Below are 115,343 nucleotides of genomic sequence, written 5' to 3'. Positions count from 1 at the left end.
CTAACCACGTCAACACCGAAGAAGCGCGACTGAAGTATCGCTATTTAGATCTGCGTCGCCCTGAAATGGCGCAGCGCCTGAAAACGCGTGCCAAAATCACCAGCCTGGTGCGTCGTTTTATGGACGACCACGGCTTCCTCGACATCGAAACACCGATGCTGACCAAAGCGACGCCGGAAGGCGCGCGCGATTACCTGGTACCTTCTCGCGTACATAAAGGTAAATTCTACGCGCTGCCGCAATCACCTCAGTTGTTTAAACAGCTGCTGATGATGTCTGGCTTTGACCGCTACTATCAGATCGTAAAATGCTTCCGTGATGAAGACTTACGTGCTGACCGTCAGCCTGAATTTACCCAGATCGACGTTGAGACTTCCTTCATGACCGCACCGCAGGTGCGTGAAGTGATGGAAGCGCTGGTGCGTAACCTGTGGCTGGAAGTGAAAGGTGTCGATCTGGGTGATTTCCCGATCATGACCTTTGCCGAAGCTGAGCGTCGTTACGGTTCCGATAAACCAGACCTGCGTAACCCGATGGAGCTGGTTGACGTTGCCGATCTGGTGAAAGACGTTGAGTTCACAGTGTTCTCTGGTCCGGCAAACGATGCGAAAGGCCGCGTAGCTGCTCTGCGTGTACCGGGTGGTGCTGCACTGAGCCGTAAGCAGATCGATGATTACGGTAACTTTATCAAGATTTACGGCGCGAAAGGCCTGGCTTACATCAAAGTCACCGAACGTGCGAAAGGTCTGGAAGGTATTACCAGCCCAGTTGCTAAGTTCCTGAACGCAGAAATTGTGGAAGCGATTCTGGCACGTACCGGTGCGCAAGACGGCGACATGATTTTCTTCGGTGCCGACAACAAGAAAGTGGTTGCCGACGCGATGGGCGCGCTGCGTCTGAAACTGGGTAAAGACCTGAACATCACCGACGAAGCCAAATGGGCACCGCTGTGGGTTATCGACTTCCCAATGTTCGAAGACGATGGTGAAGGCGGCCTGACCGCAATGCACCACCCGTTCACCGCGCCGAAAGATATGACGGCCGCTGAGCTGAAAGCAGCGCCGGAAGACGCGGTTGCCAACGCGTACGATATGGTCATCAACGGCTACGAAGTAGGCGGAGGTTCCGTGCGTATTCACAACGGCGACATGCAGCAAACCGTATTCGGTATTCTGGGCATTAATGAGCAAGAACAGCGTGAGAAATTCGGCTTCCTGCTGGATGCGCTAAAATATGGTACACCGCCGCATGCGGGCCTGGCGTTTGGTCTGGACCGTCTGACTATGCTGTTGACCGGTACTGACAACATTCGTGACGTTATTGCTTTCCCGAAAACCACGGCTGCAGCGTGTCTGATGACTGAAGCGCCAAGCTTTGCCAACGCAGCTGCGCTGGCGGAACTGAGCATTCAGGTTGTTAAGAAGGCCGAGAATAACTGATATGACATATAAACAGCCTGTCTCGGTGTTAGTCGTGATTTATGCAAAGGACACCGGGAGAGTGCTGATGTTACAGCGACGCGACGATCCTGATTTCTGGCAGTCGGTCACCGGCAGCCTTGAAGAAGGTGAAACCGCGTCGCAAGCCGCTATGCGCGAAGTAAAGGAAGAGGTCGCCATTGATGTTGCATCTGAGCAACTGACCTTAATTGACTGTCAGCGCACGGTGGAGTTTGAGATTTTTAGCCATTTACGTCATCGCTATGCACCGGGAATTGAACGTAATACTGAATCCTGGTTTTGCCTGGCACTTCCCTCAGAACGAGAGATCGTGTTCACCGAACATCTGACCTATCGTTGGGTTAATGCGGTTGAAGCCGCCCAATTAACCAAGTCGTGGAGTAACCGGCAGGCGATTGAAGAGTTTGTAATTAACGTCGCCTGAAAAGGCGCGCTTTTTGGAGATATTATTTATGGCAGGTCATAGTAAATGGGCCAACACCAGACACCGTAAAGCAGCGCAGGATGCTAAACGCGGTAAAATTTTCACCAAAATAATTCGTGAGCTGGTGACGGCGGCTAAACTGGGCGGCGGCGATCCGGATGCTAACCCGCGTCTGCGTGCAGCGGTTGATAAGGCGCTGGCTAACAACATGACCCGTGACACCCTGAACCGTGCAATTGCGCGCGGTGTGGGTGGTGATGAAGATTCCAACATGGAAACCATCATCTATGAAGGTTACGGTCCTGGCGGTACAGCCGTTATGATTGAATGTCTGTCTGACAACCGTAACCGTACCGTTGCGGAAGTGCGTCATGCGTTCACGAAAACGGGTGGTAACCTCGGTACCGACGGTTCCGTGGCTTATCTGTTCAGCAAAAAAGGCGTGATCTCCTTTGAACAGGGCGACGAAGACGCCATCATGGAAGCGGCGCTGGAAGCAGGTGCTGAAGACGTTGTGACCTTTGACGACGGCGCAATTGACGTTTACACCGCGTGGGAAGAGATGGGCAAAGTGCGTGACGCGCTGGAAGCGGCTGGTCTGAAAGCGGACGCAGCTGAAGTGTCTATGATCCCATCCACCAAAGCGGATATGGATGCAGAAACGGCGCCGAAGCTGATGCGTCTGATCGATATGCTGGAAGACTGCGACGACGTGCAGGAAGTTTACCACAACGGTGAAATCTCCGATGAGGTTGCTGCCACCTTAGAATGATGTGGTTAAGCCATAAAATAACAGGAGATGCGTGATGTCTATTATTCTCGGCATTGACCCGGGGTCTCGCATCACCGGTTATGGCGTTATTCGTCAGGTCGGCAGGCAGCTGACCTACCTCGGCAGCGGCTGCATTCGCACCAAAGTCGACGATCTCCCGTCACGTCTGAAGTTGATTTACGCGGGCGTGACGGAAATCATCACCCAGTTTCAGCCGGACTATTTTGCCATTGAGCAGGTTTTTATGGCGAAGAACGCCGACTCGGCGCTAAAGCTGGGACAGGCTCGCGGCGTGGCAATCGTTGCGGCGACCAATCAGGATCTACCGGTCTTTGAATACGCGGCCCGCCAGGTAAAACAGACCGTGGTGGGGATCGGTAGCGCGGAAAAAAGCCAGGTCCAGCATATGGTACGCACGCTGCTAAAACTCCCGGCGAATCCGCAAGCAGATGCCGCGGATGCACTAGCGATTGCCATTACCCACTGCCATGTCAGTCAGAACGCCATGCAAATGAGCGAGTCGAGGCTGAATTTGGCGCGAGGTCGGTTACGTTAGTGACAAATGAGGCTGGATATCTATCCAGCCTTTTTTTATGATAGCGCATTACCTTTTAGCCCTTAACGCAGGAGCGTCACGTGATAGGCAGACTCAGAGGCATCATTATTGAAAAACAACCCCCGTTGGTCCTTCTGGAAACGGGCGGGGTAGGCTATGAAGTGCATATGCCGATGACCTGTTTCTACGAGTTGCCGGAAGCCGGGCAAGAAGCGATTATTTTCACCCATTTTGTGGTGCGAGAAGATGCTCAGCTATTGTATGGCTTTAACAACAAGCAAGAGCGCACGCTGTTTAAAGAGTTAATCAAAACCAATGGCGTGGGGCCGAAGCTGGCGCTGGCGATCCTCTCCGGTATGTCTGCTCAGCAGTTCGTTAATGCCGTAGAGCGCGAAGAGCTGGGCGCGCTGGTGAAATTACCGGGTATTGGTAAGAAAACCGCAGAACGCCTGATTGTAGAAATGAAAGACCGCTTTAAAGGTTTGCATGGTGATCTCTTTACACCTGCAACGGATCTGGTCCTGACGTCTCCGGCAAGCCCGACAACGGACGACGCCGAGCAGGAAGCGGTTGCTGCGCTGGTGGCGTTGGGCTATAAACCACAGGAAGCCAGCCGCATGGTGAGCAAAATTGCCCGCCCTGATGCCAGCAGTGAAACCCTGATTCGTGAAGCGCTTCGCGCGGCATTGTGAGGTAACGGATGATTGAAGCAGATCGCCTGATTTCGGCTGTCAGCACTACCCCTGAAGATCTGGTGGATCGTGCGATTCGCCCAAAATTGCTGGAAGAGTATATTGGCCAGCCTCAGGTTCGTTCGCAAATGGAGATTTTTATCCAGGCGGCGAAGCTGCGCGGTGATGCTCTCGATCACCTGCTGATTTTCGGTCCTCCTGGTCTTGGTAAAACTACGCTTGCCAATATTGTCGCCAATGAAATGGGCGTTAATCTGCGCACCACGTCTGGTCCGGTACTGGAAAAAGCGGGTGATCTGGCGGCAATGCTTACCAACCTTGAACCCCACGATGTGCTGTTTATCGATGAAATTCATCGTCTGTCACCGGTGGTGGAAGAGGTGCTGTATCCGGCGATGGAAGATTATCAACTGGATATCATGATTGGTGAAGGGCCGGCTGCCCGTTCGATTAAGATCGATCTGCCGCCGTTCACGCTAATCGGGGCGACGACGCGCGCCGGGTCGTTAACGTCTCCGCTGCGTGACCGTTTTGGTATTGTGCAGCGCCTGGAGTTCTATCAGGTGGCAGACCTGCAGCACATTGTTGGGCGTAGCGCACGCTTTATGGGCCTGGAAATGAGCGATGAAGGCGCGCTGGAAGTGGCACGCCGCGCCCGCGGTACGCCGCGTATCGCCAACCGTTTATTACGCCGGGTACGCGATTTCGCTGAAGTGAAGCATGACGGCACGATTTCGGCTGATATTGCCGCCCAGGCGCTGGATATGCTCAATGTGGATGCGGAAGGATTCGATTATATGGACCGTAAGCTGCTGCTGGCGGTTATCGATAAATTCTTTGGCGGACCGGTAGGACTGGATAACCTGGCAGCGGCGATTGGGGAAGAGCGTGAAACCATTGAGGACGTGCTGGAGCCGTATCTGATTCAGCAAGGTTTTCTACAACGTACGCCGCGTGGACGTATGGCAACCGTGCGCGCCTGGAACCATTTTGGCATTACACCGCCACAGATGCCTTAATGCCTGATGTCGCGACGCTCATCAGGCCTGGGCGATTTTGTAGGCCCGGTAAGCGCAGCGCCACCGGGCAACGCATGCTTAGCTCGCTTGCTTTTTCATCATGCTGAAAATAAACAGCAGCGCGGCGCACAGCACCACGGAAGGACCTGCCGGGGTGTCATAGAAGGCCGAGAAGGTCAGCCCGCCTGTAACCGCTATCATTCCCACTCCAACGGCAACCCCTGCCATCTGCTCCGGCGTACGGGCAAAGCGACGGGCGGTCGCCGCAGGGATGATAAGCAGTGAGGTGATAATCAGCGCCCCGACAAACTTCATCGCCACGCCAATCGTTAACGCCGTAACCAGCATCAGCAGCAGCTTCACGCGTTGCAGCTTCACGCCATCGACAAATGCCAGATCCGGACTGATGGTCATCGACAGCAGGTTACGCCACTGCCAGAACAGAATCGCCAGAACAATAACCACGCCGATGGCGATGGAGATAAGATCTTCTGGCGTCACGGCGAGCAAATCACCAAACAGGTAAGCCATCAGATCCACACGGATGTTGGACATCAGGCTAACGACAACCAACCCCAATGACAGCGCACTGTGGGCCATAATGCCCAGTAAGGTATCGATCGCGAGGTGAGGGCGCTTCTCCAGCCATACCAGACCGCCAGCCAGCAACAAAGTGACGGCGATGACCGCATAGAAGGGGTTTACATCCAACAGCAGGCCGAAGGCGACGCCCAGCAGCGAAGCGTGAGCCAGCGTATCACCGAAGTAAGACATTCGACGCCAGACCACAAACGAGCCGAGTGGGCCAGCGGCACAGGCCAGCATGATCCCGGCTAACCAACCGGGTAATAACAATTCAATCATGAGTGACCATTTCCCCGGCGTAAGACGATACGACCCTGTAAATCGTGGCGGTGATTATGATTATGACGGTAAATTCCGAGTTGTTCGGCACCGCGTTGCCCGAACATTGAGATGAATTCCGGGTGCATGGAAACCACTTCCGGCGCGCCAGAACAACAAATATGATGGTTCAGACACAGTACTTCATCGGTTTTTGCCATCACCAGATGCAGGTCATGGGAAACCATCAGTACGGCGCAATCCAGTTCACGTCGCAACTGGTCGATAAGATCGTACAGTGCAACCTGCCCATTGACATCCACACCCTGGGTTGGCTCATCAAGTACCAGTAGCTGAGGTTTATTCAATAAAGCACGGGCCAACAGGACGCGTTGCGTTTCTCCGCCGGAGAGTTTTTGCATCGGCGCATTCATCAGATGTCCGGCCTGAACGCGTTTCAGTGCCGGGAGGATATCCTCTTTTTTGGTGCCGGGACGTAAACGCATAAACCGGCTTACCGTCAGCGGAAGCGTAGTATCGAGGTACAGTTTTTGCGGCACATAGCCGATCCGCAATTGACCATTACGCTTGATAACTCCCTCATCAGCCGCTACCAGGCCTAATACAACGCGCACCAGCGTAGATTTCCCGGCACCGTTTGGGCCGAGTAGCGTTAATATTTTACCGGGTCGAAGTTCAAGCGAAACGTCAGAGAGGACGCGGCGTTGACCATAAGAGACCGAGACATTTTCCAGTGAAACCAAAGTCGTCATATCAATTTTAGTCTTGCAGAAGTTATAGAATGTTATAATATCACATTTCTTACATTCATTACGATGATTGGTCGCATTATGTTACATAAAAATACGCTTCTTTTCGCAGCATTATCCGCTGCTCTTTGGGGTAGTGCAACACAGGCAGCAAATGCCGCTGTGGTGGCCTCGCTCAAGCCGCTGGGGTTTATTGCTTCAGCCATTGCAGACGGGGTAACAGACACTGAGGTTCTCCTGCCTGACGGGGCTTCCGAACACGATTACTCATTGCGTCCATCAGACGTAAAACGCTTACAGGGCGCGGACTTAGTCGTTTGGATCGGACCTGAGATGGAAGCGTTTATGGAAAAATCAGTCAAGAATATTCCTAACGCGAAACAGGTAACGATTGCGCAGCTCAATGACGTGAAACCGTTACTCATGAAAGGTGCGGATGACGACGACGACGATCATGGACACAATGATGCTGGCAGTGAAAAAAGTGACGAGCATCACCATCACGGCGATTACAACATGCATCTTTGGCTTTCCCCAGAGATAGCGCGGGCCTCAGCGGTTGCAATCCATGAAAAATTAGTGGAACTTATGCCGCAAAGTCGAGCCAAACTTGACGCCAACCTGAAGGATTTTGAGGCACAATTAGCCGCAACCGATAAGCAGGTAGGTAACGAGCTCGCACCGCTCAAGGGAAAAGGTTATTTCGTTTTTCATGACGCCTATGGCTACTACGAAAAACACTACGGACTAACACCGCTTGGTCACTTTACCGTGAACCCTGAGATTCAACCTGGTGCGCAGCGTTTACATGAAATAAGAACACAGTTGGTTGAGCAAAAAGCAACCTGCGTTTTTGCTGAGCCACAGTTCAGGCCAGCGGTCGTTGAAGCCGTCGCGAGAGGGACATCCGTTCGAATGGGAACGTTGGATCCGCTCGGAACGAATATCAAACTGGGTAAAACAAGCTATTCAGCGTTTTTGAACCAATTAGCCAACCAGTATGCGAGCTGCCTGAAAGGAGATTAATGAGGAAGTGAATACGTGCAACAGATAGCCCGCTCTGTCGCTCTGGCATTTAATAATCTGCCGCGACCCCATCGCGTTATGCTGGGGTCGCTTACCGTACTGACATTGGCCGTCGCCGTCTGGCGGCCTTATGTTTACCATCCCGATTCTGCACCCATCGTTAAAACTATCGAGCTGGAAAAAAGCGAGATTCGTTCACTGTTGCCTGAGGCCAGTGAACCTATCGATCAGGCCGCGCAGGAAGACGAAGCCATTCCGCAGGATGAACTGGATGACAAAACGTCTGGTGAAGCCGGCGTGCATGAGTATGTCGTCTCCACAGGCGATACGCTGAGCAGTATTCTGAATCAGTACGGCATCGATATGGGCGACATCAGTCAGCTCGCTGCTTCCGATAAAGAACTGCGCAATCTGAAAATTGGTCAGCAGTTATCCTGGACCTTAAGCGCGGAAGGTGACCTGCAGCGTCTGACCTGGGAAGTGTCCCGCCGTGAAACCCGCACTTACGATCGCACTGCGACAGGTTTCAAAATGAGCAGTGAAATGCAGCAGGGCGATTGGGTTAACAGCCGTATCAAAGGCACGGTGGGCGGAAGCTTCGTCGCCAGCGCCAAAGAGGCCGGACTGACCAGCTCTGAAATCAGCGCGGTGATTAAGGCCATGCAGTGGCAGATGGATTTCCGCAAACTGAAAAAAGGCGATGAGTTCTCAGTGCTGATGTCTCGCGAAATGCTGGACGGTAAGCGCGAGCAAAGCCAGTTGCTGGGCGTGCGTTTACGTTCTGAAGGCAAAGACTATTACGCCATCCGTGCTGAAGACGGTAAGTTCTATGACCGTAACGGTACCGGGCTGGCGAAAGGCTTCATGCGTTTCCCGACGGCGAAACAGTTCCGCATCTCCTCGAACTTTAACCCGCGTCGCCTGAATCCGGTGACTGGACGCGTAGCGCCGCACAAAGGTGTCGACTTTGCGATGCCGCAGGGGACGCCAGTACTGTCGGTAGGCGATGGTGAAGTGGTCGTAGCGAAGCGTAGCGGCGCTGCCGGATACTATGTTGCGGTTCGTCATGGTCGTACCTACACCACCCGTTATATGCACCTGCGTAAGCTGTTGGTGAAACCAGGTCAAAAAGTGAAACGTGGCGATCGTATCGCGCTGTCAGGTAACACCGGGCGTTCAACAGGTCCGCATCTGCACTACGAAGTGTGGATCAACCAGCAGGCCGTGAACCCTCTGACGGCGAAACTGCCGCGTACAGAAGGTCTGACCGGCTCGGATCGCACCGATTATCTGGCGCAGGTGAAAGAAGTTATGCCTCAGCTACGTTTTGATTAATTAGCACACTGATAAAGCCGGTACGCGATGCGTGCCGGCTTTTTTATTTTGTACGGCGCATCGTGCGCCGCTACACTATCAGCAGATCTACTTTTTGCCGCACCAGACACTGGAAGAGCATGGAAACGAAAAAAAAGAATATTGAGTATATCCCTGAGTTTGATAAATCATTTCGCTATCCGCGCTACTGGGGCGCCTGGCTGGGTGTAGCGGCGATAGCTGGGATTGCGTTAACGCCGGCGTCATTTCGCGATCCTATTCTGGCAAAGCTCGGACGGATGGTTGGACGCTTGGGAAAAAGCTCACGTCGCAGAGCGCTGATCAATTTATCCCTTTGTTTTCCTGAACGCAGCGAAGCTGAGCGCGAAGCCATTGTTGATGAGATGTTCGCGACCGCCCCTCAGGCGATGGTCATGATGGCGGAACTCGCCCTGCGAGGGCCGGAGAAAATTCAGAATCGGGTTGACTGGCAGGGCCTTGAAATCATCGAAGAGATGCGCCGCAACGATGAAAAAGTGATTTTTCTCGTTCCTCATGGCTGGGGCGTAGATATCCCGGCGATGCTGATGGCTTCCCAGGGACAGAAAATGGCAGCAATGTTCCACAATCAGGGAAACCCGGTATTTGATTACGTCTGGAACACGGTACGCCGTCGTTTCGGAGGTCGATTACATGCGCGTAATGATGGCATCAAACCGTTTATTCAGTCTGTACGTCAGGGATATTGGGGATATTACTTGCCGGATCAGGACCATGGGCCTGAGCACAGTGAGTTTGTCGATTTTTTTGCTACCTATAAAGCAACGTTACCGGCAATTGGTCGCTTGATGAAGGTTTGCCACGCGCGTGTAGTGCCGCTGTTTCCGGTGTATGACGGTAAAACTCACCGCCTGACGATTAAGGTCCGTCCTCCGATGGATGACATCCTGACAGCAGATGACCACACCATTGCCAGACGAATGAACGAAGAGGTGGAAATTTTTGTCACGCCTCATGTCGAACAATATACCTGGATACTGAAACTGCTTAAGACGCGTAAACCCGGCGAGATTGAGCCCTATAAGCGCAAAGATCTTTATCCGAAGAAATAAAAAAAAGCCTCTCAAACGAGAGGCTTTTTTACATCAAACGCTGGCGTTACTCGACGGTCAGGATACGCGTGGTGTTAGTTGAGCCAATAGTGCTCATCACATCGCCCTGTGTCACGATCACCAGATCGCCGGAAACCAGATAGCCTTTATCACGCAGCAGGTTCACTGCTTCATTGGCGGCAACGACGCCATCTGTTTCGCTGTCAAAGTGAACCGGGGTGACACCGCGATACAGAGAGGTCAGATTCAGCGTACGTTCATGACGAGACATCGCGAAAATTGGCAGACCGGAACTGATACGAGAAGTCATCAGCGCAGTACGACCGGACTCCGTCATAGCAATGATAGCAGTGACCCCTTTAAGGTGGTTAGCAGCGTACATCGCTGACATCGCAATCGCTTCTTCAACGTTATCAAACTGCACGTCCAGGCGGTGTTTAGAGACGTTGATGCTTGGGATCTTCTCTGCACCCAGGCAAACGCGCGCCATTGCCGCGACGGTTTCCGCCGGGTACTGACCTGCTGCTGTTTCGGCAGAGAGCATCACGGCATCGGTGCCGTCGAGGACGGCGTTAGCCACGTCCATCACTTCCGCACGAGTCGGCATTGGGTTGGTGATCATCGACTCCATCATCTGTGTGGCGGTGATGACCGCACGGTTCAGCTGACGCGCACGACGAATCAACGCTTTCTGAATACCTACCAGCTCAGGGTCACCGATTTCAACACCCAGGTCGCCACGGGCTACCATCACTACGTCAGAAGCGAGGATGATGTCATCCATCGCATTCTGGTCGCAGACGGCTTCTGCACGTTCTACCTTGGCGACAATTTTCGCATCGCAACCGGCGTCGCGCGCCAGACGGCGGGCATAGTTTAGATCTTCGCCGCAACGCGGGAAGGAGACAGCCAAATAGTCAACGCTGATTTGCGCTGCGGTAATGATGTCGGCTTTGTCTTTTTCGGTCAGGGCTTCAGCAGAGAGACCGCCGCCCAGTTTGTTGATGCCCTTGTTATTGGACAGCGGGCCACCGACAGTGACTTCGGTGAAGACTTTCATGCCCTGAACTTCCAGCACTTTAAGCTGTACGCGCCCGTCGTCGAGCAGCAGGATATCGCCAGGCACGACGTCTGCAGGAAGTCCCTTATAATCAATGCCGACTTTTTCTTTGTCGCCTTCGCCTTTACCGAGGTTGGCGTCTAACAGGAACTTGTCGCCAACATTAAGAAAAACTTTACCTTCTTTAAAGGTAGATACGCGGATTTTAGGTCCCTGCAGGTCACCCAAAATAGCTACATGACGTCCCAGTTTTGCGGCAATTTCACGGACCTTATCCGCCCGCAGTTTGTGATCTTCTGGAGAGCCGTGGGAAAAGTTCATACGTACGACGTTCGCACCCGCGGCGATAATCTTCTCAAGGTTGTTATCGCGGTCAGTTGCCGGGCCTAACGTGGTAACGATTTTGGTTCTGCGAAGCCTTCTGGACATGTAATACTCCGTTGACTGAAACAACTAGGTGTTGCGTGAACATTAATCCGGCCGTTCTCAAACATTAACGGTAAAATGAACGACCCGGATGATAAAAGGGTAGAACATTGTTATTGCTTTTAGCTGTCATCACTCTTGATGAGTAATTCTTTATCAAAACGCGATTCCTTGAGCGCTTCCTTGACACGCTTCAAGTTATCTCTAAATTTTGCCCCTCGGCGCAAAGTAAATCCTGTAGCCAGCACATCTATCACGGTCAGTTGAGCAAGTCGAGAGACCATGGGCATATAAATGTCAGTATCTTCCGGTACATCGAGGGTAATAGCCAGCGTGGCTTCACGCGCCAGTGGCGTGCCGGGAGAGGTGAGGGCGATAACCATAGCGTCGTTTTCCCTTGCTAACTGCGCCAGTTCAACCAGACTTTTGGTTCTTCCGGTATGAGAAATAAGCACAATGACGTCGTCGTCGCTACAATTCATACAACTCATCCGTTGCAGGACAATGTCGTCGGAATAGATTACCGGTACGTTAAAGCGGAAAAATTTGTTCATCGCGTCGTGTGCGACCGCGGCGGAAGAACCTAAACCAAAGAAGGCGATTTTCTTCGCCTGGGTTAACAAATCTACCGCCCGGTTTACCGCCGCGTTATCCAGCGACTGACGAACGTGGTCAAGGCTTGCCATCGCCGATTCGAAGATTTTCCCCGTATAAGATTCTACGCTGTCATCCTCATCCACATTGCGATTAACATAAGGGGTACCATTTGCCAGACTTTGTGCCAGATGCAGTTTAAAATCAGGGAAGCCGCGCGTATCCATGCTACGACAGAAACGGTTCACCGTCGGTTCGCTGACGTTGGCTTCTACAGCAAGCGTAGCGATGCTTGAGTGAATTGCCCGCTCGGGAGAGGCAAGAATAATGTCGGCGACTTTACGCTCTGACTTGCTCAAATGTTCCAGTTTTAACTGGATTTTTTCCAGCATATTCATGATGTAGGTAGACTCATGGGTCATGGGCAAAAACGATTTCAACGATAAGGAGAAATCGAGCGGTAACTCTGGTAGATAGTACCCCTGCTAGTGCAGCAACGGGGCAAAATGGACAAAATAGTTGTTGTTTTTTTTCATTACATGATCGGAGTCGGATTTTCATACTTCTTCATGGGTACGAAAAAGACGACTTTTTTATCCATTTTGATGGGTTATACGCCAATAAAGCGGCTGTTCGCGGTAACAGCACGGCTGGATAAGCGTTTACGGTTTCCGGATTCACGTAAAAGCAGTACAGTGCACTGTAATAAAATTACAACCAGTGTCTGGCAAAAGCACCAGGCACTTAATTGAGGAGAATGACATGGCGGTAACGCAAACAGCCCAGGCATGTGATCTGGTCATTTTCGGCGCGAAGGGCGACCTGGCGCGACGGAAATTGCTGCCTTCCCTGTATCAACTGGAAAAGGCCGGCCAGATTAACCCGGATACCCGCATCATTGGGGTTGGGCGTGCCGACTGGGACAAAGCAGCCTATACCAAGGTTGTGCGCGAAGCGCTCGAAACCTTCATGAAAGAAAAAATTGATGAAAGGTTGTGGGAAACCCTCAGCGGTCGTCTTGAGTTTTGTAACCTGGACGTCAACGACACCGCCGCGTTTAAGCGTCTGGGCAAAATGCTGGATCAAAAATCGCGTACCACCATCAACTATTTCGCAATGCCGCCAAGCACCTTTGGCGCGATCTGCAAAGGTCTGGGTGAAGCAAAGCTGAATGCTAAGCCTGCCCGCGTGGTGATGGAAAAACCGCTGGGCACGTCACTGGCAACATCCCGTGAAATCAACGATCAGGTTGGCGAGTATTTCGAAGAGTGCCAGGTTTACCGCATCGACCACTATCTCGGCAAAGAGACGGTACTGAACCTGTTGGCACTGCGTTTTGCCAACTCCCTGTTTGTGAATAACTGGGATAACCGCACTATCGACCACGTAGAAATTACCGTGGCGGAAGAAGTGGGCATTGAAGGGCGCTGGGGCTACTTTGACCAGGCCGGTCAAATGCGCGACATGATCCAGAACCACCTGCTGCAGATCCTGTGCATGATCGCGATGTCTCCGCCGTCCGATCTGAGCGCAGACAGCATCCGTGATGAAAAAGTGAAAGTACTGAAATCACTGCGTCGTATCGATCGTTCGAACGTACGTGAAAAGACAGTTCGTGGTCAGTACACCGCCGGTTTTGCCCAGGGCAAAAAAGTTCCGGGATACCTGGAAGAAGAAGGCGCGAACAAGAGCAGCAACACGGAAACGTTTGTGGCGATCCGTGTGGATATCGATAACTGGCGCTGGGCGGGCGTACCGTTCTACCTGCGTACCGGTAAGCGTTTACCGACCAAGTGCTCTGAAGTGGTGGTTTACTTCAAAACGCCTGAGCTGAATCTGTTCAGAGAGTCCTGGCAGGATCTACCGCAGAACAAGCTGACCATCCGTTTGCAGCCTGATGAAGGTGTCGATATCCAGGTACTGAACAAAGTGCCGGGTCTGGATCACAAGCATAATCTGCAAATTACCAAGCTTGATCTGAGCTATTCAGAAACCTTCAACCAGACGCACCTTGCCGACGCCTACGAGCGCCTGCTGCTTGAAACGATGCGCGGCATTCAGGCGCTGTTTGTGCGCCGTGATGAAGTTGAAGAAGCATGGAAGTGGGTCGACTCCATTACCGAAGCCTGGGCGATGGACAACGACGCGCCGAAGCCGTATCAGGCAGGCACCTGGGGACCGGTTGCTTCTGTGGCCATGATCACCCGTGATGGTCGTTCCTGGAACGAATTCGAGTAAAATATCATCTAGCCCATAGGTGTTATTTTACCGGTAACATGATCTAACACAGATTGTAGAATAATTTTTGCACTTTTAAGCTCCGCGTGGATTCACCCGCGGGGCTTTTTTTATTACACTGCCTGAAACGATTTTGCCCCTGAGCTACGGCTAACAAGCGATTCAGCTGCTTTTAACCCAACTGAAACACATTGTTGATCCAACGCTCTGACAGATAAATTTTAGGAGCCTCTATGAATCCGAATTTGTTACGCGTAACAAAACGTATTGTCGAACGTTCTCGCGACACGCGTTCCGCCTACCTTGCCCGTATTGAACAAGCGAAATCGACTACCGTTCATCGTTCACAGCTGGCGTGCGGTAACCTGGCGCATGGTTTTGCTGCCTGCCAGCCGGATGACAAGGCCTCGCTGAAAAGCATGCTGCGTAACAATATCGCGATCATTACCTCCTATAACGACATGCTTTCCGCGCATCAGCCGTACGAACATTATCCGGACATCATTCGTAAAGCGCTGCATGAAGCCAATGCGGTAGGCCAGGTCGCTGGCGGTGTTCCTGCGATGTGCGACGGTGTGACCCAGGGACAGGATGGGATGGAGCTTTCGTTGCTGAGTCGCGAAGTGATTGCGATGTCGGCTGCTGTCGGCCTCTCACACAATATGTTCGACGGCGCGTTATTCCTTGGCGTGTGCGACAAAATTGTCCCGGGTCTGGTGATGGCGGCACTGTCATTTGGTCATCTGCCTTCGATCTTTATTCCCTCCGGCCCGATGGCGAGCGGTCTGGCGAACAAAGAAAAAGTGCGTATCCGTCAGCTGTATGCTGAAGGCAAAGTCGATCGCATGGCGCTGCTTGAATCCGAAGCGGCGTCTTATCACGCACCGGGGACCTGTACGTTCTATGGCACGGCAAACACCAACCAGATGGTGGTGGAGTTTATGGGGATGCAACTGCCAGGGTCCTCATTCGTACACCCGGATGCCCCGCTGCGCGAAGCGTTGACCGCCGCGGCTGCTCGTCAGGTAACGCGTCTGACCGGCAACGGCAATGAATGGATGCCGATCGGTAAAATGATCGATGAAAAAGTAGTGGTGAACGGTATTGTCGCGCTGCTGGCGACCGGGGGGTCAACCAACCATACAATGCACCTGGTTGCGATGGCGCGCGCAGCCGGGATTCTGATTAACTGGGACGACTTCTCCGATCTGTCCGATATCGTGCCGTTGATGGCGCGTCTGTATCCGAATGGTCCGGCAGATATTAACCACTTCCAGGCAGCGGGTGGCGTGCCGGTGTTAATGCGCGAACTGCTGAACGCGGGTCTGCTGCATGAAGATGTGAACACCGTTGCCGGGTTTGGTTTATCGCGTTACACCATGGAACCCTGGCTCAACGATGGTGAGCTGGACTGGCGTGAAGGGGCGGCGAAGTCGCTGGACAGCAATGTGATTGCTACCATCGATCAGCCATTCTCCCACCACGGCGGTACCAAAGTACTGAGCGGTAACCTCGGACGTGCTGTGATGAAAACGTCGGCGGTTCCGGTAGAAAATCAGGTAATTGAAGCGCCCGCGGTTGTTTTTGAAAGTCAGCATGATGTGTTACCGGCCTTCGATGCGGGTCTGCTTGATCGGGATTGCGTGGTGGTTGTGCGCCATCAGGGACCAAAAGCGAACGGAATGCCAGAATTACATAAACTCATGCCGCCACTTGGTGTATTATTGGACCGTTGTTTCAAAATTGCGTTAGTTACAGATGGACGACTTTCAGGTGCTTCAGGTAAAGTGCCTTCAGCAATCCATGTAACCCCGGAAGCCTATGATGGCGGGTTGCTGGCAAAAGTACGCGATGGCGACATCATTCGTGTGAATGGACAGACAGGTGAATTGACGCTGCTGGTTGATGAAGAGGAACTTGCCTCTCGTCAGCCTCACATTCCTGACCTCAGCGCATCGCGCGTGGGTACAGGCCGTGAAATGTTCAGCGCGTTGCGTGAAAAGCTGTCCGGTGCGGAGCAGGGCGCAACCTGTATCACTTTTTAAGACTTATTTTGTAATCAGGCGAGAGAAAACTCTGATGAAAAACTGGAAGACAAGTGCAGAAGCAATCCTGACCACTGGCCCGGTTGTACCGGTTATTGTGGTTAATAAACTGGAACACGCGGTGCCGATGGCAAAAGCGCTGGTTGCAGGGGGCGTGCGCGTTCTGGAAGTGACCTTACGTACCGCATGTGCGATGGATGCCATTCGCGCGATCGCCAAAGAAGTTCCAGACGCTATCGTTGGCGCGGGTACCGTACTGAACCCACAACAGCTGGCTGAAGTGACCGAAGCCGGTGCGCAGTTTGCTATCAGCCCGGGCCTGACCGAGCCGCTGCTGAAGGCTGCAACCGAAGGCACTATTCCGCTGATCCCTGGTATCAGCACCGTTTCTGAACTGATGCTGGGTATGGACTACGGTTTGAAAGAATTCAAATTCTTCCCGGCGGAAGCGAACGGTGGTACTAAAGCACTGCAGGCGATTGCGGGTCCGTTCTCTCAGGTGCGTTTCTGCCCAACCGGCGGTATCTCTCCGGCGAACTACCGTGACTACCTGGCACTGAAAAGCGTGCTGTGCATCGGTGGTTCCTGGCTGGTTCCGGCGGATGCGCTGGAAGCGGGTGATTACGATCGTATTACCAAGCTGGCTCGTGAAGCAGTAGAAGGCGCGAAGCAGTAAGCCGTTAATGCGTAAACCGTAGGTCGGATACGGCATCAATGCTTTATCCGGCCTACGGGTCTGGTTTTTATCCTGCAACTTTCACCTGTGCGGCTGCGTCTTTCGCGCGTATCACCGCATCTTCAATGTTCTGTGCTGTGGCCAGCACAACGCCCAGACGACGGCTTCCGTCGATTTCCGGCTTGCCAAAGAAACGCACTTGCATACCCGCACCTACAGCGGCTTGCACGTTATCAAATGTGATATTCTTGCTGGTAAGTTGCGGCAGAATAACGGCGGAAGCAGAAGGCCCATACTGGCGGATTTCGCCAACGGGCAGACCGAGAAATGCACGTACGTGCAGGGCAAACTCAGACAGATCCTGCGAAATTAAGGTCACCATACCCGTGTCGTGAGGGCGAGGGGAGACTTCGCTGAAAATCACCTCATCACCGCAGACAAACAGCTCCACGCCAAACAGTCCGTGACCGCCCAGCGCCAGTACCACCTTGCGGGCAATCTCCTGCGCGCGCGCAAGCGCCAGGTCACTCATCTGCTGCGGCTGCCAGGACTCGCGATAATCGCCATCTTCCTGGCGATGACCTACCGGCGCGCAGAAATGCACACCATCAACGGCGCTGACGGTTAGCAGGGTGATTTCAAAATCAAAATTCACTACGCCTTCGACGATAACGCGTCCGGCGCCTGCCCGGCCTCCCTGTTGAGCATAGTTCCACGCCTCGGTGAGCTGATCGGCTGAACGGATAAAGCTCTGCCCCTTGCCGGAAGAACTCATTACCGGCTTCACAATGCAGGGATAGCCGATTTCGGCAACGGCTTCACGAAATCGTGTTTCGGTGTCTGCAAAACGGAAAGATGATGTGGGTAAAGACAATTCTTCGGCGGCGAGGCGACGGATTCCTTCCCGGTTCATGGTCAGTTGGGTCGCTCGTGCGCAAGGCACAACGTGTTGACCTTCCTGTTCCAGTTTGATCAGCATATCCGTGGCAATCGCCTCTATTTCCGGCACGATGTAATGTGGTTTTTCACGTTCGACAAGCTGGCGTAATGCCTCGCCATCCAGCATGTTAATTACGTAGGAGCGATGGGCAACGTGCATGGCTGGCGCGTCGGGGTAACGATCCACGGCAATGACTTCCACACCCAGGCGTTGGCATTCAATCGCCACTTCTTTACCCAGTTCACCTGAACCTAATAACATCACTCGCGTTGCTGCGGGACGCAGCGCTGTGCCTAATAACGTCATAAATTAATCCCCTGTTTTATCTGGGCGCAGTATATACGAAAACGTTTGCGTCTGTCTTTATTACCAGGTTGATTTCAGGGCTTAAAAAGAATATACTGTACATAAATACAGGTAATTTAAGAGGCTGCAAAAATGGCGGTTGAAGTTAAATACGTAGTCATTCGGGAAGGTGAGGAAAAAATGTCGTTTACCAGCAAAAAGGAAGCCGATGCGTATGACAAAATGCTGGATACAGCAGATCTGCTCGACACATGGCTGGAGCAATCGCCGGTAGCGCTCGAAGACGAGCAGCGTGAAGCGCTTTCCCTGTGGCTGGCTGAGCAAAAAGATGTGCTGAGCGCCATTCTGAAAAACGGCAAGCTGCCTTCGCCACAGGCTGTCGAAAACGATGCACATACTGAGGATGATACTCAGGCTGCCTGAAACGACTTGCGCTCCTGACGTTTTGTACCATGCTTTTCCCTGAATCATTGTGCAATCCCTGACGTAATTTCACGTTGCCGCAGGCAACCTGAAGGATGAAGGGGAGATTAAGGAGAAAAGAATGTATAAAAAAAGAGCGTTATTGAGCCTGCTGTTATTGTCTGCCAGCGTATCGGTATTTGCGGCAAATATGGAAAGCAAGAATGTTCAGTTCCCCAAGTGCGAAGGACTGGATGCTGACGGTATTGCGGCAAGCGTGAAACGTGACTATCAGCAAAATCGCATCGCGCGCTGGGCTGACGATCAAAAACTCGTCGGGCAAGCCGACCCTGTCGCCTGGGTCAACACGCCCGATATTACGGGCAAAGACGGGAAATGGTCAGTTCCCCTGACGGTTCGCGGTAAAAGCGCGGATATTCACTATCAGGTAAAAGTCGACTGCAAAGCCGGAACGGCGGAATATCAGCCGCAGTAACTCAGGTATTTGCACATCTTTTGATGACCTGAACACTTCCTGACATCCCCTCGGGTACGCTTTGATGATTATTCGTCTGTACTTGAGGGGCAAAATGGCTAATTGGCTGAATCAACTACAATCTCTTCTTGGGCAAAAAGGATCCTCCACGTCATCTTCTGGCGAGCAAGGGCTGAGTAAACTTCTGGTTCCAGGCGCGTTAGGCGGTCTGGCAGGATTACTGGTTGCCAACAAATCTTCACGTAAATTACTGAGTAAATACGGCACCAGCGCGCTTCTGGTGGGCGGCGGCGCGGTTGCCGGTACCGTATTATGGAACAAATACAAAGATAAAGTTCGCGCTGCGCATCAGGATGAGCCGCAGTTCGGCGTACAAAGCTCACCGCTGGATGAGCGAACCGAGCGTCTGATCCTGGCGCTGGTTTTTGCGGCGAAAAGCGACGGTCATATTGATGCTAAAGAACGAGCGGCCATTGAGCAGCAGCTTCGTGAAGCGGGCGTGGAAGAGCAGGGCCGCGTTCTGATTGAAAGAGCCATTGAACAACCGTTAGATCCCCAGCGCCTGGCGCAAGGGATCCGCAACGAAGAAGAAGCGCTAGAAATTTACTTCCTGAGCTGTGCGGCGATTGATATCGACCACTTTATGGAGCGTAGCTATCTCAATGCGCTGGGCGATGCGTTGAAGATCCCGCAGGATGTTCGTGAAGGTATTGAACAGGATCTCAAAGAACAAAAACAGGCTTTACCGGGTTAATTACTTACCGCTAAGGTGCATGTTTCGCTTGCATCATTGCTGTCTTTTGCCACCCTTATAGGATGTTTAAGCAAAAGAACAATGACATGCTACCAAAAGCTTCTCGTATTCCCCACGCCATGACGCAGCATGGCGATACTCGTGTTGATAATTATTACTGGCTGCGAGATGACACCCGCTCGCAGCCAGAAGTGCTGGATTATCTGCAACAAGAAAATGCGTATGGCCGCCAGGTTATGGCCTCGCAGCAGGCTTTGCAGGATCGCGTCCTGAAAGAGATTATCGACCGTATCCCGCCTCAGGATGCTTCCGCCCCCTATGTGAAGAATGGTTATCGCTACCGGCATATTTATGAACCGGGGTGCGAATATGCTATTTATCAGCGTCAGTCTGCTTTCAATGAAGAGTGGGATGATTGGGATACTCTGTTGGATGGGAACCAGCGCGCGGCACACAGCGAGTTTTATACGCTGGGAGGACTGGCGATATCTCCGGATAACACCATCATGGCGCTGGCGGAAGATTATCTCTCTCGCCGGCAATATGGCGTGCGTTTTCGCAACCTGCAAAGCGGCAACTGGTATCCGGAAGTGCTGGAAAACGTCGAAGCGGATCTGGTCTGGGCGAATGATTCTCAGACTTTCTATTACGTGCGCAAGCACGAAACAACGTTATTGCCGTATCAGGTGTGGCGACATACGGTCGGCTCGCCATCGTCACTGGATGAGCTGGTGTATGAAGAAGCCGATGATATGTTTTATGTCAGCCTGCATAAAACCACCTCGCTACATTATGTGGTTATTCATATCGCCAGCGCGACCACCAGTGAGGTTTTACTGCTTGACGCAGAACTGGCGGATGCCGAACCGTTGGTCTTTTTAGCGCGACGCAAAGACCATGAATACAGTCTCGATCACTATCAACACAATTTTTATCTGCGCTCCAACCGTCAGGGGAAAAATTTTGGCCTGTACCGTACCCGCGTTCGTGATGAGCAAGCCTGGGAGACGCTGATCCCTGCGCGCGACAACGTGATGCTCGAGGGCTTTACGCTATTCACTGACTGGCTGGTGGTAGAAGAGCGTCAGCGCGGCTTAACCAGCCTACGACAGATTAATCGTAAAACGCGCGAAGTGGTCGGGATCGCCTTTGACGATCCGGCTTATGTGACCTGGCTTGCCTATAATCCAGAGCCGGAGACATCGCGCCTGCGCTATGGCTATTCCTCCATGACCACCCCGGACACGTTGTTTGAACTGGATATGGACACCGGGGAACGTCGTGTGCTTAAGCAGACGGAGGTCCCCGGATTTGATGCGGCGAATTACCGTAGCGAACACCTATGGATAACTGCGCGTGATGGCACCGAGGTTCCGGTTTCGCTGGTTTATCATCAAAAGTATTTTCTGAAAGGAAAAAATCCGTTACTGGTTTATGGCTATGGATCATATGGCGCCAGCATGGATGCCGATTTCAGCAGCAGCCGTTTGAGCTTACTGGATCGTGGCTTTGTTTATGCTATTGCCCATGTGCGTGGTGGTGGTGAATTAGGACAACAGTGGTACGAGGACGGTAAGTTTCTGCACAAGAAAAATACTTTTAATGATTACCTCGACGTCTGTGATGCGTTGCTAAAAATGGGCTATGGCGCGCCTGAGTTATGTTATGGCATGGGCGGAAGCGCCGGAGGCATGTTAATGGGCGTCGCCATTAATGAGCGCCCGGAACGCTTCCATGGTGTTATTGCTCAGGTGCCGTTTGTCGATGTGGTAACCACAATGCTCGATGAATCAATTCCCCTGACGACCGGTGAGTTTGAAGAGTGGGGTAATCCGCAGGACGAAGAGTATTACACCTATATGAAAAGCTACAGCCCGTATGACAATGTAACCGCGCAGGCATACCCACATCTGCTGGTCACGACGGGATTACACGATTCCCAGGTGCAATACTGGGAGCCAGCAAAATGGGTGGCAAAACTGCGTGAGCTGAAAACGGACGATCGTTTGCTGCTACTTTGCACGGATATGGATTCCGGACACGGCGGTAAATCCGGGCGTTTTAAATCTTACGAAGGCGTGGCCCTTGAGTACGCTTTTTTGATTGGACTGGCGCAGGGAACGCTGCCTACTCAGGCGTGATCCAAATAGTGTTTTAGCGTTAATCGCAGTTCCGGGCTCATATTGTCAAGGTTATTAAATAACCAGCGCAGATAGCCCGGATCGCGTTCAGCTACTTCTGATACCGGTTTTCCGCGGTACTTACCAAAAGTGAAAGTAGTGAGTAACGCGGGACGGCCGGTAATATCGACCATTTGATCGGCTGTCCAGCCTGACGTCTGCATGATGTCGATCAGCAGTGCCGCAGTAATGTAGCAATCGTACAGGGCGCGGTGATGGTGGAGACCTGCTGGCGTCTGGACGCTCAGCTTGCGCGATTTATACAGCGCCATGTTGCTGTATTTGATCCCCGGCCACAACCGACGGGAGAGCTTCATGGTGCAAATCCATTCCCCGGGCATATCGGGCAATACGCGGCGGTCAAAGCTGGCATTGTGCGCCACGTACCACTCGCTGCCGTAATACTGCGGGATGACGTCTTCAATCCATGGCTTATCGGCCACCATTGCTTCAGTAATGCGATGGATAGCCATCGCCTGTGGGCTGATGGGGCGGTCAGGGCGTACCAGGTGGCTCATGGGGTTGACTATTTTTCCGTCAACCACGTCGACAGAAGCAATTTCAACAATGCCTCCCTGTAGACCACAGGTTTCTGTATCTATTATGCGCAACATGCCATGCTCCTGACCCAAAACGACTAGCGTAATGGAATGATATCACCTTGCCAACCCCGTGGCGTGCGTTGGCCGGTTAACAGCAACGAACCGCTGTCTGCGCGAACAATCAATCGACCTCGTTCATCCCATAACGCACTGCTACCCCGCGCATTAGCCATTAATACCGCGATGGCGAATTTATGTGAGAAACTTTGTAGGCGAGATGTAGAGGAGAGCAGTTCCGGTTCACTGACTGACTGGCAGCTGGTGAACAGCGAATAAGCCGGGTCGATATCAATGCCTTCCGGTTGGCTATCTACAACGCTGATGGCATTTCGCTGTCTGGCAATACAGGCACCGTGGCTCTGATGGAAGGTTAATGGCGAAGTCATCCAGGGAGAGAAAAGCGCAATACCTTTCACGAACCGGTTGTTATGTTCTACCGGTAGTCCCGCAATTATCGTCATGCGATAAGTCGCGGCGGCATGTGCGAGAGGTTCTAACAGCGCTTCATCGGGTGGGGCAGGAAGCGCGTCATTCTCATCAACACAACCCAGCAATGAGAGGGAAGGGAAGACCAGCAATTCACATTGGCATTGAGCTGCCGCATGAATGAATTGCAGGTGATGCGCGACATGTTCGGTAACTGAGGTGTGAAGAGGTTCGTATTGTGCTGCTGCGATTTTCCAGTATGACATAATGATTTCCTTTTCATAGTGTCTACAACCATCCTTAATGTGTGGATTAAGAATATGCTTATACTGTAGCAGGCGTCATGTAAGGAATCGTAACGTAATATAAGTTTTATTTAACTTTAGGCTCGTAAGGTAAACGTGAAAGCGAAACGGATGCCAGGCGGTGCGCGATGAGTCTTTCGCGGAACCAGTCGCGTAAATGCTCTGGCTGTTCGCGTTCAACAACTTCTGCAACAACGGGCATATTGTATCGCTCCTTAAATGCCACTCCAGCCGCAGCCAGATCGACATTGACCTTGTCCATTTCCGCTTGCTCAAGTTTGGCCAGATTGATGTTCATGGGCTTCTCCTTTTCTCTTTCTTTCGGCGCGCAAAGTTACTAAGAGTGTGCGTTAATGGCAAGACAGAAATGATGATTCTCGACTCGACCATTGTAGAAGGTTATTCTCTACAGGTTAGACATAACAAAAAGGAATAGTTGAAATGGCTTCATCTGCATCTATGCTTCGCAACGCGCTCATCGTACTCGCCAGCGTTCTGGCAACACCTGCGGCATTGGCGCATGCCCACCTCACAAAACAAAGTCCGGCGGCTAACGCTGAAGTGGCGGCATCTCCTCAGGCGTTGACGCTGAATTTTTCTGAAGGCGTAGAGCCGGGATTCAGCGGTGCAACGCTGACCGGTCCTAACAAAGAACAGATCAAAACGGGCAAGGCATCGCGCAGTGAGCAGGACAAAACGCAGCTGATTGTTCCGCTTGATCAAACGCTTGAAGCAGGAAAATATACGGTCGACTGGCACGTTGTCTCCGTGGATGGTCACAAGACGAAGGGGCAATATACCTTTAGCGTGAAATAACCAATGCTGGCATTTACCTGGGTTGCACTACGGTTTATCCATTTTACCGCTTTGATGCTGGTGTTTGGCTGTGCGCTTTACGGCGCATGGCTGGCCCCCGTTTCGGTTCGTCGTTTAATGATGCGTCGTTTTTTACGTCTGCAACGGCATGCTGCAACGTGGAGCTTTATCAGCGCGACGCTGATGCTGGCGATTCAGGGTGGGTTAATGGGCTCAGGCTGGAGGGATGTTGTCTCTCCAGATGTTTGGCTCGCCGTGTTGCAAACGCAATTTGGCGGCGTCTGGTTATGGCAGATTATCCTCGCGTTGGTCACGCTGGTGGTGACCATCATGGTGCCGCGCAGTATGCCGCGACTGCTGTTAATGCTGACAATTGCGCAGTTTATTTTGCTGGCTGGCGTCGGACATGCGACGCTGCACAGCGGTATCCCTGGCGCAATCCAGCAGGTTAACCACGCCTTACATTTGGTATGCGCTGCCGCCTGGTTCGGCGGTTTGCTGCCCGTACTTTACTGTATGCGAATGGCGCAAGGTCGCTGGCGGGAACAGGCCATCAGTACCATGATGCGCTTCTCACGCTATGGGCATCTTTTCGTTATCGGTGTTTTACTAACCGGTATTATGAATGCGTTGTTTATTGTCGGTTTTTCTGTTCCCTGGCACATGGCTTACGGGCGACTGCTTTTGTTAAAAGGTGCCCTGGTCATGTTAATGGTGGCGATTGCGCTGGTGAATCGGTATGTTCTGGTACCACGCATGCGGCAGGATAACCGCGGCATGACTCTCTATTTTATTTGGATGACCAAGCTGGAATGGGGTATAGGAGCCGTTGTGCTGGCGATTGTCAGCCTGTTTGCAACCCTTGAACCTTTCTGATTGATGGACTGGCGAAACGCATGAAAAAAATCATTATCTCTTTATTACTCCTGGCAAGTACCGGAACCGCGCTGGCTGCGCCGCAGGTCATTACCGTCAGCCGTTTTGAGGTTGGCAAAGATAAGTGGGCGTTTAATCGGGAAGAGGTGATGCTGACCTGCCGTCCAGGTAACGCGCTGTATGTCATCAATCCCAGTACGCTGGTGCAATACCCGTTGAATGATGTCGCCAGACAGCAGGTGGAGAGCGGAAAAGTCACGGCAAAGCCGATCGAGATTATCCAGATCGATGATCCTGCGAAACCGGGCGAAAAAATGAGCCTGGCACCGTTTGTAGAGCGTGCAGAAAAGCTCTGCTAATTGCCAGATGTAGCGCTCTGATTTCCAATAAAAAACCGCAAGGATCTCGCAGGAGAACTTGCGGTTTTCGCGTTTGGATGCGTAACAGACGTCCTTTTTTTCCGGCCACTTTAGTCGCGGACTGGAAAACCTGGCGCTGTCATCTATTCTTAAATGGCAGGGTAACTTAGCCTGCATTAATGCCAACTTTTAGCGCACGGCTCTCTCCCAAGAGCCATTTCCCTGGACCGAATACAGGAATCGTATTCGGTCTCTTTTTATGTGGCGAATGCGATGCCATCCAGGGCAAAACACGGCGTATCGCATGCTGCATTCTCCATAAACCATACCATACTCCTGCCCACGATCGTCCAGGCTTTTTTGCCATCATTGCTAAAATTATAACCAGGTACCCTTGTACTCTGGAGGCGACATGGGACGACCTGGCAATATCTATCAACGAATCGACGGTACGCAGTGGCGCCACGTTTGGGTGGTTGGGGATATCCACGGATGCTTCTCGATGCTGATGGCTAAACTTCGCCAGTACCGTTTTGATCCCTGGCAGGATTTGCTGGTTTCAGTGGGGGATGTTATCGACCGTGGACCAGAGAGTTTGCGTTGTCTGAAACTACTGCGTAAACGCTGGATTGTCGCGGTCAGGGGGAATCATGAACAGATGGCGCTGGACGCGCTGGCGACGGGGGATCAATTCATGTGGTTTATGAATGGTGGCTCGTGGTTCGAGCAGGCGGAGCAACCGGCAGCGAAATTTGCTCTTGAAGCGTGTTGGCAGTTACCCTGGATACTGGAGCTGCATTGTCAGAACGGTATACACGTTATTGCTCATGCCGATTACCCGGATGATGATTATCAGTGGCTAAAAGAGATCGATTTACAGCGCGTGCTGTGGGACCGTTCGAGGCTGATGCGCAACGGTTGTGGGATACACGGCGCGGATCACTTCTGGTTTGGCCACACGCCGTTGCGCCATCGGCTGGATCGCGAGAATCTACACTATATTGATACCGGTGCTGTATTCGGCGGCGAGTTAACGCTGGTACAACTGCAATAATCAAAAATCGCTGTATTCCTGGGCCGGATGCCAGAAACTGTCGATGTAGTCGTCCGCAGGTAAACATCCGCCGTTACGAATACGTTGATCGTCCATCGATATCAGGCACTGCTGCTCAGTTTTGTAGACATCAACCACGATATCTTCACAACCGCCATCCAGATAGCACACAAAAAGAACCAGCGTGAACATTCCATCCTCAAATGGTAAAGCCATACCTGTAGTGTAGAAGATGTTGATAGATGAGGGAAATTAACCAAGAAATAACCCGTCTGGCGACGGGTTCTTTTTGAATCAGGCAAGGCGCATGATCCAGGCATCTGACTTACGATCGTAGTGTTCGCGAAATAGTACTGAATGTTCTCCGTTCAACAGGGCCGGGACGCTGGTGTCGGCATCCCAGGCATCCAGTTGCATACATAAATCCGGATCGGATTTACACGGAATGGTTAACGTTCGGTCCCCCGGCGATTCGCCATGTAACTCGGCGTCGTCGATTTCAAAAGCGCCAATGCGCACACTGGTTTTCATCATCGTGCTCTCCGTTAATTTGCTGGTTGTGGTACGACCAGTTAGGCCGTCCATTTTTCAGCGTAGTCAACGTTAGCAAAAGCGCCAGTAAAAACGTGCGTTATCCCGTAAAGAGTTTGCCATCCCGGACAAGATCGCGCGGGTAACTATTCTTCAGTCGCGATCCAATGCGTTTTGCCAGACCGATCGGCTGATGCTGGAACGTAACCAGTACGTCGTCACTCGTCGGTGCGGTTTGCGGGTAAACATCTCTACCGCGATACCACTCTTCCGCTTCGGCAAGGGTCAGTTCGAATGCATGGCTGTGGTTCGGGTCGGCGAGGGCGATAACGGCCTCATGCTGCCAGCGATACCCTTTATTGTGGGTTTCGGCCAGTTTGATCCCAAGTCGAGAAAAGCGAACCTTGCCAATCAGAGGTTCAATTTCAGTTGGGAACAGCCAGATCTCTTTATCGCGCTGCCACAGGCGCAAATTATCTTCCCACTGCAGTCCACAAGCGCTCGCGGCTTGCGTGACAAGCGCAGACTCGCGCCCTTTAAGCGGGCTAAACGGGAAGTTACCGACTTTGTACTTCGGCGCAGGTAGTGCAGGGATTGCAGCTATTTTGCGCAAACGCGCAACGAAGAAACCTTCGCAATCGTAAATCTGCGGGAATACATGCAGGAATCCTTCCGGCGTCAGGGCGCGTTCGGCCTGCGGAAATAAATCGTCCAGAGGTAAAAACTCGACGGCATCAGGGTAGGTCTCAATCAACCACTGCATGATATTTTCATTTTCGTCACGATTAAGCGTACAGGTCGAGTAAACCAATGTGCCACCGGGACGCAGGGCGTGGAAGGCGCTGTCGAGCAGTTCGCGCTGGGTTGCGGCAATTTCCAGATTACTTTCTACAGACCAGTTTTTTAGCGCATCGGGGTCTTTACGCACCACGCCTTCACCGGAACACGGTGCGTCGAGCAATATGGCATCAAATGATTCCGGCAACGCAGCGCCAAATACGCGTCCGTCAAAATGGGTCAGGGCGACGTTGGCTATCCCGCAACGGCTGATATTGGCATGCAGGACTTTGACGCGACTGGCAGAAAACTCATTCGCCAGAATGGCGCCTCGATTATTCATTTTTGCGGCAATTTGCGTGGTTTTGGAGCCGGGGGCTGCCGCAACATCCATTACGCGTTCCGGGGTATTGCCTTCGGCGAACAGTGCTGCGACTGGCAGCATTGAACTGGCTTCCTGAATATAAAACAGGCCGCTTAAATGTTCTGCGGTGCTGCCGAGCGGCACTGACTCTTCATCATCACGCTCGATCCAAAAGCCTTCAGCACACCAGGGAACCGGAGTGAGAGACCAGTTGTAAGGTGCTGTCAGCGCGAGGAAATCGGCAACGGAGATTTTCAGCGTATTGACGCGAATGCTGCGGCGCAACGGGCGCTGACAGGCAGCGAGAAATTCATCGAATGAGAGCGTGGAAGGCATTGCTTCACGCATTTGAGTCAGAAAGGCGTCGGGAAAATAAGCCACTTGGTACCACCGGCAAAAAAACAGGTGCGCAGTGTAGCATAAGTGCTCCGGCGCGAGTACGCCGGAGCAAGTGGAGAGGTTAACGTGGTAGGGCAGTTCCCCATTCACGCCACTCTTTCGGTTCACTTTCCAGCAACAGGAAGTGTTTACCTGCCTGTGCTTTCGGAGCCAGCGGTGTACCTGGTGGAGTCGCGAAGGCGATGCCGCCGCGGATGAACTGATTGAAGGTACCGGTCTTCACGACACCGCCGGTCAGGCCGAAGTCGAGATTGTAGCCGGATGCCAGCCAGAACACGGAGTTGTTGCGTACCAGATGCTGATAGCGTTGGCTAATGCGCATGGCAACCATCACACGATCGGAAAGCGAGCCCAGCGTCAGCCCGGTGACGGTCCCCACTTCAATACCTCTGAACAACACCGGGGTTCCGATATTCAGCGAACCTGCTTCTGGTGCTTCAACCACAATACTCAGACCATCGAGGTAACGAGAGTCGGTAATGGTGGCTTCCTGCAGCTCAAAATCACGGCGCGGATTACCGCGTCCTGGTTCAACGTTGATATACGGCTGCAGGATTGTATCCAGATGCTCCACGCCCGCTGCCGAAATTTGCGGGGTGATCACGGAGAAACGGGTACCGCTTCGCGCGAAGGTCTGCACGTATTCCGGGTACAGAACCGCTTTTGCCTGAACTTCGTTACGGGCGGTGATCAGCTCAAGCGTCTGGATCTGTCCGATATCGATTCCCAGGTAGCGAATCGGCATGCCTGCAGCGAGTTTACCGGCATCGAACGCATGCAGCGTTATCTGGCCGCCGACCGCACGCGCGGCGGTTTCCGAAGCATACAGAATACGCTTGTCGCCTTTACGTTGGCTGGCGCTGGCACCGCTTAAATTATCGAAGCTAATCGCCCCTTTCAGCGCGCGTGAAAGGGGAGATGCCTGTACGGTTAATCCGCTGCCGTTAAGCTGAACTTTTGCTCCGCCTTCGGCCCAGAACACGCTGTTGCTGGTCAACAGGTTGCGATATTCCGGTTTGATATGCAGATCGATATCAAACGCATCGGCGCGAGGACGAACGCTAATCACTTCACCGACCTCGAATTTGCGGTAAAGCACCACCGAGCCAGCCTGTACATCAGGTAGCGTTTCGGCGCTCAGGCTGACCGTAGTGGTTGGCAGATCGCTCAGACTGTTTTCAATCGCTTTCTCCAGGTTAGCGTAAAGCGGGTAGCTTTTTTTCATTTCACCCTTAGTACCGGGCAAAATACGAATGCCGCCGCTGAGCCACTCACTGGCGCTGGCGCCAAGGAACTCCACGCCATCAAGTCCGACTTTGACATCCACGCGGCTGTTCACCACGAACTTACTGTCACCCTGCACCAGGTCACGATGCTGTGGTTCAACAGCAACGGTAAATGAGACGCCTTTGCTGGAAAGCGTACGCTCAATCACCTGACCGACCTGTACGCCGTGAAGAATTAGCGGCTGGCCAGCATCAATACCGTAACTCTCCGGCGCGGTCAGCGTAAACGTCATGACGCCTGGGTCGTGTAACAACGACTTCTCAGCGGGAATAACGACAAACTGGTTACGCGGCTCGCCTTCGCCAGGTACTAGCTCGAAAGTTTTACCTGTTAGCAGCGAACTAAGATTCACATCGCTTAACGATAATTTAGGGCTGTGTAACTCAATGCGTGTGTTGTCACGCAGCAGCGTTACGACGCTGGGATCGACCGTCATTTCGCCGGTGACTTTACCGCCTGGGTTTAAATCCAGTTTTGTGAGCTGACCGACTTCTAATCCTTGATACATCAGCGATGTTGAGCCTGCTTTGAGTCCATCTCCGCTGGGTAAATCAAGCTTGACGATTACTCCACGCTGGCTGTGCGCGAGATCCTGATATAGACCAAACGTGTCGTCTGCCGCAGCAGGTTTTGAGTCTTCGGGTGAATCAAAAGCAATGGCACCGTTGACCAGCGCCGCCAGACTCTCCAGTTTTACCTTCGCACCGCTAAGGCTGACATCCGCATTGACACCGGAGACGTTCCAGAAGCGGCTGCCTTTTTTCACCAGATTGGTGAAGCGACGTTCAATCAATACATCGATGGTTACGCCCTGATGGTTCGGGTTGATGGTGTAGTCATAGACCCTGCCCACCGGAATCTTACGGAAATAAACCAGTGAACCGCTATTAAGCGATCCGAGATCAGGGGCGCGCAGATGCAGCATTAAATCGCCATTATCCAGACGATACTTGGGCTGGGTGTCGAGGGCGACGAAATGATCCTCGGCCTCGCCAGTACCGGGCATCATGCCGATATAGTTGCCGCCAACCAACGCATCCAGACCAGAAACCCCAGCCAGCGACGCCTTCGGCGTGACCAGCCAGAACTGGGTATCTTTGCGCAGAGCATCTTTCATGCTCGATTTGATGCTGACGCGGACTTCAATTTTGCGCAGATCTTTGCTGAGGTTGATATCCTGTACCGTGCCCACTTCAACGCCCTGATAACGAACGGGAGTACGGCCTGGCACAATGCCGTCCGCAGACATAAAGTCGATGGTCACGGTATTGCCGCGATCTTCATAGCTTCCCCAGATAAGCCAACCTGCGATCATCAGCGCAATGAACGGCAGCAGCCAGAACGGGGAGATACGGCGTTTTGTTTTAATCTGCGCTTCAGTCTGCGAAGCGGGCGTTTCCTGACTCATGTGCATCCCAAAGTAAGCGGCTGTCCAGCCATTCCACAGCAAGAATAGTCAATATTACCGCTGCGCCGAAATAAAACGCAGCCGGTCCCATAGTAAAAGCAAGTATCTGATCGCGATTTATCAGCGACATGGTTAACGCGATAACAAAGAGATCGAGCATTGACCAGCGGCCAATCCAGGTCACCATACGCAGTAGTTTTATACGGGTGCGCAACCCTTGTTCACAATTAAAGTGGATGCTGAATAGCAACGTAAACATCACAATCACTTTGGTGAATGGCACTAATATACTGGCGATAAACACGATCGCCGCTACGCCGACATTACTGTTTGCCAAAGAGATTATGCCTGACAGAATTGTGTCTTCCTGTCGGCCGCCGTTGACATAAATTATCGAGATGGGCAGCAGGTTAGCGGGCAAAAGCAGGACAATCGAGGCCAGCAGTGCCGCCCAACACTTTTGGATACTTTGATTTCTGCGCCAGCGCAACGGGATATGGCAGCGAGGGCAGCGACCGCGGGCATCCGGATAACCTGTAAAATGGCAGCCGAGGCAGACGCGGAGCTTTTCATCGGGCCGACGAGCCGGTCTCTGCGGGTAGAAACGGTCCCAAAGCTGCTCAACGTTAAGATGTGACAGCGTCAAAATACTGAGGATCACCAGCGCAATAAAAGCAAACAGCCCCACGCCAGGCTGCAAAAAAGCATAGTCCTGAACCTTGATTGATGCGACGCCGATACCCACCAGGTAAATATCGAGCATCACCCACTCTTTGAGCCTTTCCAGCATCAGCAGCACCGGGCGCAGGTTCATCCCGAGAATATTACCAAACCACAGATAAGCGATTGAGGTCACGAGAATTAGTGGCGCACCAGCGACGCAAAAAAGTACGAAGGAGGCGGTGAGGGGATCACCTTGTCGGGTCATTTGCCAGATGCCTTGCATCACATTGGCATCAATGCGCACACCTAATAAATAGATGTGCAGGAGTGGCTCTCCCCAGGCAAAGGGCATCAGCAGCAACATGGTGAAAGCCATTGCCGCCAGTCGCGTTAACGACCAGTCGCGTCCGTCACGAATTTTTGCCTGGCAGCGTGGGCAAAAGGCACTTTGGTGCGAACGCATTTTAGGCAAGCTAAATATCAGGTCACATTCAGGGCAGCGATGATAATGTGCACGAGGTAGTGCCTCACCGATGGACCTGATGGCTATTTTTTTAGTTGGCGTGATGCGTGGTGTCGTTAAGGCCATGTATCGCGAATCAAATTGTTGAAGTAATGTTATCTTAACTCATGACGGGAATGATCTTGAGCATTAACGCATTTAATGTTTATTTTAGTAGGCTGCAGTTTTAAGTAAGACAACTAAGTGATTATATAATGAACAAAATAGAGCTATACACGGATCTGAACCGTGATTTTCAGGCATTGATGGCAGGTGAAACCAGTTTTCTGGCAACGCTGGCGAATACCAGCGCATTGTTGTACGAGCGTCTTGCAGAAGTGAATTGGGCCGGTTTTTACCTGCTTGAGGACGATACGCTGGTGCTTGGTCCCTTCCAGGGCAAAATTGCCTGCGTGCGGATCCCGGTAGGGCGCGGTGTGTGCGGTACCGCAGTGGCGCAGAACCAGGTTCAGCGTATTGAGGACGTACATGCTTTTGATGGGCACATCGCCTGTGATGCCGCCAGCAACGCTGAAATCGTCCTGCCGATCGCTGTCGACAATCAGATAATCGGCGTGCTGGATATAGATAGCACGGCATTTGGCCGCTTTACTGAAGAAGATGAACAAGGTCTGCGTACGCTTGTGGCACAGCTTGAAACCGTGCTTGCAACGACGGATTACAAAAAATTCTTTGCGCGCGTCGCAGGATAATCAACGGATAACGTAGCAATTACTGATGACGTCATTATAATGTCGCCTGTTCATGCCTGCGCTTGTTGGCTACGTCCGTTGTAATCAGGAAATTTCATGGAAAATCAACCTAAGTTGAATAGCAGTAAAGAAGTCATCGCGTTTCTGGCCGAACGCTTCCCGCAGTGTTTTAGTGCGGAAGGCGAAGCGCGCCCACTGAAAATTGGCATTTTTCAGGATCTGGTAGAGCGTGTTGAGGGTGAAATGAACCTCAGCAAGACTCAGCTCCGTTCTGCCTTACGTCTCTATACTTCAAGCTGGCGCTATCTGTATGGCGTTAAATTGGGCGCAACGCGTGTTGATCTCGACGGCAACCCTTGTGGTGAGCTGGATGAACAACATGTTGAACATGCTCGTAAACAGCTGGAAGAAGCTAAAGCCCGTGTTCAGGCGCAACGCGCAGAGCAACAGGCGAAAAAACGCGAAGCGGCCGCTGCCGCTGGTGAAAAAGAAGACGCACCGCGTCGCGAGCGTAAGCCGCGTCCTGCACCGCGTCGTAAAGAAGGTGCTGAGCGTAAACCTCGCGCTGAAAAACCAGCAGCAAAAGCACCGCGTGCTCCTCGCGAAGAACAGCATACCCCGGTATCTGATATTTCAGTACTGACGGTAGGGCAGTCTCTGAAGGTGAAAGCAGGAAATAATGCGATGGATGCCACCGTATTAGAAATCACCAAAGATGGCGTCCGTGTACAGCTGAATTCGGGTATGTCTTTGATTGTACGCGCAGAACACCTGGTGTTCTGAAACGGAGGCCAGGCCTGGCATGAACACTTTTTTTAGGCTTACTGCGTTAGCTGGTCTGCTTGCATTAGCAGGCCAGGCACTTGCTGTGGAAGACATCACGCGTGCCGATCAAATCCCCGTGTTAAAGGAAGAAACCCAGCATGCGACGGTAAGCGAACGTGTGACGTCGCGTTTTACGCGATCACACTATCGTCAGTTCGATCTGGATCAGGCGTTTTCGGCAAAAATTTTTGACCGCTATTTGAATTTGCTCGACTACAGCCACAACGTGCTGCTGGCGAGCGATATCGAACAGTATGCAAAAAAGAAAACGGTCCTCGGCGATGAACTGCGCACCGGCAAGCTGGATGTCTTTTACGATCTCTATAATCTGGCGCAAAAACGCCGATTTGAACGTTATCAGTACGCATTAAGCGTACTGGCACGTCCAATGGATTTCACCGGTAACGACACCTTTAACCTCGACCGAAGCAAAGCGCCGTGGCCGAAGAGCGAAGCAGAGCTTAATGCGCTGTGGGACGGTAAGGTTAAATTTGACGAACTCAGCCTGAAGCTGACCGGTAAAACCGATGCGGAAATCCGCGAAACGCTGACGCGCCGCTACAAATTTGCGATTCGCCGTCTGGCGCAGACCAACAGCGAAGATGTGTTCTCACTGGCGATGACAGCGTTCGCCCGTGAAATCGACCCGCATACTAACTATCTCTCTCCGCGCAATACCGAGCAGTTCAATACTGAAATGAGCTTGTCTTTGGAAGGTATTGGCGCGGTTCTGCAGATGGATGATGACTACACCGTCATTAACTCCATGGTGGCAGGTGGTCCGGCAGCCAAGAGCAAAGCGATCAGCGTTGGCGATCGTATTGTCGGCGTCGGGCAGACGGGCAAGGGCATGGTCGATGTGATTGGCTGGCGTCTGGATGACGTTGTAGCGCTGATCAAAGGACCTAAAGGCAGCAAAGTTCGCCTCGAAATCCTGCCTGCCGGTAAAGGTACCAAGACGCGCACCGTGACGCTAACGCGTGAACGTATCCGTCTCGAAGACCGTGCCGTTAAAATGTCCGTGAAAACCGTTGGCAAAGAAAAAGTCGGCGTACTGGATATTCCTGGCTTCTATGTTGGCCTGACGGATGACGTCAAAGTCCAGTTGCAGAAACTGGAAAAACAGAACGTCAGCAGCATCATCATCGATCTGCGTACCAACGGCGGTGGCGCACTGACCGAAGCGGTTTCGCTTTCCGGTCTGTTCATTCCATCCGGCCCGGTGGTTCAGGTTCGTGACAATAACGGTAAAGTGCGTGAAGACAGCGATACCGACGGCGTTGTGTACTACAAAGGCCCGCTGGTGGTATTGGTCGATCGCTTCAGCGCCTCAGCATCAGAGATTTTCGCTGCGGCAATGCAGGATTATGGCCGAGCGCTGATCGTTGGTGAACCAACCTTCGGTAAAGGCACCGTTCAGCAGTATCGCTCCCTAAACCGTATTTACGATCAGATGCTGCGTCCGGAATGGCCAGCGCTGGGTTCTGTTCAGTACACGATCCAGAAATTCTACCGCGTAAACGGTGGCAGCACGCAGCGTAAGGGTGTTACGCCAGATATCATCATGCCGACAGGTAATGAAGAAACTGAAACCGGCGAGAAGTTTGAAGATAACGCGCTGCCGTGGGACAGCATTGATGCGGCGACCTACACCAGGTCAGATAATCTGACGCCGTTCGGACCTGAATTGCTGAAAGAGCACAATGCACGTATTGCGAACGATCCTGAGTTCCAGTACATCATGAAGGACATTGCGCGTTTCAATGCGATGAAGGATAAGCGCAACATCGCTTCTCTGAATTACGCTCAGCGTGAAAAAGAGAATAACGAAGATGACGCAATGCGTCTGGCGCGTATTAACGATCGGTTCAAGCGTGAAGGCAAACCGCTGCTGAAGAAACTGGACGATCTACCGAAGGATTACCAGGAACCGGATCCATACCTGGATGAAACGGTAAAAATCGCGCTCGACCTGGCGCATCTTGAAAAAGAAAAGCCAGCGGAACAGCCCGCAACCAGTCAATAACCTCGAACAGGCACAAGAAATTGTGCCTGTTTTTTTAACAAGCGCATGAAGACGTCAGTCTGATACGATAAAATGTAAAGTTGTGTCTTTCTGGTGACTTAGCACCCATGGATGCTTGAAAATAGCCATAAGACCCATACGATATGGGTAATCGCATAGTGCGTTTTGTTAAATTGAGGTTAAAAGAAAATTATGATGCGAATCGCGCTCTTCCTGCTGACGAACCTGGCTGTGATGGTCGTTTTCGGGCTGGTATTGAGCCTGACAGGGATTCAGTCAAGCAGCGTTCAAGGCTTGTTGATCATGGCACTGCTGTTTGGTTTTGGTGGTTCCTTCATTTCGCTGCTGATGTCCAAATGGATGGCGTTAAAGTCCGTTGGCGGAGAAGTGATCGAACAGCCTCGCAATGAAAGAGAACGCTGGCTGATGAATACAGTCGCGAATCAGGCCCGCCAGGCAGGGATCGCTATGCCGCAGGTTGCTATCTACCATGCGCCAGATATTAACGCGTTTGCTACCGGTGCGCGCCGGGATGCCTCGCTGGTGGCTGTAAGTACTGGCCTGTTGCAAAACATGAGTCCGGATGAAGCCGAAGCGGTTATCGCGCATGAGATCAGCCACATTGCTAATGGCGATATGGTTACCATGACGTTAATTCAGGGTGTGGTGAACACTTTCGTTATCTTTATCTCACGTATTCTGGCGCAGATTGCCGCTGGGTTTATGGGCGGCAACCGCGATGAGGGAGAGGGTAGCAACGGTAACCCGTTAATCTACTTTGCGGTAGCAACGGTACTGGAGTTGGTATTTGGTATTCTGGCGAGCATTATTACGATGTGGTTCTCACGTCATCGTGAATTCCATGCGGATGCAGGCTCAGCGAAACTGGTGGGTCGTGAAAAAATGATCGCCGCGCTACAGCGCCTGAAAACCAGCTATGAGCCGCAGGAAGCGACCAGCATGATGGCGTTCTGCATCAACGGTAAATCCAAATCGTTGAGTGAGCTGTTTATGACTCACCCGCCGTTGGACAAACGTATTGAAGCGCTGCGCAGCGGTGAATACCTGAAATAAATGGCAGCAGACTTAAAATAAAAAGCGCGTCGACAGACGCGCTTTTTTTATGCCTGAACTCGCGGTTGTGTGATACGTAAGCCACTCACGATTGCGGCTAGCGAAGCCAGAATACCCGCTGTTATCAGCGAAACGTGTGTTCCGCTGTCGCCAAACTGATTTAGCATCAGCGCAACCAGTGCGGCCCCGGTACTCTGGCCCAGTAAACGCGCCGTTCCAAGCATACCGCTCGCGCCTCCGCTACGATCACGCGGCGCGGAGGTGATGATGGTGTGATTATTCGGTGACTGGAACAAGCCAAAACCCGCACCGCACAAAATCATTGGCCAGATGATATTAAAATCAGAAGGTGATGCGGGCAGCAACACCAGCGAAAACAGCCCACACGCCATTACTGCCATGCCCAGCGCGCCCAGCAGACCCGCATGAACACGTTCAATCAAATATCCCGCCAGTGGGGCCATCACCATGGTTGCCAGCGGCCACGGCGTCAGCAGCAGGCCCGTTTCAACCTCGCTGCGCCCGAGAACCGTTTGCATGAAAAATGGGAGAGAAACCATCGCCAGCATCTGTGCGCTGAATGAACAGATTGAAGTACAAATAGAGAGTGAAAACAGCGTAATGCGCAGCAGATCAACCGGTAGTAACGGTACTGGCAATGCGAGTTGGCGGCGGATAAAGAAAAACCCTACCACGAGAAGTCCCACAAGTTCAGCACCAATCAGTTTTAGCGACTGTCCCTGCGCAAATCCGCTGAGTACCGTGATTAACAAACCGAATGTTAAGGCGTTCATCACTGCGCTGGGCAGATCGAAGCGCGGTTTATTGCTACGTGATGAATTGGGTGGCAAAAAACGCATAGCCAGTAGCAGGGCGATGATCCCCAGTGGAACGTTAATCAGGAATAGCCATTTCCACGAGGCAATAGAAAGAATAGCCGCCGCAATAGTCGGACCCGCTGCCGAGGATACAGCCACGATAAAGGAGTTAATACCCATTCCGCGGCCAAGCTGGCGCTGAGGATAAATGAGTCGGATCAATGCCGTATTAACGCTCATCAGCGCCGCGCCGCCAAACCCCTGAGCCACGCGCGCTAACGTCAGCATATGCAGCGAGTCTGACAAGGCACAAAACAGCGACGCCAACAGAAACACGACCAGACCACACTTATAAATGCGTCGGTAGCCAAACATATCACCTAAAAAAGAGAGCGATAACAGCGAAACAACGATCGCAATTTGGTAGGCGTTCACAATCCAGATTGAGCTGGCGGGTGAGGCCTGAAGATCGGTGGCGATAGTGGGGAGGGCAACGTTCGCTATTGCGCCGTCGAGTACTGCCATAGAGATGCCAATAACAATGGTTAAAATTGCGCCATATCGCTGGGGCAATGGCAGACCATCGGTCTGAGTTTTTTCCATAGGAAGTCAATATTGTCGGAATTTATGATGAGAATAATAATTTTAGCATTGATATTCAGGCGTTAGGTCGCAGATTTGTAACTAAGTAAGCAAAGAGCGATTGCGAGGGCTGATACGTGAAATTATAATAAAAACCGGTTCTGATTTTTATAAAACACTCGAAAGGGGTGATAAATGGCAATCGCAGATCTGGATAAACAACCCGATTCTGTATCTTCCGTGCTGAAGGTTTTTGGCATCCTGCAGGCGCTGGGTGAAGAGCGCGAAATTGGTATTACCGAGTTGTCGCAACGCGTCATGATGTCGAAAAGCACCGTTTATCGCTTTTTGCAGACCATGAAAACGCTGGGCTATGTGGCACAAGAAGGGGAGTCTGAGAAATACTCACTGACCCTGAAACTATTCGAGCTGGGTGCTCGCGCGTTACAAAACGTCGATCTTATCCGTAGCGCTGATATTCAGATGCGCGAACTTTCGCGCCTGACCAAAGAGACAGTACACCTTGGCGCACTGGATGAAGACAGCATCGTCTACATTCATAAAATCGACTCCATGTACAATCTGCGCATGTATTCTCGCGTAGGTCGCCGTAATCCACTGTACAGCACGGCTATCGGTAAAGTTCTGCTGGCATGGCGTGACCGCGATGAAGTGAAGCAAATTCTGGATGGTATTGAGTACAAACGCAGTACCGACCGTACTATTACCAATACTGATGAATTGCTGGTACTGCTGGATAAAGTCCGTGAGCAGGGCTACGGTGAAGACAACGAAGAACAGGAAGAAGGTCTGCGCTGCATCGGTGTGCCGGTGTTTGACCGTTTCGGTGTGGTGATTGCAGGCTTGAGTATTTCATTCCCGACGCTGCGTTTCTCAGAGGAACGTTTGCACGAGTATGTGGCGATGCTGCATACGGCTGCGCGTAAAATTTCAGAACAAATGGGTTATAACGACTATCCGTTCTAATCTGGCGTAATAGCGTCAACTTAAAAACCCCAGGTATTTTTGTATCTGGGTTTTTTTATGAACAGTCATAACGTTAGTTGGTGCAAATAACGTAGCGTATGTATTGTTGCTATATTAACCGTTATCAATAATGACCGTACTTTTTCTTAGCAAAGGGCAATCCGACAGGCCAATGATACCGCTGTTTGTGTGGACGTATTGTGCGGTGCTGGTTCCGCGGGCGGTCAGATATTGGCATTGCAAGCCCAGACCCGCTGCATTCTCCTTACTTCCAATCAAAATTCCGTAGCCGCTCAGTAATAAACCGATCCAAACCAGAGCTAACAACACAATAGCGCGGATTATCAGACGCATTACAACCTCTTATCTTTTCTCGTTATTATTAGATTAGCCTGTACATGGGATGAAACAAGTGAATCATTCCTAAAAAGATTGAATGCCGATACAGTTAACGCTGGGTTTAGGTAACGCATGATAATTTATAGACATAAGATGTAGATTCGAAGAGTGGAGCTGGAGTGAAAAAAATTCGCTGGGTAGTGCTGATAGTTGTCGTGCTGGTATGCATACTGATGTGGGCGCAAGTGTTCAACATCATGTGCGATCAGGATGTACAATTTTTCAGCGGTATTTGTGCCATCAATAAATTTATTCCCTGGTAAGCGCATTTTTGCCACAGTTGATTACCTTCTTGTGCGGCAGTGGTAAACTACGCTGTCTACATTGAGGTGGTGAAATGAACGAAGTTTTGAATTCTGGCGCGTTGAGTTTGGCGTCTTTGGCTGTATCGGTGGTGATTCTGGTTGTCGGGCTTGTACTGTGGTTTTTCGTCAATCGGGCAAGTTCGCGTACTAATGAGCAGATTGAGCTGCTTGAAGCATTGTTAGATCAGCAAAAAAGACAGAACGCATTGCTCCGTCGCCTTTGCGAAGCTAACGAACCTGAAAAAGCAGCAGAGCCTGCTGCGGTCACAGCGAAGGATGAAGATGATGACATCATCCGCCTGGTAGCTGAGCGGTAAAAACGGTATGACAGGGTGAGGATCTGTTGCTTTTGTTCTCAGATGTTTCATCCTGTCACCAACGTGCCAGATTATTTTCTTCTGTATATGTCGTGTAATTAGCACTCTGATACGCGTGTAAACTCAGTATTTTCAGATGCTCCAACCAATTAATATCTTATCCCCGGTCTGATATAAATATAATTTCCCATACGATAAAAATATGATTATGTCATTTTTGTGATAGCGATCGTTTTATTAACAGCGAAACGTTTCTCTTACTTTTTTTGTGCATTGTCATCATTCTTTCATTATTTTGGTGCAAAAGCAGAAGGCGGATCTCATTTTTACGCTTGTGACATTTTATGCATTACTAAGCATAAAAAATGATATCCGGCACACCCTGTAACAGCTAATCTGGAACAACCGAAGCTATTGAGCTATGGTAGAAATGTCCCGGCTATGGTGCAAGCCAGGCGGGGGATGGGGCGAGCGGCGGGAATATAACACTACTCGGTGTGGCGCATAACTGTGCAGTTGCTGTTTGATGAACGACGGGATTTGTGCGACCGATCGAGACACGTTTAAAAATGGCTTGCCATTATTAACGTTGTATGTGATAACACGTTTTGGGTTAAACGAGGTACAGTTCTGTTTATGTGTGGCATTTTCAGTAAAGAAGTCCTGAGTAAACACGTTGACGTTGAATACCGCTTCTCTGCCGAACCTTATATTAGTGCCTCAAGCAGTAATGTCTCAGTTTTATCTATGTTATGCCTGCGGGCGAAGAAAATACTCTAAGGAATTTTGCAAATGGCAAAGATTAAAGGTCAAGTTAAGTGGTTCAACGAGTCTAAAGGTTTTGGTTTCATTACTCCGGCTGATGGCAGCAAAGACGTGTTCGTACACTTCTCCGCTATCCAGGGTAACGGCTTCAAAACTCTGGCTGAAGGCCAGAACGTTGAGTTCGAAATTCAGGACGGCCAGAAAGGTCCGGCTGCTGTTAACGTAACAGCTATCTGATCGACACCACTGATTTGAAGCGCATATGCGCAACCATCTCAGATATAAAGCCTCGCCTATGCGGGGCTTTTTAATTCAAAATACGTCTAAATATTTCTAAATGCCCTTCCATTAGCGCTTTGTTGCAAAGGCGTGATGTTCGTAGCATAGTTTTCCCCGCTTTCTTACGACATTTCTCGTTAAATCAGACACCTGAAAAACTATCTTGCTGGAGACCAGGTGAAAAAGAAAAACGACGGCGACGCGCGCAATTTTACTCCCGTACGTTTTGCCCTGCTTTGTGTGGCAATATTATTGAGTCTGGGATTGCTGCTGGGCCGGGTTGCGTGGCTGCAAATTGTCACGCCGACGAGTCTGGTGAAACAGGAAGACATGCGTTCGTTACGTGAGGTAACTATTGCCTCGCCGCGCGGGATGATTACCGACAGAGAAGGGCGACCGCTGGCGGTAAGTGTTCCGGTTAACGCCGTATGGGCCGATCCTAAGACCATCATCAGCAAGGGAGGCGTGGGTTACAACGAACGCTGGCAGGCTCTGGCAAGGACTCTGCATTTGTCACTGAGTACGCTGGCGGAACGCGTTAACAGTAATCCTGGCGGACGTTTTATTTATCTGGCACGACAAATTTCCCCTCAGCAGGCTGAGTGGGTCGATGATCTTAATCTCCCGGGCATCAACCTGCGCGAGGAATCCCGCCGGTTCTATCCCGCAGGCCACGTAGCGGCGAATCTCATTGGTTTTACCAACATTGATGGACAAGGCATTGAAGGGCTGGAAAAGAGCTTTAATAACCAGCTGATGGGTAAACCTGGCTCCCGTCTGGTACGTAAAGACAAATTTGGCCATGTCATCGAAAATATCACCGAAGTTACGCCTGTACCTGCACACGAATTACAGCTCAGCATCGACGAGCGTCTGCAGACGGTCACCGAAGATGCGTTGGACAATGCCGTTACGTGGAATAAAGCAGAATCAGGAGCCGCAGTGCTGGTCAACATTGCTACCGGTGAAATACTGTCCATGGCGAGCTTTCCTGACTTCAACCCCAATAATCGTGATGGCGCGGTACTGGATGATTTTCGTAACCGTGCAATTAGCGATACGTTTGAACCCGGTTCAACCGTTAAACCGCTGGTGATTATGACTGCACTCCAGCAGGGGATAGTACAACCCGACAGCGTGATTGATACCCATCCTTTTTACCTTGATGGACATCGCATTCGCGACGTCGGATTTTACCCGGAACTGTCGCTGACCGGGATTTTACAGAAATCGAGCGATACCGGCGTGTCGCACCTTTCATTGGCTATGCCTGTCCAAAAATTGCTGGATACCTATAAAAGCTTTGGTTTTGGCGATCCAACCGGACTGGGATTAACCGGTGAAAGCAGCGGTTTAATGCCTCAACGCCGCTACTGGAGCGATTTGGATCGCGCGACCTTTGCATTTGGTTATGGGTTAATGGTAACGCCGCTGCAGTTGGCGCACGTATATGCAACCATTGGTAGTTTTGGTATCTATCGGCCCCTTTCGATTACCCGTATTGACCCGCCGGTAATCGGTACCCGAGTGATGCCGGAGGCGCTGGTTCACCAGGTTGAACATATGATGGAAAGCGTTGCGTTACCCGGTGGTGGGGGAACTAAAGCCGCGGTCAGGGATTATCGCGTGGCGGTTAAAACAGGAACGGCAAAGAAAATTGGTGATGACGGTAAGTATGTCGATAAATACGTGGCCTACACGGCAGGCGTTGCACCAGCGAGCGACCCGAAATTTGCACTGGTGGTCGTCATCAATAATCCGCAAAACGGTGCTTATTATGGTGGGGCTGTCTCTGCGCCTGTCTTCAGCCAGATAATGGGTGATGTCCTGCGTCTGGAGAACGTTAAACCGGATGGTATGCCTGCTGACTCCGATCATCTGCTGGTGATGCACGGCAGCAACGTATCCTCGCCGTCGTTGTAAGTTATTTTCCCAGGGCGCAATTCGCGTTACACTTGCGCCCTTAAGTCACCTGCCGGAGTTGTCATGTCGTTTTCCTGTCCTCTTTGCCACCAGCCTCTTACTCAAGCGAATAACAGTTTTGTCTGCCCCGGGCGGCACCAGTTTGACGTGGCGAAAGAAGGGTATGTCAACTTACTGCCGGTTCAGCATAAACGATCGCGCGATCCGGGTGACAGCGCTGAGATGATGCAGGCACGACGGGCATTTCTTGATGCCGGGCACTATCAACCGTTGCGTGATGCGATTGTGAATGTGCTGAAAGAGAAGTCGACTTCAGAAGATGCAGCGATCCTGGATATTGGCTGTGGGGAAGGGTATTACACCCATGCGTTTGCCGACGCGCTGACGGGTTGTACAACCTTTGGTCTTGACGTCTCCAAAGTGGCAATTAAAGCTGCAGCCAGACGCTATCCGCAGGTGACCTTTTGCGTTGCCTCCAGCCATCGTCTGCCGTTCGCAGATGAGTCAATGGATGCCATCATCAGGATCTACGCGCCCTGTAAAGCGCAAGAGCTGGCACGCGTGGTTAAACCGGGGGGATGGGTTATCACCGCCACGCCGGGACCGCGTCATTTAATGGAACTGAAAGGGCTTATTTATGATGAGGTGCGTTTGCATGCGCCGCACACAGAGCAACTGGACGGTTTTGTTCTGCAACAGAGTATTGCGCTGGGGTATCAGATGCAGCTTCAGGGCAGCGAGGCCGTTGCGTTACTGCAAATGACGCCGTTCGCCTGGCGGGCAAAGCCGGAGGTGTGGGAAACGTTAGCGGAGAAAACGACGTTTGACTGCCAGACCGACTTTAGTATTCATGTCTGGCAGCGTCTGAATTAACCGTGGAAGTGTGCCCAGAGGATCTGGGCACCGATACCAATCAGCACCACCCCACCCAAAATTTCTGCTCGTTTGCCCAGCATCGGGCCAATGAAACGACCAATCATCATGCCGAGCGTGGACATAATCAATGTGGCGCAGCCGATGGCCAGCGCAGTGGCAATAATATTGACCTGCAGGAAAGCCAGACCCACCCCGACGGCCATTGCGTCGAGACTGGTGGCAATGGCGGTGGTAACCAGCAGCCAGAAACCATGACGGCGCTGCGGTTCTTCATCACCGTTATCGCGAAAACCTTCGATTATCATTCGCCCGCCTAAAAAGATCAGCAGAATGAAGGCGATCCAGTGGTTCCACTCCAGCACGAATTTGCTGGCCAACATACCCATGCCCCAGCCAATCAGCGGCGTAAGCGTTTCAACTGCGCCGAATATCAGACCTGTGCGCAATGCTTCAGAAAATTTGGGTTTATGCAGTGTGGCGCCTTTGCCAATTGATGCAGCGAAAGCATCCATCGACATGCCAAAAGCGAGAAGAACGGTAGCGGTGAGATTCATAACAGCGTCCTGACCGGGGTATCCATAAAACACATCACTGCCCCCAGTAACCATGCATACAGGCCGGAATCACTGTAAATACAGCGCCATTCAGATATGCATTGCAGTTGATGTGCCTATGGTCTCGCCTGACTGAACCTGTAAATTCAGTCCGTACGCGCCACGTTTTTCAACGAGTATGTTGACACGTACATTTCCGGAGTCTGGAAATCGGCTACTCCCCAACGACGGGCGCAACCTTAACATATTTTGAGAATATAAAACAAGAAACGCAGAAATAATATTTGACTTCTAATTGAAAACGATTTTCATTTAGATTTATTTATAAATAAAACGTTAAAATAAATAACATTGTGGACAGTTAAATATAGCCTTGGCTATGTTAGTTTTTATACTGATATATAAAAAACATAGTTCAGGCTATATTTATAAGCTATTGATTTGAAATTAAAAGTTTATATATCTTCTCAAGATCGTCTATATTTCGTACGCGGATCAACAATCTTCGATGTTCTAATTGCATCACTAATACACCGTCTTCAGATAAATTCATCTCTTTAATGCGGTTATATTCAATCCAGACGTTGGCGAAGAAAAAACCTTTCTGCTTGAAGATGATTTTTGGCGTACGGATCCAGAACAGATACAACCCCATCAATACCAGTGCACATAATAACCATGTGGTAAATTGCGCGCCGTGGCTGGTGATGTTGTTGTAGATAAGAATAGCTACCAAGCCAAGGAAGATAACGCTGTCGACTCTGCTGCGGGGAAGCAGGGCGACAGTAAGCAGAGTAGGGCCATTACGGCGGGGCATGATGAACTGATCGTAAATGGCATACGCCAGCAGCGAAAAGATAAATAGAACCAGCACCAGGTCCGTGATAGTCATGAATCCTCAACCCTCTAAATAGAAAAACCGGGGGCAAGCCCCCGGTGATGCACAACAGTCTTACAGGCCGAGCAGTCCGACAGCGTAGCCCGCGATACCGATGACGAAGAAGCCAACGATGATCCACAGCGGGTTCACTTTCTTACGCAGCAGCCACATACAGGCGAATGTCAGCAGCAGAGGAACCAGACCCGGCATCAGCTGGTCAAGGATAGTCTGCACGGTGGTAACACGAGTCTGACCATCCTGACCGGTGATAGTGGAAACCACCAGCGGGATGTTTACGTGCGTCCACTTGTTAACCAATGCCCCCATGACAAACAGGCCGAGGATTGACGCCCCCTCGGTCAGTTTCTGCAGGAAGCCGCCGCCCATATCTTTAACGATATCGACACCTTTACGGTAGCCATATGCCACACCGTAATAACGGGTTGCCAGACGAACCAGGTTAAACAGGATGAAGAACAGCAGTGGCCCCAGCAGGCTGCCGCTCATCGCAATACCTGCGCCGAGTGCGGCGAAGACCGGACGTACGGTACCCCAGAAGATCGGGTCACCGACGCCTGCCAGCGGACCCATCAGACCAACTTTGATACCGTTGATGGCACCATCGTCAATCTCTGCGCCGTTTGCACGCTGTTCTTCCATTGCCAGCGTAACGCCCAGTACTGGAGCCGCTACGTACGGATGGGTGTTAAAGAATTCCAGGTGACGCTTAATCGCTTGCTTACGTGCATCGTTGTTTTCCGGGTACAAGCGGCGGATAGCCGGTACCATGGAGAAACAGAAACCCAGCGCCTGCATACGTTCGAAGTTCCATGAACCCTGAAACAGGTTAGAACGAATGAACACGCCACGAATGTCACTCGGAGTGAGTTTTTTCTCGGTGGTAGTTTTAGTCATATCAACCATTTCGCTCACCTGCTAGTCCAGTTCGTTATCGAGATCGTTATTGCCAGCCGCCGCAGCAGGTGCACCGGCTACGCGGTTATATTTCGGGCTCAGCTGAATGTAGAGGATGGCCATGACTGCACCAATCACACCCAGAGCAACCAGGTTGAAGTTAGTAAATGCCGCGGTGACGAAGCCGAGGTAGAAGAATGGCATCAGATAGCCTGCGCGCATCATGTTGATGACCATCGCATAACCAACCACTACGATCATACCGCCAGCGATGTTCAGACCACCGGTTACGACTTCCGGAATGGCGTTAAGCATGCTCTGAACTTCACTGGTACCAACAGAAATCGCTACGATTACCGCCGGGATAGCGATACGCATAGCCTGCAGGAACAGAGAGGATACGTGCAGCCAGGAGAGCGCCGTCAGGTTACCGTTTTCGGCCGCCTTATCCGCTGCGTGCTGGAATGCTACGGTGATTGTACGAACGATAATGGTCAGTACCTGGCCTGCTGCTGCCAGTGGGATAGCCAGCGCGATACCGGCACCAATGCTTTGGTGACCCGCGATAACCAGAACGGTAGAGATAATTGAGGCCAGTGCGGCATCTGGTGCAACCGCAGCACCGATGTTCATCCAGCCCAGGGCGATCATTTCCAGGGTACCACCGATGATAATACCGGTTTTCATATCCCCAAGAACGGCACCAATCAGCGTACAGGCCACCAACGGACGGTGGAACTGAAATTCATCGAGTACCGACTCCATACCCGCGATACATGCGACGATGAACACCAGCACAATCTGAAGAGTGGTAATCTCCATTGTACTTCTCCTATTGCTATACAGACTTAAGTGTGAAAACTAAGTAAATGCCAGGGAATTATTTCACCTTGGCAATCAAATCCATCATTTTCAGTTTCTGATCGGTAGAAACCTTACGGGCCTCAAGCTCAATACCGCGTTCGTTGAGTTTCTTGAAGGCTTCGATGTCTTTGTCATCGACAGAAATTGCGTTGTTTACCTGCGTTTTACCCTGACGGAAAGCCATACCGCCAATGTTCACGGAGGTAATTTTCACACCACCTTCAACGATACGTTCTACGTCGGTTGGGTTGGTGAACAACAGCATCACACGCTCACCTGCATATTTCGGGTTGTTGTAGACGCGGATCATTTTCGCGACATCAACCACATGCGCCGTCACACCCGGAGGTGCTACTTGAGTCAACAGCGTTTTACGCACGGTATCGGCGGCAACTTCATCACTGACGACGATAATGCGCGTTACGTTGGTTTCTTTGGTCCAGCGAGTTGCCACCTGACCATGGATTAAGCGGTCATCGATACGCGCCAGGCCGATCTGCATATAATCGTTCGGCCCCATCGGTTTCGCGGGGGGTGCTGCTTTCGGTGCCGCGACGGGGGCAGGAGCGGCTTTTTCCACCGGTTTTGCTTTCAGCGCTTTCACGCCTTCGCTACCGGTTTCAACGGCCAGTGCCACTAATTCATCAAAGCTTGGGTTGTCATCACGCGCCATGAAGGTCTCAACCAGCATGGGAATGTTCACACCGGCGATTACTTCGTAATGCTCTTTATCGACGACAATGCGGCTCGCAGCGTTAAACGGGCTGCCTCCCCATGTGTCAACGAGAAACAGCACGCCTTTACTGGTATCGAGTTTTGCCAACTGAGCGTTGTACTTTTCGATCAGCGTTTCAGCATTTTCGCCTGGAACGAAATCGATCCAGCCGACGTTTTCCTGCTCGCCTAACAGCATCTCTGCCGTCTTAAGTAACTGCTCTGCAGCCCAACCATGTGTGCCTATTACAATAGCAATGGTCACTTGCTACCTCCTTTATTATCGTTAACACATCAACGTGAAGATGTATTTGAATCGTCGTCCGCAATCGAATCGATTCAGATAAGGGTTACAAAGAAAAACCTATGATTTTCGTGAATTATTTTAGATATCGAAAAAAATATTTTATGTGATGAAGATCCGTAATTTAACTTCCGATAAAAAGAAATTTCGAAGGGTAAAATATCTCCGAAACAACTTATTGCAAAGGAAGGTAAATCTTTGCTAAAAACAGCTTCTCTCTGTTATGTTTAGCATCTGTTTAATTACTCAGGAGTATAGGGCAGTAGCCCACCATATGGATCGTCACCGACGTCATTTCACCTTCAGGCCGTATCAAGCCTGTCAGATTGGCACTTTTTGCCACAAATTTTCTCTGCATATCGCTTTAACGCCTGAGATCCTCAGCGCGCAGTTTGGTCATTCCTTAAGCAGGAGCTTGTCATGGAATTATTAATGGACCCGCAGATTTGGGTGGGTTTGCTCACGCTTGTCGTTCTCGAAATTGTTCTGGGTATTGATAACCTGGTCTTCATTGCGATCCTGGCTGATAAGCTGCCGCCGAAACAGCGTGATAAAGCGCGTTTAATCGGTTTGTCACTGGCACTGATTATGCGTCTGGGCTTGTTGTCCGTGATTTCGTGGATGGTGACGCTGACAAAGCCGCTGTTCACGGTAATGGACTATGCGTTCTCGGGGCGCGATCTGATTATGCTGCTGGGGGGTATTTTCCTCTTGTTCAAGGCTACGACAGAGCTGCATGAGCGGCTGGAAAACCGTGAACATGATACCGGCCAGACGAAAGGGTATGCGAGCTTTTGGGTTGTCGTAACGCAGATTGTCATCCTCGATGCGGTGTTCTCGCTGGATGCCGTGATTACGGCGGTCGGCATGGTCAACCATCTGCCAGTGATGATGGCGGCAGTAGTGATTGCCATGGCCGTGATGCTGCTGGCCTCTAAGCCGCTGACACGATTTGTGAACCAACACCCGACGGTGGTGGTGCTGTGTCTGAGCTTCCTGTTGATGATTGGTCTGAGCCTGGTTGCCGAAGGGTTTGGCTTCCATATTCCGAAAGGTTATCTGTATGCGGCGATTGGTTTCTCGATCATCATCGAGTTGTTTAACCAGATTGCCCGTCGTAACTTTATTCGTCACCAGTCGACGCTGCCGCTGCGTGCACGTACTGCCGATGCAATCCTGCGTCTGATGGGCGGTAAACGTCAAGCCAGCGTGCAGATGGAATCCGATAACCCGGTGCCGGTTCCTGTCCCGGAAGGCGCGTTTGTGGAAGAAGAACGCTATATGATCAACGGCGTCCTCTCCCTGGCGTCGCGTTCGTTACGCGGCATTATGACGCCTCGTGGTGAAATCAGCTGGGTTGATGCCGACCTGAGCGTGGCGGAAATTCGTGAGCAGTTGCTTTCGTCACCTCATAGCCTGTTCCCGGTATGCCGTGGCGAGTTGGACGAAATCATCGGTATCGTGCGTGCTAAAGAGCTGCTGGTGGCGCTGGAAGACGGTGTGGATGTGGCGGCGATTGCCTCTGCTTCTCCGGCTATCGTTGTTCCGGAAACGCTGGACCCGATCAATCTGTTAGGCGTACTGCGTCGTGCCCGCGGTAGCTTCGTTATCGTCACTAACGAGTTTGGCGTAGTACAGGGTCTGGTCACGCCGCTGGACGTATTAGAAGCCATTGCCGGTGAATTCCCGGATGCCGATGAAACACCTGAAATTATTGCTGATGCAGGTGGTTGGTTGGTCAAAGGCGGTACCGATCTGCATGCGTTGCAACAGGCGCTGGACGTGGATACGTTAGTGAATGAAGACGAAGACATCGCCACGGTAGCAGGTTTAGTCATTGCGGCTAACGGCCATATTCCACGTGTCGGTGATGTTATCGAAGTTGCACCGCTGAGCATTACGATTGTCGAAGCGAATGACTATCGTGTGGATTTAGTTCGCATTGTTAAAGAACAACCCGCTCACGACGAAGACGAGTAATCGGGTTTAGCGAAACGGCATGACGGGCATACTGTGTCGCCCGTTATGTCGGGTGGGCGGCGGCGTGCTGCCCGCCAGCCATTTTGGGAAATCACGCAGCGGCATTGGCTTTGCGTACAAAAAACCTTGCAACAAATGTACGCCGTGTCGGCGCAAATGCTGAGCCTGCGCCTGGGTTTCAACGCCTTCCGCCACCAGTTCTATATTCAATTTTTTCCCCAAAGCGATAATGATGTCTGTGACGGTTGAGTTCACGGCGTCTGTTCCTATTGCCGAAGTAAATGATTTATCGATCTTCAGCACATCCGGGCGGAGTTTTTCCAGCCAGGAGAGCGAGCTGTTACCGGTACCGAAATCATCAATTGCCAGTTTTACGCCAAGACGATTTAATTCGCGTACGACCCGATAATCCACATCCAGTAACGCATCTCGTTCGGTCAGTTCGATAACCAACTGCTGGATTGGGTGCTGGCTGAACCAGTACTGATTAAGATCTTTTAGCAGCGTGCCGTTACGAAAATGGCTGGCGGCGACATTAATCCCAATATGAAACTGACTGCTCATCGGGAAAACGTGTCTTTGCTGAATGGTTTCTGCGATGACATGACGGGTTAGCGGCACAATCAGGTTGTGCTCCTCAGCGATGGGAATAAACACTTCCGGAGAGATCCAACCCTGGCGTGGGTTATTCCAGCGTAGAAGAATCTCCACGCCCATGCATTGCTGGGTTTGCGCATTAAGCAGCGGCTGGCAAAATAGCTCGAATTCCCGAGCAGCAAGGGCCAGATTAATCTCCCAGGAAAAACTCATTCTGCTGGCGGTCGCCAGCCATGCCAGGTAACCCACTAATAAACTTAGGATCACCGCCAGCGGCAGCTGTGTTGGCAGATGTTTAATCGCCAGTTCACTGGGACCGGGGCCGGTGACGCTAATGGTAAACGGGAAATGTTGAGATGACAGCTGGTAGCGTTTTTCATCATTTAGCTTAGGCAGTGTATCGACCACACCTTGATCATACAGTAGATGCCGATTACCAACGGTTAAGCTGGCATCGGTGATCTGCGGCGGCTGGGGTTCAAGCAACATAGACGACAATAAATCGATATTGACGATTTCCAGCACGCCATCTTCACCATCGGCAGAGGATGGATACCATTGCGTGAGAATCGGGCTGCCTTTTATCAGCGAATGGTCAGTAGACAGCAGCAGTTGCGGTTCCCGGCTGGGTAATTCGGACTGTAGTTGGCGAATGGGGACATTGCGATACCCAAAAATGCTGGAGCAGTAGAGGATCCCGCTTTGAATCAGATTAATAGAACGCACCGTTTGCAGTCTTGCGGCATGTTTGCTTAACGGTAAACGTGCCACTGAGCAGGGGAGGCCAATTAACGGCAGCAATACATCACGTCCGGTCTGCAAGGGTAAAAGTACGTCATCCAGTTCTTCTACAGCATGGTTGGCAAAGGTGACGATATTTCGGTGATTTAAATTACGCTCCGAAATAAATCGAACAGTTAATGTGAGGATGAGCGTCAGTAGTGCACATACTGTGCAGACGATTAAGCGATTCCGGCGATAATTTTTAATGATCCGTTGTGCTGTTTGCATGCGGGCCGCCCGATAAGCCGTTGGTCACAGAAGCCAACAGCAACAGAGCAAGTGTAGTGGGGAAAATTACAGTAGACGAGGGAGAGGGGGCAAATTCGCCCATCCGTCGCAGATGGGCGAAAATTAAGTATTAGTCACATTGAACTTTGATTGCCAGGCCACCGCGTGACGTTTCGCGGTATTTGGCGTTCATGTCTTTACCTGTTTCGTACATGGTCTCAATGACTTTATCCAGCGAGACGCGTGGCGCGCTGGTACGGCGCATTGCCATACGCGCAGCGTTGATCGCCTTCACTGAAGCAATGGCGTTACGCTCAATGCACGGAACCTGTACCTGACCGGCAACCGGATCGCAGGTTAAGCCGAGGTTATGTTCCATGCCGATTTCGGCAGCAACACACACCTGCTCAGGGCTCGCGCCCAACAGTTCAGCCAGACCAGCGGCAGCCATGGAGCAGGCTACGCCCACTTCACCCTGACAACCTACTTCTGCACCAGAGATTGAGGCGTTCATTTTGTACAACGCGCCAATTGCACCGGCCGCCAGGAAATAGCGGGTATAGATATCGGGGCTGACGGACTCGATGAAATGATCGTAATAGGCCAATACCGCAGGCACGATACCGCAGGCACCGTTGGTTGGCGCTGTCACCACGCGACCGCCCGCGGCGTTTTCTTCGTTAACGGCCAGCGCGAACATGTTCACCCAGTCGATCACGTTCATCGGATCGTTGGACAGCTTATCGCTGGAAACCAGCATACGACGCAGAGCTGAAGCACGACGAGGAACGCGCAGCGGACCCGGCAACACACCTTCGGTGTTCATGCCACGATCGATACAGGCCTGCATGGTTTGCCAGACGTGGCCAAAGTACTCTTCAATCTCTTTTTTGCTGTGCAGAGCAAGTTCGTTCTGCATCGCCATGCCAGAGAGAGACAGGCCGGTGCTATTGCAGTACTCCAGCATTTCAGTCGCGGATTTGAACGGATAAGGCACGCTGACCTCGCCCGCGGCATCCTGACCAAAATGTTCTTCATCAACGATGAATCCACCGCCGATTGAGTAGTAGGTTTTGCTATAAATGACGGTTTCGCCATTGTACGCATGGATCTGCATTCCGTTTTCATGCAGCGGCAGGTTGCCGTTGTGAAAACGCATCCCGTCATTCTGCGGGAAATCCACTTCGTGCTGACCCTGTGCAAGCAGCAGGCGTCCACGCGTTTCTACGTCGCGGATAAATCCGGGGATGCTATCAATATCCACGGTAGCAGGCTCATTGCCCGCCAGACCCATAATAATGGCGATATCGGTGTGGTGACCTTTACCCGTGAGCGACAGTGAACCATACACGTCGACGGCGACACGAGTAACGCTGTCCAGTAATCCTTTTTCGACCAGGTCATCGACGAACTGTTTACCCGCCTTCATAGGCCCTACGGTATGGGAAGATGAGGGACCAATCCCCACCTTAAACATGTCGAATAGACTAATCACGATAATACTCCTACAGGGCGACTGGGCTTTCCAGTAACGATGTTATAACTGCGCATAGTGTAAGAGGGAACGCGGCGATCGGCTTAACTATTCACATGAATTAAACTAATAGATAACCGCGGTTTTACTAATGTTGTGACCTGAGTTTCAAGTTGTCTATGGCGCGCGTAAAGATAAGTATAGTCAGGGCTTGACGCCAATTTGCAGCGCCAGCTCACGAATTATTCCGGCAGTCATTCCCCAGACGAAATATTGCTCATACCAGGAAAGCCATACGCGATGTGAATCGCCACGACGGTAAATATCCAACGGGTGGTAACGACCTAAATGCAGGGCCTGGGCCAGCGGCATTTCGAACACGGCTGAAACTTCATCTTCACTGGCACGATACGGCAGATTAGGCGGGATAATGCCTACCACTGGGGTGACCTGGAAACCGGTCACGCTGTCGACTGGCGGCAGAACGCCGATCACTTCTACGCATGAAGGTGGGATCGCCACCTCCTCCTGTGCCTCGCGAAGGGCGGCGGCAATTAACGAGGCATCACTGCTATCCACCGCCCCACCGGGGAAGGCGACCTGTCCGGCGTGCTTGCGCAGGTGAACGGAACGCTGGGTTAACAACAACCCCGGCTGTGGACGACGCACGACGGGGATCAGTACGGCGGCCTGGCGCTGGTTTAACGCGGCATGATTGACCTGCGGGCGCAGGAGTTGAAAGCGCGATAAGAAATCATCAAGCGTCAGGCTGCTGTATTCCACGTCTCAGTTCTCCAGTTGGTGCAAAATACGATTCACTTTATCAAATGTTTCCTGATATTCAGCGTCTTCCTGACTGTCCGCCACTATGCCGCCGCCAGCGGAACAATAAATTTGTCCGTTTGTGGCTGTCAGCGTGCGAATGGTGATGCTGGTATCCATATTGCCGCAGAAACTCAGATAACCGATGCTGCCGCACCAGGCATTACGTCTTTGTGGCTCCAGTTCGTCAATAATTTCCATCGCCCGCACTTTCGGCGCACCGGTAATAGAGCCGCCGGGGAAGGCGGCGCGTAGCAGATCGGTGGCGTGTAATGACTCTGGCAGACGTGCGGTAATGGTGCTGACCAAATGATGAACGGCAGGGAACGGTTCGACGACAAACAGCTCCGGAACCTGTACCGAACCCGGTACGGCAACGCGGCCAATATCATTACGCATCAAATCGACGATCATCAGGTTCTCCGCACGATCCTTCGGCGAATTCGCCAGCCGCCGGGCCTGCTCACGATCGGCATCGGCATCTTCAAGCCTGGGCAACGTACCTTTAATAGGACGGGTCTGGATATGCTGGTTCTCCAGCAGAATAAAACGTTCTGGCGAAAGGCTGAGGATAACGCCTTCCTCAAGACGAATAAACGCGCTGAACGGGGCGCGGTTAGCGTGATTGAGTTTGACAAATGCCTGCCACTCATCCCCCTCGTAACGCGCTTGAAAACGCTGCGCGAGGTTGACCTGGTAACAATCGCCGCTGTGCAGATAGCCCTGAACCTGGCGGAATTTTTCGCCATACCGGGCGCGGCTCATATTGGACTGCCACGCCGAGGTCAATGTAAACGGCTCACACGTTGGCGGTTGTTGCGCGTCGAGCCATTTCAGGCGAGCCTCGACATCGGTATGGCTGAGCAGCGATACGGTCTGCAACTGGTGGTCAACAATCAGCGCCCAGTCGTAAATGCCAACGGCCATATCCGGTAGCGTAATATCGCGCTCAGCAATAGTCGGCAGAGATTCAAAGCGTCGGCCAAGGTCGTAGCCAAACAGACCTAACGCGCCGCCCTGAAACGGCAGATCCGGTTGATACTCGGGGTGAATCTTGTGTGCAGCTAGCGCGGAATGTAATACCGTCATTGGATCATCAAGCGAGCGCGTGATTGCGTGCCCGTCCTGCACTACGGTCTCTTCAGCACGTGTAACCAACGTGGTGACGGGATCCGCCACCAGAATATCAAAGCGGTTATGCGGATGGTCGGCTTGACCTGAATGCAGCAGCATCGCCCAGGGCAGATGGCTTAATGTCGAAAAATAGCGTTCAGCGGCGTCCTGACGCCAGGGTAATGTGATTACTGCGGGAGATAACGTCTTCATCAGTCCTGACTCGTTGCTACTCTACTGGCTAACTGCCCGGTAGCATGAAATAATTAGCGCAGACAATTTAGCAGGAGTTAACAATGTTTGCAGGTTTACCTTCACTCAGTCATGAGCAGCAGCAAAAAGCGGTAGAGCGTATTCAGGAGCTGATGTCGCAGGGGATGAGCAGCGGACAAGCCATTGCTCTGGTTGCTGAAGAGTTACGCGCCAGTCATACCGGCGAGCGGATCGTGGCGCGTTTTGAAGATGAAGACGAATAACGCCGCTTAAACTGCAGCGATTATCTTAATCTCAACTTTGTATTTCGGGTTCATCAATCCGGCCTGAACGGTACAACGTACCGGCGCGTGGCCAGCAACGACCCACGCGTCCCAGGCTTTGTTCATGGCGGCAAAATCGTTTTTGTCTGCCAAAAATAGGGTGGCATCAAGAATACGTGACTTGTTGCTGCCTTGTTTTTCCAGCACCGCATCAATTTGCGCCAGCGTATTTGCCGTCTGCTCAAAGGCGTCTGCATCCAGATTTTCCGGCACGCCGGTGTAATACAGCGTGTTGTTGTGGATTACCACGTCGGACCAACGCGCTTCGGCATCAATGCGCACAATCGTCATAAATCACATTCCTCATTTACGTTTTTTCATAATAGCTTTGGGTTGCGCCAAGACTGCCATAATGTTGTGCCCACGTCACCTCTTCAACTGGCGAAAGACCCGCTGGCCTGACATAATCCCTGTTCAAATGAACAGGGGGCAGTGTGACGGACGATTTTGCAGCAGACGGTCAGTTGGCTAAAGCGATACCGGGTTTTAAACCGCGAGAACCACAGCGGCAGATGGCCATCGCCGTCAGTCATGCCATCGAAAAATCACAACCGCTGGTGGTAGAAGCCGGAACCGGAACGGGTAAAACCTACGCTTATCTTGCCCCAGCGCTGCGTGCCGGAAAGAAGGTCATTGTCTCCACGGGCTCGAAGGCGTTACAGGATCAGCTATACAGCCGCGACCTCCCGACCGTCGCTAAAGCACTGAAGTTCACCGGTAAACTGGCGCTGCTGAAAGGGCGTTCAAACTATCTGTGCCTTGAGCGTCTTGAACAGCAGGCGCTGGCGGGTGGCGACTTGCCGGTACAAACGTTAAGCGACGTCATTCTGCTGCGCTCCTGGTCAAATCAAACCCTTGATGGGGACATCAGCACCTGCGTCAGCGTGGCGGAAGACTCTCAGGCCTGGCCGCTGGTGACCAGCACTAATGACAACTGTCTGGGCAGCGACTGCCCGCTGTATAAAGAGTGTTTTGTCGTTAAAGCGCGTAAAAAAGCGATGGATGCGGATGTCGTCGTGGTTAACCATCATCTGTTTCTCGCCGATATGGTGGTAAAAGAGAGCGGGTTTGGCGAACTGATCCCGGAAGCTGATGTGATGATCTTCGATGAAGCGCATCAGTTACCGGATATCGCCAGCCAGTACTTTGGTCAATCGCTCTCCAGTCGCCAGCTGTTAGACCTGGCGAAAGACATCACCATTGCCTATCGCACCGAGCTGAAAGACACTCAGCAGCTGCAAAAGTGCGCCGATCGCCTTGCACAAAGCGCTCAGGACTTCCGCTTGCAGCTTGGTGAGCCGGGCTATCGCGGAAACCTGCGGGAACTGCTGGTCGACCAGCGCGTACAGCGCGCGTTTTTGCTGCTCGATGACACGCTGGAGCTGTGTTATGACGTGGCGAAGCTGTCTCTTGGGCGTTCGGCATTGCTGGATGCCGCGTTTGAGCGCGCCACGCTTTATCGTGCGCGTCTGAAGCGCCTGAAAGAGATCAACCAGCCAGGCTTCAGCTACTGGTATGAATGCACCTCCCGCCATTTCACCCTCGCGCTGACGCCGCTTACGGTGGCGGATAAATTCAAAGAAGTGATGGAACAAAAGCCGGGCTGCTGGATTTTTACTTCCGCGACGCTGTCGGTAAACGATGACCTTCATCATTTCACTGCACGACTGGGTATTGAAGATGCCGAGTCGATGCTGCTGCCAAGCCCATTTGATTACACGCGCCAGGCGCTGCTGTGCGTGCCGCGTAATCTCCCGCAAACCAATCAGCCGGGGGCTGCACGCCAGTTAGCATCTATGCTGCGACCTATTATCGAGGCGAACAACGGCCGCTGTTTTATGCTGTGCACTTCGCACGCGATGATGCGTGATCTGGCGGAACAATTCCGCGCTACCATGACGCTTCCCGTACTGCTGCAGGGCGAAACCAGCAAAGGACAACTGCTACAGCAGTTTGTCAGCGCAGGTAATGCGCTATTGGTTGCCACCAGCAGCTTCTGGGAGGGCGTGGACGTGCGCGGCGATACGCTGTCGCTGGTGATAATCGATAAACTGCCATTTACCTCGCCGGACGACCCGCTGTTAAAAGCCCGAATGGAGGATTGTCGACTGCGCGGCGGCGATCCGTTTGAAGACGTCCAGTTGCCGGATGCGGTAATCACCCTGAAGCAGGGTGTAGGGCGTCTGATACGTGATGCTGACGATCGCGGCGTGCTGGTGATTTGCGACAATCGTCTGGTTATGCGGCCATACGGCGCCACCTTCCTGGCGAGTCTTCCTCCTGCGCCGCGGACGCGTGACATCGCTCGCGCGGTTCGCTTTCTTGCCATACCAACGACTGAGTAATTTGTTACGGAGTGTGGTAAGATGCGCGCCAAATTTATTGATCTGATCACAAACACCCATGCGAATTCTGGCTATCGATACCGCCACAGAGGCGTGCTCTGTTGCCCTGTGGAATGACGGTACTATCAAGGCTCTCTTTGAGCTTTGCCCACGAGAACACACCCAACGAATTTTACCGATGGTTCAGGAAATCCTGGCCGCTGGCGATCTCACGTTAACCGATATCGACGCCCTGGCGTTTGGTCGCGGTCCCGGCAGTTTCACCGGCGTGCGTATCGGTATTGGCATTGCTCAGGGGCTGGCGTTAGGCGCAAACTTACCGATGATCGGCGTCTCCACCCTGGCTACCATGGCGCAGGGCGCCTGGCGTAAGTCGGGCGCGACTCGCGTGCTGGCGGCGATTGACGCGCGAATGGGCGAAGTCTACTGGGCCGAATACCAGCGTGATGACAACGGTAACTGGCACGGTGAAGAAACCGAAGCGGTGTTAACCCCCGAGCAAGTACATGAGCGTTTATTGCAGCTGTCTGGCGACTGGGTGACGGTCGGGACGGGCTGGCCGGCATGGCCTGAGCTTGGTAAAGACAGCGGGCTGACGCTCAGCGATGGTGACGTGCTGCTTCCAGCGGCTGAAGACATGCTGCCCGTCGCCACGCAAATGCTGGCTGCGGGTGAGACCGTAGCGGTCGAACACGCTGAACCGGTTTATTTACGTAACACCGTGGCGTGGAAGAAACTTCCCGGTAAAGAATGAATCTTAGTAGTAGAACCCCGGCTAAGACGTACAGTCGTCAGTGCACAGCATTGTGAACAGGCCGGGGCAGAAGCTAAGAAAAGGGAGTCACAATATGGCGGTGCAAAAGCAGTTATTGAAAGGTGTGTTGGCGGGGGCCTTAGCGTTAATGCTTAGCGGCTGCGTCACCATCCCGGATGCGATTAAAGGTTCGAGCCCGATGCCGCAGCAGGATCTGGTGCGGGTGATGAATGCGCCGCAGCTGTATGTCGGACAGGAAGCGCGTTTCGGCGGCAAAGTGGTGGATATTCAGAACCAGCAGGGAAAATCCCGTCTGGAAATTGCCACCGTTCCGCTCGATAGCGGTGCACGCCCCGTGCTGGGTGAAGCCTCTCGTGGGCGGATATATGCTGATGTAAATGGCTTCCTTGACCCGGTGGACTTTCGCGGGCAACTGGTCACCGTCGTCGGCCCGATAAGCGGTACAGTGGACGGAAAAATCGGTAATACGCCGTATAAATTCATGCTGATGCAGGTAACTGGTTATAAACGCTGGCATATTACTCAGCAGATTGTCATGCCGCCTCAGCCTATCGACCCCTGGTTCTACGGTGCGCGTGGCTGGCCTTACGGTGGCTACGGCGGATGGGGCTGGTACAATCCCGGCCCGGCACAGGTTCAGACCATAGTAACAGAGTAACTCTTTGTTTTAATGGTAAAAGAAACAGCGGCTCGTCCGCTGTTTCTGCATTAACGTGGATATAAGAAAAATAAATAGTGACGTGCTTCGCAACCTTGTCGTTGTGTAATAAACAAACTGGTACGCTGAGTTAATATTATGTTAACAGTTTGTTTATTGCCTGGGGTTGTGATGACGACGAATACGCATTTTAGAGGTGATGTATTGAAAAAGGTTTGGCTTAACCGTTATCCCGCTGGTGTTCCTGCGGAGATCAATCCTGACCGTTATCAATCCCTGGTGGAACTCTTTGAACACTCAGTAAGACGGTATGCCGATCAGCCCGCGTTTGTAAACATGGGGGAGGTGATGACCTTCCGCAAGCTTGAAGAGCGTAGCCGTGCGTTTGCCGCATATTTGCAACAGGGGCTCGGGCTGAAAAAGGGCGATCGCGTCGCGCTGATGATGCCGAATCTGCTGCAATATCCGGTCGCACTGTTTGGGATTTTACGTGCCGGCATGATCGTCGTGAACGTGAACCCGTTGTATACGCCTCGCGAGCTGGAACATCAGCTCAACGACAGCGGCGCGTCGGCGATTGTCATCGTATCTAACTTTGCTCATACGCTGGAAAAGGTGGTCGACAAAACGTCGGTGCAACACGTGATCCTGACGCGTATGGGCGATCAGCTGTCTACCGCCAAAGGAACGCTGGTTAACTTTGTCGTGAAGTACATCAAGCGCCTGGTGCCGAAGTATCACCTGCCGGATGCCATCTCATTTCGCAGTGCGCTGCAAAACGGCTATCGCATGCAGTATGTGAAGCCCGAAGTGGTGTCGGAAGATTTGGCGTTTCTGCAATATACCGGCGGGACAACCGGCGTGGCGAAAGGCGCGATGCTCACGCACCGCAACATGCTGGCTAACCTGGAGCAGGTTAACGCCACCTACGGCCCGTTGCTGCATCCGGGCAAAGAACTGGTGGTAACGGCTCTACCGCTGTATCACATTTTTGCGCTGACGATGAACTGCCTGCTGTTTATTGAGTTGGGTGGTCAAAACCTGCTGATTACTAACCCGCGTGATATCCCAGGACTGGTAAAAGAGCTGGCGAAGTATCCGTTTACCGCGATGACCGGCGTCAATACGCTGTTTAACGCGCTGCTGAATAACAAAGAGTTTCAGCAACTGGACTTCTCGTCACTGCACCTTTCAGCAGGTGGCGGAATGCCGGTTCAACAGGCGGTAGCTGAACGTTGGGTGAAGCTTACGGGGCAGTATCTGCTGGAAGGCTATGGTCTGACGGAGTGCGCCCCGCTGGTGAGTGTCAACCCTCACGATATTGACTACCACAGCGGAAGTATCGGTTTACCGGTTCCCTCCACTGAGGTCAAGCTGGTGGACGACGACGACAACGAAGTGCCGCCGGGAGAACCAGGTGAGCTGTGTGTGAAAGGTCCACAGGTGATGCTGGGCTACTGGCAGCGACCAGACGCCACTGACGAAATCATCAAAGACGGCTGGCTGCACACCGGCGATATTGCGGTGATGGATGATGAAGGCTTCCTGCGTATTGTCGATCGTAAGAAAGATATGATCCTGGTGTCCGGCTTTAACGTCTACCCTAATGAAATTGAAGACGTGGTTATGCAACACCCTGGCGTGCAGGAAGTGGCTGCTGTTGGGGTTCCGTCCGGCAGCAGCGGTGAAGCGGTGAAAATTTTCGTGGTGAAGAAAGATGCCTCGTTAACCGATGAAGCGCTGGTCACTTTCTGTCGTCGTCACCTGACGGGCTATAAAGTACCAAAGCTGGTGGAGTTTCGCGATGAGTTGCCGAAATCTAACGTTGGTAAAATTTTGCGACGAGAATTACGTGACGAAGCGCGTGCCAAAGTGGACAATAAAGGCTGAGCGTTAAGTCAGCCAGTAGAAAACGCCGGGAAATCCGGCGTTTTTTTTGGCGCAAACCTAAGAGAGCACGATTTGAATTATCAAATGATCACCACGGACGACGCGTTGGCCACGCTGTGCGAAGCCGTCCGTGAATTTCCGGCGATAGCCCTGGATACAGAATTTGTTCGCACGCGTACCTATTATCCGCAGTTGGGGCTGATCCAGCTGTTTGATGGCAAACACGTTGCTCTGATTGATCCGCAGGGGATCACCGACTGGTCGCCGCTGCGCGATATTCTGCGTGATACTGCCATCACCAAATTCCTGCATGCAGGTAGCGAAGATCTGGAAGTGTTTCTCAACGCTTTTGGCGAACTGCCGCAGCCGTTGATTGATACACAAATTCTGGCTGCTTTTTGCGGTCGTCCGATGTCGTGGGGGTTTGCCGCGATGGTGGAAGAGTTTACGGGGGTGGCGCTGGACAAAAGCGAATCCCGCACCGACTGGCTGGCCAGACCGCTGACCGAGCGTCAGTGTGAGTACGCGGCGGCTGATGTCTGGTATCTATTACCGATCACCACAAAACTGATGGTTGAAACTGAAGCCAGCGGCTGGCTGCCAGCCGCACTGGACGAATGTCGCTTAATGCAGCAGCGTCGCCAGGAGGTTCTGGCGCCTGAAGACGCATGGCGCGATATCACTAACGCCTGGCAGTTGCGTACTCGTCAGTTGGCCTGCCTGCAACTGCTTGCCGACTGGCGACTGCGTAAAGCGCGTGAGCGCGATCTGGCGGTGAACTTTGTGGTGCGTGAAGAACACCTGTGGGCGGTCGCTCGTTATATGCCAGGGAGTCTGGGTGAACTGGACAGCCTCGGCCTTTCCGGTAGTGAAATTCGCTTCCACGGCAAAACGCTGATTTCTCTGGTAGAAAAAGCGCAGGCTTTACCGGAAGAATCACTGCCACAGCCGCTGCTGAATTTGATGGATATGCCTGGATACCGCAAAGCGTTTAAAGCTATTAAGGCGCTGGTTGCCGAGGTAAGTACTGAGCATAATCTTAGCGTCGAACTGCTGGCTTCACGCCGTCAAATCAACCAGCTACTCAACTGGCACTGGAAATTAAAGCCGCAGCAGACCCTGCCGGAGTTGGTTTCCGGTTGGCGTGGCGAACTGATGTCCGATCGTCTCAACGCGCTGCTGCAGGAATATCCGCAGTAAGTCACCAGGCTCGCCGGGTTGCGCCATTGCTAACCCGGCCTGCGCAACGCTACAAATCAAGCACCAGGCGCTTACCTTTGGCGCGTGAGCAGCAAATAAGCATGCTTTGCTGGCTGGCTTTTTCGTCGTCGCTGAAATACTGATCGTGGTGATCCGCTTCCCCTTCAAGAATCGTCGTTTCACAGGTGCCGCAAACACCTTCCCGGCACAGGCACTCAACGCGCGCGGCTTTGTTATTTTCGATAACCTGCAAAATGGTCATCTCTTCCGGGACCACAAACTCGCGTCCGGAACGCGCCAGAATCAGGGTAAAGGCATCACCGCTTTTATCTTCCAGCGCAAATTGTTCGAAATGTAGCGTATTGCTGTCCAGTCTATGGAGGGAAGCCGCTTCTCTGACGGCATCGTTGAGCACTGCTGGACCGCAGGTGTAAATATGTGTTCCGGGTTCGACATCGGCCAGCAGGCGAGATAAATCAAGGCGGGTCCCTGCGCTTGACTGATGCAGATGAATACGATCGACGCTGGGGTGTTGCAGAAGTTCGTCATAAAACGCGCAGTTGTCCTGACTGGGAGAGCAATAATGCAGTTGCCATTGCGCCTTAGAGTGTTCCAGTTCCGGGATATGCGATAAAAACGGTGTGATGCCGATACCTCCGGCAATCAACAGATGTTGTTGTGCCTGAGGGGCGAGGGCGAACAGATTGTTTGGTGTGGAGATCGTGAGCGTGTCGCCGGGTTTCACGTTTTGATGCAGATATCGTGAGCCGCCTTTGGATGCTTCCTCTAGTCGTACGGCGATTTGCCAGGCGCTCGTATCAAAGGGGGAACTCATCAGCGAGTAAGCATTGCTGTACAGATTCTCGCCATCGCGCATCTGCACGATAATATGGCTGCCACCCTGAAACGCGGGCAACGGCTCGCCTGATGTCGCCGTTAAAGTAAAGCGTTTTACCTGCGCGGTAATCGTCTCAATCCGGCTGACCCGGACTTCTTGCATTTGATAATCAGACATTGCGGCACTCCCTAAAAAATCTGTCCGGCGCGGCTTAACGATGCGCCGGAACCTGTCGTTACAGCCTCTGGTTATTCCTGAAACACCTGCGCGACCAGATTATGGAAATGGGCAATGCCATGTTCGGAGATACCGCTGCCGCTGGTGTCGGCCATAATGCGGCCCTGACCGCGATACCCGCGCGATTTCAACCCTTTTTGGACGCTTTCAACCAGACGTAAATCTTCAGGGCGGAAGACGTTGCGATACCATTCGATCAGTTGTTTCTGCTCTTCGGTCAGTTCTTCGTTGGTGAAGTAGATGTCATAGTTTTGCAGCGTAGTTTCTGCATCCACTGGAAATTCGTAGATAACGGTCATCATGCCTTTGATTGGCGTAACGTTGAGCATGGTGCACGGCCACAGCCAGAAACCGTGGAAGGCGGCATCAACACCCTCTTCGAACTTAAATGACTGCTCTGACGGTTTGGCGAAACCGTATTGTAGCGTCCAGTTGCCGTGCATAGTATGCCAGTAACGATCAACCTGAACCGAGTCGGAAAAACCAGGGTGAGCCGGGCCGCAGTGGTAGCACTCCAGATAGTTATCGACAATATTCTTCCAGTTGGCTGGAGTTCGGGTCGTAAAGCGCGCCGCCAGCTTCAGGTCATGCACATCAGGGCAGGCTTCGATAACTTTGTCTGCAAGACCTGGGAGTTGTTCTTCTACGCTGCCCGCGTTCGGATCCATGTTGATAAACACGAATCCGGCATATTCTTCCAGCCGTACCGGGGTGAGATGTGCTTTCTCACTGTCGAAGTTGGCAACGTTTTCGCAGTTACGTGCATGCGCCAGGTTACCGTCAAGCTTGAATGCCCAGGCGTGGTAAGGGCAGGTAATCACATTTTTCGCTTTCCCTTCGCCGCTCAACAGCTGATGACCACGATGCGGGCAAACGTTGTAGAACGCGCGCAGCACGTTATCGCGACCACGTACCAGCACGATGTTCTCGCCAATCACTTCCCGGGTAACATAGTCATTGGGTTTCGCCAGTTCGCTACTGTGGGCTACACAAATCCAGCTCTTAGCGAACACTTTCTCCTGCTCGTGCTCGAAGGCCTGATGGTCGGTATAGAACCGGGCAGGGATAGTCCAGGCGTCCTGCGGGTTGGCACAGAAATTTTGCGGCAGAATAAACTCAGGGCTCAGATTGCTCATTGGAATACCTTTAATTTGTGAGTAAGAGGATTTTTTACTGGCGCTTAATTGTCGCCTTTGAGTAATGTCCCGGCCGGTGGTGCGACGGGGACGTCCACTGGCGTTTCGGGGAGATGACCTTCAATTTGATGTGCAGGAACGTGGGCATAGTCCTGCCGTACCCAACGAAGAAAACCGCCAACCTTCACCAACAGTATGGCGAGGAAGGGAAGTGCGGTCAGAACCACCGTGGTCTTCATGGTTTCCAGGGACGCGCCGGTGAACAAAATTGATAATGGGATCAGGGTGATGACCACGCACCAGAACAGACGTAAGCTACGCTGCGGATCTTCCCCTTCCTGCAGGTTACGCGTGCTGGTGGCCGCCATGGTGTAGGCGACGGCATCCATATGCGAGGCGAGAAAAATAATCATGATCGCCAGATACGCCACCAGGAACAGTTTCCCGGCAGGCAACGACATCAACACTTGCTGTACGGCTGTTTCGCCGCCTAACGTGGCCATAACCTGCGGTACGTCGATCACACCGTTCACAAATTGGTGAATGGAGTAGCTTTCCATCACGCCAAAGAAGAACCAGCAGCCAACGGTACTACCCAGGATTAACGCCCAGATAACCTCTTTGATTTTGCGACCACGGGATACGCGAGTGACAAACATTGCCACGCCAGGGGTGTAGGAGATCCACCACAGCCAATAGAACACCGTCCAGTTGCGGGTGAACTCACCGTTGCCGAGCGGGTCGGTGAACAGACTCATCTGCAAAAAGTTTTGTGTCGTCAGACCGATGGCGTTAATGATGTTGTTGGTGATGAACTCGGTCGGGCCGACAATCAGCACCAGCAGCGGCAGTAAAAACGCCCCCCAGCCGACCATTTTGCTCAGACGTTGCAAGCCGTTGTTGATGCCAATCCAGGAGCTCAGACAGAAAATGCCGCCAGAGAACAGGATAACAAACGCCTGTACTGTGAAGTTATCCGGTAAACCCGCGAGAGCAGATAAACCACGGGTAAAGGTGGCGGCGGTGACAACCAGAGAGATGGTTAACGCGCCAACTGTGGCGATCAGGAACATCAAATCAACCAGCCGGCCCCAGACGCCCTGCGGATGCACGCCGGTGATAGCGGCGATTATTCCGGACAGGCTCAGCCCTTTGTTTTTCCGCACATGAAAGTGGTAGGCCATGGTTAATGAAGCCAGCGTATAGGTCGCCCAGGCGCTGATTCCCCAATGGAAAAAAGAGTAGGGTAAGCTGTATTCCAGCGCTTTTTGCGAGTGCGGAGCGATATTCAGACCCGGGGTCTGGTAATAATAGGCCCACTCAGCAACGCCCCAGTAGAGCGTGGAGGAACCTAGTCCGGCACAAATAAACATAAACAGCCAGGACAGCGTGCTGTATTCCGCTTTTCCTTCTCCCAGACGAATGTTGCCGTATTTGCTGGTGGCCAGCCAGACGACCAGACCCATCGCCATCAGAACGAGGATCTGCACGGCGGAACCCAGCATCCGGGTAACGCCGTTAAAAAGGGTATTTGCGACTTGTGCAGACTGCTGAGGGAAGAGACTAAGTGTGGCGGCGATGAAAAGAATAGCCACCAGACTGATGGCTATCAGCGGCATGTCTTTTTTCTTAACGTTGCTCAACATGGGATCTCCTGGGCACAGTTGCCCGCGTATGGCATTAGCCTGTCGTTGTTATCATGCTGTAGGGAATCAGTGATTTTGTATTTAACAATTTTATTATTTGTTCTTTACATGAATTAAACAATTGCTCGATGCGTGAAGCAATAAAACACGGAACGGAAATAATAAAAGGTGAATTGGCGCAGGTTATTGGCGCCATAAAAAGCATAAAAAAGCCGCGTCAGTGACGCGGCTCATATTCCGTGGTTTGACCTCTAACGCAATGCCCGAGAGATGGCCTCGCCAACCTGTTGGGTGGTGGCAGTGCCTTTCATATCCGGTGTTTTCGGGCCGCTGGCAATAACCTGCTCAATTGCCGCCAGAATACCGTCGTGGGCGGCTTTATAGTTAGCATCACCGTTGCCAAGGAAGTCGAGCATCATGGCGCCAGCCCAGATAGTCGCTATAGGGTTGGCGATGTTCTTGCCGTAGATATCGGGGGCCGAACCGTGTACTGGCTCGAACAGAGACGGGAAGGTGCGTTCCGGGTTTAAGTTGGCTGAAGGCGCAATGCCAATCGTTCCGGTACAGGCTGGACCGAGATCGGAGAGGATGTCGCCAAACAGGTTGGAGGCAACCACCACGTCAAAACGCTCCGGCTGCATCACGAAGCGGGCGCAGAGTATATCAATATGCTGTTTATCCCAACGGATCTCGGGATAGTGAGCCGCCATTGCTTCCACGCGCTCGTCCCAGTACGGCATGCTGATGGCAAGTCCATTGGATTTTGTCGCCGAGGTCAGGGTTTTGCGCGGGCGATGTTGCGCCAGCTCGAAAGCGTAACGCAATATACGATCAACGCCGCGACGGGTGAAGACCGACTCCTGGATAACCACTTCGTGTTCTGTACCTTCGCTCACGCGTCCGCCGAGTGAAGAGTATTCTCCCTCGGTGTTCTCGCGCACCACGTAGAAATCGATGTCGCCAGGCTGCTTACCTGCCAGTGGGCAAGGTACGCCCGGAAACAGGCGTACCGGGCGCAGGTTGACATACTGGTCGAATTCGCGGCGAAACTTAAGCAGCGAGCCCCATAATGAGATGTGGTCCGGTACGGTTTCCGGCCAGCCAACGGCACCAAAATAGATAGCATCGAAGGATTGTAACTGCTCGTGCCAGTCATCCGGCATCATCTTCCCGTGATGGGCGTAGTACTCGCAGCTGGCCCATTCCATTTGCTCAAAGCAGAGTGACAACCCCCAACGCTCGGCGGCTGCCTGCAACACCTGAATGCCTTCAGGCAGGACTTCTTTACCAATGCCATCTCCGGGGATAGCGGCAATACGACAGGTTTTCTTCATAGCAGCTCTCACTTGTACGCCATCAAAATTGACTTTCCCCGTATCCTATAATTGACTGATTAATAGTTAATCCCCCTAACTGGTGAAACATAAAACACAGATCATGAATAATCTGCCGCTGCTAAATGATTTACGCGTCTTTATGCTGGTTGCCCGTCGTGCGGGATTTGCCGCCGTTGCCGAAGAGCTGGGCGTATCTCCGGCTTTTATCAGTAAGCGCGTTGCCCTGTTGGAGCAAACGCTGAACGTGGTGCTGTTGCACCGAACAACGCGGCGCGTAACCATCACGGAAGAGGGGGAGCGGATCTACGAATGGGCACAGCGGATCCTGCAGGATGTCGATCAGATGATGGACGAGCTGTCCGATGCCAGGCAGATCCCGCAGGGGATGCTACGAATTATCAGTAGCTTTGGTTTTGGCCGCCGGGTGGTCGCTCCGGCGCTGTCTGCGCTGGCAAAAGAGTACCCGCAGTTAGAACTGAGGTTCGATGTTGAAGACCGTCTGGTAGATATGGTCAATGAGGGCGTCGATCTCGATATTCGTATCGGGGATGATATCGCGCCGAACCTGATTGCCCGCAAGCTGGCGACTAACTATCGTATTCTGTGCGCCTCGCCGGAGTTTGTGGCGCAGCATGGAGTGCCGAAACAACTGAACGATCTTTCTACTTTTCCCTGCCTGGTTATTAAAGAACGCGACCATCCGTTTGGTATCTGGCAAATGCGTAATAAAGAGGGCGCACACTCAATAAAGGTTACGGGGCCGCTGTCGTCTAACCATGGCGAAGTGGTACATCAATGGTGTCTGGATGGGCAGGGAATTGCTTTGCGTTCGTGGTGGGACGTTTGCGACAACATTGCCAGCGGACATCTGGTGCATATATTGCCTGAGTATTATCAACCCGCCAATATATGGGCGGTTTATGTCTCCCGGCTGGCGACGTCGGCAAAAATCCGTATTACGGTTGAGTATTTACGCCGCTATTTTGCCGAAAACTACCCAAAGTTTACTTTGGAATAAATGCTCGATAGGTTAGTCAGAGACAGAAAATAAAAAAGGCAGAATAATCTGCCTTTTTCGTAACCATGATTTAGCGACAAAAGAGCTTATTTAGACTCTTCCGCTTCAGGTAATGTCACGTTAAGTTCGAGGATCGAAATATCGCCGTCTTTTTGTTCAAGTTGTACTGTGACCATTTCGGGATCAATTTGTACATACTTACAGATAACGTCGAGAATATCCTTACGCAGCTGCGGTAAATAATGTGGCTCGGCGTCACTACGACGACGTTCCGCAACAATAATCTGCAGTCGCTCTTTAGCGATGTTCGCTGTGCTCTTTTTCCGCGAGAGAAAAAAATCCAGTAATGCCATAACTTATCCTCCGAACAGGCGTTTGAGGAAACCTTTCTTCTCTTCTTCAATGAAGCGGAAAGGACGTTCTTCTCCCAACAGACGGTCTACGGTATCAGCATAGGCTTTACCGGCATCAGCATTGATGTCGAGAATAACCGGCTCACCCTGGTTAGACGCGCGCAGGACTGACTGATCTTCAGGAATCACGCCAACCAGCTTGATTCGCAGAATTTCCAGTACGTCTTCCATGCTCAGCATGTCACCTTTATTAACGCGGCCAGGGTTGTAGCGCGTCAGCAACAAATGCTCTTTAATTGGATCTTCACCGTTTTCCGCGCGACGAGATTTCGACGCCAGAATACCCAGAATACGGTCAGAGTCACGTACAGAGGAGACTTCCGGGTTGGTGGTAATAATCGCTTCATCGGCAAAATACAGGGCCATCAGCGCACCAGTTTCAATACCCGCCGGAGAGTCGCAGACGATGAAGTCGAATTCCATCGTTTTCAGATCGTCCAGAACTTTCGCGACGCCTTCACGCGTCAGCGCGTCTTTATCGCGAGTTTGTGAGGCCGGAAGAATAAAGAGATTTTCGGTACGCTTATCTTTGATTAGCGCCTGATTTAACGACGCATCGCCCTGAATAACGTTGACGAAGTCGTAAACGACGCGGCGTTCACAACCCATAATCAGATCAAGATTACGCAGGCCGATATCAAAATCAATAACGACAGTTTTCTTTCCCTTCTGGGCCAAACCTGTAGCGATGGCCGCGCTGGAGGTGGTTTTGCCAACGCCCCCTTTACCCGAAGTAACAACAATAATGCGTGCCATAGAAATTCCTTGTTAAAAAGGGATCAATTCAACGGTTGAACTGTCAAAGCGTTCTCTGCTAATTGCAGACGTGCCGCTTTGCCATAAAATTCTGCTGGGATTTTATCACTCAGCCAATAAACACCTGCGATAGACACCAGTTCTGCCGTCAGATGGGTACAAAAAATTTGCGCTTCCCGGTCACCGCTTGCGCCTGCCAACGCACGGCCTCTCATCATTCCATAAACATGAATATTGCCATCAGCGATAAGCTCTGCGCCTGCACTGACGTGGCTTGTAACAATCAGATCACATTGTGGTGCATAAATGCGCTGACCGGAACGAACCGGCACATTTATTAATCGTGTTTTTGTGATGGGAGTAACGTTTTGTGGCGGAGCGACGGGAGCCGGGGCCTCAACGGGCGCAGGACGAATAGCTTTTTCTTTACCTTCAGTCAGTAAAGGAAGACCCATTTCGTCGATTTCTGCCTTGAGTCTGGCGTCTTTGCATCCGCTAACGCCGATAATGCGCAATCCGGTAGACGCGACAACCTTCTGCAGCGCTGACCAGTTTACCGGGCTTTCAAGACCACTCACGTTAACCACTACGGGAGCATGTTTTAAAAAAGCAGGTGCCTGCGCGATTTTGTCTTCCAACGCCTGACGAATAACCTCGGGTTCTGCTTCATGTAAATGAACCACTGATAAGGTGAAGCTACTGCCTTTAAGCTCGATTGGCGTGTTTGACATCCTGGCCTTACTCAATTTGCTATTTATCATCCCCAGCGCGGGGTGATATTCCGAAGACTATAAGGCATGTTATAGTCAGTATTATATTGAGGCAAGCCACCATTCCGTGAATTCAGAGTAAAAGATATGTTTTGTGTGATCTACCGAAGCAGTAAACGTGACCAGACCTATTTATATGTCGAAAAAAAAGACGATTTCTCGCGAGTTCCTGAAGAACTGATGAAAGGATTTGGTCAGCCGACGCTGGCAATGATGTTGCCGCTTGATGGCCGTAAAAAGCTGGTTAATGCCGATCTGGAAAAAGTAAAACAGGCACTCACCGAGCAGGGCTATTATTTACAAATACCACCGCCGCCAGAAGATTTACTTAAACAGCATCTGGCCGCGACGAAACAAAATACACCAGACGATAAACGTTAAACTGCATCCGGCAGCAGCACGCCCCATCGATGCAGTACCTGAAATTGATAACTACGTTAGGGGAAAGTAATGTATCAACATCATAACTGGCATGGTGCTCTGCTGGATTATCCGGTGAGTAAGGTGGTTTGCGTAGGGAGTAACTATGCCAACCATATTAAAGAGATGGGTGGAACGCCTCCGGAAGAACCGGTGCTGTTTATTAAACCGGAAACCGCGCTGTGCGATTTACGCCAGCCGCTGGTGATCCCATCTGATATGGGTTCGGTTCACCATGAAGTTGAGCTGGCTGTTTTGATTGGCGCGACCCTACGTCAGGCGACGGAAGAACATGTGCGCAAAGCCATTGCGGGCTATGGCGTCGCGTTGGATCTGACCCTGCGTGATATTCAGGGCAAAATGAAGAAGGCGGGGCAACCGTGGGAAAAAGCGAAGGGTTTTGATAACTCTTGCCCGCTGTCAGGGTTTATTCCGGTGGCGGAATTTAATGGTGATCCTCAGGATACGATGCTCGGGTTAACGGTTAACGGTGAGCAGCGCCAGCACGGCACCACGGCGGATATGATCCATCACATCGTTCCTTTGATTGCCTACATGAGTCGTTTCTTTACCCTCAAAGCGGGCGATGTTGTGTTAACGGGGACGCCAGCAGGAGTTGGGCCGTTAAACAGCGGTGATGAGCTGGCTATCAGTTTTCATGGTCAAACGCTGACGACACGCGTGCTGTAATCTCTTCTTGCCGCCTTTTCGGGCGGCAAAACTTGCATCAGCGTGTCAGACTGGTTATAAGGTGCAGCTTTATTGCAATAGCGGATACCCTGATGAGCGACATACCTTTCTGGCAAAGTAAAACCCTGGATGAAATGACCGATGCCGAGTGGGAGTCATTATGTGACGGGTGTGGTCAATGCTGCCTGCATAAGCTGATGGATGAAGACACCGACGAAATCTATTTTACTAACGTCGCGTGTAAGCAGCTCAATATCAAAACCTGTCAGTGCCGTAATTACGAACGCCGATTCGAGTACGAGCCTGACTGTATCAAACTGACGCGCGATAATCTGCCCACCTTTGAATGGCTGCCGATGACCTGTGCGTATCGTCTGCTAGCGGAAGGTAAAGGGCTGCCGGAGTGGCATCCACTGCTGACGGGATCAAAAGCGGCAATGCACGGTGAACGTATTTCAGTACGTCATATTGCGGTGAAAGAATCGGAAGTGCGTGACTGGCAGGATCATATTTTAAACAAACCTTCATGGGCGGACTAAACCGCCCATCGATTAGCAGGCGTTAAGGCTTAAGACTTTTTCGCCTGATACATCTCATCGCCATGGTTGTCATCTTCAACCCAGAAATTGATGTTGAATTGGGCGTCGTCGCTTAATTCAACGCGATGCCAGTACTGCGGTGGACTGGTCGCAAACTGACCGGCATTAATCACCACTTTCACTTCAGGCTCTTTTGCGTCTTCATTGGCAAAGCCGTAATACGTTACCGTACCTTCCATCACGCAAAGCTGGCCAAAAACGCCTGCAGCAGTGTTATGGTGAGAAAGAAGTGCTGCCGGGACGTTGTCTTTCGTGAAGAAGGGAGTAGAGCGTTTAACTTTCCAGTTTGCCGGGATGCGTAAATGGGACATAAGACATCTCCTTGGTGTGGTATCTATAAGATGTATTTAATATATATCTTATAGATGCCAGCAGGCAATGAATTTAAGGCAAAAAAAACGCTCCCGAAGGAGCGTCTCTGTTAGCGACCGAAGAGGTCACGTTTTTTCGGTTTGAACGGCTGTGCTATCACTACCAGCACGGCGACCACCAGGTAGGCGGCGAAGATCCCCAACAGCCACTGCGGCATTTCCAGGGTTAAAAAAGACCACTGGCGCTCAGCACAGTCACCGGACGCTAAAAACACCTGCGGCAGCCATTTGTCCAGTGGCAGCCAGCTTGGGAAGCGGGCGGCAAAATCACAGGTCATAAACGGGGATGGGTGCAACTGAATCATGGTGTGCTCATACGCTAACTGAAGTCCGCGCCAGGCACTGTAAATCCAGATTATCATCGCCACATAGCGCAGCGGTGTTTTTGGTGCGATAGCACCCACCAGCCCTGCACCCATCACGCCAAATAATGCGCTACGTTCGTAAATACACAACACGCAAGGTTTTAGCAGCATGACGTGCTGGAACCACAGCGCGACGAGCTCCAGCGCAAAGGCGGTTAACGCCAACAATAACCATGCTCCACGACCTCGGGAGCACTGGTTTAAAAATCGCAACATAATCATTTCCCTGCAACATGCGTAGAGACCGCAGTTTAAACCAATTCACTTTATGCGCCACTAGCGGGAATTGAAAATTTGCGTAATCGGATATTTATCATGCAAAAAGTCAAACCGGGCAGTGATTTGCCCGGTTAATTGTTATGAAAGTGTAGCTAACCAGCCCGTTTGGGTCATCCACTCGGTCACCGGAACTAGCGTGAACTCGACGCAAAGCAGGCCGACGAGCGTCAGGACGAGAGTATAAGGCAGGGCCATCCACACCATGCGACCATAAGAGAGGCGAATCAACGGCGCCAGTGCAGAGGTCAGCAGGAACAGGAATGCAGCCTGGCCGTTTGGCGTGGCCACCGAAGGCAGGTTGGTCCCGGTATTGATCGCCACCGCCAACAGCTCAAATTGGTTAAGGCTGATGGTCCCATGTTCCATCGCGGCTTTGGCTTCATTGATATAAATCGTACCAACAAAAACGTTATCAGAGATCGAAGACAGCAGGCCGTTGAAGAGATAAAACAGCGTCAGTTGTGCATGTTCAGACGACTGCAACACAAACTGAATAATCGGTGAAAAGAGTTGTTGATCGATAATCACCGCGACAATAGAGAAGAACACGGTCAGCAGCGCGGTGAAGGGTAGCGACTCGGTAAAGGCCTTACCTATCGCATGTTCGTCGGTTACGCCGGTCAACGAGGTTGCCAGAATGATGACCGACAAACCGATCAATCCGACTTCTGCCAGATGCAGGGCCAAAGCAACGACCAGCCAGACGCCAATAATCGCCTGGACAATCAGTTTGATTTTGTCCTGGCGGGTACGTTGTTGGCGGCTCTGATCGTCAAACTGTTGCAAGACATCACGGACGGTCTCCGGCAGCGTTTCGCCATAGCCAAACCAGCGCAATTTCTCGACCAGTACACAGGTTAACAGGCCGCAAATCAGTACCGGGACGGTAACTGGCGACATGCGCAGGAAGAAGTCGCCAAAATGCCAGCCAGCCGCTTTGGCAATAATCAGGTTTTGTGGCTCGCCCACCATGGTCATCACGCCGCCTAACGCCGTACCGACACCCGCGTGCATCATCAGGCTACGCAGAAAACCGCGGAACTGCTCAAGAACGACCTTATTGTGCTGATCGATATGGCTGTCATCGAGCATGTTGTTGTCTTCCGCGCGAGAAGAAGCAACGCGATGGTAGATACCATAAAAACCGACCGCAACGCTGATTACCACGGCAACGACGGTCAACGCATCGAGGAACGCCGAGAGAAAAGCGGCTGCAACACAAAAAGACAGTGACAGCAGCGTCTTGGAGCGAATAGTGAGCAGCAGACGCGTGAAAATAAACAGTAATAGCTGCTTCATAAAGTAGATGCCTGCCACCATAAACATCAGCAGCAATAACACCTCAAGATTTGCGGCAACCTCTTCACGCACATGCGTGGCGCTGGTCATGCCAATAATGACAGCTTCGATAGCCAACAGCCCGCCTGGCAGCAGTGGGTAGCATTTTAACGCCATCGCCAGCGTGAAAATGAACTCGGCCACCAGCAACCAGCCGGCGATAAAAGGGTTGATGAAAAAAATAATCGGGTTAACGACTAAGAAGACAAGCAGTGCAAGTTTGTACCAGTCTGGTGATTGACCTAAAAAATTGCGCCACATAGCGCGGCCCCATGATAGCTCCATGGTGATTTCCCTACCTTTAAAAATGAAATCATGTTTTTATGTTTGACCGCAAAGCTTAGCGGGAGGAGGGAGTACAGGCAAGCTATTCACGAGACTGGTAAGGTTGGCTGTACTGTAGCGTTATTTGGAAAATGAAGCCTTGATCCACTTTTTCTTCATTGCGTCAGCTATCAGCTAAGATACCCATCTGGTATGATGTGTGTAACTATGTTTTGCTGTGTAATGGAATTTTTACTATGGTCATTAAGGCGCAAAGCCCGGCTGGGTTCGCGGAAGAGTACATCATTGAAAGTATCTGGAATAACCGCTTCCCACCTGGCACTATTTTGCCCGCTGAACGTGAACTCTCCGAACTTATTGGGGTGACACGTACCACGCTACGCGAAGTATTGCAGCGGTTGGCGCGAGATGGCTGGTTGACCATTCAACACGGCAAACCGACTAAGGTGAATAACTTCTGGGAAACCTCCGGGCTGAATATTCTTGAAACGCTGGCGCGTCTCGATCACGAGAGTGTCCCGCAGTTGATTGATAATCTGCTGTCTGTGCGTACCAATATTTCGACGATCTTTGTTCGCACTGCGTTTCGCCAGCATCCTGATAAAGCACAGGAGGTTCTGGCGACGGCAAATCAGGTGGCCGACCACGCTGACGCATTTGCCGATCTGGACTATAACATTTTCCGCGGCCTGGCATTTGCCTCCGGCAATCCGATTTACGGTTTGATCCTCAACGGTATGAAAGGATTATATACCCGCATTGGTCGTCATTATTTTGCCAATCCGGAAGCGCGCGCGCTGGCGCTGAGCTTCTACCGTAAACTGTCAGAACTCTGCGAGCAGGGCGCTCATGAGCAGGTGTATGAAACGGTGCGTCGCTATGGTCACGACAGTGGCGAAATTTGGCATCGCATGCAAAAGAGCCTGCCGGGCGATTTGGCGATTCAGGGCCGTTAATTGCTCAAAGCCGGATGGCGACGCCAAAGCGTCTTATCCGGCCTACAATGTGTGCACTTCGTAGGCCGGTTTAGGTGTTTACACCGCCTCCGGTAATAAGATTTACAGACCGTTCATCCTTGGCGGGCAACGCTCCAACAGCTCCACGCTGCCATCTTCATTCTGTTGCTCCAGCATCACGTCAAAACCCCAAAGCCGGTGTACGTGCTTGAGCACTTCTTTGCGTCCTTTATCCAGCGGTGCACGGTTATGCGGAATATAGCGTAAGGTGAGCGAACGGTCGCCACGCAGGTCGACATTCCAGATTTGAATATTCGGCTCCAGGTTGCTGAGGTTGTATTGCGACGACAACCTGTTGCGGATCTCACGATATCCTTCCTCGTTATGAATCGCAGAAATCTCCAGATAGTTGTGACGATCGTCATCCAGCACGGTGAACAGACGGAAATCACGCATCACCTTCGGTGACAGGAACTGGCTGATAAAGCTCTCATCTTTGAAATCGCGCATCGCGAAATGCAAGGTTTCCAGCCAGTCGGAACCCGCTATGTCCGGGAACCAGTATTTGTCCTCCTCGGTCGGCGACTGACAAATACGTTTGATATCCTGGAACATGGCAAACCCCAGAGCGTACGGGTTTATCCCGCTATACCACGGGCTGTTGTAGGGCGGCTGAAATACCACATTGGTATGGCTATGCAGAAACTCCAGCATAAACCGTTCGGTGACTTTACCTTCATCATAAAGGTGGTTCAGGATAGTGTAATGCCAGAAAGTGGCCCAGCCCTCGTTCATCACCTGCGTCTGTTTCTGCGGATAAAAATACTGGCTGACCTTGCGTACAATGCGCAACACTTCGCGTTGCCAGGACTCCAGCAGCGGGGCGTTTTTCTCCATGAAGTACAGCAGGTTCTCCTGTGGCTCAGAGGGATAACGCCGGGCTTCCGCCACGGTTTTCTCTTCCTCTTTCTTCGGCAGCGTGCGCCACAACATATTCACCTGGCTTTGCAGATACTCTTCACGGCTTTTCTGACGGGCTTTCTCTTCCTGTAGGGAGATTTTTTGCGGGCGTTTGTAACGGTCAACGCCGTAGTTCATCAGCGCATGGCAGGAGTCGAGCAGCTTTTCGACTTCATCCACGCCGTAACGCTCTTCACACTGGGTAATATAGTTTCGCGCGAAGATCAGGTAATCGACAATGGAACTGGCATCCGTCCAGCTTCGGAACAGGTAGTTGTTTTTGAAAAAGGAGTTGTGTCCGTAGCAGGCATGCGCCATCACCAGCGCCTGCATGGTGATGGTGTTCTCCTCCATCAGATACGCGATGCACGGATTGGAGTTGATAACGATCTCATAGGCCAGCCCCTGCTGACCATGCTTATACAAGCGCTCGGTTTCAATAAACTTTTTACCAAACGACCAGTGAGGATAGTTGATCGGCATCCCGACGCTGGAATAAGCGTCCATCATCTGTTCGGAGGTGATCACCTCGATTTGGTGCGGGTAGGTATCCAATCTGTAGAGTTTCGCCACGCGGTCTATCTCTGCCAGATAGACATCCAGCAGATCAAACGTCCAGTCGGGTCCATCGCTTAACCGTGTGCTGTCCTTGTTCATGGAATCAATCGTAGCCATTCGCGCACCCTCATTGTTGGCGGCACTCTCTGTCTGGAGTACCTCATGTCAAGCATAGATCATGGTGTTAAAAAACGTGCTGCGGCAGAAATTTTTTCTTTGCGATTTCACGTTAGCGAGGCGTCGAAAAATGGCATGGCCGCAAAATTTTATGCTGGATAAAAATAACGCACAGCAGGAGATGCCAAAGCGGAGAGTCCCCAGCCATCACCGCTATATGTGAGGTAAGTCACCATAAAAAAGCCATATGTTGAATAATATTTTCAACTGAGTTATCAAGATGTAATTAGATGATTGTTCTTTTACTGTTAACGGAGTGGCTATGCGAGTTGTCATACTGGGAAGTGGTGTCGTTGGCGTGACCAGCGCCTGGTACTTAAGTCAGGCTGGACACGATGTCACCGTCATTGATCGTGAGCCCGGTCCGGCACTGGAAACCAGTGCGGCGAACGCGGGGCAAATCTCTCCAGGTTATGCAGCACCATGGGCGGCACCAGGCGTACCGCTAAAAGCAATTAAGTGGATGTTTCAGCGCCACGCTCCGCTGGCCGTCCGTCTTGACGGAACCCAGTTCCAGTTGAAATGGATGTGGCAGATGCTGCGCAACTGCGACACCAGCCACTATATGGAAAACAAAGGACGCATGGTGCGACTGGCGGAATACAGCCGTGATTGCCTGAAAGCGCTGCGCGCCTCTACCGGTATCGAGTACGAGGGGCGCCAGGGCGGAACCCTGCAACTTTTCCGTACCGCTCAACAGTATGAGAACGCTACCCGCGACATCGCCGTGCTCGAAGACGCTGGCGTGCCATATCAACTGCTGGAAGCAAACCGTCTGGCGGAAGTCGAACCCGCACTGGCAGAAGTAGCGCACAAACTGACCGGTGGTTTGCGTTTACCGAATGATGAAACCGGCGACTGCCAGCTGTTTACCCAGCGTCTGGCTCAGATGGCGGAGCAGGCGGGCGTTAAGTTTCGCTTTAACACCCCGGTCGATAAGCTGCTGAGCGATGGTGAGCAGATTTATGGCGTCCAGTGCGGCGAAGAGATAGTTAAAGCCGATGCCTATGTGATGGCGTTTGGTTCGTACTCCACGGCAATGCTGAAAGGGATCGTTGATATCCCGGTCTATCCGCTCAAAGGTTATTCGTTGACCATTCCGGTGGCGCAAGACGACGGTGCGCCGGTTTCTACTATCCTCGATGAAACCTACAAAATCGCTATTACCCGCTTTGACAATCGTATTCGCGTTGGCGGCATGGCGGAGATTGTCGGCTTTAATACAGAACTGCTACAACCTCGTCGTGAAACGCTGGAAATGGTCGTACGCGATCTCTTCCCGCGCGGCGGTCATGTGGAGCAGGCAACCTTCTGGACCGGACTGCGTCCGATGACGCCGGACGGAACGCCGGTGGTGGGGCGCACCCGCTTTAAGAATCTGCTGCTCAATACTGGACACGGCACGCTGGGTTGGACCATGGCCTGCGGCTCCGGTCAGCTGCTGAGCGATATCCTTTCTGGCCGCACGCCAGCCATACCTTATGACGATCTGAGCGTGGCGCGTTACAGTCCGGGGTTTACCCCCTCTCGTCCACGGCATTTACATGGCGCACATAACTGATAAGGACGTGAGATGACCCGCCCGATACTGGCCAGCATTGACCTGCAGGCGTTGAAACAAAATCTGACCATTACCCGCCAGGCCGCGCCGGACGCCCGCGTCTGGTCGGTGGTGAAAGCCAATGCGTATGGACACGGTATTGAACGCGTCTGGAATGCGCTGGGCACAACCGATGGTTTTGCCATGCTCAATCTTGAAGAGGCGATAACCCTACGCGAGCGCGGATGGAAAGGCCCGATACTCATGCTGGAGGGTTTTTTCCACGCCGAAGACCTGACGGTATATGACAATTATCGACTCACCACCTGTGTACACAGTAACTGGCAGCTAAAAGCATTGCAGAATGCGCGCCTGAAGGCGCCGCTCGATGTTTACCTGAAGGTGAACAGTGGTATGAACCGCCTTGGTTTTTTACCGGAAAGAGTTCCCACGGTCTGGCAACAGCTGCGGACGATGCCCAACGTCGGTGAAATGACGCTGATGTCACATTTTGCCGATGCAGAGCACCCGGAAGGTATCCAGGAGGCTATGACACGTATTGCGCAGGCAACTGAAGGGCTGGAGTGCAGACGATCGCTGTCGAATTCGGCAGCCACGCTGTGGCACCCTGAAGCGCATTATGACTGGGTTCGTCCGGGCATTATTTTGTATGGTGCGTCGCCTTCAGGACAATGGCGGGACATCGCTAACACCGGCCTGAAGCCAGTGATGACGCTGAGCAGTGAGATCATCGGCATACAGACGCTGAAAGCTGGCGATCGGGTGGGCTACGGTGGACGCTACACTGCCAGCGGCGAGCAGCGCATTGGCATTGTAGCGACCGGCTATGCAGACGGTTATCCACGCCATGCGCCAAGTGGTACTCCGGTGCTGGTGGACGGTGTACGTACCGGGACGGTGGGGACAGTCTCAATGGATATGTTGGCGGTAGATCTGACACCATGCCCGCAGGCAGGGATCGGGACGCCGGTAGAGCTGTGGGGCAAAGAGATTAAAATTGACGATGTGGCCACCGCCGCAGGTACGGTAGGCTACGAGTTAATGTGTTCTCTGGCGCTGCGCGTGCCAGTTGTGACGGTGTAACTTTATATAGCATTGCCTGATGCTGCTGCGTTTATCAGGCCTCCAGAGTCAGTGCATTTTGTAGGCCGGGTAAGGCACAGCCGCCACCCGGCAAAACATCCGCTTTACTCATCCTCATCTTCAGCAACGCGAACACCGACCTTCAGCACCGCATTATCTTCCTTCTCGGCTACGGTCCAGATCATGCCAGCGAATTCCACCTGGTCACCGACGACCGGCGCGGCACCAAGCAGATGCTGGACAATTTCACCCAGCGTTTGCTGCTTATCACGATACTCGGTGCCATCTTCCAGGCCATAAATCAGCGCCACATCGGCATATTTTGCGCTGGCTTCAAGAATAAAATCACCGAAGAAGCGCTGGTCTAACGACACAGGTGGCGACTGGCTGAACAGCTTGCCAAGAGCCGGGAGATCGCGCTCGCGGCCAATAACACACAATACATCGCCTTCGCGAAGACGCGTACTGCCGGAGGGGTGAAACAGCACGTTGTCACGAAACAGGGCGGCTATTCGCGTTTCTTCCGGCATATGCAGGTCGCGCAATGCGGCGCCCACACACCACTTATCTGCGCTGAGCTGATAAACAAACTGCTCCCACGGGTTATCCGGATGAATATCCAGGCCAATGCGCGACACGGGCCAGCCGACGGGAGGGACCACCACTTTGGCTTTCTTAGCGGCCCAAGAAAGTGAGGTTCCCTGAAACAGCAACGAGATCAGTACCACGAAGAACGCGACGTTAAAGAACAGGCGCGCGTTCTCCAGACCCGCCATCATTGGGAAGACGGCGAGGATGATGGGTACCGCACCGCGCAGACCCACCCAACTGATGAAAATGCGTTCGCGCAGATTGAAGCCGCGAAACGGCAGCAGTCCGGCGAAAACCGAAAGTGGGCGGGCAATGAAAATCATCCACGCAGACAAAATCAGCGCAGGAACCACGATAGGCAGCAGGTCGGACGGCGTAACCAGCAGTCCGAGCACCAGGAACATGGCGATTTGCGCCAGCCAGGCCAGACCGTCGAAGTTTTGCAGAATGCCAAACCGGTTGCGAATAGGGCGATTACCCAGCAAGAAACCACACAGATAAACCGCCAGAATACCGCTGCCTTCCAGCGCAGTGGTCAGGGCAAAAATCAGTATCCCACCGCTTAACGCCAATAGCGGATACAGTCCGGCAGGCAGAGAAATGCGGTTAATCATCTGCTGGAGCATATATCCACCGCCCAGACCGATAACGATGCCTAAGCCAAACTGCTGGATAATGTGCACCGCGAACATCCAGCTTAAACCGGTTTCGTGGTTTTGGATCATGGCGATGAGCGTGATGGTCAAAAACACGGCCATCGGGTCATTACTGCCGGATTCAATTTCCAGCGTAGAGCCAACGCGTTCGTTAAGCCCCTTACCGCCAAGCAGGGAAAAGACCGCCGCGGCGTCGGTTGAACCAACAATCGCGCCAATCAGGAGTCCTTCGATAAGATCCAGATGAAACAGCCACGCGGCCATCATGCCAGTGAGTCCGGAAGTAATCAGCACACCGACCGTCGCCAACGATAGCGCCGGGCCTAACGCAACGCGAAAAGAGCTGGCCTGGGTGCGCATCCCGCCGTCGAGCAGGATAACTGCCAGTGCCAGGTTACTCACCATGTAGGCGAATGGATAGTTATCGAAAGGTATGCCGCCTATACCATCTACGCCCGCTAACATACCGATAGCGAGAAATATCACCAGGATAGGGATACCAAGGCGTGATGAGAATGAACTGAGTAAGATACTGCAGGTGACGAGAACGGAACCCAAAATAAAAAGGCTAATAATTGCTGCGGCATCCAACGTTCGGTTACTCCTGAATTACGCTGTTTCGTATTAATAAACCCTACCATAATAACGACAGAAACAGCGTTTTGCTTAGCCCCATTAGCCGCTTTTTTTACGATTTTAGTACCGGATGCCCACTTAAGGTGAGCTGAGTGCCGTTTTTATCATTTTTCAGCACCGCATTGGCTCCCAAAGGCAGAGTGACAGTGCGTTGTTCATGGCCAAAATCGAGGCCGCAGATCAACGGTACTGACAATCTGGCGCGCAGAAAATCACAAACTGAATCAAGATTGTAACCAGCGTCGTAGTCATTGGGTGCGCTACCGCTAAAACTGCCGAGGATAATGGCGTTTTGCTGGGCCAGTATTCCGGCGTGGTACAGCTGCAGCAGCATACGCTCGACACGGAATGGATGCTCGTTAATGTCTTCCAGCACCAAAATGCCGTTTTTGATGGCCGGCATCCACGGTGTACCCATCAACGAAATGATCATCGCCAGATTTCCGCCCCACAGTGTACCTTCAGTTGCGCACTGTGGACCGTCACCCTGCCATTCGAGGGTAAATTGGGCATTACGCAAAGCCTGCCAGAAATGGTGCTCGGTGAATGCGTTCATTTCTTCGGCGCCGAAGTTCGCCGCCAGCATCGGGCCGCTGAAGCTAATCACATTCCCCTGTGCCAGCAGACCACACTGGATCGCCGTAAAATCGCTGTGTCCGCACAGCAGCAGCGGATCTTGTTGCTGGCGGGCTGCCAGCCCCTGCCAGTCAATATCTTCCAGTAAACGGCTCGCGCCATAGCCGCCGCGTACCGCCATCACAATGGTATCGGGGGTTTTCAGATTAACGAGCGAGTTCACATCAGCAAGCCTTTCTGCCTCTGTCCCCGCAAAACGCTGGCAGCGGCGTGCAATGACCGCTGAATTGTCGACCTGATGACCGGCCTCAATAAGACGCGCAAGCCCACGTAAGGCAGCCTGCTGATTGATACAGTAGCCCGATGGGGCAATTAAGTGAAACCGGGACATGGCATTTCCTTGCTACAACTAAAACCAAATGTATATCATGCCGCGTAGGTATGTCGTTGTCACCTCAGCGACAGGTTCCGGCTATAAGGATAGATGACGTGAAATTGAGATGGTTTGCTTTTTTGGTTGTATTACTTGCGGGCTGTAGTTCAAAACAGGATTACAAAAACCCGCCGTGGAATGCTGAAGTTCCGGTTAAACGCGCAATGCAATGGATGCCGATCAGTGAAAAAGCCGGTGCGGCCTGGGGTGTCAGTCCACAATTGATTACCGCTATTATCGCCATTGAATCAGGCGGAAATCCGAATGCGGTCAGTAAGTCCAATGCGATTGGTCTGATGCAGTTGAAAGCATCAACTTCAGGACGCGATGTTTATCGGCGCATGGGCTGGAGCGGAGAGCCGTCGACCAGCGAGTTGAAAAACCCTGAGCGCAATATCTCAATGGGGGCCGCATACCTGAGTATTCTCGAAACCGGGCCGCTGGCCGGGATTGAAGATCCGCAGGTGATGCAGTACGCGCTGGTAGTATCGTACGCCAACGGTGCGGGCGCACTGTTACGCACGTTCTCCTCCGACAGGAAAAAAGCGATCAATAAAATCAACGACCTCAGCCCGGATGAATTTATTGAACATGTTGCGGACAATCATCCGGCGCCTCAGGCCCCGCGCTATATCTGGAAGCTTCAACAAGCGCTGGATGTGATGTAGTTCGTGTGAGTTTACTCGCGCACCTTATTCGATTTTTCCCGGGCCTCACGTTCAAGGGAAAAAATAATCCGCTGTAAGTTCCGCTCCACCGCCGGGCCGACGTTGAGAAAACGAAAGCTCAGGCGGGGAGTGGTAATGGTTTCGTTTTTCCCATCGATAACCTTGCGTTCGCTAATGGAAATAAGTTGGGCGTCAACGTGATACACCCCCCATTGCTCCATATTTAGTTCAACCTGCGAGAAGCGCATACCTTCTGCCAACCCCTCTGGCTTTGCCACTTCTAACAGCCCGCCCATGCCGCCGAGAGACAGATCGAATAAGCGAAAATGCAGAATGCTGTTGTCCGGCATTTTTGCCGTGCAGCGATAGGGAGGATGCAGCGGAGCGCCGATACGGAAATATTCCCGACGCTGCACAAACCACAGAGAAGGCGGCAAGGATGAAATAAACGCCGGCAGTTGCTGATACTCGCCTTTTTTCAGCTGTGGCAGGGTGAATTCTACTTTGGCTCCCTGCGTTTCGGCGATAATTGAGATCTGGCTGGCCCGCTGTACGGCCTGGTTTTCATATTCCTGGCTGCCAAAATCCATGATCAGTTCATCGGGACTGACGGTCAGAATTTTGCTGATGAACTGGCCGCCTGACCAGGAGATACGCAGTGGAACCTGCTGCGACTTCAAGTCCCGAAGTACACCTAACACCGCTAACGGATTTTGCTTCAGGAACTGCTCATTGTAGTTACTCACACCTAATGACTCCTGGATGCCTGGTTTGTCGTTGGGTTATCGGCATTAATCTACGGAACTTAATACAAATGGATGAAATTTTTTACCAAACCCAATGAATTAAGTCTGAGTGATAAAAGCAGGTCGCGATGGCTTGCCTATACTTTAAGTGCTGGCGCAGGAATGTCTTGCGCGTGCGTTCACTGGAAAGAGGGCCTGAAAATGGGAATTATTGCCTGGATTATTTTTGGTCTGATTGCGGGGGTTATCGCCAAACTGATTATGCCGGGGCGTGATGGCGGTGGGTTTATCCTGACCTGTATTCTCGGTATTGTCGGTGCTGTGGTCGGTGGATGGTTGGCAACGATGTTTGGTATTGGCGGCGATGTCAGCGGATTTAATCTCCACAGCTTCCTGGTGGCCGTGGTCGGCGCGATTGTTGTGCTGGGTGTCTTCCGGCTTGTACGACGAGATTAATCGAACGGCCCCTGTGGGGGCCGTTTCTTTGCATCGTTAAATCAGAATTGATACTCAATTCCCGCCCAGTAATTACGGCCTTCTTCGATAAATCCTTCGCTGTACACGTATTGTGTATCGAACAGGTTATTGACCGAAGCGTTGACGCTAAGCCCGTGACCGATGGCGTAGTCGGCGCGTAAATGGGTAATGGCGAAACCTGCGGCTTTCTGCGAGCCGTAGCTATTGCTATAGCTCGATGAGCGGGCCTCTTCAGACAGCGTAATGCTCAGCGGATCCCACGGTTTCAGCGTCATCCATGCGGTGAGGGTTTGCGTCGGCAAATCGGTTATTTTGCCTATGTCGCTGCGTTTGACGTCCGCATGAATCAGGCCATAGCTCAGCCCAACATCCAGCATATCAAAGACTTTACCTTTAACGCCTGCATCCAGACCGGTGTAATCCACCCGGCCGCTGTTCTGATTCTGGATGGTATCGGCATCAATATTGTGTGAAAGAATGGCATCGCTGATGCGGTTGTAATAGACGCTGGCTTCGAATCCCCAGTCTTTACCAAGTGAACCATTCCAGGTCAGATCTACGCTGCGGGCGCGTTCAGGTTTAAGCTGCGGATTGACCAGCGCCACCTGGTTATAGGCCGGTTTCGAGGTGGTGTAGCGCTCTTTCAGTGTTGGGAAACGTGTTCTGTCAGAGTAGGACAGCGCTAATGTGTCTGAATTTTCAAAGTGATATTTGGTCATCATCTGCCAGTTGAAGGCCGACTGATTGTTGTCATCATAGTGGGTGACGCTACCATTTTTTTCGTGCTTCATGCCTTCCAGACTGTCGCGCCAGTCATAGCTTATTCCCGCCACGACATCGACGTTATCCGCTGCTGCCCACTGGTATTCGCTGGCAACGGACCAGGTGCGGTCTTCGTAGCGATCGTAAGACGCATTAGGTGCGCCTTTCTCGCGATGAACATCATCCTTCCAGTTCACCGCGAAAGAGAGCTGGTCGTTTTCACGCATATCCGCAGCGAGCTGCAGACCAGCCCCATCGCTATAGTCTGAATAATGACTGTAGCTGCCTTTTTTGTTTTTCAGATCGGCAAGCGAGTTGTACATCATCAGCGTATTTTCAAAGGTATCGCGATACAGACGGCTTTTCAGGGTGAAACGATCGCCCAGATGGGTGGTGCCCTGATAGTAATAGCTCTCTTTATCGTACTGTGGCCATTGCCAGTAGCGTGATTTCTGACTGCTGGTTCCAGCGTACGGCGGGTTATCTTTTTCACCGTCCTGATTAATATAGGTCAGCACATATTCGTCATTACCACGTGGGGTAAAGCCCAGCTTCACGATGCCGCGTTTGTCATCGGCGGAGGAGTTAATCATCTTGCCGTTGCTGCCCGCAATAGGGTTGTCCACGCCGTGCGGTAAGCCAAGGAAATCCTGCTTCAACTGACTGCCGCTGAGCTGGATGTAGCCGAGATCGTTGCTGGCGCCAAATGAAGCGTGCATATCGTGGGCATTGTCTTTGCTACGACTCCAGCCCTGGCGATAGCCAATGCTGCCTTCAATCGGTTTGGTGGGCTTTTGGGTGGTGATATTGATGGCACCGCCCATCTGGTTCGGCCCTTGTAACAGCGACGAGTAGCCTTTGGAGACTTCAACCGAAGCGATATCGGAGGTCAGAAAACGGCCTAAATCGAGGTTGCCATCATAGGGGATGTATACCGGCACGCCGTCAAAATAGACGGGAACCTGACGGCTGTCAAAACCGCGGACTTTCACCTGCTGTTCATTGCGGTTGCCTGACTTTTGCAGCACGACGCCGGGAACAACGCTCAGTGCCTGCGCCACGTTTTGCTTATCCAGTTGCTGCATCGTTTCCTGGCCGAGAACCGTAGTGGTTGCGGCGGAGGCCGGACTTGACCAGACGGTCATGGTTTCGCTTTCCTGCCCAGCAAAAGCACTGTGCGCGAAAGCAAACGACAGGGCTGTGTAAAGACAACTTTTGTTGAAATTCATTATTTTTAGTCCATTTATTAATGTTATATGCCACGTGCGTCCGGACTCAGGCTAACTTTGATATCCGCGGGCGGAGCGTAGTAAGGCGCGGAAGTGATGAAAAGTCTGATGCCACAGTCGAGATAACTCGCCAGCGAGGCGAGGGTAATGCCGCCAGTCAGCGCCAGCGTGCAATGGGGGGCCAGAGAAGGGGCCTGACGGACAATTTCTGTTGCTTGCTCAGGGGTAAATTTGTCGAGTTGCAGGACATCGGGCGCGGCGCGTAGCGCGGCTAATGCCTCATCTGGCGTATCTGCTTCAACCACAATCTTTTTTTCTGGCGCATGGCGGCGTAAGCGCGCAATCGCGCCTGTCCAGTCGTTTGGATTGGTAAGAAAATGGCGGTGATTAGCAAACAGCAGTACCGTTTCGGCGCATCCTCCGCGATGGATAATGCCTCCCGCGGCGAGTATTGCTTGAGTCGCCAACAAACGCGTGCCGGGAATGGCTTTGCGGGTGCAGGCAATCTGCCCATCAGGATAGCGTTGGCGCAGTTGGCTCAACATGCTCTCAAGATAGCCTGAAAACCCACAGCTCCACTCCAGGACATTTTGTACCGCTTTCCAGCCCTGGTGCAGCGCCGCCGCATTCCCATGTGCGCGAATCAATCGCTGTCCTGCACTTACCTGTTCACCATCGGCCACCATGTCGCTGACGGTCAGCCCTAATGAGGTGAGCATTTGTCTGGCAACGGCGGTGCCGCTAACGCATCCGCCCTGGCGATGATAAAACGCCATAACGCCCGGCTGTGCGCCGATCCCCAACGCGCGGGTAGTCAGATCGCCGCCCTGAATATCTTCCAGCAGCAGCGCGTCGGTTTGCGCCTGCGAAAAGTAGATCATAGCAGCGCCTCCCGCGGCACGCTGTCCCACCAGATAAGCGCCCAGTCACGGCTGGCGGGGGCAATCGTGCGTGGATCCTGCTGTTGATACCAGGTTTCCAGACGTTCGACCTCATCGGCGCTCAATTCACCCATACTCCAGCGCACGTTTTCCAGAAAACGCGTCCAGGTGCTGTTGTCCTGCTGGCAGTTGGGTCCGCGGATAAAATCAACATGCGCGTGGATCCCCATCTGATACAGGACATTAAGCGCATAGATATAGTTGGGAAGCTCAATCACTTCGCGGCCCAGTGCACGCTGAATGGTGGGGGAAACGAAAGATGAACTGACGAGATGAGTGGTGTAAACCCGCAGTCGGGCCTGATTATTCAGTTTGGTCATCGCCTGGCGCATATCGGCAACCAGCGTAGAGCGCGAAGCGACGGCGATATCGCACTGGGGTAAATCATCCCAGTGTTCCTCCCAGGCCCGCTGCACCCACTGCACGTGACGGGCGTTCATTTGCGCAGCGCGGCGGGCAGCTACGCTAAGCATGCCCTGGCTGTAATCTACGCCGTAAATTATTGGCATCTTTTTAGCGAGCGCCAGCGAGACCGTACCGGGACCGCAACCCATGTCAAACAGCGACTCCGCCCCTTTCAGGTCGATTTTCCCCAGCAGTTGCAGCAGATAGCTGTCGGTTAATGAGGCGCAATTTTCCGCCATTTTTTCCGCACGTTTATCCCAGTGCTCCGGCTTTTTCTCGGTTCTGTTCGCCAGCTGTAACTGTTTACGGTAAAGATCGGCAAAATCAATGTCGTCAATGAGCATTCTTATTCCTTAGTTATGTGAGCCAAAGAGATGGTGAGCGATTTGTGACGGTGTAACGCGATACAGTTCCGCCAGGCGATCGGTGGCGAGCTGATGTTCAGGAAGTCCTTGTGACACTTCGCCATCCGGTTCAACGCGTACCACGCTGTCGGCGATTGCCCGGGCGTGCAACGGATGATGGGTCGACATCAGCATGGCCATACCCGAGTTTTTCAGCGTCACTAGCGTGTCGAGCAGACGGATTTGATGCCCAAAATCCAGGCTGGAAGCAGGTTCATCCAGCAACAAAAGACGCGGACGCTGCGCCAGCGCGCGGGCAATTAACACCAGTTGCCGCTCTCCGCCGCTCAGCGTGTTCCAGCGTCGGGGCGCCAGGTGAGAGATGCCCAGCATCGTCATCTGCTGGTGCGCATTTTCACGCTCTTTAGCGCCGGGAACCGCAAATGCCGCCAATTGCGGGGCCAGCCCCATCATCACCATGTCCAGCGCAGTGAAGGCAAACGCGCCGTCATGTGCCTGAGGAACCCAGGCAATAGCGGCGGCGCGTTGCCGATCGCTGAGATGATTTATGGCGACGCCATCAAGCAGAATGTCACCGTGAAGCGGCGAAAGAACGCCGAGAATGGTGCGCATCAGGGTGGTTTTTCCACTGCCGTTGGCCCCAATCAGACAACAGACGGAGCCGGGCGAAACCTGAAATGAGACATCGCGTAACACGGGCTGGTGACTGTGGTATCCCAACGACGCATGGCGGACGGTCAGAAGCGTCATGGGCGATTTCCCCGTAGCAAAAGCAGCAAAAAGAACGGTGCGCCAATAAATGCCGTCAGGATCCCCAGCGGGATTTCTGTGCTGCTCAGCGTGCGGGCAAGAGTATCGGTGAGCAGCAGCAAAATGGCGCCGATCCCCATGGAAACTGGCAGCAACTGCTGGTGGTTATTGCCACTGAGGAGTCTGCCGATGTGCGGTACAACCAGCCCAATCCAGCCGATAATGCCCGCGATGGCAACGGTACAGGCGGTGATTAACGTAGCGCAGACGATCAGTCCCAGCCGCAATCGCGAGACGTTGATCCCAAGCGATCGTGCTTCATCATCCGACAGGGTGAGCAGGTTCATGCGCCAGCGCAGCAGCAATAGCGGGACCAGTCCTGCGAAGATCAGCGGTGCCGAGAACCACAGATCGTGCGGTGTGATCGTCGATAAACCGCCAAGCAGCCAGAAAGTGATAGAGGGGAGTTGGGTATACGGGTCGGCCAGCGTTTTGATAAGCGAAATTCCCGCGCCACATACCGTACCCAGCGCAATCCCGACCAGAACCAGCGTTAACACCGGATCGTGTCGCTTAACTCGCAGGGTAATTAACCAGACACCGGCGACCACGAATAAACCGCCCATGAACGCATAAAGCTGAATGAACAGGATCGGTAAACCTAACAGGATTGCTAAACAGGCACCTAAACCCGCACCCGCCGCCACGCCGAGAATATCCGGCGAGACCAGTGGGTTGCGGAACATGCCCTGATAGGTGGTTCCTGCGCCCGCCAGCGCCGCGCCGAGCAGCAATGCAGCCAGTATGCGTGGCAGGCGGATTTGCCAGAAGACGATTTTGTCCTGCATTGGAACGCCATCTGTACCGGCCACGAGATTCAGAACCTGCTGTGCATCCAGGCGATACGCGCCTGATACCGCAGCGACGCTCGCGCAAAGCACCACCGCAGCAATCATCAGAAAACCGAGGGTTGATGTTTTCATCAGACTGCCACCAACCTTTGATACTGTGCGTCGCTTAGCGTGGTGTGCCAGAACAATTCACTGTAGCGCTGCATATCGGCTTTAAAGCTCGCGTTAACCTGAGGATCAAGCCAGGCATGAAGGCGGCGTAACCCCAGTAAACGGTTGATGCCAGGAGGTGCATCCAGCCAGCCAAACGGCAGACCGCTGAGAAACAGAATGCGCCGGTCAGCAACCGCTTTGACTCCTTGCCAGACCGGATCTTCTCGTAGGAACTGCGCTGTCACTGCATCCTGCACCAGGATAATATCCGGCTGCCAGCTGAGCAGATTTTCCATTGAGACCTGTGTGAGCCCCTGTCGTCCGGGGATGTGCGCCACATTGTGCAACCCCAGTAGTTCTGCTGCTTCGGTATGCAGAGAACCTTGTAAACCAGTCTCCAGTCCTCTGGCACCGCGCGCGGCATAAAAACGCAGATTCGCCGCGGGTGAATGCGAGAAAGCTATTGCATCATCGATAAATCGACGGGCCAGCGCGGCCTGCATTGCGGTTCGCGAGACGACGCCCAATACTTCACCGACTGCGCGTAACTGTTCTGGGGTATGGCGCAATTCGCCGTTAATCAGCAGCCAGGGAATGTGTGTTTGTGCGCTCACTTGTCTGGCCTGAGAAAGCCAGGTTTCATCGGCATTACCGCAGTCAATAACCAGGTCAGGTTTAAGCGCCAGGAGTGCTTCAAGCGAGAGCGTGCTGGCGCGCCCCGCCAGCCTGCCGAGTTTCGGCAAAGTCCGAATGTTATCGTTAAACGGGATGGCGGTCTGGCGAGAGAAATCAAAGGAGGAAAGCCCCACCAGTTTTTCCGGTGCGACGGCCAGCAGCAGCATGTCAGCAGGCGCGCCCGCGCTGACCACGCGTTGGGTCGTTTCTGGCTTCGGAGAGTCTCCAATGGCCACAGTCAGCGAGGTTTGAGCAAACGCGGGAAGATGGCGTAGCAGCAGTGCAGATGCCACGAGTTGGGCAAACATCCGTCTTGTCAGTGGCATTATTGTTATCCTGAAGGTTACAAAATCGCTATATATTTACATATACAGCGAATAAAAACATGTTCAGAATCAATTTCTCACGGATGAAAACCCCGGATACCCCATAAGGGCTAGAGGCCATAGAGACAGCTGGAAGGGGGAAATATAAGAAAGAAAAATCCGCGACGAAGCGCGGATTCAGGAAGTAAAACGGCTCAGGCTATGATGTTATGGCGTCGGTTGAGTCTGTTTTTTAGACTCGACTGGCGCAGTACTTGCCGGGGTAGGTCGTGATGCGGGTACGTTGTCACAGGGCTTTTCTTTGGCGCAAATCAGGTCGAGCATTTTCAGCGTTACGCCGTTGGTCCAGCCGAAACCATCCTGCAACGGATACTCACCGCCGCCACCGCCGGTTCCAGTGGTGCTCACGTCATACTTCTCAACCAGCTTTTTCTCGCGATCGTAGGTGTGTTGAACATTGGTGAGGAATCGCCAGGTCACGTCCATGGCGACAGTATCCTGACCGTAATTCTGTAACCCGGATGCTGCTACCCACTGGAGCGGGGCCCAGCCATTGGGAGCATCCCACTGCTGGCCGCTTTTCACCGACGTGGTAGCAAGGCCGCCCGGTTGCAGCAGATGTGCCTGGGTGGCCGTGGCGACTTTACTGGCGCGATCTTTTGCCGCTGCATTGACATATAGCGGGAACAGGGCGGCAGCCGTGAGCTGGTTGCGTACTTTGTGGCTTTTCAGATCGTAGTCGGCATACCAGCCTTCTTTGTCGTTCCACAGGTACTTCTCGATCCCTTTTTGTCGGGCATTAGCGAAGCCATCGTACTGCGCCGCTTTGGCATCATCACCAGCAGCCTTGCTGGCGAGGGAGATCATTTTTTCCATTTTGTACATCAGCGCATTGAGATCGACCGGAACGATGCTGGTGGTGCGCAGAGTGCCCAGCTGATTAGGATTGTCCATCCAGCGGGAACTAAAATCCCAGCCGGACGCGGCTGCTGAACGCAGGTCGCGGTAGATTTCTGTGGCCGGGCGGTTCGGGTTGCTTTTAGCGGTGGCGATATCCTCTACCCACGACTCTGGCCGAGGCGAATCGCGCTCATCCCAGTAGCGGTTCAAAATGGTGCCGTCATCCAGTTTAACTACGCGCTTATTTTGCTGACCGGGCTGGAGTGTTTCGACGCCCTCCATCCAGTAGCTGTACTCTTTGAGCATCTGCGGGAGGTATTTTTTCAGCGCGTCATTTCCGTCGTGCTGCGCCAGCAGTTCAACCATAAAGGCAAAGAACGGCGGTTGCGAACGGCTCAGGTAGTAGGTGCGGTTACCGTTAGGAATGTGTCCCCAGGAATCAATCTCGTAAGCGAAGTTTGCCACCATGTCCGAGACCTTATCCCAGTGATTGCTCTCGGCAAGCCCCAGCATGGTGAAATAGCTGTCCCAATAATATATTTCGCGAAAACGCCCGCCAGGTACCACATACGGTTCCGGGAGCGGCAGCAGCGAATCCCATTTTTCAGCGTCGGTTGTCGAACGGGTGAGTACCGGCCACAGGCCATCGATATGTTCGCGTAATGATTGCCCGGCCGGGGGCACGTATTTCTCGCCGTCTTTCGGCAACGTAAAATTCACCTCGACAAAATGACGTAAATCGAATCCGGACTGGTTTTTCTGCATCCGGTAATCGGCAAGGATCATTAATGGATCGCTGTTTGGCACCGCGTCTGCAAAGGTTTTCTGGTCAGGAAACAGTTTGGCTGTTTGTACATCGTTAAACAGGGGGCCAAGCAGAATATCAGGCGGCGCAGGCGTAGCGGCTGGTGCGTCCTCGGCGTTGACAGTAAAAGAGGAAAGGGCAAAAAAGGTGCTTGCGAGCGTCAGTTTTATTGCAACAGAGAGCAGGCCAGGATGGCGAGTTGCTGGCGTTATCATCGGTTAATCTCCTTAGTGGCGTGCCGAAGTAGCGGCATTTACCATGAGAAAACCTTAGTTCAGGAATGACCGTTGCGCGTGATCGGCTCCCCATTTTGCGAATAAACAGACATTTCCCGGCGTGAATAGAGAAGAAGCACACCCTTTGTTGGAAAGGGTGTGCTTCGGTATCAGTTTGCGCGGGTTATCCGCTGTGTAACACAGTCAATGGTCAGAGTATCGCCCATCTTGATGCTATCGAGAGCCGCGCCTTGCTGACACATCCAGCACAGCCCCATTTCACGAGCGATAATCGCCGGATGCGAGGCTTCGCTGCCGTCCCGCAGGCAGATACCTTTGATGGTCTTCGGATCGAGTTGCAGTACCGTAGACGGATAAATGACATCAGCGACCAGGATAGTGGGGCGCAAGAACGCGGGAATTTGTGCGCTCTCTCCCGTCAAATGCTGCAGTGAACGGGACAGCAAATCTTCAATATCAATGTATCGCGCCTGCAGATAAGGATCATCGAGCTGTAAATACTGCTGGCTGAGATCGCTCAGCACCTGATGCCAGGCCCAGGCGGCGCTGCACTGCTTTTCGCGCATTACATCGCAGGCCATTTCAAACAGTTCAGGATCGTCCAACAGCGTATGGTGACCGGAGAAGATGGCGGCGATATCTGCGGAATATCGTTCTTCAGCAAGTGCGGTGAGTTCGCTCAGATCGTTCAGCGTACTTTGGATGGCGGTCTGTAATCGCTGCTGCTCAGCCTGGAGTGATGTGGCTGGCTGCGGGTTTACCTCGGGCGAGAACGGGGTGTGACAGAATGCCGTCCCCGTGACTTTTGAGGGAGCCTGAGTTGCCTTGTTATCAGCATTAGCGGACTCGAGCGATTCACCAAAATTCTCTGCTGCCAGCTGTTTAAATGCGGCCAGCGCATCCTCTGCCTGTTCGCCTTTGGCAATCAGGCGTAGCGTGTCATTACAGCGTACCTGCAGCAGAGCTATCTGATTCAGGCTATCAGGAACCACACACTTGCCGTTTTTCTCCAGCCATATGTCGGCGTTAAAACCAGACAACGCGGAAACCAGTCGCGAAGCCGGTCGAACGTGGATGCCGTTAGGGTTTTTCACCACAATGGCAACAGAACGGGCATCTGCATCGGGAGACAGTGCAGCAGATGCGGGTTTCGCTGCGGATGGCGAAGGTAAACCCAGTTGCTCACATTTGGCGTCGAGGGCGTTCATGGCATCACGGATGACCCGATCGATATCAGCACCCGCGGCGGCGCTAACCGTCGCGGCCAGTGTGCCTTCAACCAGTGGTGCTGCGCACAAACGCACTTTGGCGGAAATGCCAGGGTCGAGCAGTTCCAGCGCGGTTTCCGCACTCAGTAATGCACTACCGATATCCATCATCACCAGCACGTGGTCCGTATCGGCCACGGACTCGATGGCTTCCATCACCTTGATCGGATCGGTGCCAATCGGATTCTCAGGATCATCAATGCCTGCGGCAATGGCGATTTTGCAATCACCGCCCATTAACATCTGCCGGGCCAGCGTCCCGACGCCTTCGCCCAGTTGGGCGCTGTGAGAAACAATAACCAGGTTTACCATCGCTTTATCCTTACTCTCTGGACGCCTGAGCTAGCATTTGCATCATAAACATGACCGACGTTGCGCCGGGATCCTGATGCCCAATACTGCGCTCACCAAGATAGCTGGCACGGCCTTTGCGAGCCTGCATGGTGATGGTGCTTTGTGCTGCGGCTTCCGCTTGCTGGCTTGCCGCTTCCAGCGCTGCCTGTACGCTTAACTTTTGCTCGCAGGACTGACGTAAAGATTCGACCACTGGCAGCCAGACGTCGCACATGGTTTTGTCGCCAGGTTCAGCCTTACCGCGGCTAATCACACCTTCTGCGCCATCACGCATCATTTGATACAGCTCTTCAAGCGTCAGGCTTTGATGAGCCTGAGTCACCTGGGCGGCGCGAATAAAAAAGGTGCCAAACAGCGGTCCACTGGCCCCGCCGACGCTTGAGAGCAGCACCATACCGGTGTTTTTCAAAATAAAGCCGATGTCTTTGTCTGCGATGGACGGCAGCTTTTCAACGACTTTGCTGAAACCACGATGCATGTTCAGACCGTGGTCGGCATCGCCGATCTCCCGGTCAAGTCCGGTGAGAAAATCACTTTCTGTGGTGAAGATCTCGCCGCAACGATAGAGCCAGTTAACAATTTGCGTTCTGTTGAGGGACATCATGAATCTCCTTATTTACCCCAGTTGAGGGCAGGGGTGTGAACCGGTGCATCCCATAAGCTCAGCGTTTCGTCATCTACCTGTAACAAGGTGATCGAGAAACCGGTCATATCCAGAGAGGTACAGTAAGAACCGATCAGGTTGCGCTCAATGACGATGCCTGCATCCTGACAACGGCTTTCCAGGCGGTTATACACGCCGAAGAGTTCAGACAACGGCGTCGCGCCGAGATTATTGACCAGCGCAATAACGCGATCGCCACTTTGTAACGCACGCTTGCTTTCTTTACCTTCCTGCCACGTGCCCTGGACGTTGTCCCAGTGGCGGAGTGTACGGCTGTAGTTACCGTTTTCCAGCAGGGTATCGAACATTTCATCAACGGTCTGATCGAGAGAGGTGAAGGGGCGACGGTCAATGCCGGGTTCCCCGTGGATACCTACGCCAAACTCCATTTCGTTATCCTGCAGCGTGAACGACGGTTGTCCAGCGGCTGGAACGGTACAGGCGCCAATGGCTATGCCAATGGAGTGGCCCTGGTTATTCAGCTTACGGCCCAACGCCGCACAGGCTTCCAGCGAATCACCGCGTTCGGCGGCCGCGCCGACCAGTTTTTCGATCAATACGGTATTCGCCACGCCACGTCGACCGGCGGTATACAAACTGTCTTTCACCGCCACGTCGTCATCCACCACCATGGTGGTGACTTTGACACCGCTTTCATGCAGCAGCTCGGTGGCGGTTTCGAAATTAAGAATGTCGCCGGTGTAATTTTTGATTATCAGCAGCACGCCTTCGCCACCGTCAATTTGCATGGCGCATTCGAACATTTTATCCGGCGTGGGTGAGGTAAAAATCTCACCTGGACAGGCGCCAGAGAGCATGCCCTGACCAATGTAGCCGCAGTGCATAGGTTCGTGTCCGCTGCCGCCACCGGAAAGCAGAGCCACTTTGCCCATCACCGGCGCATCTGCGCGGGTGACATATACCGGATCCTGATGCAGTGCCAGGGAAGGATGCGCTTTCGCCAGTCCGGCGAGTTGTTCATTCAGTACGTCTTCAACACGGTTGATCAATTTTTTCATTATTTATGCTCCGCAGACAGTCCTGGATGGCTGCCAAATTCGGGCAGGCATCTGATGTAGGGTATCGGTTGGTTCAACGTCACGGCGACCGCTCGCTGCCGATAAGGTAATTTTGCACACGGGTACGCAAAAGAAAATTGCTGTGAAAGGCGTTTCAATACGGAACGCCATCATTTTATAACGTTCCATATTGAAACGTAGTGGTGCATAAAACAGCGAAAATGAGAGATCGGGCAGTATTTAATGGGGAAAGACTACGTGCAGGATTTTGCTAAAAAAAACCACCTGCCAGGCAGGTGGTTTATGCGAGGGAAAATTATCGGTATTAGCCCGGATAAATTCCGCGATCTTTACGTGCCAGCAGAATGCGTTCGCAGGCAACAATGTAGGCTGCGGTACGCAGGGAGCAGGATTTCTCAGCTGCTTTTTCCCATACGTGCACCATTGCATCAGTCATGATTTTGTCCATGCGATTATTGATCTCTTCTTCACTCCAGAAGAAGCTTGCCATGTCCTGGACCCATTCGAAGTAGCTGACGGTTACGCCGCCTGCGTTACATACGACGTCAGGTACCACGATGATACCGCGGCTTGCCAGCATATCATCGGCATCCGGGTAAGTCGGGCCGTTAGCGCCCTCAAGTACCAGTTTGCAGGTCAGTATTTCTGCACGCTGACGGGTAATCTGTCCTTCCAGCGCGGCAGGGATCAGGATATCCATCTCCACGCTCCAGAAGGCTTCGCTGGCGATGGTTTCAGCGCCTGGGAAACCGGCAATCTGTTTGTGCTCCAACTGCCAGGCAGACAGCGCGGTCATGTCGATACCCGTGGAGTTAAACAGCGTTGCGGTGTGATCCTGAATAGCGACGACACGCGCACCCGCTGCGGCGAACAGGCGGGCGGCTTCGCTGCCGACGTTACCGAAACCTTGTACCGCCACGCGAGCGCCTTCAACTTCAATGTTCGCACGGCGCGCGACTTCCAGACCGCTGACGAAAACGCCGCGACCGGTGGCTTTATCACGGCCTAACGAGCCGCCGAGGTGAATAGGTTTACCGGTGACCACACTGGTCACGGTGGTGCCGTGGTTCATGGAGTAGGTATCCATCATCCAGGCCATGACTTTTCCGTTAGTACCTACATCCGGCGCAGGAATGTCTTTCTGCGGCCCAATGATAATGCCGATTTCGCTGGTATAACGGCGGGTTAAACGCTCCAGTTCACCTTCAGAAAGTGAGAACGGATCGACGCGCACACCGCCTTTGGCTCCGCCGTACGGCAGGTTCAACGCTGCGCATTTGATGGTCATCCATGCAGACAGGGCCATCACTTCATTAAGATCAACATCAGGATGATAACGCACACCGCCTTTGCCCGGACCGCGGGAGAGGTTATGTTGCACGCGATACCCTTCAAAATGACGGATAGTGCCGTCATCCATCTGCACCGGGATATCGACAATAAGCGCGCGTTTTGGGTGGCGCAGGGTGTCCACCCAATGGGAAAGTTCGCCCAGGTAAGGGGCCACACGCTCGATTTGTTGCAGGTAGGTATTCCAGGCAGATGTGCTGCTATCTGAAGCGTAAGATAACTTATCCATGATAAACCTTAGTTATAAAAGTAATATGTTCTTAATTTGGCCGTGGTATACAGTGAATCTCACCATATAAACCTAAATTTAACATTTTTTTCATAGAACAGCCTGCCTGGCTGACACGGATTATCGGTATGAGTAGTGTGGGTTTTGGCTTGGTGGTGAATAGTTATTCTTTATTTTGGCTGTCATCGCGGTTGTTTTGCGGTTTATGTAGTTTAATATGCATAACTTGTAAAAATCGCAATTTGTCAGATTTATGACGCACCTCTAAAAGTAAATAATATGATAATAAAATGTGTTTGCTTTATTGCTGTTAAGCTGGGCGTCAGTAGGTCACGGCGATGGTGACAGTATCGGCATAGTTGTCTGGCGTGTAGTTCGCGCTGGGAACGGTGGCGTAAACCGGGTAGGTAGTCGTTGTCCCCGTGCCGTTGCCCGCAACGGTATTAAGCGCAGTATTGCCCCAGATCGTACCGGAAGGACCTGGCGTCGAACTAAGCTGGTAGGGGACTTTATCCGTATTTGACCCCGTGCCTGCCATCAAGCCGCTGCCTGCCGTATTGCCGTTGGAGGGTTGAAGTCCGATGGTGTAAGGGGTGTTATTAGAGCATGCTACGCCAACGGTGTTTGACGCCGTGAGATTACGACCCGTTCCGCTGGTGGGGGCAAAGCTGATGTTAGTCGCGGAGGTGATATTACACTGTTTGCTGACAGCAGCTGTGACGGTGAAAGGAAACCTGGCGGCAACGGTATCACCACAGGTGGTCGGTGGGAAAAGCAATCCAGGATTAAGGGTGACAAGGGCTGTCGCCGCCGTATAGCTATCCTGATAGTTTCCGGGGACGGCGGCGATTTGTGGCGTGACGATCTGCGCCGATACCGTGAGTGAACCCGTCACTGGCGTCAGATTCAGCAGGTTAAGCTGTACCATCGGAAAAGTGGTTCCGGTCTGGTATTGGCTCCCCCAAATTTTGCTGTGTCCGGGATCCTGGTAAAGCTGGTATGCCAGCGTTCTGGCGGGGTTTCCGCTTAACGACATATTTCGCGGTGTCACCTGGCCACTGACGGCCGAGGCGCCAATATTAAAACAGAGATTGATCCCTGCCAGCACGTCACCAAGCTCTTTGGTGCAAGTGTAACTGAACGTCATTGATGACGTTGCGCCTGTCGCAGACAGTGGATTGACCGAACCTAAATTTATGGCTTGCACATTGCTCACCGAACAGGTTACCGCATGGCTAATTGCCGGACAAAAAAGTACGGCAGCGATGAGTAGCAGATGTCTTAACCTCATGAGCGCACTCCTGTTAGTGTGGGCGACAAACCAGTGGACCTATTTGCACAATCCCCTTTGCTGACGCGGGATAGTCAAATTGCACGCGACAACTACCGATGTCCGTATCAACGCGCAGCGTGTTGTGCTGCTCCAGGGTGTCGAACCAAGTCATTCCATCAAAGCCAACGACAGACGATTGTCCTTTTCCGTTGATGGCGTAAGCCATGCTGCCTTCAGGAATTGGCTTACCCTGATTGTCGACGAGGATAATCTGCGCAGCGCGGACGGGGGTGATGCCAAAGCTAACCAAAGTACCGGAACGATCGGCTGGCGTGGCATTCGTCTCAACGCGTGCGATCCGCATATTGGCAGGGAGATCCATCGGGTCAATACTGATCAGGTTTTTTTGATAACTGTTCAACGGGGTGACCAGCAGTAGTCCCTGGTCATCGCTGCGGCCAATCAGGTTATTTTGCAATTTGACCGGAACATCAGGCACGCCGTCAGTTGAGACGACGGCAAAACCATTATTGATTTCTCTTGCTGCAAACAGGCCGCCTCCCATGGTCACCAGCGATCCGGTTGCGCCTGCATAACCGTAATGGTTATCCGGTAAACGGCTGAATCCCGCGTACGCTTTACCATAACGTCCCAGATATCCCACTTCGCCCTGGCCACTTTGCCGGGAAGCCTGCTGACTGGCAGCCAGATTCCAGCCCCAGCCGCCGTCGGCAGGGGGCGTCAGGCTGGCGTTGAGCTGGTAACCGGTTTCGTCGTTGGTACGTTGTAGGGTGCTGCTGGCGCTCAGATTGTTGTCGGTCGTGATGGTTACCATCAGATAGAGGCTACGATCGCGGTTGTCGTCAATGTTCTGGTTGAATCCGGCATTCAGTGAGATGTTGTCGGTGAGAGATTTAAACCAGCTGGCATTGGCGTAGCGCACCGCATTTTCGTGTGGATATCGAAACTGCAAATAGCTCAGGCTGACATTTCCAGCTGCTTCCAGCGAATAACCAATAACCGTGTTGCTGTTAAGCGTGGGGGGCGGCTCACAGTAATGGGTGGCGACATCGCGATAATCGCCGGAAGTTGCCGTGGTACTGGTACTGAAATTAAACCGTTCGCCGGACCAACGGTAACCAAAACTGTACAAAAACCCGTTCTTTCCTGAGTCGGTACTTGCGGCAAGTGAGGTCGAAAACGTGCCGCTGCGGGTTCCTGGGATCCAGTCGTTACTGAAGCCCGCGTTAATCAGTCCATCGCTGGTTTCCGCGTGAGTCCCGGCGGTGAACGTATTGCTAAACCCGCGACGCCACGTAGCGCTCAATACTGGTGCGCTGGCATAATCAAAAGAGGAGTAACCATAATTTTCGCGTACCGTGCCTAATTCTGCCGACCAGGCGGTTAATCCTTCCCGCAGGAGTTGCTGATCGTTGTAGAACGAGAAATTTTGTACGCTCGTTCTGCCCAACGCATCTGTCATCATCACCTGACCCGTTCCCGCGCCGCTGATGTTAGGCATTGTGTTGATCTGAAAGCTACCTGCGGGGACTTCTCCGTTGTAGTACCTGACGCCGTCGACGTACAGCTCAACGTTTGACGGTAACGTCGCGGATCCCAGATATGCTGGAAGCGGGGTGGTTGGCATATAGGGCTGTAACCCAAAATCGGTGCCTATCTGAATGCCGCCGATTCGCGTCGGTCGGGACCAGATGAGTGAACTAGTCAGGGTATCGCCAACGGTTAACGCCAACATCGAATCAGGAAATGACGTACGCCAGCTGGTGTCGAGGCGCTCAACGCTGTTATCGGCATATTCCTCGGTAGAGTACTGCGTCAACTGAGTGGTGCTGAGCACGCCGGTCGCATTGAAGGCGCGAATTTCGCTGAAGGTATTGATTGCGCTTTCATCCCCCTGTTGCGTATAGATATCATAATTGAGCAGCGCCCCGCGTGATGTTGTTGCCGTTGGCGCGGTTTCGGTGGGCGAGTTAAGCTGCGTGGTCGCAAGATCGAGTGAACTGAGCGGCGCAGTAAGCGAGAGCGTTTGCAACTGAACGTTGTAGTCAATGGTTAGCTGGGGGATATCGTTCAGGCAGACGGCGTTAGTGGCGTCTGGAGCAAAGCGAAAGCCCATTTTACGCAGAGTATCTGCTCCTGCATAAAGCTTTCCATTATCGTAGCCAAAATGAACCAGCCCAACGGGATTCCCATTTAAGGTGACGTCGAGATACAAATCGACTCCCGTAATCTGCGAGGCGCTATTAATAACACCATTTTCGTTCTGGTTATTATTCAGCGTTTGTGCGCAAACCATTCCCGATATTAATACTCCATTGAGAAAGCAATATTTCACCAGAAGCCAGGATCTGTTACAGATCTTGTACTGTTTTTTGGCCATTGATTGTGACTTCAACTTTCCCGCCGTAATGATTATTCCTGGCTGACGGGGAAACTATCCAGCGCATTGTTGATCCGGGTAAAACGTAGCCTAATAGTCCGGGTGTAATGACTTTTTTAGTACCGTCAGGGCTTATAAATGTTGCAGCAGATAACTGTGCATGCCCATTTCCCTGATTACTGACTTCAATAAATTTTTTGCCATCCAGCTGCTGTAATTTCCATTGCAGTTTTGCCTGCGTTTGTGCCGCTGATGTTGGTTGAATGAAAACGGGAACAGAATAATGCAGCACAAACTGAAGCTTGTTTTTTTCTACTTTTGCAGGCGGTAACTCATCTATCGACAAACGATAAGCGTCTTCGGCATGTGCCGAGGGAGGGCTTGTACGAATAACGCGTATCAGCTGTCGTTCTCCAGGGGCCAATGCCAACATCGGCGGGCTAATCACCAGCCCCTGAGAGGGAGAAAGTTTGTCGTCATAAGCGCTTTGACTCCAGCGAAAAACCCGAACCTGGGCATTGAGCACATTTTCACCCGCGTTACTCAGCCAGATACCATCGGCATTTTGCGTCGCTTGCAACGTTAACGTGACCGGGGCTATTTGCAGTCCGCTGGCGGTGGCAAGATTGACGCTTGCAACCATCCCTAGCAGGCATGCGCAGGCACACTGCTTTACAGGCAGTTTTACTCTCATATGGCTTCCTGAAGTTAGTAGTTAACGTTAACCGTTACCGTGTCGGCATAGTCGTCAGGAGTGAAGTTGGCGCTCGGTGCGGTGGCATAAACAGTATACGTTTGCGCCAGACCTGTGCCCGTCGCCGCTACCCCATTTCCAGGTGCGGTGTCGGTGGCGGTATTCCCCCACACCGGACCTGTTGCTGATGTACGATTTAGCTGATAGGGCACTTTATCGGTATTGGTGGCAGCGTTAGCTACGGAGGACATGGCGCCAGATCCCGTTGTCGTCCCTCCATTGGCAGCCGACGGTGCCAGACCGATAAAATAGGGCGTGGTTTTTGAGCAATTAATTGAAATAGTGTTGCTTGCACTGGTATTTGTCGCCGTGGTATTCACCGGACCAAGTGTAATATTTGAAGCCGAACCGGCAGTCACGGTACAGGCCTTTTGAATCGTCATCAGCACCTGAAATGTTCCGTTAACGGTTGCTGCATTTGCCACAGAAATAATGGAAAAGGCGCAGCAACAAAGAATTAAGCGTTTGTCTAAGACTAGAGCCATATCCTTTACCTTTTTCAAATAACCACATTTATTACTTTAGAAAAACAATAATGTGGCACAAGAAGACATAATTTAACCCTAGAATAAGTATTAGACGTACGCCAGTTGAACTAATGAATTTTACTTAGGAAAAAGGTGATGTCGTCTGCAAAAAAATAATACCAATGGGTTAGTATATTGTTTTATTTTTATGCTATGGCCGGGGTTAAGTCAGGAGGATAGAGGGCAACATATTCCTTGGGTGGTACTAAAAATAACCAGCCAAAAAATGAGAGTTGTATGATTTATCTTACACGTATTACGTGTAGGTTACGGGCTGTGGAAAATGACCTTATAACCTTGTTCATTCCAGTGTTGGAGCAGTTCATTTTGTCTGCGGGTTGGCGTAATACCGGTCCAGACAAAAAGGGTTTGCCCAGGGAAAAGTTCAGGTCTTGGCGATTCAATGGGTTCAGCCAGAACGGCAATATGCCAACCAGATTGCGATAAGCGCCAGGCTTCGAGCCACAGACGGGTTCTGTCTTCAACATCCCAGGCCATCAGGAGGGCATCCTTTCCTGACTTGCGCCGCGTTTCAGACAGCAGTGTGGCAACATATTCAATCAATGCGCCATCAAGCATGCTGTTCATTATGCGGGATGTATTATGGTCAAGTATCAGCCGTTGACGTACGGGAAGATAAACGTGATCGATCAGCGCATCTACGGGGTGAACGCGACCGAGTGCGGTAATTTTGGCTCGCAGCTTCGGCGGATGCGCCATGCGAAGAATGCTCATCATCTCTTCTTGTAATTGATTCCAGTCGTCGTCAGCTTGACGGGTACTGGTTTCCAGCAATGCCTTAACTTTCCCAACAGGTATGCCATTGCTAATCCAACGTTTTATTTCTTCAATACGCTGAATATCTTCTTCATCAAAGAGTCGGTGGCCACCTTCACTGCGTTGAGGTTTGAGTAAACCGTAACGTCGTTGCCATGCCCGAAGGGTGACAGGATTTATCCCGCAACGTTCTGCGACATCCCCAATGCTGTAATAAGCCATAGTTCCCCCGGACACTCCTGATTCTCCGTCACCGATATGCGGTTCCTGTTACTTTGTACAACATGCATCAAATTGTACAAAACATACAGAGGATTCTAGCAAAATTAAGATTTACTTTACTATCACGCAGGGAGTAAATGCTGAATTTTTATGTTCAGCATGAGGGCGGTTGTGGTGATTGTTTATTTATAACAATGCGTTAGTTATTTTGACGCTGAGAAATCATTTTTCTCTGGCCATGCAACAGACGGAATACCATTCAGGCAGGCTTGTGCAAAAAGGTTACCCTGGAAGATTTCAATACCTGCGGACTCAAGCCACATCCACTCTTCAGGTTTTTCAACGCCGACTGCGGAAATCATGATTTCCAGTGAAGTGCAACATTTGATAATTGCCTGAATGATGGCCTGTCTTGGTCCACTTTTATGCACATCCGTGATCAGCTCGCGGCTTATCTTAATTCGGTCGGGTTGAAAACGAGACAGAAGCTGAAGCCCGGCAAAACCTGCCCCAAAATGATCTATCGCCACACAGATCCCCGCAGCCTTGAGTGACTTTACGGCCTGCGCGAACGTATCAAAGCGCGATATAACTTCGCTTTCGGTAAACTCTACAATGATTTGTTCAGGCACCAGTCCGTGCGCCGCGATTTCGTTTATCAGAAAGCTGACTGCATCGGGTTTGTTTACCAGGGTCATGGGGAGCAGATTGACTGACAGCATTTTGTCGTTAAGTCCCAGCGCGCTTGCCATTGCAAAAGCAGTCTTTTTGCTCTGCAGATCCGCGGTATACAGTTCTTCAGGATTTAAGTTGCCAAAATAAGTTGCGGGCGTTTCACCGTCTCTACCACGAATAAGTGCTTCCAGAGCAATGACGCGCTGCGACATAGGATCGATAATGGGTTGAAAAGCAAAGCTGAAATCGATATTGGACTGGAGTGTGCTTTCATCCAGGAGAGTACAAGAGTTGTCGGCAATAAAACTCCAGTAATCAGGCGCAGGTATTTCAAAATAACTCGATTTTTCCGTCGCAAGGACAAATGTGCGGAAAAACTGTAATGCCCGGTCATCATAGGTGAGCTGAAATTTTGATGTTCCCTTGTTAAGTACCGCTTGCAGGACGTCATTGCGTTCATGTTTTTGTAAATCAAATAACTCCATTCCCACCTTTCCGAATCTTCTCGCAGGCGCGTAATCACACATCAGCTCAACGATATTGTGGTGCCGTGGGTCGTTACATATACAACGATAAATCTCTTTTACCTGCTCCTCAGGTCCTTCAAGCAGTTGGAAAAAGTGGCGGCCATTAAAGAGTAAAATCCCCGTAACATCGGATCGCCGGTTTTTTAGATTTGCGGCTGTCACCATATCCTCAAGCGCTCTGAGGGGGGCGTCATCACGTAGATGGCTACGGTAAATAATGGTCGTGAGCATGGACAGTCCGGGATCAAGGGAAGGGAAGAGATATGGACAGTATCAAACAAACCAGCTTATGTCCTGATTTTAATACATTATTCTAACTTTATTTTTACAAACAAAGACCCTCAAACAGATCGAATTCATTCGTTAAACGAAGTGAATTGTACAATCTAATTTGATTTCATGTAGTTTGGTATTTATCTAACTTACTGATTGTATTGATTTAGCACTTTTTAATAAAAATTGATGGTTCTCGTTGTACACATTTTTGGTACAACTTTGCTACTGTTATAAAACTTAATATTCACCAGCATTTTGTTACAGGAGCATGACATGCAGCAGCATACCGTTCGCACTGATACTGCAAGCGCGATTTCTCGTTACTTTGCGAAGGCGCATCTGCCAACTCAACAGGAAACATTGGGAGAAATCGTCACTGAGATACTCAAGGATGGACGAAATCTGAACCGCAAATCACTTTGCACCAAGCTTCTGTGTCGTCTTGAAAAAGCATCTGGGGAGAAAGAACAGAAACATTACAATGCGTTAATTGGCCTGCTTTTTGAATAAAATAAACCCCTTACTTATAGGGGTAAGTAGTGAAGGAGTTATGAAGAAAACTGATAGTGAACGCCTGAAACATGAAATTACAGGTTTGGCTGTGCTAGAAATTTTGCGAATGCATACAGACGTTTCGTTAGCTGCAGTGATTAAGCAATTGCGACTTATGCAGGCCAGTGAAATAGATGGCACACGCAAGCAATTAATTGACAGCGTTATCAATGATTTTACAAACATTAATCCGGGGAAGATAAGTAGAAAACCGGATAAAACCAGAGATGAGAGTGCTTTCAGTGCCAGCAAAAACCCTAAATTACATTAAAGATAATCTTCCAGACTATACAAGCGAGGTTACCATGCTTCATGAAATTAATGTCCACAGTGTAATGACGGATAAAGCTTTATCAAGTTACTTCCATAATGCAGGTGAGCTATTAGCAGATGAGTCTGTGGTATTGGGTCAGGCGGTAACCAATGTAATTCTGGCAGGTGATAATGTTAATAATAAAAACATCATTTTAAGCCTGATTAGTTCTCTGGAATCAACAGTTGACGTTGTCCAAGCAGATGTTATCAGAAAAACCCTGGAAATAGTGCTGCGCTACACAGCTGACGACGTCTAAAAAGTCTTCATATTAATATAATATGTACAGTACCTTTGTTATATGCTGAAAGCACTCATGCTGAGCATTTTTTTGATTAAGACTATACATAGCACCCTCTCTAGAACAATTGTGATTTTTCATTGAGGCCATAATGATGAACATCGTTCAGGAACACACTGGAAACGCAGATTTATGGATTGATGATATTTTTATCAGGCAAGGGCTAAAGAATATTCTTGCAGATATTGTTTTCGAAGATGATAAGACGCATCTGGTTTTTTTCACCGCCAATCACTTTGAGGCGGTAAAAAGGCAAAATTACGATCTGAAAACGCATCGTCTGGTACTGCTGATTGATGGTCATCTGTACAGATATCTCAATGATTTATCACTTTACAGACTGCCAATAGATGTTAGCGTTGCCACATTCAAACAATTTATTATTGATATTACTCGTTCTGGCGGTATACACGACAATCAGTCAGAACTAAATATTTCGCTGACTGCGCGAGATAAATATATTTTAACGCAGTTAGGGGAGGGGCGAACTATTTTTGAGATATCCGCTTTGTTAAATCTACATTTAAAAACGATTTACCAGGCCAGGCAGAATCTGATCAAGAAGCTTGGTTGTTCTGGGCTGATTGATTTTCAGGGAATACTGCGAGCGAAAATATTCCGCAACTGGCTGGAACATGCCTGAGTAAATCGACAGTTCGTACTTACTGTTGGGGGATACGACAGGGCCAATGGCCCTGTCCGATATATTTTAAACTTCGCTACTCTGTCACCAGTTCATTTCCCATCTTCTGCTGATGATGCTTTTTGCTCAACGAGAAATAGCCAAATATTAGCGTTATTACCACAATGCTGGCCATAATCAGGAAGATTTCCTGATAGCCCACTTTATCAAACAACTTACCGACAGGCAGTGACAGCACGATAATGCCAATGGAACTGGCGATATTGAAGCCAATGAGATATATCGTTGATGACAGGCGTTTGTCAAAATTCGCTACGCTGAATTTAAACACTGAAATAACAAACAGTGGAACTTCCAGCGCATGAAGCATTTTAATCAAGGAGATAATATAGATATCGGTGAACAGTGCTGAACCCAGGATTCGACAGGCCATGATTGTGCCACCCAGCAGCAATGCGGATTTAGGCCCGATGCGGTTAATCAGGAATGGAACCAGCGCCATACCGACTGCTTCCATAAAGACCTGTACCGAGTTGAGGTAGCCGTATACGCGTGGTGCCAGTTCGGGATCGTCAAATAAGCTGGCGTAAAACACCGGGAACATCTGCTGATCGTAGATGCTATAGAACGACCAGGTACCGACGACAAAGATAACGAAAAACCAGAACTGCGTATCTTTAAAGATAGTGAGAAAATCCTTTCGGGTCAGCGCGTCAGGTTCAGGAGAACGCGTTTTTACAGAAGATGGGGCGGGTGAGTTGGTTTTGAACAACACGTTAATCAACAGGAATAACACCCCCATTACCGATACGCACCAGAAGTTAATGTGTGGGTTGATGCTGAAGAAGATACCGCCAACAAATGTCCCTGCGGCGTAGCCAAGCGATCCCCACAAGCGGGCGGTGCCGAATTCAAAGTTGAATTTGCGGCTCACTTTTTCGACGAAGCTTTCTACCAGACCACAACCCGCGAGGTAGCCAAGGCCAAAGAAAATGGCTCCCAGCGCCATACCAAGTTTGAAGTTGGAGGTCAGCAGCGGTTCGTAAACATAAATCAGGAACGGGCCGCTGAGCGTGATGACTATCCCCATCAGCCAGATAAGGTGTTTACGGGTGCCGAGCTTATCCTGCAGAAAACCGTAGACCAGCATAAACAGCATGCTAAAGAACTGGTTTACGGCATACAGCATTCCCAGCTCCGTTCCGGACAGGCCAAGTTTATTTTTTAGCCATATCGCATAAAAAGACCACCACAACGACCAGGCGGCAAAGAAAAAAAGCAGATACCCGGACGAGTACCGATATTTGTCATTACTGAACGGCATATTTATCTTCATGATTTTTCCAATCCAGATCAGGTCATTGTAAGGTCTTTCTGATACGACGTAACGAGTGCGCTTTATTACGGGGTAATCGTCCTCCGTAGCGACGGTTGTGACTGAATAAAGCTGCTCAGGTGTTGGCTGTCGGGAAACGCGCTTAGCGCGCCACGCCGGGTGGTCGCCAGAGCACCACAAGCGCTGGCCTGCTCGATAAGTGGAAGTAGCGTTGACGTCGATTTGGGCCAGCCTTCCTCGGCGAGTGCCGCCAGCAACCCGGCCATAAAGGCATCACCGGCGCCAGTGGTATCGATACTTTCGACGTTATAGCCGCTTAAAGTTAGCCTGCTGTTTTGCCAGAAAGCGATAGCGCCGTCGGCACCGCGGGTGACGATTTTCAGGCGTGCAGGAAAATCAACCAGACGTTCGCAGGCGCTACTGAGACAGTTGGTCTGCGTTAGCCACAGCAGCTCTTCTTCCGACATCTTCAGAATGTCGCTCTGCCGGGCAAACTCGTTGACAAGGTCAAACATCTGCATCTCGTTGCTCCACATCTGCGGACGCAGATTGATGTCAAAGCTCAGAGTGCCGCCGGTCTGTCGCAATGCGGCCATAGCCTGGGCGAGGGTGGCGCGGCAGTCAGGGGCAACCAGCGCCAGCGAGCAGAAGTGCAGAATATCGGCGCCAAAGTCGGGCAGGCTCGCCGGGCTGAGAAATTGATCGGCAGACGGATTGACCAAAAACTCAAACTGCCGCTCGCCGTTGGGAGCCAGTGAAACCAGTACGGTACTGGTGTGCTGATGTGCATCAAACTCCAGACTTCCTGTATCCACCTGCGCTGTTTCCAGAGTCTGATGCAGAAATCGACCAAAAGTGTCATTGCCCACACGGCCAATAAAACCGCTGGCGCGGCCAAGGCGAGCCACGCCGATTGCCACATTGAAGGGAGCGCCTCCCGCGCAGGCTTCAAACTGCATATTGTCGCGCGGCAATAAATCCACCACAGCGTCTCCGAGCGTCCAGATAGTCATTATTTTTCCCCAAAGCAGTAAGACGGGTGTTTATTTGGCGCTGAGCGGCCAGGCATGCCCTTGATTAAAAATGGCGTGTCCGTTCAGGCTGAATAAGGTCAGTTGGCGATCGTCCGGTTCAGGATAAATACGACTGCTAAGGGTATATTCACCGTGATTGACAAATACCTCTACCGAGGAGCTGTCGATAAATAAGCGCAGATCCAGCCGGTCACCAACTGGCAGCGGCACGCTGCGATAACCAGAGAGACCATGCTGCGGGTAGCGACGATCCAGCACCAGACGCTGTGCCTGAGCATCGACGTAGACCCGTAGTCCGCCACCCAGCGCGATACCATATTCTTCAGCACTGCTGCGGGCGATATCGATGCTCAGTTCGACTTCAATAGCGTGCGCCTGCTCCTCTACCATCAGGGTGCGATTGTGTAGTTCGCTGACCGGCCAGACATGAAGCTCACCGCGTAATAATTCCAGCTCTTTGACCGGGTTCATGCGCAACCGCTGATCGGTATCGAGCGTCACCTCGCGGGGGAGGGTAAGCATGCCCGCCCAGCCGTCGGCTTGTTCTGGCATTGGCGATTCCCACATCGACAGCCAGCCAATCACGATGCGGCGCCCATCCGGGGTGGTAAATGACTGGGGGGCGTAAAAATCATGCCCGTGATCCATCTCCTGGAAGGCGTGGGTGACGTGAAAATGGAGATTATCCTGCCATTCGCCGACCATATAGCCGCTCTGGAACAGGTTACGGCAATCGTATCCGTCTGCGGCGATGCCCTGCGGCGAGAACATGAAGACGAGCTTATCGTTGAGTGGGAAGAGGTCTGGGCACTCCCACATGTAGCCCATGCCGTCATCGGCCCTGCCGAGCGTGCTGGCAAACTGCCAGTGCTGTAGATCTTGCGAGCGATAGAGCTGCACTTCGCCCACGTCATCGACCCGGGCGCCCACCACCATGTACCAGTTGTCTCCCTCTTGCCAGACTTTCGGATCGCGAAAATGGTGTACACCTCGCGGGGTATCCAGAATCATGCCTTGGCGTTCAAAGTGAATCCCGTCGGTGCTGGTGGCCAGGCACTGTACCTGATACAGGTTTTCCTCTTTCGCCTCGCCGTCAAACTTGTGTCCGGTGTAGATCAGGGCCAGCTTATTACCTTCAACCACCGCTGAACCGGAAAAACAGCCGTCTTTATCTTCCGGCCCTTCTGGTGCCAGTGCGATGGGTAAGTGCTCCCAGTTCACCATATCGCGGCTGCGCGCATGGCCCCAGTGCATTGGTCCCCAGACCGGCTGCCACGGATAGTGCTGATAGAACGCATGGTAGTAACCATCGAACCAGGACAGACCGTTGGGATCGTTCATCCAACCCGCTGGTGGCGCCAGGTGATAGCGTGGATACCAGCGCGGGTTTACAAGGTCTTTCTGCTGGCTTAAGGCTTCGTTGGCTTTGGAAAGTAGTGACGTCATTTGCTTGTCCCTGTAAGTGAATTGATCAAAAGATAACGTTAACATTCTCGGTTTTCTCGCAGATTTGATGGTAATATCGATGTTAATCACAAAAGTTAACGTTAACATTTTGCGGGCGTTATCGAGATCGCATTTTCAGACCCCGGCAAAGTGAACATCGGCGAAGGAGAGGGTATGGCATCTTTAAAGGATGTGGCGCAGCGGGCTAACGTCTCGTTAATGACCGTATCGCGGGCGATTAACGAGCCCGAACGACTACGGCCTGAAACCTATAAAAAGGTGATGGAAGCGGTAGATGCGCTGGGGTATGTCTCCGATCTCTCCGCTAAAAAAATTCGTGGTGCAAAAACCACGGCTAACACGATTGGGGTGCTGGCGCTTGACACCATGACTACGCCATTTTCCGTGGAGATAACGCTCTCTATCGAAGAGACCGCGCGGGCGCACGGTTGGAATAGCTTTGTGGTGAATATGTTCAGCAATGACAAGCCAGAGAAAATGGTTGATCTGCTGTTGGCGCATCGCCCGGACGGTATTATCTACACCGCGATGGGACTGCGCCAGGTACCGGTACCGGAAAAGCTGCATAAGTATCGCTGCGTGCTGGCGAACTGTGAAAGCACAAGCGGCCCTTTCCCCACCTATATTCCCGATGATGAACAAGGTCAATATCTTGGCGTGAAAGCTCTGTTGGCCGCAGGCTATCGCCGACTGCTGTGTATCCACCTACCGAAAGGAATTGTGGCGACCGATCGCCGTCGGGCGGGAATGGAGAGGGCTTGTCGTGAAGCGGGTGTCGACCCTGATGCAATGTTCCACCACTATCTTCCGCCGGGCGAGCGCCACCATATTGATGCGGCGGAGATTGCCGGGCATTACCTGAGCGGCGCGCGCCCGATGTTCGATGCGGTGGTGTGCGGTAACGACCGCGTGGCTTTTGTTATCTACCAGCTCTTGCTGGGGCGAGGGCTGCGCATTCCGCAGGACGTCGCTGTGCTGGGCTATGACAATATGGTGGGCACCGGCGAGCTATTTTTGCCGCCGCTCTCAACGGTACAGCTGCCGCACTATGAAATCGGTCGTCTTAGCGCGCTGCATCTTATCCAGGGGCTCGATCACCGGGATACCGTGCGGGTAGACAGCCCCTGGCTTCCGCGCGCCTCAATATGATTAACCTAACTGCTTCGTTTCATCAACCGGAGGGATGTGTGAATTATGTGGGGGGGGTCGCTAATTTGCTGGTGGATGTTACAAAACTGAAACGTGGGGGTACTGCTAAGTCACGGTTTAGCGCGCAAGGCTCAAAGTTGGGGCGTGTATTAAGCTCTCGTCGTAATTTAGGGTTTCAATAAAATAACCGTTATTTATTAATGTTAACGTATCAATACATCGTAACTTACGAAACGTTTAGATTTTAGTTCGTACTTACCCATCCATCGCTCTTCTCTGCTCATTCTGCTTCTGTAACTTCAGCGGGACGCACAAGTGTCCACCACATTAACCACATGCAATAGTTCAGCTCAGTGACATCGGATTCTACGGCGGTTATAGGCTTTTACGTCCCTTTTTTAGCCTACAGATAAACCGTGAAAATTGTGATCCCGTACTCAGATAGTGCATTCCGTGGTTGCCTTTTAACCACAGACTTTTATTGTATTCTCATTGTATACAATTAGAATACAGGATGGTGAGTATGAAAGTGATTGATACCCATAACCATGTTTGGCATTGCCAGGGAGAGCATTTTGCCTGGATCACAGACGATCTGGCGGCAATTCGCCGTGATTTTCTTATTGACGATTTGCAGGCCGTATTGGCTGAAAACCACATCGAAGGCGCCATTTTAGTACAAGCCATCCCTTCAATTGAGGAGACCGAATGGCTGCTGGAAATAGCTGAGCATCACGATGAAGTAAAAGGTGTTGTGGGATGGGTGGATATAAACCGCGGGGCTGGGATCGCAGAGGATTTGCAGAGACTGCAGAGAAAATCCCGCTATCTGAAAGGGATCCGCTATATGTCTCAGGGCTTGCCTGAGAGCCATTTAGTGACCCCGCAATTTATCCAGGGGGTACGTTGCGTTGGAGAGCAGGGGCTGGTGTATGAACTGCTGGTTACGCACCAACAGCTGGAGGCGGCAAGCCAGCTTATCTCTGCTTGTCCGGAAGTGACCTTTGTTATCGAACATGCGGCAAAACCCGCAGTTCGCGACGGAGAAATTACCCGCTGGCGTGAACAGTTAATGTTGATTGGTGAGGCTTACAGCAATGTTTTTTGCAAACTATCAGGCCTGGTCACGGAAGCAGATTATGCCCGCTGGACGGGACCTGGGCAGGCGAGCCAGGAGCTTGAACCTTATTTTAGCTCGGTTTTTGCCGCATTTGGTGATGAGCGAGTGATGTATGGATCTGACTGGCCTGTTTCTCTACTGGCATTACCGTATGCCGACACTTTAGGGCTTTACCAGAACTACCTGCAATCTCACCAGGCTCTTTCCAGCGATAACTTTTTTTATCGCGTGGCAGAGAAGGTTTACTCATTAAAGTAACAGGGGGGCACTTATGGAAGTCGTTCAATATATCCTCGGATTTGGCCCGGCAGTGGTCATTCCAATGATTATGTTTTTATTTGCCGTGCTATTTGGCGCAAAACTTGCCGATGCGGCGAAAAATGCAATGACGGTAGGTATTGGTTTTCTCGGTCTTTCGTTGCTGATCGGTTTTATGGTGACATCACTCAGCAGTTCGACAGAAGCGATGGTAAAAAACCTCAATCTTCATTATGAAGTATTGGATCTGGGCTGGCCGTTAATTAGCGCCTTCAGTCTGGCTGCGCTTTCTCTGCCGATTGTTTATGCGTTATGTTTTGCCACTAATTTGTTGATGATTTCAACCAATACCACCAAAACCCTTAACGTTGATTTTTGGAATTACTGGCACTTTGTATTTGCCGGAATCATCGTTGAACAGGTGACGGGTTCATTTTGGATGGGGATTTTTGCAAGTTGGATCACATTTATTATTACGCTAAAAATCGCCGATTACATTGCCCCACATGTGCAGAAATTCTGTGACACGCCAAACGTGACCATTACTCAGGCGGAGATCGTCGCATGGGCCCCGCTGGCATTTTTAATGGACCGTGTAATTGATCGCATTCCGTTGATTAACAAAATTGACCTTAATCTCAGCAAAATTGAAGCCAAACTAGGGTTTTTTGGTAGTCCGTTAGCGATGGGGGCCATTCTGGGGGTGATCATCGGTATGCTTGGCGCGCTACCGTTCAGCGATATTATTAAGAGTGGAATGAATTTTGCTGCGGTCATGGTGTTATTACCGACGATGGCGGGAGTGCTGGTCAGTGGTCTGGTACCGATTACTGAAATTGCTTCTGAATGGGTAAAGAAACGTTT

114 protein-coding genes (2 of these 114 cut by a window edge) are annotated in these 115,343 nt (G+C 51.9%); 55 read left to right on the top strand and 59 right to left on the bottom strand.

Going from position 1 to position 115,343, the window contains the following annotated elements; genetic code table 11:
• The 6 genes from aspS to ruvB all read left to right on the top strand — a co-directional run.
• Positions 1-1,439 carry the 3' portion of an aspartate--tRNA ligase gene (gene aspS, locus OGX97_RS10130; protein WP_279850681.1) on the top strand. The gene continues 334 nt to the left of window position 1, outside the view, so 1,439 of the gene's 1,773 nt are visible here — the last part of the coding sequence; its start codon lies off the left edge, out of view; the stop codon is at positions 1,437-1,439.
• A gap of 1 nt (position 1,440) precedes the next feature.
• Entirely contained in the window at positions 1,441-1,884 is a 444-nt protein-coding gene (nudB, locus tag OGX97_RS10125) for a dihydroneopterin triphosphate diphosphatase (protein ID WP_003034863.1), read from the top strand.
• Positions 1,885-1,912: 28 nt separating this feature from the next.
• Positions 1,913-2,656, top strand: a complete 744-nt coding sequence (locus OGX97_RS10120) for a YebC/PmpR family DNA-binding transcriptional regulator (protein ID WP_003833836.1) — start codon at positions 1,913-1,915, stop codon at positions 2,654-2,656.
• A gap of 34 nt (positions 2,657-2,690) precedes the next feature.
• A complete protein-coding gene (gene ruvC / locus OGX97_RS10115; protein WP_003034867.1) occupies positions 2,691-3,212 on the top strand; it encodes a crossover junction endodeoxyribonuclease RuvC in 522 nt (173 codons plus the stop codon).
• 80 nt (positions 3,213-3,292) lie between these two features.
• Positions 3,293-3,904, top strand: coding sequence for a Holliday junction branch migration protein RuvA (ruvA, locus tag OGX97_RS10110; protein ID WP_279850680.1), 612 nt, complete (start codon positions 3,293-3,295; stop codon positions 3,902-3,904).
• A gap of 8 nt (positions 3,905-3,912) precedes the next feature.
• Entirely contained in the window at positions 3,913-4,923 is a 1,011-nt protein-coding gene (ruvB, locus tag OGX97_RS10105; protein WP_003034872.1) for a Holliday junction branch migration DNA helicase RuvB, read from the top strand.
• 78 nt (positions 4,924-5,001) lie between these two features.
• Here ruvB and znuB read toward each other — a convergent pair whose 3' ends face one another.
• Positions 5,002-5,787, bottom strand: a complete 786-nt coding sequence (znuB, locus tag OGX97_RS10100) for a zinc ABC transporter permease subunit ZnuB (RefSeq protein WP_003034874.1) — start codon at positions 5,785-5,787, stop codon at positions 5,002-5,004.
• Entirely contained in the window at positions 5,784-6,539 is a 756-nt protein-coding gene (gene znuC, locus OGX97_RS10095) for a zinc ABC transporter ATP-binding protein ZnuC (RefSeq protein WP_003034877.1), read from the bottom strand. Before znuC ends, znuB begins: the two co-directional genes overlap by 4 nt.
• A 78-nt stretch (positions 6,540-6,617) precedes the next feature.
• On the opposite strand from znuC, the gene znuA reads away from it, so the two are divergent.
• The 3 genes from znuA to lpxM all read left to right on the top strand — a co-directional run bounded on the left by znuA (position 6,618) and on the right by lpxM (position 9,988).
• Positions 6,618-7,562 carry a zinc ABC transporter substrate-binding protein ZnuA gene (gene znuA / locus OGX97_RS10090; RefSeq protein ID WP_003844151.1) on the top strand — a complete coding sequence of 315 codons (945 nt, stop codon included), beginning with the start codon at positions 6,618-6,620 and terminating at the stop codon, positions 7,560-7,562.
• Between the two features lie 15 nt (positions 7,563-7,577).
• On the top strand, positions 7,578-8,897 hold the full coding sequence (gene mepM, locus OGX97_RS10085; protein WP_003833825.1) for a murein DD-endopeptidase MepM: 1,320 nt from the start codon (positions 7,578-7,580) through the stop codon (positions 8,895-8,897).
• A 119-nt stretch (positions 8,898-9,016) separates the two neighbouring features.
• The gene (lpxM, locus tag OGX97_RS10080) at positions 9,017-9,988 is read left to right on the top strand and encodes a lauroyl-Kdo(2)-lipid IV(A) myristoyltransferase (RefSeq protein WP_020996628.1); all 972 of its coding nucleotides are present in this window, start codon (positions 9,017-9,019) and stop codon (positions 9,986-9,988) included.
• 46 nt (positions 9,989-10,034) lie between these two features.
• On the opposite strand, the gene pyk is transcribed toward lpxM, so the two are convergent.
• Both pyk and OGX97_RS10070 read right to left on the bottom strand, forming a co-directional pair.
• The gene (gene pyk, locus OGX97_RS10075) at positions 10,035-11,477 is read right to left on the bottom strand and encodes a pyruvate kinase (protein ID WP_003034890.1); all 1,443 of its coding nucleotides are present in this window, start codon (positions 11,475-11,477) and stop codon (positions 10,035-10,037) included.
• A gap of 119 nt (positions 11,478-11,596) precedes the next feature.
• Positions 11,597-12,466, bottom strand: coding sequence for a MurR/RpiR family transcriptional regulator (locus OGX97_RS10070; RefSeq protein WP_125362639.1), 870 nt, complete (start codon positions 12,464-12,466; stop codon positions 11,597-11,599).
• A 364-nt stretch (positions 12,467-12,830) separates the two neighbouring features.
• On the opposite strand from OGX97_RS10070, the gene zwf reads away from it, so the two are divergent.
• The 3 genes from zwf (at position 12,831) to kdgA (ending at position 17,027) form a co-directional block, all read left to right on the top strand.
• Positions 12,831-14,306 carry a glucose-6-phosphate dehydrogenase gene (gene zwf, locus OGX97_RS10065; protein ID WP_048216177.1) on the top strand — a complete coding sequence of 492 codons (1,476 nt, stop codon included), beginning with the start codon at positions 12,831-12,833 and terminating at the stop codon, positions 14,304-14,306.
• A 233-nt stretch (positions 14,307-14,539) separates the two neighbouring features.
• Complete coding sequence (gene edd, locus OGX97_RS10060; protein WP_008785050.1) at positions 14,540-16,351, top strand: phosphogluconate dehydratase; 1,812 nt, start codon at positions 14,540-14,542, stop codon at positions 16,349-16,351.
• Between the two features lie 34 nt (positions 16,352-16,385).
• Positions 16,386-17,027: a bifunctional 4-hydroxy-2-oxoglutarate aldolase/2-dehydro-3-deoxy-phosphogluconate aldolase gene (kdgA, locus tag OGX97_RS10055; protein WP_003034901.1), complete on the top strand. Its 642-nt coding sequence runs from the start codon at positions 16,386-16,388 to the stop codon at positions 17,025-17,027.
• Between the two features lie 67 nt (positions 17,028-17,094).
• On the opposite strand, the gene purT is transcribed toward kdgA, so the two are convergent.
• A complete protein-coding gene (gene purT / locus OGX97_RS10050) occupies positions 17,095-18,273 on the bottom strand; it encodes a formate-dependent phosphoribosylglycinamide formyltransferase (RefSeq protein ID WP_212025410.1) in 1,179 nt (392 codons plus the stop codon).
• A 132-nt stretch (positions 18,274-18,405) separates the two neighbouring features.
• On the opposite strand from purT, the gene yebG reads away from it, so the two are divergent.
• The 4 genes from yebG (at position 18,406) to ptrB (ending at position 22,066) form a co-directional block, all read left to right on the top strand.
• Entirely contained in the window at positions 18,406-18,696 is a 291-nt protein-coding gene (gene yebG / locus OGX97_RS10045; RefSeq protein ID WP_032943780.1) for a DNA damage-inducible protein YebG, read from the top strand.
• 121 nt (positions 18,697-18,817) lie between these two features.
• A complete protein-coding gene (gene yebF / locus OGX97_RS10040) occupies positions 18,818-19,171 on the top strand; it encodes a protein YebF (RefSeq protein WP_020996626.1) in 354 nt (117 codons plus the stop codon).
• Between the two features lie 94 nt (positions 19,172-19,265).
• A complete protein-coding gene (locus tag OGX97_RS10035) occupies positions 19,266-19,925 on the top strand; it encodes a tellurite resistance TerB family protein (RefSeq protein WP_048235202.1) in 660 nt (219 codons plus the stop codon).
• Positions 19,926-20,011: 86 nt separating this feature from the next.
• The gene (gene ptrB, locus OGX97_RS10030) at positions 20,012-22,066 is read left to right on the top strand and encodes an oligopeptidase B (protein ID WP_279850673.1); all 2,055 of its coding nucleotides are present in this window, start codon (positions 20,012-20,014) and stop codon (positions 22,064-22,066) included.
• On the opposite strand, the gene exoX is transcribed toward ptrB, so the two are convergent.
• The 3 genes from exoX to OGX97_RS10015 all read right to left on the bottom strand — a co-directional run bounded on the left by exoX (position 22,057) and on the right by OGX97_RS10015 (position 23,736).
• Entirely contained in the window at positions 22,057-22,719 is a 663-nt protein-coding gene (gene exoX / locus OGX97_RS10025) for an exodeoxyribonuclease X (RefSeq protein WP_003833802.1), read from the bottom strand. The genes ptrB and exoX overlap by 10 nt on opposite strands.
• A gap of 23 nt (positions 22,720-22,742) precedes the next feature.
• A complete protein-coding gene (locus tag OGX97_RS10020) occupies positions 22,743-23,399 on the bottom strand; it encodes a carbon-nitrogen hydrolase family protein (protein WP_008785043.1) in 657 nt (218 codons plus the stop codon).
• Between the two features lie 106 nt (positions 23,400-23,505).
• Positions 23,506-23,736 (bottom strand): DNA polymerase III subunit theta, encoded by a 231-nt coding sequence (locus OGX97_RS10015; RefSeq protein ID WP_003034925.1) that lies wholly within the window; start codon positions 23,734-23,736, stop codon positions 23,506-23,508.
• Positions 23,737-23,879: 143 nt separating this feature from the next.
• On the opposite strand from OGX97_RS10015, the gene yobA reads away from it, so the two are divergent.
• From yobA to pphA, 4 genes are all read left to right on the top strand, one after another.
• A complete protein-coding gene (gene yobA, locus OGX97_RS10010; RefSeq protein WP_003833799.1) occupies positions 23,880-24,254 on the top strand; it encodes a CopC domain-containing protein YobA in 375 nt (124 codons plus the stop codon).
• Positions 24,255-24,257: 3 nt separating this feature from the next.
• Complete coding sequence (gene copD, locus OGX97_RS10005; protein WP_032943772.1) at positions 24,258-25,130, top strand: copper homeostasis membrane protein CopD; 873 nt, start codon at positions 24,258-24,260, stop codon at positions 25,128-25,130.
• 20 nt (positions 25,131-25,150) lie between these two features.
• A complete protein-coding gene (locus OGX97_RS10000; RefSeq protein ID WP_048235206.1) occupies positions 25,151-25,489 on the top strand; it encodes a YebY family protein in 339 nt (112 codons plus the stop codon).
• A 412-nt stretch (positions 25,490-25,901) separates the two neighbouring features.
• Positions 25,902-26,543 carry a protein-serine/threonine phosphatase gene (pphA, locus tag OGX97_RS09995; RefSeq protein WP_279850672.1) on the top strand — a complete coding sequence of 214 codons (642 nt, stop codon included), beginning with the start codon at positions 25,902-25,904 and terminating at the stop codon, positions 26,541-26,543.
• Here pphA and OGX97_RS09990 read toward each other — a convergent pair whose 3' ends face one another.
• The 5 genes from OGX97_RS09990 to yebS all read right to left on the bottom strand — a co-directional run bounded on the left by OGX97_RS09990 (position 26,544) and on the right by yebS (position 32,561).
• Positions 26,544-26,735 carry a YebW family protein gene (locus tag OGX97_RS09990; RefSeq protein WP_003034941.1) on the bottom strand — a complete coding sequence of 64 codons (192 nt, stop codon included), beginning with the start codon at positions 26,733-26,735 and terminating at the stop codon, positions 26,544-26,546.
• Positions 26,736-26,837: 102 nt separating this feature from the next.
• Positions 26,838-27,074: a YebV family protein gene (locus tag OGX97_RS09985; RefSeq protein WP_029139506.1), complete on the bottom strand. Its 237-nt coding sequence runs from the start codon at positions 27,072-27,074 to the stop codon at positions 26,838-26,840.
• Positions 27,075-27,174: 100 nt separating this feature from the next.
• Positions 27,175-28,596: a 16S rRNA (cytosine(1407)-C(5))-methyltransferase RsmF gene (gene rsmF / locus OGX97_RS09980; RefSeq protein ID WP_279850671.1), complete on the bottom strand. Its 1,422-nt coding sequence runs from the start codon at positions 28,594-28,596 to the stop codon at positions 27,175-27,177.
• A gap of 79 nt (positions 28,597-28,675) precedes the next feature.
• Positions 28,676-31,309, bottom strand: a complete 2,634-nt coding sequence (locus tag OGX97_RS09975) for a PqiB family protein (protein ID WP_063940870.1) — start codon at positions 31,307-31,309, stop codon at positions 28,676-28,678.
• Positions 31,278-32,561, bottom strand: coding sequence for a membrane integrity lipid transport subunit YebS (gene yebS, locus OGX97_RS09970; RefSeq protein ID WP_032943765.1), 1,284 nt, complete (start codon positions 32,559-32,561; stop codon positions 31,278-31,280). The genes OGX97_RS09975 and yebS overlap by 32 nt, the downstream gene beginning before the upstream one ends.
• A gap of 128 nt (positions 32,562-32,689) precedes the next feature.
• On the opposite strand from yebS, the gene OGX97_RS09965 reads away from it, so the two are divergent.
• The 4 genes from OGX97_RS09965 (at position 32,690) to htpX (ending at position 37,112) form a co-directional block, all read left to right on the top strand.
• Positions 32,690-33,187, top strand: coding sequence for a GAF domain-containing protein (locus OGX97_RS09965; protein WP_003833782.1), 498 nt, complete (start codon positions 32,690-32,692; stop codon positions 33,185-33,187).
• A gap of 96 nt (positions 33,188-33,283) precedes the next feature.
• Complete coding sequence (gene proQ, locus OGX97_RS09960; protein WP_003833781.1) at positions 33,284-33,970, top strand: RNA chaperone ProQ; 687 nt, start codon at positions 33,284-33,286, stop codon at positions 33,968-33,970.
• A 19-nt stretch (positions 33,971-33,989) separates the two neighbouring features.
• Entirely contained in the window at positions 33,990-36,038 is a 2,049-nt protein-coding gene (gene prc / locus OGX97_RS09955) for a carboxy terminal-processing peptidase (protein ID WP_191238399.1), read from the top strand.
• A 192-nt stretch (positions 36,039-36,230) separates the two neighbouring features.
• Positions 36,231-37,112, top strand: a complete 882-nt coding sequence (gene htpX / locus OGX97_RS09950) for a protease HtpX (RefSeq protein ID WP_003034964.1) — start codon at positions 36,231-36,233, stop codon at positions 37,110-37,112.
• 47 nt (positions 37,113-37,159) lie between these two features.
• Here htpX and OGX97_RS09945 read toward each other — a convergent pair whose 3' ends face one another.
• The gene (locus tag OGX97_RS09945) at positions 37,160-38,533 is read right to left on the bottom strand and encodes an MFS transporter (RefSeq protein WP_286592329.1); all 1,374 of its coding nucleotides are present in this window, start codon (positions 38,531-38,533) and stop codon (positions 37,160-37,162) included.
• 174 nt (positions 38,534-38,707) lie between these two features.
• Here OGX97_RS09945 and kdgR point away from each other — a divergent pair, with 174 nt between their 5' ends.
• The gene (gene kdgR / locus OGX97_RS09940; protein ID WP_003833778.1) at positions 38,708-39,499 is read left to right on the top strand and encodes a DNA-binding transcriptional regulator KdgR; all 792 of its coding nucleotides are present in this window, start codon (positions 38,708-38,710) and stop codon (positions 39,497-39,499) included.
• A 114-nt stretch (positions 39,500-39,613) separates the two neighbouring features.
• On the opposite strand, the gene OGX97_RS09935 is transcribed toward kdgR, so the two are convergent.
• On the bottom strand, positions 39,614-39,853 hold the full coding sequence (locus OGX97_RS09935; protein WP_003034975.1) for a YobH family protein: 240 nt from the start codon (positions 39,851-39,853) through the stop codon (positions 39,614-39,616).
• Between the two features lie 164 nt (positions 39,854-40,017).
• On the opposite strand from OGX97_RS09935, the gene mgrB reads away from it, so the two are divergent.
• From mgrB to rlmA, 6 genes are all read left to right on the top strand, one after another.
• On the top strand, positions 40,018-40,161 hold the full coding sequence (mgrB, locus tag OGX97_RS09930) for a PhoP/PhoQ regulator MgrB (RefSeq protein ID WP_003034977.1): 144 nt from the start codon (positions 40,018-40,020) through the stop codon (positions 40,159-40,161).
• Between the two features lie 74 nt (positions 40,162-40,235).
• Positions 40,236-40,520, top strand: a complete 285-nt coding sequence (locus OGX97_RS09925; RefSeq protein ID WP_003833774.1) for a YebO family protein — start codon at positions 40,236-40,238, stop codon at positions 40,518-40,520.
• 636 nt (positions 40,521-41,156) lie between these two features.
• A complete protein-coding gene (locus OGX97_RS09920; protein ID WP_003034983.1) occupies positions 41,157-41,300 on the top strand; it encodes a DUF2627 domain-containing protein in 144 nt (47 codons plus the stop codon).
• 12 nt (positions 41,301-41,312) lie between these two features.
• Positions 41,313-41,522: a transcription antiterminator/RNA stability regulator CspE gene (gene cspE, locus OGX97_RS09915; RefSeq protein WP_001062678.1), complete on the top strand. Its 210-nt coding sequence runs from the start codon at positions 41,313-41,315 to the stop codon at positions 41,520-41,522.
• Between the two features lie 219 nt (positions 41,523-41,741).
• A complete protein-coding gene (ftsI, locus tag OGX97_RS09910) occupies positions 41,742-43,487 on the top strand; it encodes a peptidoglycan glycosyltransferase FtsI (RefSeq protein ID WP_003833773.1) in 1,746 nt (581 codons plus the stop codon).
• A 63-nt stretch (positions 43,488-43,550) separates the two neighbouring features.
• A complete protein-coding gene (gene rlmA, locus OGX97_RS09905; RefSeq protein WP_048235218.1) occupies positions 43,551-44,360 on the top strand; it encodes a 23S rRNA (guanine(745)-N(1))-methyltransferase in 810 nt (269 codons plus the stop codon).
• Here the strand turns inward: rlmA and mntP are convergent.
• The 5 genes from mntP to manX all read right to left on the bottom strand — a co-directional run bounded on the left by mntP (position 44,357) and on the right by manX (position 48,555).
• A complete protein-coding gene (mntP, locus tag OGX97_RS09900; RefSeq protein ID WP_279850668.1) occupies positions 44,357-44,917 on the bottom strand; it encodes a manganese efflux pump MntP in 561 nt (186 codons plus the stop codon). The two genes, rlmA and mntP, sit on opposite strands and share 4 nt — an antisense overlap.
• A 433-nt stretch (positions 44,918-45,350) precedes the next feature.
• Positions 45,351-45,809, bottom strand: a complete 459-nt coding sequence (locus OGX97_RS09895; RefSeq protein ID WP_048216190.1) for a DUF986 family protein — start codon at positions 45,807-45,809, stop codon at positions 45,351-45,353.
• Between the two features lie 60 nt (positions 45,810-45,869).
• Positions 45,870-46,721, bottom strand: a complete 852-nt coding sequence (locus tag OGX97_RS09890) for a PTS mannose transporter subunit IID (protein ID WP_003833769.1) — start codon at positions 46,719-46,721, stop codon at positions 45,870-45,872.
• A gap of 12 nt (positions 46,722-46,733) precedes the next feature.
• Complete coding sequence (locus OGX97_RS09885; RefSeq protein ID WP_003021004.1) at positions 46,734-47,534, bottom strand: PTS mannose/fructose/sorbose transporter subunit IIC; 801 nt, start codon at positions 47,532-47,534, stop codon at positions 46,734-46,736.
• A 58-nt stretch (positions 47,535-47,592) separates the two neighbouring features.
• Entirely contained in the window at positions 47,593-48,555 is a 963-nt protein-coding gene (manX, locus tag OGX97_RS09880; protein WP_149335201.1) for a PTS mannose transporter subunit IIAB, read from the bottom strand.
• Positions 48,556-48,817: 262 nt separating this feature from the next.
• Between manX and OGX97_RS23290 the strand changes: the two genes are divergently transcribed.
• Positions 48,818-49,027, top strand: a complete 210-nt coding sequence (locus tag OGX97_RS23290; RefSeq protein WP_008785027.1) for a protein YoaL — start codon at positions 48,818-48,820, stop codon at positions 49,025-49,027.
• On the top strand, positions 49,015-50,574 hold the full coding sequence (gene yoaE, locus OGX97_RS09875) for a CNNM family cation transport protein YoaE (RefSeq protein WP_008785026.1): 1,560 nt from the start codon (positions 49,015-49,017) through the stop codon (positions 50,572-50,574). Before OGX97_RS23290 ends, yoaE begins: the two co-directional genes overlap by 13 nt.
• A 6-nt stretch (positions 50,575-50,580) precedes the next feature.
• Here the strand turns inward: yoaE and OGX97_RS09870 are convergent, their stop codons facing one another.
• The 4 genes from OGX97_RS09870 to pabB form a co-directional block, all read right to left on the bottom strand.
• The gene (locus OGX97_RS09870; RefSeq protein ID WP_234096208.1) at positions 50,581-52,182 is read right to left on the bottom strand and encodes an EAL domain-containing protein; all 1,602 of its coding nucleotides are present in this window, start codon (positions 52,180-52,182) and stop codon (positions 50,581-50,583) included.
• Positions 52,183-52,312: 130 nt separating this feature from the next.
• A complete protein-coding gene (gene sdaA, locus OGX97_RS09865; RefSeq protein ID WP_003833765.1) occupies positions 52,313-53,677 on the bottom strand; it encodes an L-serine ammonia-lyase in 1,365 nt (454 codons plus the stop codon).
• A 183-nt stretch (positions 53,678-53,860) separates the two neighbouring features.
• Entirely contained in the window at positions 53,861-54,439 is a 579-nt protein-coding gene (locus tag OGX97_RS09860; RefSeq protein ID WP_003020991.1) for a CoA pyrophosphatase, read from the bottom strand.
• A 3-nt stretch (positions 54,440-54,442) separates the two neighbouring features.
• The gene (gene pabB, locus OGX97_RS09855; protein WP_267452167.1) at positions 54,443-55,804 is read right to left on the bottom strand and encodes an aminodeoxychorismate synthase component 1; all 1,362 of its coding nucleotides are present in this window, start codon (positions 55,802-55,804) and stop codon (positions 54,443-54,445) included.
• 83 nt (positions 55,805-55,887) lie between these two features.
• Here pabB and OGX97_RS09850 point away from each other — a divergent pair, with 83 nt between their 5' ends.
• Entirely contained in the window at positions 55,888-56,067 is a 180-nt protein-coding gene (locus tag OGX97_RS09850) for a YoaH family protein (protein ID WP_003020986.1), read from the top strand.
• Between the two features lie 6 nt (positions 56,068-56,073).
• Here the strand turns inward: OGX97_RS09850 and OGX97_RS09845 are convergent, their stop codons facing one another.
• Positions 56,074-56,418, bottom strand: a complete 345-nt coding sequence (locus tag OGX97_RS09845) for a RidA family protein (protein ID WP_003020984.1) — start codon at positions 56,416-56,418, stop codon at positions 56,074-56,076.
• A 143-nt stretch (positions 56,419-56,561) separates the two neighbouring features.
• Between OGX97_RS09845 and OGX97_RS09840 the strand changes: the two genes are divergently transcribed.
• The 5 genes from OGX97_RS09840 to rnd all read left to right on the top strand — a co-directional run bounded on the left by OGX97_RS09840 (position 56,562) and on the right by rnd (position 62,995).
• Positions 56,562-58,472, top strand: coding sequence for an ATP-dependent DNA helicase (locus OGX97_RS09840; protein WP_032943757.1), 1,911 nt, complete (start codon positions 56,562-56,564; stop codon positions 58,470-58,472).
• Positions 58,473-58,530: 58 nt separating this feature from the next.
• Entirely contained in the window at positions 58,531-59,226 is a 696-nt protein-coding gene (gene tsaB / locus OGX97_RS09835) for a tRNA (adenosine(37)-N6)-threonylcarbamoyltransferase complex dimerization subunit type 1 TsaB (RefSeq protein WP_057066805.1), read from the top strand.
• Between the two features lie 94 nt (positions 59,227-59,320).
• Positions 59,321-59,905, top strand: coding sequence for a Slp family lipoprotein (locus tag OGX97_RS09830; RefSeq protein WP_003020975.1), 585 nt, complete (start codon positions 59,321-59,323; stop codon positions 59,903-59,905).
• 204 nt (positions 59,906-60,109) lie between these two features.
• Positions 60,110-61,795 (top strand): long-chain-fatty-acid--CoA ligase FadD, encoded by a 1,686-nt coding sequence (gene fadD / locus OGX97_RS09825; protein ID WP_122973804.1) that lies wholly within the window; start codon positions 60,110-60,112, stop codon positions 61,793-61,795.
• Positions 61,796-61,879: 84 nt separating this feature from the next.
• A complete protein-coding gene (gene rnd, locus OGX97_RS09820; RefSeq protein ID WP_032943754.1) occupies positions 61,880-62,995 on the top strand; it encodes a ribonuclease D in 1,116 nt (371 codons plus the stop codon).
• 49 nt (positions 62,996-63,044) lie between these two features.
• Here rnd and OGX97_RS09815 read toward each other — a convergent pair whose 3' ends face one another.
• The 4 genes from OGX97_RS09815 to OGX97_RS09800 all read right to left on the bottom strand — a co-directional run bounded on the left by OGX97_RS09815 (position 63,045) and on the right by OGX97_RS09800 (position 68,186).
• Positions 63,045-64,010, bottom strand: a complete 966-nt coding sequence (locus OGX97_RS09815) for a PDR/VanB family oxidoreductase (protein ID WP_286592322.1) — start codon at positions 64,008-64,010, stop codon at positions 63,045-63,047.
• 71 nt (positions 64,011-64,081) lie between these two features.
• Complete coding sequence (gene yeaW / locus OGX97_RS09810) at positions 64,082-65,206, bottom strand: carnitine monooxygenase, oxygenase subunit YeaW (protein ID WP_003833746.1); 1,125 nt, start codon at positions 65,204-65,206, stop codon at positions 64,082-64,084.
• A gap of 44 nt (positions 65,207-65,250) precedes the next feature.
• Positions 65,251-66,852 carry a BCCT family transporter gene (locus tag OGX97_RS09805; RefSeq protein ID WP_279850666.1) on the bottom strand — a complete coding sequence of 534 codons (1,602 nt, stop codon included), beginning with the start codon at positions 66,850-66,852 and terminating at the stop codon, positions 65,251-65,253.
• A gap of 251 nt (positions 66,853-67,103) precedes the next feature.
• Positions 67,104-68,186 (bottom strand): tartrate dehydrogenase, encoded by a 1,083-nt coding sequence (locus OGX97_RS09800; protein WP_279850665.1) that lies wholly within the window; start codon positions 68,184-68,186, stop codon positions 67,104-67,106.
• A 103-nt stretch (positions 68,187-68,289) separates the two neighbouring features.
• Between OGX97_RS09800 and OGX97_RS09795 the strand changes: the two genes are divergently transcribed.
• Positions 68,290-69,207, top strand: a complete 918-nt coding sequence (locus OGX97_RS09795) for a LysR family transcriptional regulator (RefSeq protein WP_003833741.1) — start codon at positions 68,290-68,292, stop codon at positions 69,205-69,207.
• 86 nt (positions 69,208-69,293) lie between these two features.
• On the opposite strand, the gene minE is transcribed toward OGX97_RS09795, so the two are convergent.
• From minE to minC, 3 genes are read right to left on the bottom strand one after another with little or no spacing between them, the layout of a single operon-like run.
• Positions 69,294-69,560, bottom strand: a complete 267-nt coding sequence (minE, locus tag OGX97_RS09790; protein WP_003833739.1) for a cell division topological specificity factor MinE — start codon at positions 69,558-69,560, stop codon at positions 69,294-69,296.
• A 3-nt stretch (positions 69,561-69,563) separates the two neighbouring features.
• Positions 69,564-70,376: a septum site-determining protein MinD gene (gene minD, locus OGX97_RS09785; protein ID WP_003020956.1), complete on the bottom strand. Its 813-nt coding sequence runs from the start codon at positions 70,374-70,376 to the stop codon at positions 69,564-69,566.
• A gap of 23 nt (positions 70,377-70,399) precedes the next feature.
• Entirely contained in the window at positions 70,400-71,107 is a 708-nt protein-coding gene (minC, locus tag OGX97_RS09780; RefSeq protein WP_003833736.1) for a septum site-determining protein MinC, read from the bottom strand.
• A 126-nt stretch (positions 71,108-71,233) separates the two neighbouring features.
• Between minC and OGX97_RS09775 the strand changes: the two genes are divergently transcribed.
• The 3 genes from OGX97_RS09775 (at position 71,234) to OGX97_RS09765 (ending at position 72,795) form a co-directional block, all read left to right on the top strand.
• Positions 71,234-71,527: a YcgL domain-containing protein gene (locus tag OGX97_RS09775; protein ID WP_003833735.1), complete on the top strand. Its 294-nt coding sequence runs from the start codon at positions 71,234-71,236 to the stop codon at positions 71,525-71,527.
• Between the two features lie 69 nt (positions 71,528-71,596).
• Positions 71,597-72,256, top strand: coding sequence for a fumarylacetoacetate hydrolase family protein (locus OGX97_RS09770; protein WP_057066794.1), 660 nt, complete (start codon positions 71,597-71,599; stop codon positions 72,254-72,256).
• A 92-nt stretch (positions 72,257-72,348) separates the two neighbouring features.
• A complete protein-coding gene (locus tag OGX97_RS09765; protein WP_003020944.1) occupies positions 72,349-72,795 on the top strand; it encodes a YcgN family cysteine cluster protein in 447 nt (148 codons plus the stop codon).
• A gap of 29 nt (positions 72,796-72,824) precedes the next feature.
• Here the strand turns inward: OGX97_RS09765 and OGX97_RS09760 are convergent, their stop codons facing one another.
• The 3 genes from OGX97_RS09760 to nhaB form a co-directional block, all read right to left on the bottom strand.
• The gene (locus OGX97_RS09760) at positions 72,825-73,166 is read right to left on the bottom strand and encodes a DUF1971 domain-containing protein (protein ID WP_003020940.1); all 342 of its coding nucleotides are present in this window, start codon (positions 73,164-73,166) and stop codon (positions 72,825-72,827) included.
• 110 nt (positions 73,167-73,276) lie between these two features.
• A complete protein-coding gene (gene dsbB, locus OGX97_RS09755; protein WP_003844060.1) occupies positions 73,277-73,807 on the bottom strand; it encodes a disulfide bond formation protein DsbB in 531 nt (176 codons plus the stop codon).
• 141 nt (positions 73,808-73,948) lie between these two features.
• Positions 73,949-75,493, bottom strand: coding sequence for a Na(+)/H(+) antiporter NhaB (gene nhaB, locus OGX97_RS09750; RefSeq protein WP_008785014.1), 1,545 nt, complete (start codon positions 75,491-75,493; stop codon positions 73,949-73,951).
• Positions 75,494-75,729: 236 nt separating this feature from the next.
• Between nhaB and fadR the strand changes: the two genes are divergently transcribed.
• Positions 75,730-76,449, top strand: coding sequence for a fatty acid metabolism transcriptional regulator FadR (fadR, locus tag OGX97_RS09745; protein WP_003833559.1), 720 nt, complete (start codon positions 75,730-75,732; stop codon positions 76,447-76,449).
• A 102-nt stretch (positions 76,450-76,551) separates the two neighbouring features.
• Here the strand turns inward: fadR and OGX97_RS09740 are convergent, their stop codons facing one another.
• Entirely contained in the window at positions 76,552-78,084 is a 1,533-nt protein-coding gene (locus tag OGX97_RS09740; RefSeq protein WP_003833557.1) for a SpoVR family protein, read from the bottom strand.
• Positions 78,085-78,406: 322 nt separating this feature from the next.
• Here OGX97_RS09740 and OGX97_RS09735 point away from each other — a divergent pair, with 322 nt between their 5' ends.
• Together OGX97_RS09735 and dadX are read left to right on the top strand one after the other, a co-directional pair.
• Positions 78,407-79,705 (top strand): D-amino acid dehydrogenase, encoded by a 1,299-nt coding sequence (locus tag OGX97_RS09735; RefSeq protein ID WP_003833553.1) that lies wholly within the window; start codon positions 78,407-78,409, stop codon positions 79,703-79,705.
• 12 nt (positions 79,706-79,717) lie between these two features.
• Positions 79,718-80,788 (top strand): catabolic alanine racemase DadX, encoded by a 1,071-nt coding sequence (dadX, locus tag OGX97_RS09730; RefSeq protein ID WP_060682084.1) that lies wholly within the window; start codon positions 79,718-79,720, stop codon positions 80,786-80,788.
• 104 nt (positions 80,789-80,892) lie between these two features.
• Here dadX and OGX97_RS09725 read toward each other — a convergent pair whose 3' ends face one another.
• Both OGX97_RS09725 and ldcA read right to left on the bottom strand, forming a co-directional pair.
• On the bottom strand, positions 80,893-82,626 hold the full coding sequence (locus OGX97_RS09725; protein ID WP_008785011.1) for a potassium/proton antiporter: 1,734 nt from the start codon (positions 82,624-82,626) through the stop codon (positions 80,893-80,895).
• A gap of 97 nt (positions 82,627-82,723) precedes the next feature.
• A complete protein-coding gene (ldcA, locus tag OGX97_RS09720) occupies positions 82,724-83,638 on the bottom strand; it encodes a muramoyltetrapeptide carboxypeptidase (RefSeq protein ID WP_060682085.1) in 915 nt (304 codons plus the stop codon).
• A gap of 98 nt (positions 83,639-83,736) precedes the next feature.
• Here ldcA and emtA point away from each other — a divergent pair, with 98 nt between their 5' ends.
• Complete coding sequence (gene emtA, locus OGX97_RS09715; protein ID WP_016153365.1) at positions 83,737-84,348, top strand: membrane-bound lytic murein transglycosylase EmtA; 612 nt, start codon at positions 83,737-83,739, stop codon at positions 84,346-84,348.
• Between the two features lie 11 nt (positions 84,349-84,359).
• Here emtA and ycgR read toward each other — a convergent pair whose 3' ends face one another.
• Positions 84,360-85,094, bottom strand: coding sequence for a flagellar brake protein YcgR (ycgR, locus tag OGX97_RS09710; protein ID WP_008785008.1), 735 nt, complete (start codon positions 85,092-85,094; stop codon positions 84,360-84,362).
• A gap of 201 nt (positions 85,095-85,295) precedes the next feature.
• Between ycgR and OGX97_RS09705 the strand changes: the two genes are divergently transcribed.
• Positions 85,296-85,550: a GlsB/YeaQ/YmgE family stress response membrane protein gene (locus tag OGX97_RS09705; RefSeq protein WP_048212573.1), complete on the top strand. Its 255-nt coding sequence runs from the start codon at positions 85,296-85,298 to the stop codon at positions 85,548-85,550.
• 41 nt (positions 85,551-85,591) lie between these two features.
• Here OGX97_RS09705 and OGX97_RS09700 read toward each other — a convergent pair whose 3' ends face one another.
• From OGX97_RS09700 to OGX97_RS09620, 17 genes are all read right to left on the bottom strand, one after another.
• Complete coding sequence (locus tag OGX97_RS09700) at positions 85,592-87,562, bottom strand: TonB-dependent receptor plug domain-containing protein (RefSeq protein WP_279850663.1); 1,971 nt, start codon at positions 87,560-87,562, stop codon at positions 85,592-85,594.
• Positions 87,563-87,585: 23 nt separating this feature from the next.
• A complete protein-coding gene (gene modD, locus OGX97_RS09695) occupies positions 87,586-88,443 on the bottom strand; it encodes a ModD protein (protein ID WP_279850662.1) in 858 nt (285 codons plus the stop codon).
• Positions 88,440-89,252: a class I SAM-dependent methyltransferase gene (locus tag OGX97_RS09690; RefSeq protein ID WP_235127374.1), complete on the bottom strand. Its 813-nt coding sequence runs from the start codon at positions 89,250-89,252 to the stop codon at positions 88,440-88,442. Before OGX97_RS09690 ends, modD begins: the two co-directional genes overlap by 4 nt.
• A gap of 9 nt (positions 89,253-89,261) precedes the next feature.
• Positions 89,262-90,023 carry an ABC transporter ATP-binding protein gene (locus OGX97_RS09685; RefSeq protein WP_279850661.1) on the bottom strand — a complete coding sequence of 254 codons (762 nt, stop codon included), beginning with the start codon at positions 90,021-90,023 and terminating at the stop codon, positions 89,262-89,264.
• Complete coding sequence (locus OGX97_RS09680) at positions 90,020-90,979, bottom strand: FecCD family ABC transporter permease (RefSeq protein ID WP_373371229.1); 960 nt, start codon at positions 90,977-90,979, stop codon at positions 90,020-90,022. Before OGX97_RS09680 ends, OGX97_RS09685 begins: the two co-directional genes overlap by 4 nt.
• A 26-nt stretch (positions 90,980-91,005) precedes the next feature.
• Positions 91,006-92,028 (bottom strand): ABC transporter substrate-binding protein, encoded by a 1,023-nt coding sequence (locus OGX97_RS09675; protein WP_235127377.1) that lies wholly within the window; start codon positions 92,026-92,028, stop codon positions 91,006-91,008.
• A 207-nt stretch (positions 92,029-92,235) separates the two neighbouring features.
• Positions 92,236-93,948, bottom strand: coding sequence for an alpha,alpha-trehalase (locus OGX97_RS09670; protein WP_235127378.1), 1,713 nt, complete (start codon positions 93,946-93,948; stop codon positions 92,236-92,238).
• A gap of 170 nt (positions 93,949-94,118) precedes the next feature.
• Entirely contained in the window at positions 94,119-95,549 is a 1,431-nt protein-coding gene (dhaM, locus tag OGX97_RS09665; protein WP_235127382.1) for a dihydroxyacetone kinase phosphoryl donor subunit DhaM, read from the bottom strand.
• A 10-nt stretch (positions 95,550-95,559) separates the two neighbouring features.
• The gene (gene dhaL / locus OGX97_RS09660) at positions 95,560-96,192 is read right to left on the bottom strand and encodes a dihydroxyacetone kinase subunit DhaL (RefSeq protein WP_020996617.1); all 633 of its coding nucleotides are present in this window, start codon (positions 96,190-96,192) and stop codon (positions 95,560-95,562) included.
• 11 nt (positions 96,193-96,203) lie between these two features.
• Complete coding sequence (dhaK, locus tag OGX97_RS09655) at positions 96,204-97,274, bottom strand: dihydroxyacetone kinase subunit DhaK (RefSeq protein WP_279850660.1); 1,071 nt, start codon at positions 97,272-97,274, stop codon at positions 96,204-96,206.
• A 325-nt stretch (positions 97,275-97,599) separates the two neighbouring features.
• Positions 97,600-98,874 (bottom strand): Glu/Leu/Phe/Val family dehydrogenase, encoded by a 1,275-nt coding sequence (locus OGX97_RS09650; protein ID WP_032943729.1) that lies wholly within the window; start codon positions 98,872-98,874, stop codon positions 97,600-97,602.
• A gap of 322 nt (positions 98,875-99,196) precedes the next feature.
• Positions 99,197-100,165, bottom strand: coding sequence for a Csu type fimbrial protein (locus OGX97_RS09645; protein ID WP_235127384.1), 969 nt, complete (start codon positions 100,163-100,165; stop codon positions 99,197-99,199).
• Between the two features lie 13 nt (positions 100,166-100,178).
• Positions 100,179-102,464, bottom strand: a complete 2,286-nt coding sequence (locus OGX97_RS09640) for a fimbria/pilus outer membrane usher protein (protein WP_257119535.1) — start codon at positions 102,462-102,464, stop codon at positions 100,179-100,181.
• Between the two features lie 55 nt (positions 102,465-102,519).
• On the bottom strand, positions 102,520-103,242 hold the full coding sequence (locus OGX97_RS09635) for a fimbrial biogenesis chaperone (protein ID WP_003833508.1): 723 nt from the start codon (positions 103,240-103,242) through the stop codon (positions 102,520-102,522).
• Between the two features lie 14 nt (positions 103,243-103,256).
• Positions 103,257-103,787: a Csu type fimbrial protein gene (locus OGX97_RS09630; protein WP_003833507.1), complete on the bottom strand. Its 531-nt coding sequence runs from the start codon at positions 103,785-103,787 to the stop codon at positions 103,257-103,259.
• A 309-nt stretch (positions 103,788-104,096) separates the two neighbouring features.
• On the bottom strand, positions 104,097-104,828 hold the full coding sequence (locus OGX97_RS09625) for a MerR family transcriptional regulator (RefSeq protein ID WP_008784993.1): 732 nt from the start codon (positions 104,826-104,828) through the stop codon (positions 104,097-104,099).
• A 203-nt stretch (positions 104,829-105,031) separates the two neighbouring features.
• The gene (locus OGX97_RS09620) at positions 105,032-106,261 is read right to left on the bottom strand and encodes a diguanylate phosphodiesterase (RefSeq protein WP_048235240.1); all 1,230 of its coding nucleotides are present in this window, start codon (positions 106,259-106,261) and stop codon (positions 105,032-105,034) included.
• A 318-nt stretch (positions 106,262-106,579) separates the two neighbouring features.
• Between OGX97_RS09620 and ycgZ the strand changes: the two genes are divergently transcribed.
• The 4 genes from ycgZ to OGX97_RS09600 all read left to right on the top strand — a co-directional run bounded on the left by ycgZ (position 106,580) and on the right by OGX97_RS09600 (position 108,115).
• Complete coding sequence (gene ycgZ / locus OGX97_RS09615; protein WP_003833500.1) at positions 106,580-106,816, top strand: regulatory protein YcgZ; 237 nt, start codon at positions 106,580-106,582, stop codon at positions 106,814-106,816.
• Between the two features lie 40 nt (positions 106,817-106,856).
• A complete protein-coding gene (locus OGX97_RS09610; protein ID WP_008784991.1) occupies positions 106,857-107,129 on the top strand; it encodes a hypothetical protein in 273 nt (90 codons plus the stop codon).
• Positions 107,130-107,163: 34 nt separating this feature from the next.
• Positions 107,164-107,430, top strand: coding sequence for a biofilm development regulator YmgB/AriR family protein (locus OGX97_RS09605; protein ID WP_008784990.1), 267 nt, complete (start codon positions 107,164-107,166; stop codon positions 107,428-107,430).
• Between the two features lie 133 nt (positions 107,431-107,563).
• Complete coding sequence (locus tag OGX97_RS09600) at positions 107,564-108,115, top strand: LuxR C-terminal-related transcriptional regulator (protein ID WP_048224085.1); 552 nt, start codon at positions 107,564-107,566, stop codon at positions 108,113-108,115.
• A gap of 76 nt (positions 108,116-108,191) precedes the next feature.
• Here the strand turns inward: OGX97_RS09600 and OGX97_RS09595 are convergent, their stop codons facing one another.
• From OGX97_RS09595 to OGX97_RS09585, 3 genes are all read right to left on the bottom strand, one after another.
• Complete coding sequence (locus OGX97_RS09595; protein ID WP_218659188.1) at positions 108,192-109,451, bottom strand: MFS transporter; 1,260 nt, start codon at positions 109,449-109,451, stop codon at positions 108,192-108,194.
• 65 nt (positions 109,452-109,516) lie between these two features.
• A complete protein-coding gene (locus tag OGX97_RS09590) occupies positions 109,517-110,464 on the bottom strand; it encodes an aminoimidazole riboside kinase (RefSeq protein WP_174771483.1) in 948 nt (315 codons plus the stop codon).
• Between the two features lie 30 nt (positions 110,465-110,494).
• Positions 110,495-111,931 (bottom strand): glycoside hydrolase family 32 protein, encoded by a 1,437-nt coding sequence (locus OGX97_RS09585; protein ID WP_218659189.1) that lies wholly within the window; start codon positions 111,929-111,931, stop codon positions 110,495-110,497.
• A 174-nt stretch (positions 111,932-112,105) separates the two neighbouring features.
• Between OGX97_RS09585 and OGX97_RS09580 the strand changes: the two genes are divergently transcribed.
• The 3 genes from OGX97_RS09580 to OGX97_RS09570 all read left to right on the top strand — a co-directional run.
• Positions 112,106-113,101 (top strand): LacI family DNA-binding transcriptional regulator, encoded by a 996-nt coding sequence (locus OGX97_RS09580; RefSeq protein WP_048216224.1) that lies wholly within the window; start codon positions 112,106-112,108, stop codon positions 113,099-113,101.
• Between the two features lie 523 nt (positions 113,102-113,624).
• Positions 113,625-114,479 carry an amidohydrolase family protein gene (locus OGX97_RS09575; RefSeq protein WP_103014332.1) on the top strand — a complete coding sequence of 285 codons (855 nt, stop codon included), beginning with the start codon at positions 113,625-113,627 and terminating at the stop codon, positions 114,477-114,479.
• 13 nt (positions 114,480-114,492) lie between these two features.
• Positions 114,493-115,343, top strand: partial view of a PTS transporter subunit IIC gene (locus tag OGX97_RS09570; RefSeq protein ID WP_235127390.1) — the 5' portion only. The gene runs 529 nt beyond the window's last position; the window shows 851 of its 1,380 coding nt (coding positions 1-851); it begins with the start codon at positions 114,493-114,495; its stop codon lies off the right edge, out of view.

The sequence above is a fragment of the Citrobacter sp. Cpo061 genome (assembly GCF_030332845.1).
Taxonomy (GTDB): domain Bacteria; phylum Pseudomonadota; class Gammaproteobacteria; order Enterobacterales; family Enterobacteriaceae; genus Citrobacter; species Citrobacter portucalensis.
This window is presented reverse-complemented; position numbering and strand designations above follow the sequence as displayed.

Coding starts and splice junctions, on each gene's coding strand:
- nudB (WP_003034863.1), top strand. CDS start 1,441: ATGACATATAAACAGCCTGTCTCGGTGTTAGTCGTGATTTATGCAAAG.
- OGX97_RS10120 (WP_003833836.1), top strand. CDS start 1,913: ATGGCAGGTCATAGTAAATGGGCCAACACCAGACACCGTAAAGCAGCG.
- ruvC (WP_003034867.1), top strand. CDS start 2,691: ATGTCTATTATTCTCGGCATTGACCCGGGGTCTCGCATCACCGGTTAT.
- ruvB (WP_003034872.1), top strand. CDS start 3,913: ATGATTGAAGCAGATCGCCTGATTTCGGCTGTCAGCACTACCCCTGAA.
- znuB (WP_003034874.1), bottom strand. CDS start 5,787: ATGATTGAATTGTTATTACCCGGTTGGTTAGCCGGGATCATGCTGGCC.
- znuC (WP_003034877.1), bottom strand. CDS start 6,539: ATGACGACTTTGGTTTCACTGGAAAATGTCTCGGTCTCTTATGGTCAA.
- znuA (WP_003844151.1), top strand. CDS start 6,618: ATGTTACATAAAAATACGCTTCTTTTCGCAGCATTATCCGCTGCTCTT.
- lpxM (WP_020996628.1), top strand. CDS start 9,017: ATGGAAACGAAAAAAAAGAATATTGAGTATATCCCTGAGTTTGATAAA.
- pyk (WP_003034890.1), bottom strand. CDS start 11,477: ATGTCCAGAAGGCTTCGCAGAACCAAAATCGTTACCACGTTAGGCCCG.
- OGX97_RS10070 (WP_125362639.1), bottom strand. CDS start 12,466: ATGAATATGCTGGAAAAAATCCAGTTAAAACTGGAACATTTGAGCAAG.
- zwf (WP_048216177.1), top strand. CDS start 12,831: ATGGCGGTAACGCAAACAGCCCAGGCATGTGATCTGGTCATTTTCGGC.
- edd (WP_008785050.1), top strand. CDS start 14,540: ATGAATCCGAATTTGTTACGCGTAACAAAACGTATTGTCGAACGTTCT.
- kdgA (WP_003034901.1), top strand. CDS start 16,386: ATGAAAAACTGGAAGACAAGTGCAGAAGCAATCCTGACCACTGGCCCG.
- purT (WP_212025410.1), bottom strand. CDS start 18,273: ATGACGTTATTAGGCACAGCGCTGCGTCCCGCAGCAACGCGAGTGATG.
- yebG (WP_032943780.1), top strand. CDS start 18,406: ATGGCGGTTGAAGTTAAATACGTAGTCATTCGGGAAGGTGAGGAAAAA.
- yebF (WP_020996626.1), top strand. CDS start 18,818: ATGTATAAAAAAAGAGCGTTATTGAGCCTGCTGTTATTGTCTGCCAGC.
- OGX97_RS10035 (WP_048235202.1), top strand. CDS start 19,266: ATGGCTAATTGGCTGAATCAACTACAATCTCTTCTTGGGCAAAAAGGA.
- ptrB (WP_279850673.1), top strand. CDS start 20,012: ATGCTACCAAAAGCTTCTCGTATTCCCCACGCCATGACGCAGCATGGC.
- exoX (WP_003833802.1), bottom strand. CDS start 22,719: ATGTTGCGCATAATAGATACAGAAACCTGTGGTCTACAGGGAGGCATT.
- OGX97_RS10020 (WP_008785043.1), bottom strand. CDS start 23,399: ATGTCATACTGGAAAATCGCAGCAGCACAATACGAACCTCTTCACACC.
- OGX97_RS10015 (WP_003034925.1), bottom strand. CDS start 23,736: ATGAACATCAATCTGGCCAAACTTGAGCAAGCGGAAATGGACAAGGTC.
- yobA (WP_003833799.1), top strand. CDS start 23,880: ATGGCTTCATCTGCATCTATGCTTCGCAACGCGCTCATCGTACTCGCC.
- copD (WP_032943772.1), top strand. CDS start 24,258: ATGCTGGCATTTACCTGGGTTGCACTACGGTTTATCCATTTTACCGCT.
- OGX97_RS10000 (WP_048235206.1), top strand. CDS start 25,151: ATGAAAAAAATCATTATCTCTTTATTACTCCTGGCAAGTACCGGAACC.
- pphA (WP_279850672.1), top strand. CDS start 25,902: ATGGGACGACCTGGCAATATCTATCAACGAATCGACGGTACGCAGTGG.
- OGX97_RS09990 (WP_003034941.1), bottom strand. CDS start 26,735: ATGTTCACGCTGGTTCTTTTTGTGTGCTATCTGGATGGCGGTTGTGAA.
- OGX97_RS09985 (WP_029139506.1), bottom strand. CDS start 27,074: ATGAAAACCAGTGTGCGCATTGGCGCTTTTGAAATCGACGACGCCGAG.
- OGX97_RS09975 (WP_063940870.1), bottom strand. CDS start 31,309: ATGAGTCAGGAAACGCCCGCTTCGCAGACTGAAGCGCAGATTAAAACA.
- yebS (WP_032943765.1), bottom strand. CDS start 32,561: ATGGCCTTAACGACACCACGCATCACGCCAACTAAAAAAATAGCCATC.
- OGX97_RS09965 (WP_003833782.1), top strand. CDS start 32,690: ATGAACAAAATAGAGCTATACACGGATCTGAACCGTGATTTTCAGGCA.
- proQ (WP_003833781.1), top strand. CDS start 33,284: ATGGAAAATCAACCTAAGTTGAATAGCAGTAAAGAAGTCATCGCGTTT.
- prc (WP_191238399.1), top strand. CDS start 33,990: ATGAACACTTTTTTTAGGCTTACTGCGTTAGCTGGTCTGCTTGCATTA.
- htpX (WP_003034964.1), top strand. CDS start 36,231: ATGATGCGAATCGCGCTCTTCCTGCTGACGAACCTGGCTGTGATGGTC.
- OGX97_RS09945 (WP_286592329.1), bottom strand. CDS start 38,533: ATGGAAAAAACTCAGACCGATGGTCTGCCATTGCCCCAGCGATATGGC.
- kdgR (WP_003833778.1), top strand. CDS start 38,708: ATGGCAATCGCAGATCTGGATAAACAACCCGATTCTGTATCTTCCGTG.
- OGX97_RS09935 (WP_003034975.1), bottom strand. CDS start 39,853: ATGCGTCTGATAATCCGCGCTATTGTGTTGTTAGCTCTGGTTTGGATC.
- OGX97_RS09925 (WP_003833774.1), top strand. CDS start 40,236: ATGAACGAAGTTTTGAATTCTGGCGCGTTGAGTTTGGCGTCTTTGGCT.
- OGX97_RS09920 (WP_003034983.1), top strand. CDS start 41,157: ATGTGTGGCATTTTCAGTAAAGAAGTCCTGAGTAAACACGTTGACGTT.
- cspE (WP_001062678.1), top strand. CDS start 41,313: ATGGCAAAGATTAAAGGTCAAGTTAAGTGGTTCAACGAGTCTAAAGGT.
- rlmA (WP_048235218.1), top strand. CDS start 43,551: ATGTCGTTTTCCTGTCCTCTTTGCCACCAGCCTCTTACTCAAGCGAAT.
- mntP (WP_279850668.1), bottom strand. CDS start 44,917: ATGAATCTCACCGCTACCGTTCTTCTCGCTTTTGGCATGTCGATGGAT.
- OGX97_RS09895 (WP_048216190.1), bottom strand. CDS start 45,809: ATGACTATCACGGACCTGGTGCTGGTTCTATTTATCTTTTCGCTGCTG.
- OGX97_RS09890 (WP_003833769.1), bottom strand. CDS start 46,721: ATGGTTGATATGACTAAAACTACCACCGAGAAAAAACTCACTCCGAGT.
- OGX97_RS09885 (WP_003021004.1), bottom strand. CDS start 47,534: ATGGAGATTACCACTCTTCAGATTGTGCTGGTGTTCATCGTCGCATGT.
- OGX97_RS23290 (WP_008785027.1), top strand. CDS start 48,818: ATGTTTAGCATCTGTTTAATTACTCAGGAGTATAGGGCAGTAGCCCAC.
- yoaE (WP_008785026.1), top strand. CDS start 49,015: ATGGAATTATTAATGGACCCGCAGATTTGGGTGGGTTTGCTCACGCTT.
- OGX97_RS09870 (WP_234096208.1), bottom strand. CDS start 52,182: ATGCAAACAGCACAACGGATCATTAAAAATTATCGCCGGAATCGCTTA.
- pabB (WP_267452167.1), bottom strand. CDS start 55,804: ATGAAGACGTTATCTCCCGCAGTAATCACATTACCCTGGCGTCAGGAC.
- OGX97_RS09850 (WP_003020986.1), top strand. CDS start 55,888: ATGTTTGCAGGTTTACCTTCACTCAGTCATGAGCAGCAGCAAAAAGCG.
- OGX97_RS09845 (WP_003020984.1), bottom strand. CDS start 56,418: ATGACGATTGTGCGCATTGATGCCGAAGCGCGTTGGTCCGACGTGGTA.
- tsaB (WP_057066805.1), top strand. CDS start 58,531: ATGCGAATTCTGGCTATCGATACCGCCACAGAGGCGTGCTCTGTTGCC.
- OGX97_RS09830 (WP_003020975.1), top strand. CDS start 59,321: ATGGCGGTGCAAAAGCAGTTATTGAAAGGTGTGTTGGCGGGGGCCTTA.
- rnd (WP_032943754.1), top strand. CDS start 61,880: ATGATCACCACGGACGACGCGTTGGCCACGCTGTGCGAAGCCGTCCGT.
- OGX97_RS09815 (WP_286592322.1), bottom strand. CDS start 64,010: ATGTCTGATTATCAAATGCAAGAAGTCCGGGTCAGCCGGATTGAGACG.
- yeaW (WP_003833746.1), bottom strand. CDS start 65,206: ATGAGCAATCTGAGCCCTGAGTTTATTCTGCCGCAAAATTTCTGTGCC.
- OGX97_RS09805 (WP_279850666.1), bottom strand. CDS start 66,852: ATGTTGAGCAACGTTAAGAAAAAAGACATGCCGCTGATAGCCATCAGT.
- OGX97_RS09800 (WP_279850665.1), bottom strand. CDS start 68,186: ATGAAGAAAACCTGTCGTATTGCCGCTATCCCCGGAGATGGCATTGGT.
- OGX97_RS09795 (WP_003833741.1), top strand. CDS start 68,290: ATGAATAATCTGCCGCTGCTAAATGATTTACGCGTCTTTATGCTGGTT.
- minE (WP_003833739.1), bottom strand. CDS start 69,560: ATGGCATTACTGGATTTTTTTCTCTCGCGGAAAAAGAGCACAGCGAAC.
- minD (WP_003020956.1), bottom strand. CDS start 70,376: ATGGCACGCATTATTGTTGTTACTTCGGGTAAAGGGGGCGTTGGCAAA.
- minC (WP_003833736.1), bottom strand. CDS start 71,107: ATGTCAAACACGCCAATCGAGCTTAAAGGCAGTAGCTTCACCTTATCA.
- OGX97_RS09775 (WP_003833735.1), top strand. CDS start 71,234: ATGTTTTGTGTGATCTACCGAAGCAGTAAACGTGACCAGACCTATTTA.
- OGX97_RS09770 (WP_057066794.1), top strand. CDS start 71,597: ATGTATCAACATCATAACTGGCATGGTGCTCTGCTGGATTATCCGGTG.
- OGX97_RS09765 (WP_003020944.1), top strand. CDS start 72,349: ATGAGCGACATACCTTTCTGGCAAAGTAAAACCCTGGATGAAATGACC.
- OGX97_RS09760 (WP_003020940.1), bottom strand. CDS start 73,166: ATGTCCCATTTACGCATCCCGGCAAACTGGAAAGTTAAACGCTCTACT.
- dsbB (WP_003844060.1), bottom strand. CDS start 73,807: ATGTTGCGATTTTTAAACCAGTGCTCCCGAGGTCGTGGAGCATGGTTA.
- nhaB (WP_008785014.1), bottom strand. CDS start 75,493: ATGGAGCTATCATGGGGCCGCGCTATGTGGCGCAATTTTTTAGGTCAA.
- fadR (WP_003833559.1), top strand. CDS start 75,730: ATGGTCATTAAGGCGCAAAGCCCGGCTGGGTTCGCGGAAGAGTACATC.
- OGX97_RS09740 (WP_003833557.1), bottom strand. CDS start 78,084: ATGGCTACGATTGATTCCATGAACAAGGACAGCACACGGTTAAGCGAT.
- OGX97_RS09735 (WP_003833553.1), top strand. CDS start 78,407: ATGCGAGTTGTCATACTGGGAAGTGGTGTCGTTGGCGTGACCAGCGCC.
- dadX (WP_060682084.1), top strand. CDS start 79,718: ATGACCCGCCCGATACTGGCCAGCATTGACCTGCAGGCGTTGAAACAA.
- ldcA (WP_060682085.1), bottom strand. CDS start 83,638: ATGTCCCGGTTTCACTTAATTGCCCCATCGGGCTACTGTATCAATCAG.
- OGX97_RS09705 (WP_048212573.1), top strand. CDS start 85,296: ATGGGAATTATTGCCTGGATTATTTTTGGTCTGATTGCGGGGGTTATC.
- OGX97_RS09700 (WP_279850663.1), bottom strand. CDS start 87,562: ATGAATTTCAACAAAAGTTGTCTTTACACAGCCCTGTCGTTTGCTTTC.
- modD (WP_279850662.1), bottom strand. CDS start 88,443: ATGATCTACTTTTCGCAGGCGCAAACCGACGCGCTGCTGCTGGAAGAT.
- OGX97_RS09690 (WP_235127374.1), bottom strand. CDS start 89,252: ATGCTCATTGACGACATTGATTTTGCCGATCTTTACCGTAAACAGTTA.
- OGX97_RS09685 (WP_279850661.1), bottom strand. CDS start 90,023: ATGACGCTTCTGACCGTCCGCCATGCGTCGTTGGGATACCACAGTCAC.
- OGX97_RS09680 (WP_373371229.1), bottom strand. CDS start 90,979: ATGATTGCTGCGGTGGTGCTTTGCGCGAGCGTCGCTGCGGTATCAGGC.
- OGX97_RS09675 (WP_235127377.1), bottom strand. CDS start 92,028: ATGCCACTGACAAGACGGATGTTTGCCCAACTCGTGGCATCTGCACTG.
- OGX97_RS09670 (WP_235127378.1), bottom strand. CDS start 93,948: ATGATAACGCCAGCAACTCGCCATCCTGGCCTGCTCTCTGTTGCAATA.
- dhaM (WP_235127382.1), bottom strand. CDS start 95,549: ATGGTAAACCTGGTTATTGTTTCTCACAGCGCCCAACTGGGCGAAGGC.
- dhaL (WP_020996617.1), bottom strand. CDS start 96,192: ATGTCCCTCAACAGAACGCAAATTGTTAACTGGCTCTATCGTTGCGGC.
- dhaK (WP_279850660.1), bottom strand. CDS start 97,274: ATGAAAAAATTGATCAACCGTGTTGAAGACGTACTGAATGAACAACTC.
- OGX97_RS09650 (WP_032943729.1), bottom strand. CDS start 98,874: ATGGATAAGTTATCTTACGCTTCAGATAGCAGCACATCTGCCTGGAAT.
- OGX97_RS09645 (WP_235127384.1), bottom strand. CDS start 100,165: ATGAGGTTAAGACATCTGCTACTCATCGCTGCCGTACTTTTTTGTCCG.
- OGX97_RS09640 (WP_257119535.1), bottom strand. CDS start 102,464: ATGGTTTGCGCACAAACGCTGAATAATAACCAGAACGAAAATGGTGTT.
- OGX97_RS09635 (WP_003833508.1), bottom strand. CDS start 103,242: ATGAGAGTAAAACTGCCTGTAAAGCAGTGTGCCTGCGCATGCCTGCTA.
- OGX97_RS09630 (WP_003833507.1), bottom strand. CDS start 103,787: ATGGCTCTAGTCTTAGACAAACGCTTAATTCTTTGTTGCTGCGCCTTT.
- OGX97_RS09625 (WP_008784993.1), bottom strand. CDS start 104,828: ATGGCTTATTACAGCATTGGGGATGTCGCAGAACGTTGCGGGATAAAT.
- OGX97_RS09620 (WP_048235240.1), bottom strand. CDS start 106,261: ATGCTCACGACCATTATTTACCGTAGCCATCTACGTGATGACGCCCCC.
- ycgZ (WP_003833500.1), top strand. CDS start 106,580: ATGCAGCAGCATACCGTTCGCACTGATACTGCAAGCGCGATTTCTCGT.
- OGX97_RS09610 (WP_008784991.1), top strand. CDS start 106,857: ATGAAGAAAACTGATAGTGAACGCCTGAAACATGAAATTACAGGTTTG.
- OGX97_RS09605 (WP_008784990.1), top strand. CDS start 107,164: ATGCTTCATGAAATTAATGTCCACAGTGTAATGACGGATAAAGCTTTA.
- OGX97_RS09600 (WP_048224085.1), top strand. CDS start 107,564: ATGATGAACATCGTTCAGGAACACACTGGAAACGCAGATTTATGGATT.
- OGX97_RS09595 (WP_218659188.1), bottom strand. CDS start 109,451: ATGAAGATAAATATGCCGTTCAGTAATGACAAATATCGGTACTCGTCC.
- OGX97_RS09590 (WP_174771483.1), bottom strand. CDS start 110,464: ATGACTATCTGGACGCTCGGAGACGCTGTGGTGGATTTATTGCCGCGC.
- OGX97_RS09585 (WP_218659189.1), bottom strand. CDS start 111,931: ATGACGTCACTACTTTCCAAAGCCAACGAAGCCTTAAGCCAGCAGAAA.
- OGX97_RS09580 (WP_048216224.1), top strand. CDS start 112,106: ATGGCATCTTTAAAGGATGTGGCGCAGCGGGCTAACGTCTCGTTAATG.
- OGX97_RS09575 (WP_103014332.1), top strand. CDS start 113,625: ATGAAAGTGATTGATACCCATAACCATGTTTGGCATTGCCAGGGAGAG.